General features: G+C 72.0%; 93 protein-coding genes, 4 tRNA genes and 1 pseudogene (1 of these 98 running past the window's edge). 72 read left to right on the top strand and 26 right to left on the bottom strand.

Going from position 1 to position 115,343, the window contains the following annotated elements; translation table 11 throughout:
• The 3 genes in view from ABD841_RS05230 to ABD841_RS05220 are tightly spaced (at most 20 nt apart) and all read left to right on the top strand, a layout consistent with a single transcriptional unit that may run on beyond the window.
• On the top strand, positions 1–303 hold the 3' end of the coding sequence (locus ABD841_RS05230; RefSeq protein WP_344968394.1) for a hypothetical protein. It extends 924 nt beyond the left edge of the window; only the last 303 of its 1,227 coding nucleotides appear in the window; its start codon lies beyond the left edge, outside the window; it ends in the stop codon at positions 301–303.
• Positions 304–323: 20 nt separating this feature from the next.
• The gene (locus tag ABD841_RS05225; RefSeq protein ID WP_344968392.1) at positions 324–1,355 is read left to right on the top strand and encodes a DUF917 domain-containing protein; all 1,032 of its coding nucleotides are present in this window, start codon (positions 324–326) and stop codon (positions 1,353–1,355) included.
• Positions 1,355–3,010 (top strand): PucR family transcriptional regulator, encoded by a 1,656-nt coding sequence (locus tag ABD841_RS05220; RefSeq protein ID WP_344968390.1) that lies wholly within the window; start codon positions 1,355–1,357, stop codon positions 3,008–3,010. The genes ABD841_RS05225 and ABD841_RS05220 overlap by 1 nt, the downstream gene beginning before the upstream one ends.
• Before the next feature lie 61 nt (positions 3,011–3,071).
• Here the strand turns inward: ABD841_RS05220 and ABD841_RS05215 are convergent, their stop codons facing one another.
• From ABD841_RS05215 to ABD841_RS05195, 5 genes are all read right to left on the bottom strand, one after another.
• The gene (locus tag ABD841_RS05215; protein ID WP_344968389.1) at positions 3,072–4,706 is read right to left on the bottom strand and encodes a hydantoinase B/oxoprolinase family protein; all 1,635 of its coding nucleotides are present in this window, start codon (positions 4,704–4,706) and stop codon (positions 3,072–3,074) included.
• Complete coding sequence (locus ABD841_RS05210) at positions 4,703–6,739, bottom strand: hydantoinase/oxoprolinase family protein (RefSeq protein WP_344968387.1); 2,037 nt, start codon at positions 6,737–6,739, stop codon at positions 4,703–4,705. Before ABD841_RS05210 ends, ABD841_RS05215 begins: the two co-directional genes overlap by 4 nt.
• Before the next feature lie 928 nt (positions 6,740–7,667).
• Positions 7,668–7,742, bottom strand: a tRNA-Val gene (locus ABD841_RS05205).
• Positions 7,743–7,756: 14 nt separating this feature from the next.
• Positions 7,757–7,827: transfer RNA gene (locus ABD841_RS05200), tRNA-Cys, on the bottom strand.
• A gap of 24 nt (positions 7,828–7,851) precedes the next feature.
• Positions 7,852–7,923 (bottom strand) — tRNA-Gly (locus ABD841_RS05195).
• 150 nt (positions 7,924–8,073) lie between these two features.
• Here ABD841_RS05195 and hutH point away from each other — a divergent pair.
• The 3 genes from hutH to ABD841_RS05180 all read left to right on the top strand — a co-directional run bounded on the left by hutH (position 8,074) and on the right by ABD841_RS05180 (position 11,694).
• Positions 8,074–9,621: a histidine ammonia-lyase gene (gene hutH / locus ABD841_RS05190; protein WP_344968385.1), complete on the top strand. Its 1,548-nt coding sequence runs from the start codon at positions 8,074–8,076 to the stop codon at positions 9,619–9,621.
• Positions 9,622–9,848: 227 nt separating this feature from the next.
• Entirely contained in the window at positions 9,849–10,853 is a 1,005-nt protein-coding gene (locus ABD841_RS05185) for a chorismate-binding protein (protein WP_344968383.1), read from the top strand.
• 10 nt (positions 10,854–10,863) lie between these two features.
• Positions 10,864–11,694, top strand: a complete 831-nt coding sequence (locus ABD841_RS05180; RefSeq protein ID WP_344968381.1) for an aminotransferase class IV — start codon at positions 10,864–10,866, stop codon at positions 11,692–11,694.
• A 333-nt stretch (positions 11,695–12,027) separates the two neighbouring features.
• Here ABD841_RS05180 and ABD841_RS05175 read toward each other — a convergent pair whose 3' ends face one another.
• Positions 12,028–13,398: an LVIVD repeat-containing protein gene (locus tag ABD841_RS05175; protein WP_344968379.1), complete on the bottom strand. Its 1,371-nt coding sequence runs from the start codon at positions 13,396–13,398 to the stop codon at positions 12,028–12,030.
• Positions 13,399–13,489: 91 nt separating this feature from the next.
• Here ABD841_RS05175 and ABD841_RS05170 point away from each other — a divergent pair, with 91 nt between their 5' ends.
• On the top strand, positions 13,490–14,092 hold the full coding sequence (locus ABD841_RS05170; RefSeq protein WP_344968378.1) for a DUF305 domain-containing protein: 603 nt from the start codon (positions 13,490–13,492) through the stop codon (positions 14,090–14,092).
• A gap of 70 nt (positions 14,093–14,162) precedes the next feature.
• On the opposite strand, the gene ABD841_RS05165 is transcribed toward ABD841_RS05170, so the two are convergent.
• Positions 14,163–14,579, bottom strand: a complete 417-nt coding sequence (locus ABD841_RS05165) for an SsgA family sporulation/cell division regulator (protein ID WP_012892610.1) — start codon at positions 14,577–14,579, stop codon at positions 14,163–14,165.
• 462 nt (positions 14,580–15,041) lie between these two features.
• On the opposite strand from ABD841_RS05165, the gene ABD841_RS05160 reads away from it, so the two are divergent.
• Positions 15,042–15,113 (top strand) — tRNA-Val (locus ABD841_RS05160).
• A 477-nt stretch (positions 15,114–15,590) separates the two neighbouring features.
• Here ABD841_RS05160 and ABD841_RS05155 read toward each other — a convergent pair.
• Positions 15,591–16,097, bottom strand: a complete 507-nt coding sequence (locus ABD841_RS05155) for a phosphotransferase family protein (RefSeq protein WP_344968376.1) — start codon at positions 16,095–16,097, stop codon at positions 15,591–15,593.
• Positions 16,098–16,273: 176 nt separating this feature from the next.
• Between ABD841_RS05155 and ABD841_RS05150 the strand changes: the two genes are divergently transcribed.
• On the top strand, positions 16,274–17,953 hold the full coding sequence (locus ABD841_RS05150; RefSeq protein WP_344968536.1) for a sensor histidine kinase: 1,680 nt from the start codon (positions 16,274–16,276) through the stop codon (positions 17,951–17,953).
• A 220-nt stretch (positions 17,954–18,173) separates the two neighbouring features.
• Positions 18,174–18,845, top strand: a complete 672-nt coding sequence (locus ABD841_RS05145) for a CBS domain-containing protein (protein WP_344968374.1) — start codon at positions 18,174–18,176, stop codon at positions 18,843–18,845.
• Positions 18,846–18,965: 120 nt separating this feature from the next.
• Here the strand turns inward: ABD841_RS05145 and ABD841_RS05140 are convergent, their stop codons facing one another.
• From ABD841_RS05140 to ABD841_RS05130, 3 genes are all read right to left on the bottom strand, one after another.
• Positions 18,966–20,603 carry a flavin-containing monooxygenase gene (locus ABD841_RS05140; RefSeq protein WP_344968372.1) on the bottom strand — a complete coding sequence of 546 codons (1,638 nt, stop codon included), beginning with the start codon at positions 20,601–20,603 and terminating at the stop codon, positions 18,966–18,968.
• A 371-nt stretch (positions 20,604–20,974) separates the two neighbouring features.
• A complete protein-coding gene (locus ABD841_RS05135) occupies positions 20,975–21,106 on the bottom strand; it encodes a hypothetical protein (RefSeq protein ID WP_344968370.1) in 132 nt (43 codons plus the stop codon).
• A 355-nt stretch (positions 21,107–21,461) separates the two neighbouring features.
• Entirely contained in the window at positions 21,462–22,412 is a 951-nt protein-coding gene (locus ABD841_RS05130; protein ID WP_344968368.1) for an Acg family FMN-binding oxidoreductase, read from the bottom strand.
• 298 nt (positions 22,413–22,710) lie between these two features.
• Here ABD841_RS05130 and ABD841_RS05125 point away from each other — a divergent pair, with 298 nt between their 5' ends.
• The gene (locus tag ABD841_RS05125) at positions 22,711–25,575 is read left to right on the top strand and encodes an ATP-binding protein (protein WP_344968366.1); all 2,865 of its coding nucleotides are present in this window, start codon (positions 22,711–22,713) and stop codon (positions 25,573–25,575) included.
• A 218-nt stretch (positions 25,576–25,793) separates the two neighbouring features.
• Here ABD841_RS05125 and ABD841_RS05120 read toward each other — a convergent pair whose 3' ends face one another.
• Entirely contained in the window at positions 25,794–26,600 is an 807-nt protein-coding gene (locus tag ABD841_RS05120) for a class I SAM-dependent methyltransferase (RefSeq protein ID WP_344968364.1), read from the bottom strand.
• On the bottom strand, positions 26,597–27,097 hold the full coding sequence (locus tag ABD841_RS05115) for a GbsR/MarR family transcriptional regulator (protein WP_344968363.1): 501 nt from the start codon (positions 27,095–27,097) through the stop codon (positions 26,597–26,599). Before ABD841_RS05115 ends, ABD841_RS05120 begins: the two co-directional genes overlap by 4 nt.
• Positions 27,098–27,647: 550 nt before the next feature.
• Here ABD841_RS05115 and ABD841_RS05110 point away from each other — a divergent pair.
• The 5 genes and pseudogenes from ABD841_RS05110 to ABD841_RS05090 all read left to right on the top strand — a co-directional run bounded on the left by ABD841_RS05110 (position 27,648) and on the right by ABD841_RS05090 (position 36,099).
• Entirely contained in the window at positions 27,648–31,940 is a 4,293-nt protein-coding gene (locus tag ABD841_RS05110; protein WP_344968361.1) for a discoidin domain-containing protein, read from the top strand.
• A gap of 264 nt (positions 31,941–32,204) precedes the next feature.
• Positions 32,205–34,082, top strand: a complete 1,878-nt coding sequence (recQ, locus tag ABD841_RS05105; protein WP_344968360.1) for a DNA helicase RecQ — start codon at positions 32,205–32,207, stop codon at positions 34,080–34,082.
• Positions 34,083–34,284: 202 nt separating this feature from the next.
• Positions 34,285–34,947, top strand: a complete 663-nt coding sequence (locus ABD841_RS05100) for a potassium channel family protein (protein WP_344968358.1) — start codon at positions 34,285–34,287, stop codon at positions 34,945–34,947.
• A gap of 34 nt (positions 34,948–34,981) precedes the next feature.
• A pseudogene (locus ABD841_RS05095) lies at positions 34,982–35,764 on the top strand (LLM class flavin-dependent oxidoreductase); the annotation flags it as partial.
• A 62-nt stretch (positions 35,765–35,826) separates the two neighbouring features.
• Positions 35,827–36,099 carry an LLM class oxidoreductase gene (locus ABD841_RS05090; protein WP_344968356.1) on the top strand — a complete coding sequence of 91 codons (273 nt, stop codon included), beginning with the start codon at positions 35,827–35,829 and terminating at the stop codon, positions 36,097–36,099.
• 87 nt (positions 36,100–36,186) lie between these two features.
• Here ABD841_RS05090 and ABD841_RS05085 read toward each other — a convergent pair whose 3' ends face one another.
• Together ABD841_RS05085 and dapD are read right to left on the bottom strand one after the other, a co-directional pair.
• On the bottom strand, positions 36,187–36,795 hold the full coding sequence (locus ABD841_RS05085; RefSeq protein WP_344968354.1) for a phosphatase PAP2 family protein: 609 nt from the start codon (positions 36,793–36,795) through the stop codon (positions 36,187–36,189).
• Between the two features lie 93 nt (positions 36,796–36,888).
• Entirely contained in the window at positions 36,889–37,863 is a 975-nt protein-coding gene (dapD, locus tag ABD841_RS05080; RefSeq protein ID WP_344968352.1) for a 2,3,4,5-tetrahydropyridine-2,6-dicarboxylate N-succinyltransferase, read from the bottom strand.
• 93 nt (positions 37,864–37,956) lie between these two features.
• Here dapD and ABD841_RS05075 point away from each other — a divergent pair, with 93 nt between their 5' ends.
• Entirely contained in the window at positions 37,957–38,562 is a 606-nt protein-coding gene (locus tag ABD841_RS05075) for a glycoside hydrolase family 25 protein (RefSeq protein ID WP_344968351.1), read from the top strand.
• Between the two features lie 163 nt (positions 38,563–38,725).
• A complete protein-coding gene (gene thrS, locus ABD841_RS05070; protein WP_344968349.1) occupies positions 38,726–40,693 on the top strand; it encodes a threonine--tRNA ligase in 1,968 nt (655 codons plus the stop codon).
• A 226-nt stretch (positions 40,694–40,919) separates the two neighbouring features.
• On the opposite strand, the gene ABD841_RS05065 is transcribed toward thrS, so the two are convergent.
• Positions 40,920–41,801: an Asp23/Gls24 family envelope stress response protein gene (locus tag ABD841_RS05065; RefSeq protein ID WP_344968347.1), complete on the bottom strand. Its 882-nt coding sequence runs from the start codon at positions 41,799–41,801 to the stop codon at positions 40,920–40,922.
• Between the two features lie 203 nt (positions 41,802–42,004).
• On the opposite strand from ABD841_RS05065, the gene ABD841_RS05060 reads away from it, so the two are divergent.
• Complete coding sequence (locus tag ABD841_RS05060; RefSeq protein ID WP_344968345.1) at positions 42,005–42,568, top strand: HIT family protein; 564 nt, start codon at positions 42,005–42,007, stop codon at positions 42,566–42,568.
• On the opposite strand, the gene ABD841_RS05055 is transcribed toward ABD841_RS05060, so the two are convergent.
• From ABD841_RS05055 to ABD841_RS05045, 3 genes are all read right to left on the bottom strand, one after another.
• A complete protein-coding gene (locus tag ABD841_RS05055; protein ID WP_344968343.1) occupies positions 42,511–44,628 on the bottom strand; it encodes a hypothetical protein in 2,118 nt (705 codons plus the stop codon). The genes ABD841_RS05060 and ABD841_RS05055 overlap by 58 nt on opposite strands.
• A gap of 273 nt (positions 44,629–44,901) precedes the next feature.
• Positions 44,902–46,497 carry a glycoside hydrolase family 10-like protein gene (locus tag ABD841_RS05050; protein ID WP_344968341.1) on the bottom strand — a complete coding sequence of 532 codons (1,596 nt, stop codon included), beginning with the start codon at positions 46,495–46,497 and terminating at the stop codon, positions 44,902–44,904.
• 161 nt (positions 46,498–46,658) lie between these two features.
• Positions 46,659–48,791, bottom strand: coding sequence for an elongation factor G-like protein EF-G2 (locus tag ABD841_RS05045; RefSeq protein ID WP_344968339.1), 2,133 nt, complete (start codon positions 48,789–48,791; stop codon positions 46,659–46,661).
• Positions 48,792–49,078: 287 nt separating this feature from the next.
• Here ABD841_RS05045 and pgsA point away from each other — a divergent pair, with 287 nt between their 5' ends.
• The 21 genes from pgsA to ABD841_RS04940 all read left to right on the top strand — a co-directional run bounded on the left by pgsA (position 49,079) and on the right by ABD841_RS04940 (position 72,085).
• Complete coding sequence (gene pgsA / locus ABD841_RS05040; RefSeq protein WP_344968337.1) at positions 49,079–49,711, top strand: phosphatidylinositol phosphate synthase; 633 nt, start codon at positions 49,079–49,081, stop codon at positions 49,709–49,711.
• A complete protein-coding gene (locus tag ABD841_RS05035; protein WP_344968335.1) occupies positions 49,708–50,622 on the top strand; it encodes a phosphatidylinositol mannoside acyltransferase in 915 nt (304 codons plus the stop codon). The genes pgsA and ABD841_RS05035 overlap by 4 nt, the downstream gene beginning before the upstream one ends.
• 85 nt (positions 50,623–50,707) lie before the next feature.
• On the top strand, positions 50,708–51,835 hold the full coding sequence (locus ABD841_RS05030) for a glycosyltransferase family 4 protein (protein ID WP_344968333.1): 1,128 nt from the start codon (positions 50,708–50,710) through the stop codon (positions 51,833–51,835).
• Complete coding sequence (locus ABD841_RS05025; protein ID WP_344968331.1) at positions 51,832–52,371, top strand: hypothetical protein; 540 nt, start codon at positions 51,832–51,834, stop codon at positions 52,369–52,371. Before ABD841_RS05030 ends, ABD841_RS05025 begins: the two co-directional genes overlap by 4 nt.
• Positions 52,372–52,452: 81 nt before the next feature.
• A complete protein-coding gene (locus ABD841_RS05020; protein WP_344968330.1) occupies positions 52,453–53,469 on the top strand; it encodes a DUF3048 domain-containing protein in 1,017 nt (338 codons plus the stop codon).
• Positions 53,470–53,623: 154 nt separating this feature from the next.
• Entirely contained in the window at positions 53,624–54,538 is a 915-nt protein-coding gene (gene pdxS / locus ABD841_RS05015) for a pyridoxal 5'-phosphate synthase lyase subunit PdxS (protein WP_344968328.1), read from the top strand.
• Between the two features lie 186 nt (positions 54,539–54,724).
• Positions 54,725–56,410: an alkaline phosphatase D family protein gene (locus ABD841_RS05010; protein ID WP_344968326.1), complete on the top strand. Its 1,686-nt coding sequence runs from the start codon at positions 54,725–54,727 to the stop codon at positions 56,408–56,410.
• Between the two features lie 170 nt (positions 56,411–56,580).
• A complete protein-coding gene (locus ABD841_RS05005) occupies positions 56,581–56,997 on the top strand; it encodes a MarR family winged helix-turn-helix transcriptional regulator (RefSeq protein WP_344968324.1) in 417 nt (138 codons plus the stop codon).
• Between the two features lie 50 nt (positions 56,998–57,047).
• Complete coding sequence (locus tag ABD841_RS05000) at positions 57,048–58,268, top strand: MFS transporter (RefSeq protein WP_344968322.1); 1,221 nt, start codon at positions 57,048–57,050, stop codon at positions 58,266–58,268.
• 71 nt (positions 58,269–58,339) lie between these two features.
• Positions 58,340–58,930, top strand: a complete 591-nt coding sequence (pdxT, locus tag ABD841_RS04995; protein WP_344968320.1) for a pyridoxal 5'-phosphate synthase glutaminase subunit PdxT — start codon at positions 58,340–58,342, stop codon at positions 58,928–58,930.
• A 3-nt stretch (positions 58,931–58,933) separates the two neighbouring features.
• Entirely contained in the window at positions 58,934–59,686 is a 753-nt protein-coding gene (locus tag ABD841_RS04990) for a YebC/PmpR family DNA-binding transcriptional regulator (RefSeq protein WP_344968319.1), read from the top strand.
• A gap of 319 nt (positions 59,687–60,005) precedes the next feature.
• Entirely contained in the window at positions 60,006–61,283 is a 1,278-nt protein-coding gene (locus tag ABD841_RS04985) for a cation:proton antiporter (RefSeq protein WP_344968317.1), read from the top strand.
• 160 nt (positions 61,284–61,443) lie between these two features.
• A complete protein-coding gene (locus ABD841_RS04980) occupies positions 61,444–62,601 on the top strand; it encodes a GNAT family N-acetyltransferase (protein WP_344968315.1) in 1,158 nt (385 codons plus the stop codon).
• A gap of 202 nt (positions 62,602–62,803) precedes the next feature.
• A complete protein-coding gene (ruvC, locus tag ABD841_RS04975) occupies positions 62,804–63,406 on the top strand; it encodes a crossover junction endodeoxyribonuclease RuvC (protein ID WP_344968534.1) in 603 nt (200 codons plus the stop codon).
• On the top strand, positions 63,403–64,023 hold the full coding sequence (gene ruvA, locus ABD841_RS04970; RefSeq protein ID WP_344968313.1) for a Holliday junction branch migration protein RuvA: 621 nt from the start codon (positions 63,403–63,405) through the stop codon (positions 64,021–64,023). The genes ruvC and ruvA overlap by 4 nt, the downstream gene beginning before the upstream one ends.
• A gap of 184 nt (positions 64,024–64,207) precedes the next feature.
• Entirely contained in the window at positions 64,208–65,263 is a 1,056-nt protein-coding gene (gene ruvB / locus ABD841_RS04965) for a Holliday junction branch migration DNA helicase RuvB (protein ID WP_344968311.1), read from the top strand.
• 227 nt (positions 65,264–65,490) lie between these two features.
• Positions 65,491–65,862, top strand: a complete 372-nt coding sequence (yajC, locus tag ABD841_RS04960; protein WP_344968309.1) for a preprotein translocase subunit YajC — start codon at positions 65,491–65,493, stop codon at positions 65,860–65,862.
• A gap of 84 nt (positions 65,863–65,946) precedes the next feature.
• On the top strand, positions 65,947–67,776 hold the full coding sequence (gene secD, locus ABD841_RS04955; protein WP_344968307.1) for a protein translocase subunit SecD: 1,830 nt from the start codon (positions 65,947–65,949) through the stop codon (positions 67,774–67,776).
• Positions 67,776–68,816, top strand: coding sequence for a protein translocase subunit SecF (gene secF, locus ABD841_RS04950; protein ID WP_344968305.1), 1,041 nt, complete (start codon positions 67,776–67,778; stop codon positions 68,814–68,816). The genes secD and secF overlap by 1 nt, the downstream gene beginning before the upstream one ends.
• A 317-nt stretch (positions 68,817–69,133) precedes the next feature.
• On the top strand, positions 69,134–69,652 hold the full coding sequence (locus ABD841_RS04945) for an adenine phosphoribosyltransferase (protein WP_344968303.1): 519 nt from the start codon (positions 69,134–69,136) through the stop codon (positions 69,650–69,652).
• Positions 69,653–69,889: 237 nt separating this feature from the next.
• Positions 69,890–72,085: a RelA/SpoT family protein gene (locus ABD841_RS04940; RefSeq protein ID WP_344968301.1), complete on the top strand. Its 2,196-nt coding sequence runs from the start codon at positions 69,890–69,892 to the stop codon at positions 72,083–72,085.
• A gap of 258 nt (positions 72,086–72,343) precedes the next feature.
• Here the strand turns inward: ABD841_RS04940 and ABD841_RS04935 are convergent, their stop codons facing one another.
• Both ABD841_RS04935 and ABD841_RS04930 read right to left on the bottom strand, forming a co-directional pair.
• Complete coding sequence (locus ABD841_RS04935; protein ID WP_344968299.1) at positions 72,344–73,573, bottom strand: DUF349 domain-containing protein; 1,230 nt, start codon at positions 73,571–73,573, stop codon at positions 72,344–72,346.
• A gap of 60 nt (positions 73,574–73,633) precedes the next feature.
• Positions 73,634–74,488, bottom strand: a complete 855-nt coding sequence (locus ABD841_RS04930; protein WP_344968297.1) for a peptidylprolyl isomerase — start codon at positions 74,486–74,488, stop codon at positions 73,634–73,636.
• 148 nt (positions 74,489–74,636) lie between these two features.
• Between ABD841_RS04930 and ABD841_RS04925 the strand changes: the two genes are divergently transcribed.
• Genes ABD841_RS04925 through aspS form a run of 3 tightly spaced genes read left to right on the top strand, consistent with a single transcriptional unit; the run spans position 74,637 to position 78,381 of the window.
• Positions 74,637–75,365 (top strand): MBL fold metallo-hydrolase, encoded by a 729-nt coding sequence (locus ABD841_RS04925; protein ID WP_344968295.1) that lies wholly within the window; start codon positions 74,637–74,639, stop codon positions 75,363–75,365.
• 2 nt (positions 75,366–75,367) lie between these two features.
• Positions 75,368–76,633 (top strand): histidine--tRNA ligase, encoded by a 1,266-nt coding sequence (hisS, locus tag ABD841_RS04920; protein ID WP_344968293.1) that lies wholly within the window; start codon positions 75,368–75,370, stop codon positions 76,631–76,633.
• Positions 76,630–78,381 (top strand): aspartate--tRNA ligase, encoded by a 1,752-nt coding sequence (gene aspS / locus ABD841_RS04915; protein ID WP_344968291.1) that lies wholly within the window; start codon positions 76,630–76,632, stop codon positions 78,379–78,381. Before hisS ends, aspS begins: the two co-directional genes overlap by 4 nt.
• 113 nt (positions 78,382–78,494) lie before the next feature.
• Here aspS and ABD841_RS04910 read toward each other — a convergent pair whose 3' ends face one another.
• Positions 78,495–79,712, bottom strand: a complete 1,218-nt coding sequence (locus tag ABD841_RS04910; RefSeq protein ID WP_344968289.1) for a cytochrome P450 family protein — start codon at positions 79,710–79,712, stop codon at positions 78,495–78,497.
• A 321-nt stretch (positions 79,713–80,033) separates the two neighbouring features.
• Positions 80,034–80,930, bottom strand: a complete 897-nt coding sequence (locus ABD841_RS04905; protein WP_344968287.1) for a peptidylprolyl isomerase — start codon at positions 80,928–80,930, stop codon at positions 80,034–80,036.
• Positions 80,931–81,131: 201 nt separating this feature from the next.
• Between ABD841_RS04905 and ABD841_RS04900 the strand changes: the two genes are divergently transcribed.
• Both ABD841_RS04900 and ABD841_RS04895 read left to right on the top strand, forming a co-directional pair.
• Positions 81,132–81,593 carry a DUF2231 domain-containing protein gene (locus tag ABD841_RS04900; RefSeq protein ID WP_344968286.1) on the top strand — a complete coding sequence of 154 codons (462 nt, stop codon included), beginning with the start codon at positions 81,132–81,134 and terminating at the stop codon, positions 81,591–81,593.
• A 30-nt stretch (positions 81,594–81,623) separates the two neighbouring features.
• Positions 81,624–82,943, top strand: coding sequence for a replication-associated recombination protein A (locus ABD841_RS04895; protein ID WP_344968284.1), 1,320 nt, complete (start codon positions 81,624–81,626; stop codon positions 82,941–82,943).
• A 90-nt stretch (positions 82,944–83,033) separates the two neighbouring features.
• Here the strand turns inward: ABD841_RS04895 and ABD841_RS04890 are convergent, their stop codons facing one another.
• Complete coding sequence (locus ABD841_RS04890) at positions 83,034–83,726, bottom strand: TetR/AcrR family transcriptional regulator (protein ID WP_425581948.1); 693 nt, start codon at positions 83,724–83,726, stop codon at positions 83,034–83,036.
• 43 nt (positions 83,727–83,769) lie between these two features.
• Between ABD841_RS04890 and ABD841_RS04885 the strand changes: the two genes are divergently transcribed.
• From ABD841_RS04885 to ABD841_RS04810, 17 genes are all read left to right on the top strand, one after another.
• Positions 83,770–84,705, top strand: coding sequence for a hypothetical protein (locus ABD841_RS04885; RefSeq protein ID WP_344968280.1), 936 nt, complete (start codon positions 83,770–83,772; stop codon positions 84,703–84,705).
• Entirely contained in the window at positions 84,702–86,015 is a 1,314-nt protein-coding gene (locus ABD841_RS04880) for an isoprenylcysteine carboxylmethyltransferase family protein (RefSeq protein WP_344968278.1), read from the top strand. The genes ABD841_RS04885 and ABD841_RS04880 overlap by 4 nt, the downstream gene beginning before the upstream one ends.
• A 170-nt stretch (positions 86,016–86,185) precedes the next feature.
• On the top strand, positions 86,186–86,578 hold the full coding sequence (locus ABD841_RS04875; protein WP_344968276.1) for a DUF948 domain-containing protein: 393 nt from the start codon (positions 86,186–86,188) through the stop codon (positions 86,576–86,578).
• Positions 86,575–86,829, top strand: coding sequence for a hypothetical protein (locus ABD841_RS04870; RefSeq protein ID WP_344968274.1), 255 nt, complete (start codon positions 86,575–86,577; stop codon positions 86,827–86,829). The genes ABD841_RS04875 and ABD841_RS04870 overlap by 4 nt, the downstream gene beginning before the upstream one ends.
• Position 86,830: 1 nt before the next feature.
• Positions 86,831–89,503 (top strand): alanine--tRNA ligase, encoded by a 2,673-nt coding sequence (alaS, locus tag ABD841_RS04865; protein WP_344968273.1) that lies wholly within the window; start codon positions 86,831–86,833, stop codon positions 89,501–89,503.
• Positions 89,504–89,552: 49 nt separating this feature from the next.
• Positions 89,553–90,098, top strand: coding sequence for a Holliday junction resolvase RuvX (gene ruvX, locus ABD841_RS04860; RefSeq protein WP_344968271.1), 546 nt, complete (start codon positions 89,553–89,555; stop codon positions 90,096–90,098).
• Positions 90,095–90,616, top strand: coding sequence for an endolytic transglycosylase MltG (locus tag ABD841_RS40750; protein ID WP_425581947.1), 522 nt, complete (start codon positions 90,095–90,097; stop codon positions 90,614–90,616). The genes ruvX and ABD841_RS40750 overlap by 4 nt, the downstream gene beginning before the upstream one ends.
• 306 nt (positions 90,617–90,922) lie before the next feature.
• A complete protein-coding gene (gene mltG / locus ABD841_RS04855) occupies positions 90,923–92,101 on the top strand; it encodes an endolytic transglycosylase MltG (RefSeq protein WP_344968269.1) in 1,179 nt (392 codons plus the stop codon).
• Entirely contained in the window at positions 92,098–92,940 is an 843-nt protein-coding gene (locus tag ABD841_RS04850) for a shikimate dehydrogenase (protein WP_344968267.1), read from the top strand. The genes mltG and ABD841_RS04850 overlap by 4 nt, the downstream gene beginning before the upstream one ends.
• Positions 92,941–93,198: 258 nt before the next feature.
• The gene (infC, locus tag ABD841_RS04845) at positions 93,199–93,885 is read left to right on the top strand and encodes a translation initiation factor IF-3 (protein ID WP_425581946.1); all 687 of its coding nucleotides are present in this window, start codon (positions 93,199–93,201) and stop codon (positions 93,883–93,885) included.
• 130 nt (positions 93,886–94,015) lie between these two features.
• Positions 94,016–94,210: a 50S ribosomal protein L35 gene (gene rpmI, locus ABD841_RS04840; protein WP_184547746.1), complete on the top strand. Its 195-nt coding sequence runs from the start codon at positions 94,016–94,018 to the stop codon at positions 94,208–94,210.
• Positions 94,211–94,234: 24 nt separating this feature from the next.
• Complete coding sequence (gene rplT / locus ABD841_RS04835) at positions 94,235–94,618, top strand: 50S ribosomal protein L20 (RefSeq protein WP_344968263.1); 384 nt, start codon at positions 94,235–94,237, stop codon at positions 94,616–94,618.
• A gap of 75 nt (positions 94,619–94,693) precedes the next feature.
• On the top strand, positions 94,694–95,509 hold the full coding sequence (locus ABD841_RS04830) for a TrmH family RNA methyltransferase (protein WP_344968261.1): 816 nt from the start codon (positions 94,694–94,696) through the stop codon (positions 95,507–95,509).
• A gap of 77 nt (positions 95,510–95,586) precedes the next feature.
• On the top strand, positions 95,587–96,669 hold the full coding sequence (locus ABD841_RS04825; protein WP_344968260.1) for a sensor histidine kinase: 1,083 nt from the start codon (positions 95,587–95,589) through the stop codon (positions 96,667–96,669).
• Positions 96,670–96,798: 129 nt separating this feature from the next.
• A complete protein-coding gene (gene pheS, locus ABD841_RS04820; RefSeq protein ID WP_344968531.1) occupies positions 96,799–97,839 on the top strand; it encodes a phenylalanine--tRNA ligase subunit alpha in 1,041 nt (346 codons plus the stop codon).
• The gene (locus ABD841_RS04815; RefSeq protein ID WP_344968258.1) at positions 97,839–100,376 is read left to right on the top strand and encodes a phenylalanine--tRNA ligase subunit beta; all 2,538 of its coding nucleotides are present in this window, start codon (positions 97,839–97,841) and stop codon (positions 100,374–100,376) included. The genes pheS and ABD841_RS04815 overlap by 1 nt, the downstream gene beginning before the upstream one ends.
• Positions 100,377–100,451: 75 nt before the next feature.
• A complete protein-coding gene (locus ABD841_RS04810) occupies positions 100,452–100,694 on the top strand; it encodes a hypothetical protein (protein ID WP_344968256.1) in 243 nt (80 codons plus the stop codon).
• A 30-nt stretch (positions 100,695–100,724) separates the two neighbouring features.
• Here ABD841_RS04810 and ABD841_RS04805 read toward each other — a convergent pair whose 3' ends face one another.
• Both ABD841_RS04805 and ABD841_RS04800 read right to left on the bottom strand, forming a co-directional pair.
• Complete coding sequence (locus tag ABD841_RS04805; RefSeq protein ID WP_344968254.1) at positions 100,725–102,029, bottom strand: MFS transporter; 1,305 nt, start codon at positions 102,027–102,029, stop codon at positions 100,725–100,727.
• Between the two features lie 70 nt (positions 102,030–102,099).
• The gene (locus tag ABD841_RS04800) at positions 102,100–103,761 is read right to left on the bottom strand and encodes a class I adenylate-forming enzyme family protein (protein ID WP_344968252.1); all 1,662 of its coding nucleotides are present in this window, start codon (positions 103,759–103,761) and stop codon (positions 102,100–102,102) included.
• A 261-nt stretch (positions 103,762–104,022) separates the two neighbouring features.
• Between ABD841_RS04800 and argC the strand changes: the two genes are divergently transcribed.
• From argC to tyrS, 10 genes are all read left to right on the top strand, one after another.
• Positions 104,023–105,045, top strand: coding sequence for an N-acetyl-gamma-glutamyl-phosphate reductase (argC, locus tag ABD841_RS04795; RefSeq protein ID WP_344968250.1), 1,023 nt, complete (start codon positions 104,023–104,025; stop codon positions 105,043–105,045).
• Complete coding sequence (argJ, locus tag ABD841_RS04790) at positions 105,042–106,196, top strand: bifunctional glutamate N-acetyltransferase/amino-acid acetyltransferase ArgJ (protein ID WP_344968248.1); 1,155 nt, start codon at positions 105,042–105,044, stop codon at positions 106,194–106,196. The genes argC and argJ overlap by 4 nt, the downstream gene beginning before the upstream one ends.
• The gene (gene argB, locus ABD841_RS04785; RefSeq protein WP_344968246.1) at positions 106,193–107,161 is read left to right on the top strand and encodes an acetylglutamate kinase; all 969 of its coding nucleotides are present in this window, start codon (positions 106,193–106,195) and stop codon (positions 107,159–107,161) included. Before argJ ends, argB begins: the two co-directional genes overlap by 4 nt.
• A 56-nt stretch (positions 107,162–107,217) precedes the next feature.
• On the top strand, positions 107,218–108,369 hold the full coding sequence (locus tag ABD841_RS04780) for an acetylornithine transaminase (RefSeq protein WP_344968529.1): 1,152 nt from the start codon (positions 107,218–107,220) through the stop codon (positions 108,367–108,369).
• Positions 108,359–109,327: an ornithine carbamoyltransferase gene (gene argF / locus ABD841_RS04775; protein ID WP_344968244.1), complete on the top strand. Its 969-nt coding sequence runs from the start codon at positions 108,359–108,361 to the stop codon at positions 109,325–109,327. The genes ABD841_RS04780 and argF overlap by 11 nt, the downstream gene beginning before the upstream one ends.
• Positions 109,324–109,863 (top strand): arginine repressor, encoded by a 540-nt coding sequence (locus ABD841_RS04770; protein ID WP_344968242.1) that lies wholly within the window; start codon positions 109,324–109,326, stop codon positions 109,861–109,863. Before argF ends, ABD841_RS04770 begins: the two co-directional genes overlap by 4 nt.
• A gap of 36 nt (positions 109,864–109,899) precedes the next feature.
• Entirely contained in the window at positions 109,900–111,099 is a 1,200-nt protein-coding gene (locus ABD841_RS04765; RefSeq protein WP_344968240.1) for an argininosuccinate synthase, read from the top strand.
• Positions 111,100–111,139: 40 nt separating this feature from the next.
• A complete protein-coding gene (gene argH / locus ABD841_RS04760) occupies positions 111,140–112,558 on the top strand; it encodes an argininosuccinate lyase (protein ID WP_344968238.1) in 1,419 nt (472 codons plus the stop codon).
• A 53-nt stretch (positions 112,559–112,611) separates the two neighbouring features.
• Entirely contained in the window at positions 112,612–113,337 is a 726-nt protein-coding gene (locus tag ABD841_RS04755; protein WP_344968236.1) for a DNA-3-methyladenine glycosylase, read from the top strand.
• A 187-nt stretch (positions 113,338–113,524) separates the two neighbouring features.
• Positions 113,525–114,796, top strand: coding sequence for a tyrosine--tRNA ligase (tyrS, locus tag ABD841_RS04750; protein WP_344968234.1), 1,272 nt, complete (start codon positions 113,525–113,527; stop codon positions 114,794–114,796).
• Positions 114,797–115,343 lie beyond the last annotated feature (547 nt).

Below are 115,343 nucleotides of genomic sequence, written 5' to 3'. Positions count from 1 at the left end.
GGACCGCTGGCGGGGGAGGCGGGCCCCGGCTGGACGGTGCCCGGCCGGGCGGAGCTGGCCGTGGCGTACGGCGCGGCGCTGGCCGCCCCGGTCGCGGAGGTGGAGCGGATCGTGCAGGCCCGCGGCCGGGCCGAGCTGGACCGGGCGCTCGACGACGCCCGGGACGAGGCGCTGACCCGGGTGGTCAGCGCCGGGGCCGCCCCCGGCTCCGCCCGGGTGGCCGCCACCACCGTCAACCCGCTCTCCTACCTGCCCGACGGTCTCTACCGCGTCCGCGTCACGGCGGAGGGGGCCACCCCATGAGGCCGGCGGGGGCGCGTCCGGTGATCGACCGCGACTCACTCGGGGTGTACGCGGCCGGATCCCGGCTCTTCGCGACCGGGGCCGCCGAATCATCGTTCCACCTTGCCCTCGACTGGGCCGGGGCGCTGCTCGCCGAGGGGGCCGCGGTGCCGGTCACGGACGCCGCCGGGCTGCCACCGGAGACGCTCACCGTCGCGATCAGCCTCGTCGGCTCCACCGCGGCGCTGGGCGAGCAACTGCCCGCCGGGGACGAGCCCGTGCGCGCGGTGCGCGGTCTGGAGCGGCGGCTCGGCCGCACGGCGGGCGCGGTCGTCGCGCTCAACCTGGCCGCGGAGAACGCGCTGCTCCCGGTCATCACGGCGGCCCTGCTGGCCGTCCCGTTGGTGGACGGCGACGGCACCGGGCGGGTCTTCCCGCTGGTGGAGCAGACCACGTACACGCTGGGCGGGGTGAGCGCCGCCCCGCTGGCGCTCGCGGGCCCGGCCGGGGACCTGGTCGTGGTGGACACCGCGCCGGATCGGGTGGAGGGACTGGTCCGCCCGGTGGTGCTCTCACTGGGCGGCTGGGCGGTGGCCGCCTGCTACCCGATGACGGCGGGCGTGCTGTCACAGGTCCTCGTCCCCGGCACGGTCAGCCGCCTGCTGCGGGCCGGGGTGCCGGGCGCGCCGCGCTCCCTCGCCGCGCCGTACGGGGTGCGCACCCTGTGCCGGGGCCGGATCGTCGCGGTGGAGGGCAGCACCGGGCACGGCGCCGACCTGACGATGCCGTCGGTGCCGGCCAGCATCGTGGTGCGGGAGTCGGAGGGTCTGGGCAGGCTCGTCCGGCTGGAGGCGCACAACGAGATCGTCCTCGCCCTCGCCGACGGCGCGCCGGTCGCGATGGCGCCCGACCAGATCTGCATGATCTCGATGGCGGACGGCGCGGTGGTGGACGTGGACAAGGCGGGGCCGGGCATGGAGGTGGAGGTCATGGTGGTCGTGGCGGCACCCGCGTGGCACACCGGGCGGGGCCGCGCACTGGGCGGCCTGCGAGCCTTCGGGGTGCCGCTGTGATGGACCGCGGGACCGCCTGGGAGGCGCCGGTCACCGTGGCGGAGCTGGTCAACGGCGGCCCGCTGGCCGGGGCGCGGATGTACGGCACGGGGGAGAACCCGGTGCACCAGGTGCGGATCGTGGACGAGCCGGCGGTGTTCGGGACGGTGACGCCGCACACCGCGGTGGTGCTGACCGGCAGGGCGGCCAGCGGAGGCTGGGCGGTGGAGATGGCCATGCGCCGGGCCTGGGAGCAGGCCGCCGCGTGCGTCATCGCCCCCTCCGGCGGCGTGTCCGCCGGCTCGGAGGCGGTGCTGGCGGAGCGCCTCGGCGTCACGTTGATCTTCGTTGACGAGGATCCGCTGGTCACGGCGGTCCGGGTGGCGTCCGCCGCGGCCCGGCCCGAGGCGGCCAGAACCCAGCTCGTGGCCCGCTGCGCGACCCGCCTGGCCGAGGCGGGCGGCTCGGTGCGCCGGGTGCTCGGCACCCTCAACGCCGAGCTGCAGGGCACCGCGGTGGCCTTCCTCGACCCGTACGGGGTGCGCCTGGCGGGTCGCGGGCACCGGGGCGGGCCTGCGGAGGCCACGGTGCTGGCCGAGGTGACGGTGCCCAGCCCGGACGGCAGGCCGCTGGGCACCCTGTCCGCGCGCGGCTCCGCACGCTCGCCCGGCTGGCCCGCCGTGGTCCGCACCGTCCTGGCCCTGGCCGTCGCCCCCCTGACCGCGTCGGCCACCGCCGAACGCCTGGCCGCGTTCCAGGACGCCGCCCGTCAGGCCGCGCTCGCCGAGCGGCTGCTCCGGGACGCGGACCCGGCCGCCGCGTGTCCCGGGGCCCACGGAGCGGGGGCCGACGGGGGGCTGCGCACCCCGGGGCCCGGCCCGGCCGGTGAACGGCACGGGGCGCCGTACGCTGCCGGGGCGGGCGCCGGCGGCGGGCAGGCGGGCGTCCCCGAGGAAGACGGTGCGCTCGCCGGGGCGGCCGCCCTGGGGTGGCCGACGGCCGGGCCGCTCACCGGCTACGCGATCCGTCCCGCCGACCCGGTCCCGGGCGGCCCGGTCCCGGGAGGCCCCGTCCCGGGAGGCCCCGTCCGGGGCGCTCCGGCCCACGGGGAACCGGTTCAGGGGGATCCGGAGACGGTCCGGGCGGTGGTCGCGGCCTCGGTCGGGCCGGGGCCGATATTCCGCAGGGGCGACGGCTGGGTCGGCTGGTCGGCGCTGGGGCCCGGGGCGCTCGCCGCCGCGCTGGCCGGCGTCCTCCCCGTGCTGCCGGTCCCCTGCTCGGCGGGGGTCGGCGCGGGCGCGGTGGGGTTGGCGGGGGTGCGGGAGTCGTTGCTCGGGGCGGTCGCGGCGGCTTTCGTGGCCCCCACGGGTCAGATCGTCCGGGCCGACCGGATGGGTCCGGCCGGGCTGCTGGCCGCGCTGCCCGCCGGGGCCCTGCGAGCCCCGGCCGAGGTGGTGCTCGGCCCGCTGCTGGCGGCGGACCCCGACGGGACGCTCCTGCGGACCCTGGCCGCGGTCCTCGACGAGGGCGGCGCCTCCCGCGCGGCCGACCGGCTCGGCGTGCACCGGAACACGGTCACCGTCCGGCTCGACCGCATCAAGGCCGCCGGGTTCGACCTCGGCGATCCCGCCGCCCGCCTGGCCCTCCACCTCGCCTGCCACGTCCTGCTGGACTGATCCACCGCCCGCCGTCGGGCTCCCGCCGGGCCGCCCGCACCGATCCGGGGCCGGTGCCGGGTCAGCCGGTGCCGGTGACCATGCCCTGGGCGAGGTCGCGGGCTCTTGCCGCGGCGAGGCGCAGGGCCGCGGGGCCGTACCCGCCGCCACCGCCGGACTCGCAGCGCAGCACGTCGCCCCGGCGCACCGGCAGCGCGTTGACCTTGAGCATCTCCCGCTCGCCCGGCGTCCCGGGGTTGAGCACGACCCGGGGCGGGGCCCCGGACCCGCCGCCGTCCAGGCCCCAGGCAGGGGTGACGGAGCGCTCGAACCACAGGGAGAGGGAGGTGTCGCCGCTGAACTCGTACTCCCGGACGACCCCGTTGCCGCCGCGCCACCGCCCGGCGCCGCCGCTGTCCGGGCGGATCGCGTAGCGGGTGACCCGAACCGGGAAGAGGGTCTCCAGTACCTCGATCGGCATGTCGCGCAGCGAGCCGTTGACGCTGTTGATCAGGCAGCTCTCGCCGTCACCGCCGTCCCAGGCGCCCCACCCGCCGACGGTGGCCTCCTGGGAGACGTACAGCTTGCCGGTGCGCGGGTCGACCCCGGCCATCTGGACGATGAGGGAGTCGCCGTAGCTGGCCGCCGCGGCCCGGCCGGGCAGCACGGGCGCCAGCGCCTTGACCACCAGGTCGATGACCAGACCCAGATGGGAGTAGTAGTACTGGCACGCGGCCGGCGCCTGCGCGGCCAGCATGGAACCGGGGCGGGTCACAACCTCCAGCGGGCGGAAGGAACCGCCGTTGAGCGGGACGTCGCCGCTGACCAGCAGCTTGTAGGCGACGCGGACGGCGGCCACGGCCTGGGCGGCGCCGCAGTTGACCGGCCCGGTGGCCTGGTCGGCGCAGTCGGTGAGGTCCACGGTCATGGTGTCGCCCGCGACGGTGACGACGACGTTCACCGGCAGGGGGGTCGCGAGGTCGATCCCGTCGTTGTCCAGGAACCCGGAGGCGGTGTAGACCCCGTCGGGAACGGCTGCGATGGCGGCCCGCTCCAGCCGCTCGGTCTGTGCGAAGATCTCGTCCCGGGCGGCCGCCACGGTCTCGGCCCCCCACCGGGAGACGATCTCGGCCAGGCGGCGCCGCCCGGTCAGCGCGCACGCCACCTGGGCCCGCATGTCGCCGAGGGTGGCGTGCGGGAAGCGCACGTTGCGGGCGATCACCTCGTGCAGGTCCACGCACGGCTCACCCCCCTCATGGATCCGGACCGGGCCCAGGCGCAGGCCTTCCTGGAAGATCGACGTGGAGTCCATCGACCCGCCGGGGTCCTTGGAGCCCACGTCCAGCCAGTGCGCCCGGGAGGCGGCGAAGCCGGCCAGCTCCCCGTCGACGAAGATCGGCGCGTAGACGGTCACGTCGTTGAGGTGGGTGCCGCCGACGTAGGAGTCGTTGAGCACCCACACGTCCCCGTCGCGCCAGACCTCACGGCCGTACCGGCGCTCGGTCTCGCGGGTGCAGACCTCCAGGTTGCCCAGGAAGATCGGCAGGCCGGACGACTGGCCCAGCACGCGATGGTCGCGGTCGAGCAGGGCGACGGCGCAGTCCTTCGCCTCGTAGATCACCGGAGTGTAGGAGGACCTGATCAGTGTGGTGTTCATGTCCTCGGCCGCCTGCAGCAGCGCGCAGCGGACGATCTCCGTGGTCACCGGGTCGATCACCGGTCGCCTCCTACTTTGATGATCAGGAATCCGTTGCCGTTCACCGTGGCCAGGCACCCCGGTGGGATCACCGTGGTCGCGGTCTCCTCGACCACGATCGCCGGGCCGGCCAGCTCACCGGAGAGCGCGTCGCGGCGCAGCACCGGGGTCCGGTGGACCTCGCCGTCGAAGATCACATCTCGTACGGTGCCCGCGTCCGCCCCCGCGTCCGCCCCGGTGGCGGGCGCGGCGGCCACCCGGGGGAAGTCGCCGAAGCCGGTGCTGCGGAGCATGACGAACTCCACCGGGGCCTCCGGCGTCGCGTGGCCGTACCTGCGCGTGTGGGCGTCGGCGTAGCGGGCCGAGATCTCGGTGAGGAAACCGGGAGCGGCCGGCTCCGCCGCGTCCCTCAGCGGGATGGTCAGCGTGTAGTCCTGACCTTCGTAGCGCATGTCCAGCGCGTGCTCGACCCGCCTGCGCTCCGCGGGCACGCCCTGAGCCTCCAGCGCGGCGACCGCCCGGGACTCCAGGTCCTCGAGCAGCCCGGCCAGCTCGGCGCCGTCCAGGTCCGCCTCCGGACGGAACCAGGGGTGGGTGAGGTCGCGGCGGATGTCCGCCTCCAGCATGCCCCAGGCGGAGAACGCGCCGGGGAAACGCGGCACGACGACCTCGGCGATGCCCAGCTCGCGGGCGATGAACACGGCGTGCATGGCGCCGGCGCCGCCGAAGGCGACCAGCGAGAACTCCCGCGGCTCGATGCCGTGCTCGACGGTGAGCGCCCGGATGGCCTGGGCCATCTTGGCGTTGACCACGTCGCAGATGCCCTCGGCGAGCTGGAGCGGGTCCATCCCGAGGTCGGCGGCGAGGGTGGCGACGGCGACGCCTGCCGCCTCCACGTCCAGGGACATCAGGCCGCCCGCGAACCAGTCCGGGTCCACCCGGCCCAGCACCGCGTTGGCGTCGGTGACGGTCGGCCGATCACCACCGCGCCCGTAGCAGGCCGGGCCGGGCACGGCCCCCGCCGACTCGGGGCCGACCCGCAGCGCCCCGGCCTCGGCGCAGGCGATGGAGCCGCCGCCCGCGCCGATCGTGTGCAGGTTCACGATCGGCATCAGCACGGGGAAGCCCTCCACCCGGGCCTCGGCACTGATGTCGGGCCGGCCGTCCACCACGAGGGACACGTCGAAGGAGGTGCCGCCCATGTCCACGCAGATGGCGTTCTCCCGGCCGAGCAGCCGGGCCGCCGCGACCCCGCCCATGGTGCCGCCGACCGGCCCGGAGAGCAGGGTCTGCAGCGGCCGGCGCATCGCGTGGGAGGCGTTGACCAGGCCACCGGAGGACTGCATGACGTGCACGGGCACGGGCAGGCCGCGCGCCGACAGGCGTTTCTCGATCCCGGCCAGATAGCGGCGGACCACCGGGCCCGTGTAGGCCTCCAGCACCGCGGAGGAGGTCCGCTCGTACTCGCGCCACTCGCGGGCCACCTCGTGGGAGAGCACGACGAGGACGTCCTCGCCCAGCTCCTCGGCGAGGATCTCGCCCGCGCGGATCTCGTGGTCCGGGTTCACGTGGGAGAACAGCAGGCAGACCGCGACGGCGTCGAGCCCCTCCGCGCGGGCCCGGCGGGCCGCCCGGCGGACGGCGTCCTCGTCCAGCGGGACGAGTTCCCGGCCGCGCCAGTCCAGCCGCCCCGCGGCCTCCGCGACGTCGGAGCGGGGGACCAGCGGCTCGGGCTTGCGGTAGCGCAGGTCGAACATGCGGTCGCGGTTGCCGCGGGCGATGCGGTAGACGTCCCCGACGCCCTCACCGGCCAGCAGCAGCACCCGGGCGCCCTTGCGCTCCAGCAAGGCGTTGAGCCCCTGGGTGGTGCCGTGCACGAAGAAAGAGACGTCCGCGGGGTCCTCCACGACCCGGCCGAGGGCGGCGAACACGCCCTCGGCGAGGTCTCCCGGGGTGGTCGGCGCCTTCGAGGCCACCACGGCCCCGGTCCGCTCGTCGTAGCAGACCACGTCGGTGAAGGTGCCGCCGATGTCCATGGCGACTCGGTAGCTCATGCCGAGGACCGTATGCGCCGGCCGCTCCCGCGGAGCTGTGCGATCCGCCCGGTCCGCCGCGCCGCACAGGTCAACCGGCCCGGTGCTCTCCCACTCCCGGAGCGCTTCCGGATCCCGTGCCCTCCCGGCCGGGCGCTCCGCCGGGCCCGGAGCGCTTCCACGCCCCGGCCGGCGCGGACGGGGCCGCCCCGGCCCACGTCCTCCGGCGGGGCTCCGGCCCGCGTCCCCCGGCGGGGCCCCGGGCCGTGGCCGGAGGCTCCGCGCCGTGCCCGGGGTACGTCAGGTCACGTCCCGGGCGTCGTACGCGAGCCCCCGGGCGTGCCGCGGCCCGGGCCCGGCGCGTGCGGGACCGGGCCTTCCCGCTTCACGGCGTGGAACCCCCGATAGGACTCAGTCTGGGATGTAGACCGTCCTGTGGGAAGGATGGCCCTACCGGGGGGGTCTTGGCCCACTGCGTGGGGTGCGTGCCGACGGTCGTGCACCCGGACGGCCGGCCCGCGCCCACCGTCCGGGACGTGACGTCCCCGCCGGGCGGAGAGGCCGGAACCCCCGGCGCGGGGCTCCGCGGGTGCCTGTCCGGTCATGTCTCAAGACCATAGGGAGCGGCCGGGAAGGGGTTCAACGAAGTTGCCAGGAGTTGCGACACCGCGCCGGCGGGAGCCCGCGGAACCCGTCCCGGCGGTGTTCTCCGGACGGCGACGCGCGGCCGACGACGGGACGGGAGCATCCGCGGGGCGGGCTGACAATCGTGAACCGGGACCATCGGCTGTGGCCGGCGTCCGGGAGAGCACCGTGTTCTCGCCCGGCGGCGCCGGTGCTGACAGCGGCTCCCGAAGGAGCGGGAACAGCAAGAAGCCCCGGGCTCGCGACCGCGAACCGGGGCTTCGCCGGGCGTCCGGCCAGACTGGGCCTGGCCGGACGCGAAGGCTGGTGGACGATACTGGGATTGAACCAGTGACCTCTTCCGTGTCAGGGAAGCGCTCTCCCGCTGAGCTAATCGTCCTCGCTGAGAACCAGAGGTGGAGACGGGATTTGAACCCGTGTACACGGCTTTGCAGGCCGTTGCCTCGCCTCTCGGCCACTCCACCGAGTGGGGACCGTAGCCCCTTCCGAGCGGAAGACGGGATTCGAACCCGCGACCCTCACCTTGGCAAGGTGATGCTCTACCACTGAGCCACTTCCGCATGCGCCCCCGGGGGTTGCCCCGGACTCACTGTGAGAACTCTAGCGAATACCCGGCGACTCCCCAAACCGAATACACCGGTATCTTGTGATGTAAGGGGCCAACTATGGGTTCGCCGGTTACCAGAGCTCGACGACGAGAGAGTGACACCATGCGCGACAACGAGGTCGTGAACATCGGACCGGAGCCGCTGAGCTTCGCGGAGGTCGTCAGGGTGGCCAGGCACGGCGCCCCCGTGCGCCTCACCGACGACGCCGTGGCCGCCATGGCCGCGGCCCGCACCCGCGTGGACGAGCTCGCGGAGAGCCCCACCCCCGCCTACGGCGTCTCGACCGGGTTCGGCGCCCTGGCCACCCGGCACATCGACCCGTCGCTCCGCGCCCAGCTGCAGCGCTCCCTGGTCCGCTCGCACGCCGCCGGGTCCGGCCCGGAGGTGGAGGTCGAGGTCGTCCGGGCGCTCATGCTGCTCCGCCTGCGCACCCTGGCCACCGGCCACACCGGGGTCCGCCCGAAGACCGCCAAGGTGCTCCGGGATCTGCTCAACGCGCGCATCACCCCGATCGTGCACGAGTACGGCAGCCTCGGCTGCTCCGGCGACCTCGCCCCGCTCTCCCACGTGGCCCTCACGATCATGGGTGAGGGTGTCGTCCGGGACGCCGCCGGCGAGCGCGCCGACGCCGCCGAGGCGCTCAAGCGGGCGGGTATCGAGCCCGTCGAGCTGGCCGCCAAGGAAGGGCTCGCGCTCATCAACGGCACCGACGGCATGCTCGGCATGCTGATCCTCGCCATGGACGACCTCACCCGCCTGTTCCGGACCGCCGACGTCGGCGCGGCCATGAGCGTGGAGGCGCTGCTCGGCACCGACCGCGTCTTCGCCGCCGACCTGCAGGCCCTGCGCCCGCACCCGGGCCAGGCGGCCAGCGCCGCCAACCTGCGGGCCCTGCTGCGCGACTCGCGGATCATGGACTCCCACCGGGACGGCACCTGCACCCGCGTCCAGGACGCCTACTCGCTGCGCTGCTCCCCACAGGTCGCCGGCGCCGCCCGCGACACCCTCGCGCACGCCGCCGCGGTCGCCGGGCGGGAGCTCGCCTCGGCGATCGACAACCCGGTGGTCCTGGCCGACGGCCGGGTGGAGTCCAACGGCAACTTCCACGGCGCGCCCGTCGGCTACGTGCTCGACTTCCTCGCCATCGCGGTCGCGGACATGGCGAGCATCTCCGAGCGCCGCACCGACCGCATGCTGGACGTGGCCCGCAACCACGGCCTGCCCGCCTTCCTCGCCGACGACCCGGGCGTGGACTCCGGTCACATGATCGCCCAGTACACCCAGGCCGCGATCGTCTCCGAGCTCAAGCGCCTGGCCGCGCCCGCGAGCGTCGACTCCATCCCCAGCTCGGCCATGCAGGAGGACCACGTCTCCATGGGCTGGTCGGCGGCGCGCAAGCTGCGGCGCGCGGTTGACGGCCTGACCCGGGTGCTCGCGGTGGAGATCCTCACCGCCGCGCGCGCCCTGGACCTGCGCGCCCCGCTCCGCCCGGCCCCGGCGACCGGGGCCGTGGTGACCGCCCTGCGGCAGGCCGTCCCCGGTCCGGGCCCGGACCGCTTCCTCGCCCCCGAGGTCGAGGCGGCGGTCCAGTTCGTGGCCTCCGGCGGGGCCGTCGCCGCCGCCGAGACGGTCACCGGCCCGCTGGCGTAGCCCCCGGGCGGGCCCCGGCGACCGCCTTCCCGGGGCCCGCCCGTCCGCGACGGCGCTCCGGACGCCCGCCTTCCCGCGCCGAGGACGCGGGTTTCCGTTTCTCGTGCCGGGATCCCGGACGATCGCCCTCCCCGCGCCGGACGGTCCACGCCGCCCTGCCGCCCGCGCCCTTGCCGCGGCCCGTACGCTGGTGCGTTTCCCGGCCGGCGTGGCGGGACAATAGGGCCGTGCACGACTCATTTGCGCATGTCACCGGATATCTGGCCACCGGGCTGCGCGACGTCACCACCGACCTCGCCGCGCTCGACGGCGCGGGATGGTGGGCCGTCGTGGCCGACTACGAGGGCAAGGTGACGTGCGCCAGGTTCGCCGACGTCCGCCGGGCGCCGCTGCCCGCGCCGCGCGGCCCCTGGCGCGGTCCGCACCCCTCGGCGTGGCGCAGCTCGCTCGACCGGGACGCGTACGAGGACGGCGTACGGCGCATCCGTGACCGCATCGAGCGCGGCGACGTCTACCAGGCCAACCTGTGCCGGGTGCTGAGCGCGCCGCTGCCCGCCGGCGCCGAGCCCGACCCGCTGGCCCTCGCCGCGCGGCTGGCCGAGGGCAACCCCGCGCCCTACGCCGCCACGGTGAGCCTGCCGGGCCTGAGCGTGGTGTCGGCCTCCCCGGAGCTCTACCTGTCCAGGGAAGGCGACGTCGTCGAGTCCCGGCCGATCAAGGGGACCGGGGTCACCGCGGACGACCTCCTGGAGAAGGACTACGCCGAGAACGTGATGATCGTCGACCTGGTCCGCAACGACCTGGGCCGGGTCGCGGAGGTCGGCTCGGTGAGCGTGCCCGCCCTATGTGAGGTGGAGGAGCATCCCGGCCTCGTCCACCTGGTCTCCACCGTCCGGGCGCGTCTGGCGCCCGGAGCCGGCTGGCCGGAGCTGTTCGCCGCGACCTTCCCCCCGGGGTCGGTGACCGGGGCCCCGAAATCCTCGGCCCTGCGCATCATCGATGAACTCGAACCCGAGCCCCGCGGGCCCTACTGTGGGACCGTGGGCTGGGTCGACGCCGATCGGCACCGGGCGTCCCTGGCGGTGGGGATCCGTACGTTCTGGCTCTCCTCCGGCGAGATCCGCTTCGGCACGGGCGCGGGCATAACGTGGGGGAGCGATCCGCGACGCGAGTGGCACGAGACCGAGCTGAAGGCCTCCCGGCTCATCGCACTGGCTTCCACTTCAGGTTAGAAGGAGTCCCATGAAAGTACCCGTATGGGTCAACGGAGCATTGATCCCCCCGGATCAGGCGACCGTCTCGGTGTTCGACCACGGCCTGATGGTCGGGGACGGGGTGTTCGAGACCATCAAGTGCGTCAACGGCGCCTCGTTCGCGCTCACCCGCCACCTCGACCGGCTCAGGCTCTCGGCCCGGCGCATGGACCTGCCCGAGCCCGACGTCGAGGCGATCGCCGCCGGCGTACGCGCCTGCCTGGCCGAGGCGCCCCCGTGGCCGCTGGGCCGCATCCGGGTCACCTACACCAGCGGCCCCGGGCCGCTCGGCTCCGACCGGGGCAACCAGGGCTGCACCACCGTGGTGATCGTCGACGAGCAGAAGCCGTTCCCGGCCACCGCCGACGTCACCGTCGTGCCCTGGCCCCGCAACGAGCGCGGCGCGCTCGCCGGGGTGAAGAGCACCTCCTACGGTGAGAACGCCAAGGCCCTGTTCCACGCCAGGGCCAGGGGCGGCGGCGAGGCGATCTTCGGCAACCTCGCGGGAGACCTGTGCGAGGGCACCGGCAGCAACGTCTTCATCGTCCGGGACGGCCGCCTGATCACTCCCACGCTCGCCGCCGGCTGCCTGGCCGGGGTCACCCGCGCCCTGACCCTGGAGTGGTGCGGGGGAACGGAGGAGGACGTCCCGCTCTCGGCCCTGTACGAGGCCGACGAGGCGTTCCTGACCTCCACCACCCGTGACGTCCAGCCGATCCGCGCGGTCGACCAGACCGTGCTGCCGGCCGCGCCCGGCCCGATCACGGCCAAGGCGATGCAGGTCTTCGCCGAGCGCTCGGCGGCCGACCTGGACCCCTGAGGGCCGCCGCCGGGTTCCGTGCGGCCCTCCAGGAGTCGTACGGCCCTCAGGAGTTTCCGTACGGCCTTCACGAGCCGTACGGAAACCGGCGGATCGCCGCCCCGGCGGGCGGGGACGCCCGAGACCCGGGTGCGCCGCGTACGGGCGGCCCGGCCGGTCACCTGAGCGGCGGTGTGAGCGGGGCCGGCCGGTGGACGTCCGGGCCGAGGGCGCGGGCCACGGGCCGCCGGGCTCCCGGACGACGTCGGCCGGTCGCGGGCGGGTGCCGCCGTACCGGCCGGCAGGGTCGCGTCCGGGGCGTCCGCCCGGCCCCGGGACGCGGTGCGGAACGCGCTAGTACGACACCTGGGTCTGCGCGTTCAGCTCCGTGATCTTCACCTTCTTGGCCGGGTCGGTCAGCGGGTCGTCGATGCGGAGCACGTCCAGACCCTTGGTGATGTCGCTGGAGTAGATGTGGCCGTTGTAGTAGTAGGCCGACCAGGAGCCGCCGACGCCCTGGACCGGGTCGTGGTCGAAGAAGCCGATCTCCTTCGGGTGGGCCGCGTCGGTGAAGTCCCAGATCGACACCCCGCCCTGGTACCAGGCCTGGACCATGATGTCCTTGCCGGGAATCGGGAGCAGCGACCCGTTGTGCGCGACGCAGTTCTCCTCGGACGTCTGCTCGCGGGGGATCTTGAAGTAGCCGAGGAGCTTGAGACGGCGGTCCGCGCCGAGTTCGTACACGGCGTTGGCGCCCTTGGTCTTCGGAGTGCCGGAGTCGCAGGTCGCGCTCACCCCGCCGCCCAGCTCGTCGCCGAACACGATCTTCGTGGCGTCGTTGTTGAACGTCGCCGAGTGCCAGATCGCGAAGTTCTCCTCGTCCTTGACGTGCTGGAGGACCGTGGGGTTGGCCCGGTCGGTGATGTCCATGAGGATCCCGTCGCCGAAGCAGGCGGCGGCCGCCAGGTTCTTCTCCGGGTAGACCGTGATGTCGTGGCAGCCGGTGTAGAACTCGTTCTCGTCGGTCTCCTGGGCCAGCGCCGGCTGGGAGACGACCCTGGCGTCGGTCGGCGTCTTCACGGGCACCTCGACCACGGAGATCTTGTTGTGCGGTGCCGGGCAGCTCGGCGTCCCCGGCTCGGGGCCGGGGGAGGAGACGTAGAGGTAGACCTTGTCCGCGTTCTCGCCGGGGACGAGGGTGTGGGTGTGGGAGCCGCAGTCGGTGCGGACCGCCGACAGGAACCGGGGATGGGCCTTGTCCGCGATGTCGAAGATCCGGATGCCCTCCCAGTCGTCCGCCCCGCCCCGGCCCGGCCCGGCGTCGCACTCCGGGCCGCCGCGCGCGGTGTCGACCGACAGGAACAGCAGGTTCCCCGTCACCGAGACGTCGTTCTGCTCGCCGGGGCAGAGCACCTGGCTGACCATGGACGGCTTGGCCGGGTCGGAGATGTCGAAGACGTTGAAGCCGTCGAAGTTGCCGACGAACGCGTAGTCGCCCTGGAAGGCCAGGTCCGTGCCCCATGCCTGGGGCCCGTTGAGCGGCGCCTGGTGCGGCACGTTGGCCAGGTGCTTGACGTTCGCGCTGAGGCTGACGTCCGCCGAGGCGGTGGAGGCGCCGCCGCCGGACACGGACCCGGCCGAGGTGGCGGCGGCCTGCGGAGCAGAGGGGGTGGGGTCACCCGCGCATCCGGCGATGAGAAGCAGCCCAGCAAGGCCGAATGCCACGGTAGATCGCACGGTGCCCCCAGCGGATCGGTTCTTATGTCGCATTATTAAAGCTATGCGGAGGATACGGCCGACGAGTCAGGGTATCGCGATGATCTTGCCGGTATTCCTCCTCGCGGCCTGCACGGGCGCCGAGACCGAGCGCCCCGCGGCCTTCGTCGCCGGCTCCGGCGCGCCCGTGATCGTGCCCGGCGGGCCCGGCGAGGCCGGCCGCACGGCGAAACCGGGCGAGAACCTCGGCGAGTCGGAGGCACGGGTCACGGCGGCCGACGTGAGGTTCGCCGAGGAGATGATCCCGCACCACCGGCAGGCCCTGGAGATGGCAGGGCTGGTCCTGGACCGGACCTCGTCGCAGGCCGTGCGGAGGCTCGCCGAGCGGATCACCGCCGCCCAGCGGCCCGAGATCGCCGCCATGACGTCGTGGCTGCGGGCGCTCGGCCGCCCGCCGGGCGGGCACGAGGACCACACCGTCACGCCCGCGCAGATGAACGAGCTCAGAGCGGCCAGGGGAGCGGCCTTCGACCGGCTCTTCCTGACCCTCATGATCGCTCATCACGAGGCGGCGATGACCATGGCCGGGCGGCAGCTGCGGGAGGGCACCGACCGGGTCATGATCGCCACCGCCAAGGACGTCCTCTCCGGGCAGGGCACCGAGATCGCCAGGATGCGGCGCCTGCTCCGTTCCGGAACCTAGGAGGACTCGCCGGAAGGGGCGGTCTCGCGGCCGTGGGGGAGGGGTCGTGCTGCGCGGGGGAGGGGCGGGGTCAGGAACTCCAGAGCATGTTGCTGAGCTCGGCGTCCAGATCCATGAAGTCGGTCTCGCGACCGGCCGGGACCAGTTCGTACGTGCGGTGCAGGAACTCCGTGAGCGGAGCCAGCGGCACTTCGAACAGGGCCTGTCCGAACGGCGACGTGAGACTGATGTGCAGGGTGCGCTCGCCGTCGGCGCGCGCGGGCCAAACCTGCACGTCTCCGTCACCCACTCGCCGCACGATGCCGACAGTCAGCAACTCGCGGGCGAAGATCCACTCGACCGGCTCGTCGTTCCCCACATGGAAGGCCATTCTGATCGCGTACGGGTCATCGGCCGTGTAGCTGAGTCCGGCGAGCAGGGGGACGGTGGTACGGTCGGGGACCACAAGCCGAAGGCCTAGCTCGGCAGAGACGGTGGCGCTGTTCATCGTCAGCCAAACCTTTTTTGTCGTCGGTCCCCTCTTCGGGGCTTTCACTGCTCTGACGGCTTCGTCCCGCCTGAGCTACCACGCGGAACGAAGAAACCTGTAGGAAAGATTCCGCCTCCACGCCCTTCTGTAACACACATCACAGCGCGACATTTGGGCATCTACCTGGCTAAACATCACCAACAGGGCCGTATTTGCAAGGGTTTTGCGTCTCGTTTTGGTCACCGTCGACTCCCGGGTAGGGCGTCTCGGGCGATTCGGGTCGAGCCCGGGTCGTACGGGTTCTTCTCCGGATCAGGATGATGCTATGACACCGTAGCCCCCCACCGGATGGATCCCCGGACCTTTGCCTCCCGACCGTGTCGCCCTCCAAGATCATATTGACCGGGAGTCTCGCTTCGCGAGTGCTCGCGGATTGCTGTATGGTTTCTCACGTCGGCACCGAGAGGGGCCGCACAGGGCGGGCGATTAGCTCAGCGGGAGAGCGCTTCGTTCACACCGAAGAGGTCACTGGTTCGATCCCAGTATCGCCCACAGCACGAAACAGCAGGTCAGAGCCCGGCGGACTACACAGTCCGCCGGGCTCTTCCGCGTCCGACGGCCCCCGTGGGAGATTCCCGGGAGAACAAGATCGTGGTGGTGGCCCTCCGGCGTGTCGCCCGCAGGGCCACGTCCGGGGCGCGGCACAGGCGACCGACGACCGATGACGGATCCGGGCCCCGCTCAGGCCAAGCCCTCCTCCCACAGCCCTGTCGGCAGCCCGCTGAGGCCGCTCCGCACACGTTCGGTGATGTGCCCGTAGACCGCCGACGCCGACGGGCCCTCATGACCCATCCGCCCGGCCCTCGGCGCCTGCTTGATCCCGCCGTCGTTCATCCACGTCCGGCGCCCATGCCTCAGCCCGTACGGCACCGGGCCCGCACGGTGCCGCGAGAAGCCGTCCGGGCCTGACACGGCGAAGCTCCGCTCCTCCTCCGTGAGTGCGGGCGGGGCGTTTCGTCGCGTCGGATGTCAGCCGGTGCGGTACTCCACCCACGCCTGGCACGCTGCGGCCGTCCGGAGCCGTCTGGCTCGCAGATGTGCCGGGCCGACCCCGGCCATCCGCGCGGCGAACAGAGCCCGGGTGGCGGCCAGCGCGGTGATCGTGTCAGCCGGAGCCGAGTCCCACGCGGGCACCCGGGAGGCGACCTGCTCGGCCTGGGCGGGTGTGTGACCGGCGTCGATCAGCCGCGGGATCAGCAGGGTGATGTCGGCCCAGGGGGCGCCCCGGCAGGCGAGCGACCAGTCGACGACCCGCGCGTTGCCGCGCCCGACGAGCAGGTTGCCGGCGTGGAGGTCGGCGTGGAGCAGCGTGTCCCCCTCGAAGTCGCCGAGGCGCAGCCCTTTGACGAGCGGCTCGTAGTGGCCCACGTCGGCGGGCGAGTCGGCCAGGAACTCCTCGGCGGCACGCAGAAGCCCGCGAACCTTGACAACTACAGAGGGGGCGGGCCACGGGCAAGGGATGGAGATGGCGGCCACCGCATCCATCACAGCGGACAGGTCCGGCGAGCCCGGGGCGAGATCGGCGTCGCGGACGCGGGCCGTCGGCGGATCGCGGCCCCCGGTCTTCCCCGCCCCTCACGGTGGGCACCGCGCGGTGGCGATGGCAGACTGCCCATGTGACCCACGATGAGGTTCGCTCGCTCCTGCCCCACATGCGTCTGGACGAACTCCTCGCCGAGCTCCAGGTCCGCCTGGAAGCGGTGCTCGCCACCCGCGACCGCGTCCACGCCCTGCTCGACGCGGTGGTCTCGGTGGGCAGCGACCTGGATCTGGAGACGGTCCTGCGGCGGATCGTACAGACCGCCACCACGCTCGTGGACGCCAGCTACGGCGCGCTGGGGGTGGTGGGCCAGGAGCACACGCTGATCCAGTTCATCCCGGTGGGCCTCACGGAGGAGGAGATCGCCCAGATCGAGCACTGGCCGCACGGGCTGGGGCTTCTCGGCCTGCTCATCAAGAAGCCGGAGCCACTGCGGCTGGCGCGCATCTCCGATCATCCGGAGTCCTACGGCTTCCCGCCCGGGCACCCCCCGATGGGATCCTTCCTGGGAGTTCCGCTGCGGGTGCGCGACGAGGTGTTCGGCAACCTGTACCTCACCGAGAAACGGGGCGGCGGGGAGTTCGACGAGGAGGACGAGGCGATCGTGGTGGCGCTCGCCACCGCGGCCGGCGTCGCGATCGAGAACGCCCGCCTGTACGAGGAGACACGGCGCCGGGAGACCTGGCTGCGCGCCTCCTCGGAGATCATCACGAGCCTGTTGTCCGGGGCCGAGCCCGGTGAGGTGCTCACGCTCATGGCGCACCGGGCCCGTGAGATGGCCGACGCCGACGTGGCGGCCATCATGCTGCCCGACAGGACCGGCGAGCACCTCCTCGTGGTGGACGTGGACGGTGTGGACGCCCAGCGGCTCGGTCACGCGGAGACGGTCGTCGAAGGCACCCTGGGGGGGCTCGCCTTCACCGGCGGGGAACCCGTCATGGTCACCGACCTCGCGGAGAGCGCCACGTCGTCGGTCCTGAACGGGGACGTCCCGACCGGGCCCGCGGCGGCCGTGCCGCTCGGCGCGGCGGGGGCCGTCCGCGGCGTGCTGACGCTGGGCAAGCGCCAGGGCCGCATCCCGTTCAACCAGGCCGAGGTGCGCATGCTGCACGCCTTCGCGGGGCAGGCCGCCATCGCCCTGGAACTGGCCGAGCGGCGCAAGGACGCCGAGCGGCTCGGCCTGCTGGAAGACCGCGACCGTATCGCCAAGGACCTGCACGACGTGGTCATCCAGCGCCTGTTCGCGGTGGCGATGACGCTGATGAGCGCCGTCCGGCTGGTGGACCGACCGGAGGCGTCCTCCCGGCTGCAGAGCGCGATCGACGAGCTGGACGAGACCATCCGGCAGATCCGCTCCACCATCTTCGCCCTGCAGGCGCCTCGCGACGCCGAGACGCCGAGCCTGCGGGCGCAGGTCGTCGAGCTGGTCGAGGCGGGGCGCGGTCACCTGGGCTTCATGCCGGGCCTGAAGCTGGAAGGGCAACTGGACAACCAGGTGTCGCCGCGGCTGGCCGAGCACCTGCTCGCGGTACTGCGCGAGGCCCTGTCCAACGCCGTCCGGCACGCCCGCGCCTCCCGCGTGGACGTGACCGTGCAGGCCCAAGACGGCGAGCTGACTCTCCTCGTGCAGGACGACGGGGTCGGCCCCCGCCCCGGCGGGCGCCGCAGCGGGCTGCGCAACCTCCAGGAGCGGGCCGAGAGCCTCGGCGGCGCCTTCACGTTCGAGCCCCGTCCCGGCGGAGGGTCCTCGCTGTGCTGGCGCGTGCCGCTCGGCGAGGCGTCACCCGGATGACCCGGCGGGCGCCGCCCGGACGCCGGCGGCGCCGCAAGCCGTGCTCCCGTCATGCTTCCGTCATGTCCGACGCCGGTGGCCCGGCACCGGGACCAACGGCCCGGTCTTCGCGCGCGGATTTCCGGGACCTCCGGCTCTGGGAGGCCGTGCCCGCCGGCGGTGGGATGGGGACGTCCGCCGCGCCGACGCGGTCGTCCCCAGGGGAACAGGAGGCAGGAACATGCCGATCAAGGTCAGTGACGTGATGGGCCGCGTACCGATCGCGGTCCGGCAGGACGCGCACTTCGCCGACATCCTCGACATGATGAAGCGCTACGCCGTCGGCGCCGTCACGGTCGTCGACGCGGACCGGCGCCCCGTCGGCGTGGTGTCCCAGGACGACCTGCTGCTGAAGGAGACGGATCCGGTGCGGCACCGGACCACGATCTTCGAGAGCGCCGCGCGGCGGCGCGAGCACGAGAAGGCCGCCGGATCCATCGCGATGGAGCTGATGACCTCGCCGGCGATCACCGTGACGCCGGGCACGTCCGTGCGGGACGCGGCGCGGCTGATGCACGACAGGAGGATCGGGCAGCTCCCGGTGATCGACCCGGTGACCGGGCGCATCGTCGGCACCGTGCACCAGGGAGACCTGCTGCGGGTCTTCGAACGGCCCGCCGCGGAGCTGCTGGCCGAGATCCGCGAGACGATCCGCGACGTGGCCGGGGAGGACCTGGACGGGCTGACGGTCGAGATCGAGCGGGGCGCGGTCCGGCTCGGCGGCGAGGTCGGGCGCGCCTCGCAGGCCGTCCGCCTCGTCGAGGCCGTCCGGCGGCTGGAGGGCGTCGTCGACGTCGTCTCCGAGCTGCGGCACCGCGGGGACGACGTGGCCGTCGCCCCGCCGATGTACTGACAGTGCTTCGTCGGGTGGTCAGGGCGGTCGCCGTCGGCAGGCGGGGGGATCGGCCTCTCCGGGGAGCCGGCGGCTGTCTACCCCGCCTCAAGGGCGCTCTGGTCGGCGAATCCCAGCAGGTCAGGCGGAGAGGGTGAAACCCTCGTAGCCCCGGACGGCGACCTCGTCGCACTTCTTGCGATACTCCCCGACACCGCCGACATAGGGCATGAACACCCGCGGCTTGCCCGGCACGTTGGCCCCCAAGTACCAGGAGTCCCCCGTGGGAAAGAGGGTGAGGCTGGCGACGAGGTTGACGTGGTCCACCCAGGCGTCCTGGGCCTCCTGGGTAGGTTCGATCGCCGTGAGGCCCTGGCGACCGAGGTACTCGATCGCATCGGCCACCCAGTCGACGTGCTGCTCGATCGAGACGATCATGTTCGAAAGCACCGACGGGCTACCCGGACCGATGATCGTGAACATGTTCGGGAAGCCCACGGAGCTGATCCCCAGGTACGTGCGGGGGCCGGCGCTCCACGCCTCCTTGAGCGAGACCCCTCCCCGTCCGCGGATGTCGATGTTCGTCAGCGCTCCCGTCATCGCGTCGAACCCCGTCGCGTAAACGATCGCGTCGAACGTGTACTCCTTGTCGGAAGTGCGGACGCCCTTCTCGGTGATCTCCATGATGGGCGTGCGCCGCAGGTTGACCAGGTGTACGTTCTCGCGGTTGTACGTCTCGTAGTAGTTGGTATCCATGCAGGGGCGCTTGGTCCCGAAGGGGTACTCGGGGCAGAGGTCCGCGGCGGTCTGCGGATCCTTGACGATCTGGCGGATCTTGCCGTGGACGAACCGCTTCACCGTGTCATTGGCCTCCCGGACGACGAGGACGTCGGCATACGTGTTCAGGAGACCGCCCAGGTTGCCCTCTTCCCAGGCCTGCTCGAAGACGGCGTCGCGCTCCTCGTCGGTGACCTCGAGAGCGGACTTCGTCGGGGTCTCCGCGGGTACGCCGAATCTGGACTCCCTCTGGGCCTTGCGGAAGGCTCGGTAGTTCGCCTTCATGTCGGCGATCTCATCAGGCCGCAGCCTGCGGTTATGGGCCGGGAGGCTGTAGGCCGGGGTGCGCTGGAAGACGGTGAGATCGGCGGCCTGCCCGGCGATGGCGGGGATCGCCTGCACGCCGGATGATCCGGTGCCGATGATCCCGACCCGCATGCCGGTGAAGTCCACGCCCTCGTGCGGCCAGCGTGCGGTGTGGTAGGCGGCGCCGCCGAAACGATCGAGGCCGGGGATCTCCGGCAGCTTCGAGGCCGACAGGCAGCCGGTGGCCATGACGAGGAAACGTGCGGTGACGGTGTCCCCGCGTTCGGTGCGCACCAGCCAGGTCTTGCCGTGCTCGTCGTACGTGGCCGCCTGCACGCGCGTATCGAGGAAGATGTCACTGCGCAGGTCGAACCGGTCGGCGACATGCTGCGCGTACCGCAGGATCTCCTGCTGGTCTGGGTAGCGCTCCTGCCACTCGTACTCCTGCTCGAGCTCCTCGGAGAACGAGTACGAGTACGCCAGGCTCTCCACGTCCACCCGGGCTCCGGGATAGCGGTTCCAGTACCAGGTGCCGCCGACGTCGCTGCCGACCTCGAACACGATGGCGGACAGCTTCATCTCGCGGAACCTGTGAAGTAAGTACATCCCCGACAGGCCGGCGCCGACCACGACGGCGTCGACGGAGGGGGGCACGGGGCGCGCGTCGGGCTGCGGGCCGTAACCGGGTGTAGACATTTGTTCTCCTTTATGTGGAATGTGATGAGTCGGTATGTGTGGCGCGGCTGCCGTTCGCCCTCGCGTACCACCCGCGCCTGCGGCAGTGGTCGCCCCGGCAGGCGCCCTTCACGATGTCGGCGGACACCACGGAGAGACCGGGGAGGGCCGTGGTGAAGGCCGGCACGCACAGATGCGTGAGCGTTCGCATGGCTTTCCCACACAGGGATGAGAACGTTCTCATCTCGATTCCCGGAGTAGCGGTCGGCATGAGGCTGCCGGGACGCCGGGTCTGCGCCGCCATCGTGGCGCCCTGAGCGCCGAGGGGTGACGTCGGTGCCCGTCACCCGGCGGCTGCGGAGATCTCCGTCCGGGAACGGGGGACGGGTCGCTCAGGTCTCACCGGAGAACGGTCCGCAGCGGTCGGCGATGCGCAGAGCCTCCGCCGTGCCGGTCAGCGGCACGGAGAGGATGGGGACGGCCAGGATGGGTACCGCCGCGCACAGGCGCTTGAACCTTCGCATGACTGCTCCTTGTCAGTGAAAGGGCGTCCTGATTGTCGGCGCGAGACCTTGTGATCCGCTTGAGAGGAAGAGGAGGCCCACTGGCTCCGGACGTCTGGCGCGGATCACCTGCCCGGCACGTTCACGGGTATGGGCGCCCCGGGTCTCCGATCCACGTGACGGGGCAGGCCTGCTTGCCCGCGTCCGCAGGTCAACGGCTTCTCAAGGCCACTTCGGCGTCGGCGGGACGACCTCGGGGAGAGGTGTTTCCGGAACGGAGGCGGAAGACGCATGTCATTCACTTATGGAACTTGGCGCCGAGTTGAAGTGCCTTGAGGGCTCCATGCGGAGGGGCTTGGGTCGCCGGTCGCGCCCGTCAGGCTGAGGTGATCTCCAGCTCCGTCGCGGGGCGGCGGGGAGCGCGCGGCACGGACGGGCCGTACCCGAACCTGATGATCATCTGTGGGTGTCCGAGGGGGTGGCGCGGGTCGGTGCGGCGCAGGATGTCCCGCAGGTCGAGCGGCTGGTTCAGGAACGACGCCGACACGCCGTGCATCGTCGCGGTGAGCAGCACCCGCTGCAGGGCCTGGCCGGCGCGCAGCCAGTCGCGCGGGCCGTCGCCCGGTGTGGCGAGCACCGCGAGCTGGGGGTGGGGCTCGAATCGGGCGGTGTGCTCGTGCCGGCCGAAGTCGCGGGTGGGGGACGGGTCCTTGGCGCCGCGCGGCCCCTGCACGTAGCCGGGTACGCCGTCGTGACGCGCCTTCGGCATCGTCCACGCGGCCAGCTCGGCCCGGTAGCCTCGGTCGGCGGCGAGGCGCTCCTCGGCGATCGCCACGTAGTCGAGCAGGTCGGCGGGGTCGGTCGTGAACAGCGCGGCGCCTTCCGCGGACGCGGCGGTGCGCAGGTCGTCGAGGACCTCGCCCGGCACGCTCCGGTCCTCGTAGGGGTACCGGTTGGTGCGGCGCACGCCGATGAACGAGTACAGGTCGCGTTCGGCGCGGGAGGGCCGGCTGGCCCGGGGCACGCGCACCGTGGCGAGCAGGTCCGGGCGCTCCTGGGGTGAGGGCAGCAGCCGCGTGAGCGGCTCCCACCCGGCCACCCGCACCGCCAGGCGGAGGTTGAACAGGGCGGCTCCGCAGCTCACGCGGAGGGACCGGCCGCGCGGGTCGCTCACCCGGAGCCACCGGTCGCGGTCGGCCAGCAGCTCGATCGCCTCCCTGCCGACCACCCTGAACCTCCACGGTTGGGTGTTGTGCACCGACGGTGCCTGCCCGGCGGCGGTCAGCAGCCGGCGGACTCCGAGATCAGTGGCGAGGGGCGAGGACACGACACACCTCCATGGTCGGGGTTTCGCCGTCCACGCTCGTCCGGGCGGCGCGCTCGCGGCAGGGCCGGAGGGCCCGCCCGCCGGGGACTTTCGCCGGGTGCGGGGCGGGGGTCCAACGTCCCGTCCCGGAACGGCCAACGGCCCTTGGAACGCCCGTCCCGGCGCGGTGATCCTTGATCCTCACGAGAGGATCCGGAGGTGGTCCCGATGTCAGGCGCGGCCACGGTGTGGGCACGGTACGCCCGCCTGCTCCGGTTCGGGGGCGTGAAACGTCGGTCGCCGATGGCATTCTGGGGGCGTGACAGCCCACACCGTGAGCCCTCTGTTCGTCGGGCGCGTGGACGAACTCGCCGTCCTCACCGACGCGCTCGCCAGGGCGCGGGCCGGGTCGGCGTCGACCGTGTTCGTCGGGGGCGAGGCCGGGGTCGGCAAGACGCGTCTCGTCCGTGAGTTCGCCGGGCGCGCGGGCGACGCCCGCGTGCTCGTCGGCGGCTGCCTGGAGCTGGGCACCGACGGTCTCCCCTTCGCGCCCTTCACCGCGGTGCTGCGCACCCTGGCGCGCGACCTCGGGCACGACGGGGTGGCGGCGCTGGTGCCCGGCGGGGCGACGCGGGGGCTCGCGCGGCTGCTGCCCGAGTTCGGCGAGCCGGAGAAGGAGGGGGCCGAGGCCCGCGCCCGGCTCTTCGAGCAGGTGCTGGGCCTGCTGGAGGGGCTCGCCGAGGCCCGCCCCACGGTCCTGGTCGTCGAGGACGCCCACTGGGCCGACCGCTCCACCCGCGACCTGCTCTCGTTCCTCGTCCGCTACCAGCGCGCCGACGCGCGTCTGCTGACCCTCGTCACCTACCGGACCGACGAGCTCCACCGCACCCATCCGCTCCGCCCGCTCCTGGCCGAGCTCGGCCGGATCGACTGGGTCACCCGGTTCGAGCTGCGCAGGCTGAGCCGGCGTGAGGTGCTCCGGCAGGCCGGGGGCATCCTCGGCGGGCCGCCGGCCCCCGGCGCCATGGATCTGATCTACACGCGCAGCGAGGGCAACCCGCTCTTCGTCGAGGCGCTGCTCAGCGGGGGCGGGAGCGAGGCCCTGCCCGACTCGCTGCGCGACCTGCTGCTGGCCAGTGTCGAGCGCCTGCCGGAGGAGACCCAGGAGCTGCTGCGGGTGGCCAGCGCCGGCGGGGCCCGGATCGAGCACGCCATGCTCGCGGTGGTCGCCGGGGTCGACGACACCGAGCTGTCCCGCGTGCTGCGTCCGGCGGTCGCGGGCAACGTGCTCGTGGTCGACGGCGACGGCTACGCCTTCCGGCACGCCCTGATCCGCGAGGCCGTCCACGACGACCTGCTGCCCGGCGAGCGCACCCGCCTGCACACCCGCTTCGCCGAGGCCCTGGAGGACAACCCCGGGCTTCTCCCCGCCCCGCGCGGGGCCATCGAGCTGGCCCACCACTGGCACGCCGCGCACGACGCCCTGTGGGCGCTCATCAGCGCCTGGCACGCGGCGGCGGCGGCCAGGAAGGCGGCGGCCTACGACGAGCAGCTGCGGATGCTCGACCGGGTGCTCGAACTGTGGGAGAGGGTTCCCGACGCCGCGGAGCGGATCGGGGCCGACCACGTCGACGTGCTCCGCCAGGCCGTCACCGTGGCGCACCTGGCGGGGGAGTTCGAGCGCGGCCTCGCCCTGGCCAAGGCGGCTCTGCGTGAGATCGACACCGGCACCGACCCGATCCGCGCGGCCCGGCTCCTGAGACAGCGCGGCCTGGTCGGGTACGACCTCGGCCGGGCCGGTTCCATCGACGACCTGCGCGCCGCCGCCGCGCTCGTGCCGGCCGAGCCGCCGACCTCGCTCCGCGCCCAGGTGCTGGAGAACCTGGCGCGCCTGCTCTGCGCCCCCGACGACTGGGCGGAGAAGGAGGCGCTGGCCGAGGAGGCCATGGGCGTCGCCCGCCGGGTGGGCGACGCCGGCACCGAGGCCCAGGCGCTGGTCACGCTCGCCTGGGCCCGGTGCCGTCACTCCCGGATCGAGTCGCAGGCCCCCGCGTTCGCGCGGGCGCGGGAGATCGCCGCCCGAGCCGGCTCCTACAACGCGCTGATGCGGGCGGCCATCTCCGAGTCCGACGCGCTGGAAGGGGCCGGACGGCACGAGGAGGCCGCCGGGGTCGCCCGCGGGGGCGTCGCCGACGCCGAGGCGTACGGCGTGGCCCGCACGTCGGGCGCCTTCCTCTCGATCAACCTCGCCGAGCCGCTGGTCTCGCTCGGCCGCTGGGACGAGGCGCTGGAGGTCGTCGAGCACGCCCTGGAGCTTGTCCCGCCCCCGCCCCACCGCGCGAGCCTGGAGGGCTTCGCCACCGACATCGCGCTGGCCCGCGGCGACCTCGACCGGGCCGGCGCGCTCTTCCGGTCCGCGGGGGCAGTGATCGCCCGCGGTGTCTTCCGGGACCAGACGGTGCTGCCGCACGTCCGCAGGGAGATCGAGCTGCTGGCGGCGCGCGGCCGCAGCGACGAGGGCCCGGCGCTGATCGAGCGGGTCCTGACGGAGCGAGACCTGACGGCCGGTCCGCGCTACGCGTGGCCGGTCCTCGTCGCGTCCGTCCGGCTGGCCGGGCCGCTCCTGCCCGAGCTGCAAGCCGTGGCGGGCAAGCTCACCGTGGACGGCGATCTCCAGCGGGCGCACAGCCTCGCCTTCGCGGTGGAGACGGCCCGGGCCTCCGGCGCGCCCGATCGCGAGGCGTGTGAGGCGGCCGTCGCCGCCTGGGCAGCCCTGCGTCAGCCGTACGCCGAGGCCCGCGCCCTGCTGCGTGCCGCGGAGGCCGCCGTCGCCGCGGGGGAGCGCGACGAGGCGGCCCGATGCCTGTCACGGGCGGCCGGTCTCGCCGGCCACCTCGGTGCGGCGCCGTTGGCCGCCGAGATCGGCTCCCTCGCCAAGCGGGCGCGGCTCCCGCTCGCCGCCGGGCCCGCCCCGGAGGGCACCGGGCTCGGGCTCACCGCGCGCGAGCACGAGGTGCTGCGCCTGGTGGCGAGCGGGCGCAGCAACCGGGAGATCGCCGGGGAGCTGTTCATCTCGGTGAAGACCGCCAGCGTGCACGTCTCCAACATCCTCGCCAAGCTGGGTGTCTCCTCGCGCGGCGAGGCCGCGGCCACCGCGCACCGGCTCCGCCTGTTCGACCGTTAGGACGGAACCTCGACCGTCAGGACGCCGACCCCGGACCGCCCCCTGGCGAGCCGGTGGCCGGTCACGGGCGGAACCCCGCGGGGCGGCGGCGGGCCGGGGGCCTTCGACGCCGGGGTGGCGCGCCCGGCGGGAGCACGCCGTGGTCCTGCCGGGCGGGAGTGATCGCTTCCGGTCCGGGTGCCCGAGCGGTGGCCCGGTGGGTGGGGCGACCGCCGTTCCTAGAACGCGAACCGGAACAGCTGCGACATCCTCCTCCAGGTGGGGATGCCGTTCCCCAGCCGGTACACGAGGCGGTAGCGCCGTACCGGGATCCTCTCGTACCCGGCCCCGAAGGAGACCTGCGCGACGCACCTGAGCCGTGGGTTCCACCGTTCGATCTCCCGGCCGTCGCGAACGCCCCAGTGGAATACCTTGATCATCCGGGTCACCCAGGGGGCCATCCCGTCGAAGAGCAGCTCCCCCGAGGGGAAGTGGTCGGTCAGCCGTTGGAGCAACCGGCGGACGTCGCCTCCCGGGAGGTAGGGCAGCAGTCCCTCGGCGATGATCAGCGTGGGCCGATCGGCGGGCACCTGCCGCAGCCAGTCGGGATCGGTCACCGAAGCGCCGATCATCCGGTAACGGTCGCGTTCGGGATAGAGCCGGCGGCGCAGGTCGATGACCTTGGGAACGTCCAGGTCGAACCAGCGCGCCGGGGCCGGCGGGTCGAGCCGGAGCATCCGGCTGTCCAGCCCGCAGCCCAGCTGCAGCACGGTGGCGTCCGGGTGCCGGGCCAGGAAGGCGGCGCTCCAGTCGTCGAGCCGCCGGGCGCGCAGCGCCACCAGGAACTGGTTGCTCCGCGGCCGCAGGCGCCTCTCGAGCGTGGCGAAGTCGTAGTCGATGCGGTCGAGCGCCTCGGCCGCGTGGTGGTCGCCCAGGATCGGCCGCTCAGCGCGGCTCTCCCACGCCCGCAGGTACAGGGTGGCGAGCAACGTCCAGGTGATTCCGTCGTCGTTCAGGCCGGTGACATCGATCTTTTCCGCGTTCATCCGCCGCTCCCATCATCGGGGTCGTGGCCGTGGGCCGTGTTGCGGTATCGCTCCCATCGCCGGGTGAGCTCGTTGGCGTCGGACTCGATGAAGGTGAAGAAGTCACGGGAGTCCTCCAGCAGGGCCCGCTGCTCGGGGCGGTCCGCCCCGAGCGCCGACAGGCCGAACTCGATCGTCTCCAGGCCCATCCGCACCCCGGCCAGCTGGACCCGGAGAACCCGGGCCCATCCGCCGGGGGTGATCCGGTACCGGTGCTGGCGGTTCGGTGCGGGGAAGCGTTCGATCATCCCGGCCTCCTGCAACTGGCGGGCCACCGTGCTGATCGAGGCCTTGCTCACCCCGAGCGCCGTCGCGAGCTCGGTGAGCGACTGGTGCGGCGGATCGCAGATCATCAGCCATCCGTAGATCCGTCCCATGGTCCGTGGCCCGCCCAGCCTCTCGATGACCAGGCCCATCCGATCGACGAACTCGCTCTCCTTCGGGCTCATCTCAGCCATGCGTCACCCTTGAATATCGTTAAGTACGTAATGAACGTAATGTACGTCCATACCCGAGGTTGGGCAATGGGGGGCCGGTCCGCCGGAGCCGGCGTTCGCCCGCGATGCACCGGCCGGACCGGCCGGAAGGCCCCGGATCCTCAAAAACGCCGCGATCCCCGATGAGCGGGGCTTATCGGGCCGTTGACGTGCCCGTAGCGCATATGTAACCTTTGGTCATCTCAATGTAAGTTTTTTGCAAAGCTACATCTGATTTCTTGCTTATCTCCGCAAGTTTTGGCATGGGCCCGTCATGCCTTGCACCCCACTTCACGGAGAGGCCCCAGATGATGTCGGCTCCGGCATCGCGCGGCCGGTCGCCGCCCCGGCGGCCGCCATCGCGGCGCCCACCGCCCGCCCCCGTCGACGCTGACCCGTACGCCGTCCTCCCGGGACTCGCCGGAGGTTCGACGTGCACACACCTCGCAGCTCCCGCCGATCGCCCCAGCCGGGCCGGCGGCACGCCGAGCGACACCCCCCAGTCGTTCCAGACGACGGATAGAGGAACGCAATGCGTAAGAAGCACCTGCTGTTACGGCTGATCGCGGCGGCGGCCGCGGCCTGCCTGCTCATCACCTCGGGGCCGGTCCCCCCGGCCTCGGCGGCGGGCGGCCCCAACCTGGCGGCGGGCAGGACGGCCTCGGCCAGCAGCGCCAACGGCGCCTACACGGCCGGCAACCTCAACGACGGCAACCAGGCCACGTACTGGGAGAGCGCCAACGACGCCTTCCCGCAGTGGGCCAGGATCGACCTGGGCACCGCCACGAGCATCGACCAGATCGTGCTCAGGCTGCCCGCCGGGTGGGAGGCCCGCACCCAGACGCTCTCGGTCCAGGGGAGCGCCGACGGGACGGGCTTCACCACGATCGTCGGCTCGGCGGCCCACTCCTTCGGCCCCGCCTCGGGCAACACCGTGAAGATCGACTTCCCGGCGACCACCACCCGCTACATCCGGGTGAACGTCACGGCCAACACCGGCTGGCCCGCGGCGCAGATCTCCGAGTTCGAGATCTACGGCGCGGCCGACTCCTCCGGCAACCTCGCCCGGGGCAGGCCCCTGACGTCGAGCAGCTCCTCGTCCCCGTACGGGGCGGGCAACGCGGGCGACGGCGACCAGGCGACGTACTGGGAGAGCGCCAACGACGCCTTCCCGCAGTGGATCCAGGCGGACCTCGGGGCCTCGGTCGGCGTGAACAAGCTCGTGCTGAAGCTGCCCGCGGGCTGGGAGAGCAGAACCCAGACCCTCACCGTGCAGGGCAGCGCCGACGGCTCCGCCTTCACCACCCTCGTCGCGTCGGCGGGCCACACCTTCAACCCGGCCGCGGGCAACACGGTGACGATCGCCTTCAACACGGCCACCACCCGGTACGTGCGGCTGCACATCACGGCCAACACCGGCTGGCCGGCCGGGCAGCTGTCCGAGTTCGAGGTCTACGGGCCCGCCACCGGCGACACGCAGGCGCCGACCGCGCCGGGCGGTCTGGCCTTCACCGAGCCCGCGACCGGGCAGATCAAGCTGACGTGGACGGCGTCGACCGACAACGTGGGTGTGACCGGGTACGACGTCTACGCCAACGGCGCGCTGCGGACGAGTGTTTCGGGGAACGTGCTGACCTACACCGACACGCAGCCGGGCAACGTGACCGTGTCGTACCACGTCAAGGCCAGGGACGCCGCGGGCAACCAGTCGGCCGCCAGCAACACCGTCACCCGCGACGGCTCCACCGGCGACACGCAGGCGCCGACCGCGCCGGGCGGTCTGGCCTTCACCGAGCCCGCGACCGGGCAGATCAAGCTGACGTGGACGGCGTCGACCGACAACGTGGGTGTGACCGGGTACGACGTCTACGCCAACGGCGCGCTGCGGGCGAGCGTGGCGGGGAACGTGCTGACCTACACCGACACGCAGCCGGGCAACGTGACCGTGTCGTACCACGTCAAGGCCAGGGACGCCGCGGGCAACCAGTCGGCCGCCGGCAACACCGTCACCCGCAACGGGACCGGCGGCGGCTCGAACCTGGCCGTCGGCAAGCCGATCACCGCCTCGTCCACGATCCACACCTTCGTCGCCGAGAACGCCAACGACGACAGCGTGACCACCTACTGGGAGGGCAACGCGGGCAGCTATCCCAACACGCTGACCGTCAAGCTCGGCGCCAACGCCGCCGTCACCGCGGTCGTGCTGAAGCTCAATCCCGCCGCCGAGTGGGCGACGCGCACCCAGACCATCCAGGTGCTCGGCCGCGAGCAGAGCGCCTCGTCCTTCGCCAACCTGTCGGCGGCGGCGCAGTACACCTTCAACCCGGCCACCGGGAACACCGTGACCATCCCGGTCACCGCCACGGCCGCCGACGTCCAGCTCCGGATCACCGCCAACTCCGGCGCCACCGGCGGGCAGGTCGCCGAGTTCCAGGTGATCGGCACCCCGGCGCCCAACCCCGACCTGACGGTCACCGGCATGTCGTCGTCCCCGGCCTCCCCGGTCGAGACCGACGCCGTCACGCTGACGGCCACCGTCAAGAACATCGGCACGGTGGGCTCCGGCGCCACGAACGTCGCCTTCTACCTGGGCGACACGCCCGCCGGCACCGCCCCCGTCGGCGCCCTCGCCCCCGGGGCGAGCGCCACCGTCACGGCCGACGCGGGCCGGCGCGACGCCGGGACCTACCCGCTGAGCGCCAAGGTCGACGAGGCCGGCACCGTCATCGAGCAGAACGAGGCCAACAACGCCCACACCCACCCGTCCCCGCTCGTCGTCAAGCCCGTCGACAGCTCCGACCTGGTCGCCTCGTCCGTCGGCTGGACGCCGGGCAACCCGGCCGCCGGCAACACGGTCACCTTCTCCGTGGCCGTCAAGAACCAGGGCACCGTGGCCTCCGCGTCCGGCGCCCACGGCATCACCCTGACCGTCGCCGACGACAAGGGCACCGTCGTCCGCACGCTGACCGGCTCGCACACCGGCGCGATCGCCGCCGGAGCCACCACGGGCCCGATCAGCCTGGGCACGTGGACGGCCGCCAACGGCAGGTACACCGTCAAGGTGGTCCTCGCCGACGACGCCAACGAGCTGCCGATCAAGCGCGCCAACAACACCAGCACGCACCCGCTCTTCGTCGGCCGCGGCGCGAACATGCCGTACGACCACTACGAGGCCGAGGACGCCGTCATCGGCGGCGGAGCCGCCGTGGTCGGCCCGAACAGGACCGTCGGCGACCCGGCGGGCGAGGCCTCCGGCCGCAGGGCGGTGACGCTGAACACGACGGGCAGCTACGTCGAGTTCACCACCAAGGCCAGCACCAACACCCTCGTCACCCGGTTCTCCATCCCGGACGCCCCGGGCGGCGGCGGCATCTCCTCGACCCTCAACGTCTACGTCGACGGCACCTTCCTCAAGGCCATCGACCTGACCTCGAAGTACGCCTGGCTGTACGGCAGCGAGTCCAGCCCCGGCAACTCGCCGGGCGCCGGAGGCCCACGCCACATCTACGACGAGGCCAACATCATGCTGGGGCGGACCGTCGAGGCGGGCAGCAAGATCAGGCTGCAGAAGGACCCGGCCAACACGACGACCTACGCGATCGACTTCATCGACACCGAGCAGGTCTCGCCCGTCCCGAACCCGGACCCCGCCAAGTACGCGGTCCCCACGGGCTTCGCCCACCAGGACGTGCAGAACGCGCTCGACCGGGTCCGCATGGACCCCACGGGCAACCTCGTCGGGGTCTACCTGCCGCCGGGCACGTACGAGACGGCGAGCAAGTTCCAGGTGTACGGCAAGGCGGTGAAGGTGGTCGGCGCCGGCCCGTGGTTCACCCGCTTCCACGCGCCGACGACGCAGGACAACACCGACATCGGCTTCCGCGCGGACGCCACGGCGAAGGGCTCCTCGTTCGCGAACTTCGCCTACTTCGGCAACTACACCTCGCGCATCGACGGCCCGGGCAAGGTGTTCGACTTCCAGAACATCACCGACATCGTGATCGACAACATCTGGAACGAGCACATGGTCTGCCTGTACTGGGGCGCCAACACCGACCGGGTGACGATCAAGAACTCCCGGATCCGCAACATGTTCGCCGACGGCGTCAACATGACCAACGGCAGCACGGACAACCTCGTCAGCAACAACGACGCCCGCGCCACCGGTGACGACAGCTTCGCGCTGTTCTCCGCCATCGACGCCGGCGGAGCCGACATGAAGGGCAACGTCTACGAGAACCTGACGACCACCCTGACCTGGCGCGCCGCGGGCATCGCGGTCTACGGCGGGTACGACAACGTCTTCCGGAACATCTACATCGCGGACACGCTCGTCTACTCCGGCATCACGATCAGCTCACTCGACTTCGGCTACCCGATGAACGGCTTCGGGGCCGACCCGCCGACCAGGTTCGAGAACATCTCGATCGTCCGCGCCGGCGGTCACTTCTGGGGCGCGCAGACCTTCCCCGGCATCTGGGTCTTCTCCGCCTCGAAGGTCTTCCAGGGCATCCGGGTGAGCGACGTGGACATCGTCGACCCGACATACCACGGCATCATGTTCCAGACGAAGTACTCGGCACCGGGCCAGCCGGAGAACCCGATCAAGGACACGATCTTCACGAACATCACGATCACCGGCGCCCGGAAGAGCGGGGACGCCTACGACGCCAAGTCCGGGTTCGCCATCTGGGCCAACGAACTGCCGGAACCCGGCCAGGGACCGGCGGTCGGCTCGGTGACGTTCAACAACCTGAAGATGAGCGACAACGCCCAGAACATCAGGAACACGACCTCGACCTTCACCATCAACGTCAACCCGTAGGCCACGCGGGGCCTCCCCGCGGTGAGAGAACCGCGGGGAGGCTCCCCCGCGTCGCGGGAAGACCGGCGGGAAGGCTCGCGGGGAGGCCCGTACGCGGTGGTGAGAGCCGTCCGAGGCCCCGCACGGCGGGGCCGGCGCGACCGCGTCGCGCTCCCGGGCCGCCTCGGCCCGGCGAGGCCCCGCGCGGCGGGTCCGGCGCCGTCCGGATGGGGACAACCGGCCGGTACGCGGCCGGGCACGGCATGATCCTCGTAGAATGACCCGATGGTTTCCCCCGAGAACGGTCCCGAGGTGAGCGACGCGACGCGCGTGCTGCGGCGCGTCTTCGGCTACGACTCGTTCCGGGAGGGCCAGCGGGAGATCGTCGAGCACGTGGTCGCCGGCGGCGACGCGCTGGTGCTCATGCCGACCGGCGGCGGCAAATCGCTGTGCTACCAGATCCCGGCGCTCGTCCGCAAAGGCGTCGGGGTGGTCGTCTCGCCGCTCATCGCGCTCATGCAGGACCAGGTCGACGCGTTGACGGCCCTGGGCGTGCGGGCCGGCTTCCTCAACTCCACGCAGGACTTCGAGGAGCGCCGCCAGGTCGAGTCGGACTTCCTGGCCGGTGAGCTCGACCTGCTCTACCTGGCGCCCGAGCGCCTGCGGCTCGACGCGACGCTCCGGCTGCTCGACAGCGGGGTGGTCTCGCTGTTCGCCATCGACGAGGCGCACTGCGTGGCCCAGTGGGGCCACGACTTCCGCCCCGACTACCTCGCGCTGTCCGCGCTGCACGAGCGCTGGCCGGACGTGCCCCGCATCGCGCTGACCGCGACCGCCACCCCGGCCACCCACGCCGAGATCGCCTCCCGGCTGAGTCTCCAGGACGCCCGCCACTTCGTGGCGAGCTTCGACCGCCCCAACATCCAGTACCGCATCGTGCCGAAGAGCGAGCCCAGGCGGCAGCTGCTGGAACTGATCCGCACCGAGCACCCCGGTGACGCGGGCATCGTCTACTGCCTGTCCCGCTCCTCGGTCGAGAAGATCGCCGAGTTCCTGGCCGGCAACGGCATCCCGGCGCTGCCCTACCACGCGGGGCTCGACGCGCGCACCCGGGCGGAGAACCAGGCGCGCTTCCTGCGCGAGGACGGCCTCGTCATGGTCGCGACCATCGCCTTCGGCATGGGCATCGACAAGCCCGACGTCCGCTTCGTGGCCCACCTCGACCTGCCCAAGTCCGTCGAGGGCTACTACCAGGAGACCGGCCGGGCCGGGCGCGACGGGCTGCCCTCCACCGCGTGGCTCGCCTACGGTCTCCAGGACGTCGTCCAGCAACGCAAGATGATCGACACCTCCGAGGGCGACGACGCCCACCGGCGCCGCCTGGCCGCCCACCTGGACGCCATGCTGGCCCTGTGCGAGACGGTCGAGTGCCGCCGGGCGCGGCTGCTCGCCTACTTCGGCCAGCAGGGCGCCCCGTGCGGCAACTGTGACACCTGCCTGTCGCCCGCGGAGTCGTGGGACGCCACCGTCCCCGCCCAGAAGGTCCTGTCGACCGTGTTCCGCCTCATGCGGGAGCGCCGCCAGAAGTTCGGCGCGGGCCAGATCATCGACATCCTCCTCGGCAGGAAGACCGCCAAGGTCATCCAGTTCGACCACGACGCGCTGACGGTGTTCGGCGTCGGCACGGAGCTGGGCGAGGCCGAGTGGCGCGGGGTCGTGCGTCAGCTGCTGGCGCAGGGGCTGCTCGCGGTGGAGGGCGACTACGGCACGCTGGTGCTGACCGACGCGAGCGCCGAGGTCCTGGGGCGGCGGCGCCAGGTGCTGATGCGGCGCGAGCCCGACCGCCCGGCGCGCGCCGCCCGGGCCGCCAAATCCCCGTCGTCCGGTCCCCGCCGGGCCGATCCGGTGGAGATGCCGGAGGAGGCCGCGCCGGTGTTCGAGCGGCTCCGCGCCTGGCGCGCCGCCACGGCCAGGGAACAGGGCGTGCCCGCGTACGTGATCTTCCACGACGCGACCCTGCGCGAGATCGCCACCCGCTCCCCGTCCTCTCTCGCGGAGCTGGCCGGGATCAGCGGTGTCGGCGAGAGCAAGCTCGCCAAGTACGGCCAGATGGTCCTCGACACCGTCGCCGGGAGCGGTGACGGACCGGAGCCCCTCGCCTGACGCCGGCGCGGGACGCGGAGAAGCACAAGGTGGGGCGGGCCAGGAGGAAGGCGGGCGCTTCGCCGCTGGGATAGGATTCGGGCACCCCGGGCCAGGTGGTCCGAGACCCCGGGACGCGGTGCGAGACCGGGGGCGCCTTCACCTTCTGACCTCGCGCTCCGGTGAATCCCCGCAGCTACGGTTCCCCGAAAGAAGACGATCGTTGGCTGACAGAAGAAACGACCCGGTGGTGGTCATCGGCCTGGGCCGGTTCGGCAGCTCCCTCGCCCTGGAGCTCTTCCGCCGCGGTACCGAGGTGCTGGCCGTCGACAGCCGCCCCAAGGTGGTGCAGAGCCTGGCCGGCAAGCTCACCCACGTCGTCGCCGCCGACTCCACCGACATCGAGGCGCTGCGCCAGATCGGCGTGCAAGACTTCTACCGGGCCGTGGTCGCCATCGGCACCGACCTGGAGTCCAGCATCCTCACCACGTCGCTGCTCGTCGAGCTGGAGATCGAGGACATCTGGGCCAAGGCCATCAGCCGCGAGCACGGGCGCATCCTGGAGCGCGTCGGCGCCCACCACGTGGTCCTGCCCGAGCACGACATGGGCGAGCGGCTGGCCCATATGCTCAACGGGCGCATGCTCGACTACATGGAGGTCGGCGAGAACTACGCCCTGGCCAAGACCCGCCCGCCGCGTGAGTACATCGGCGTCCCCCTCGGGGAGTCCAACCTCCGCCGCAAGTACGGCGTGACGGTGGTCTGCGTCAAGGGCCCGTACGACGAGTTCACCTACGCCGACGCCGGCACCGTCCTGGGGTACGGCGACGTGATCGTCATCGCCGGCACGATCGAGCAGGTGGATCGGTTCACCGAGCTCCCGTGACGGGCTTCCGCGCCCGCGCGGACGTGCCGGCGGCATGGCCGTGGTCTACCTCGCGGTCGACCGGGCTTCCGCGCCCGCGCGGACGTGCCGCCGAGGCGGCCGGGATCGAGGCCGGCCCGCTGCGGGCTTCCGCGCCCGCGCGGACGGGGGCCACCGCCGCGCGGCCGTGACCCCGCCGGCGTGCCGTCCGGATGCGGTCCCGGCCCGCGGTCCGGCGATCTACACTGGCCGGAGCCTACTAGAATGGAGTTCTGTAGCGATGCGATTCGGACTCTTCATCAACGAACCCCAGGGATCGGACGCGCTGGCCAAGCTGCGCGAGCGCATCGCCCGCGGGGCCGACGACGGCTTCTCCTCGGTCTGGCTCCCCAACATCTTCGGCTTCGACGCGCTGACCGCGCTCGCCGTGGCCGGCAGCCAGGTGCCCGGCATTGAGCTCGGCACCGCCGTCGTCCCCACCTACCCCCGGCACCCGGCCGCCCTCGCCCAGCAGGCCCTCACCGCCAACGCCGCCCTCGACGGACGGCTCACACTGGGCATCGGGCTCTCGCACCAGATGGTGATCGAGGGCATGTACGGCTACAGCTTCGACAAGCCCGCCCGGCACATGCGCGAGTACCTGTCGATCCTCCTGCCGCTGGTCCGGGGGGAGAACGCGTCGTTCCAGGGCGAGACCCTCAGCGCCCATCTCGGGCTGACCACGCCCGGCCCCCGCGGCCTTCCGGTGCTCATCGCCGCGCTGGCCCCGCGCATGCTCAGGTTGGCCGGGGAGATGGCCGACGGCACCGTGCTGTGGATGACCGGGCCCAGGACCGTCGCCGACCACGTGACGCCCTCCATCACCGAGGCGGGGCCGCGGCGCGGCCCGGTGGCAGGATCGTGTGCGCGCTGCCCGTCTGCGTCACGGACGACGCCGACGCCGCCAGGGCGCTGGCCGCCGAGCGGTTCGAGATCTACGGCCGGCTGCCGTCGTACCGGGCGATGCTCGACCGGGAAGGAGCCGCGGGCCCGGGCGACGTGGCGGTCGTCGGCGACGAGGACGCCGTGTCGGCCCAGATCGAGACCCTCGCCAAGGCGGGCGTCACCGACTTCGTCGCCATCGACTACTCCACCGGATCGCGCACGCGCGAGTTCCTCAAGACCCTGCTCTGATTCCTCAAGACCCTGCTCTGGGGGAGGCCGGGCCCCGGCCTACGGCCCGGCGGGGCCTTCCGGGGCCGGGCCGGTCAGACGGGCCGGTCAGACGCCGAAGGCACTCAGCGCCGCCCAGGCCGTGACGAGACCGATGACGGTCCCGGCGGCGACCTGGGCGGGGGTGTGGTGGGTGAGCCGCACCCGCGCCCAGCACACCGTCCCCACGATCAGCGCGCCCGCGACGAGCGTGGGCACGGCCGGCAGCACGTGGGCGAGCACCACCACCGTGCCGGCCGACACGGCCGCGTGGAAGGAGATCTTCCACTTGAGGGTGATCGGTACCGTCACCGCGAGCGCGGCCAGCATCGCCGTCACCGTGGCCACCATCAGCCTGGGCGCGTCCAGGGCGACCATCACCGCCAGTGCGACGATCACCGACGCGACCGCCACCAGCAGCGGGCGTGTCCGGCTGGCCCTGTCGACCAGGTGGTGGGAGTCGAGCCGCCCGGAGCGGACCCCGGCCAGGATCACCGCGGCGGGGACACCACCGCACAGCGCCGAGGCCATCAGCCCCCACACCGCCCCCTGCGGGCCGTCTGCCACCAGGCCGACGAGCGGCGGCAGCCCGATGACCAGCACCTGCGGTGCGAACAGACCCGTCACCCACCGGGCGACCGCCGCGCCCCCGCCGCCAGCCGTCTCCCGACCGGTCATCCCGTTTCCCTCCGTGCGACGTCAGTGGGACAACCCTGCCAGGCGAGCGGCCCGGGAACGAGCTTCGCGGGCCGCAGGTCCCCGCGCGCCGGATCAGTCGTTGGCGTGCAGGATGCTGTTGAGCTCCACGCCCGTGCCCTGGCGGGCGACGGCCTCGACGGCGCCGGAGGTCGAGTTGCGGCGGAACAGCAGCCCGGAGGCGCCGGAGAGCTCGGCGGCCTTGACCACCTTGCCGTCGGGCAGGGTCACCTTGGTCCCGGCGGTGACGTACAGGCCCGCCTCCACGACGCAGTCGTCGCCCAGGGAGATGCCGATGCCGCTGTTGGCGCCGAGCAGGCAGCGCCGCCCCACCGAGATGATCTGCTTGCCGCCGCCGGACAGGGTGCCCATGATCGAGGCGCCGCCGCCGACGTCGGAGCCGTCGTCCACGACGACGCCCGCCGAGATCCGGCCCTCGACCATGGAGGCGCCGAGCGTGCCGGCGTTGAAGTTGACGAAGCCCTCGTGCATCACCGTCGTGCCGCTCGCCAGGTGCGCGCCGAGCCGGACCCGGTCGGCCTCGGCGATGCGGACGCCGCTCGGCACCACGTAGTCGACCATCCGCGGGAACTTGTCCACGCCGTACACGGTCACCGGGCCGCGGGCGCGCAGGCGCAGGCGCACCTGTTCGAAGCCCTCCACGGCGCACGGGCCGTGGTTGGTCCACACGACGTTGCTGAGCAGGCCGAACAGGCCGTCGAGGTTCTGGCCGTGGGGCTGGACGAGGCGGGCCGAGAGCAGGTGCAGGCGCAGGTAGGCGTCGTGCGCGTCGACCGGGGCCTCGGAGAGCTTGGCGATCCCGGTGCGCACCGCGACCACCTCCACCCCGCGGTCCTCGTCGGGGCCCAGCAGCGCGGCGATCCCGGCGCCGAGCTCCGCGACGGCCTCCTGCTCGGTCAGCCGCGTGGTGCCCGGCGAGGAGGGCTCGCCCAGCTGAGGAGAGGGGAACCAGGTGTCGAGCACGGTCCCGCCGGAAGTGATGGTCGCGATGCCGGCGGCGTACGCGCCGGTGGTCTGGGCTGCGTTCACGCCGACCAAGCCTAGCCAAAGCGGCTGCAACGACAGTACGCCGAGGGAGCGTCGGGCGTGTGCCGGGCGTGTCCGCCGGTTAGCGTGGCCGCCATGTTGCACGGCATCGATGTCTCGAACTGGCAGGGCGCCGTCGACTGGGACGCCCATGCCAGGGCCGGCGTCTCCTTCGCCTTCGCCAAGGCGAGCGAGGGGAGCACCTTCGCCGACCGCTGGTTCGGCGCCAACTGGAACGGCATGCGGGAGAGCTGGATCGTCTGCGGCGCCTACCACTTCGCCCGGCCCGCGGGCGACCCCGAGGAGCAGGCTGCGCACTTCCTGCGGACCGTGCAGCGGGCGGGCGGGCTGCGCCGGGGCGACCTGCTCGCGCTCGACCTGGAGACCACCGACCGCATGCCCGCCGTCAAGGTCGCCCGCTTCGCCCACCGCTGGTGCCAGGTGGTCACCGCCCGGGCCGGGATCAAACCGGTGATCTACACGTACGCGTCGTTCGCCCAGAAGGGCAACTGCGCGGGGCTGGAGGACCACCCGCTGTGGATCGCCGCGCCGGACGACCCCCGGGGCAGGCCCGAGGTGCCGGGGCCGTGGCGCGGCTGGACCATCCACCAGCACGCGCACAGCCCGCTCGACCGCAACATCTTCCGCGGCACCAGGGCCGAGCTGACCTCCCTGGGGTACCGCCGGCGCCGCAGCGCCTGAGAACCCGCGCCGCGGCGCCGGGAGAAGCGCGCGGTGCGGCGCCCGGAGGAGCCCGGGATGCGACGGCCGAGGAGGCCCGCGGCGTAACGTCTGGGAAATCGCGTTGCGGACACCGGTAGCATCGATTCTCAGACCACAAGACGACACGTCCCAGGGAGCAACAGTGTCCGCCGTGCCAGAACTTCGTATCACCCTCGCCGGAGCCGAGCGTGTGGTGGCGGGGGGCACGACGTACGGCGACGCGCTGGAGGCGGACGGCCGCTCCGTGGTCGCCGCCCGGGTCAACGGCGAGCTGAAGGACCTCGCGGCCCCGGTGGCCGACGGCGACGTCGTCGAGCCGGTCGAGATCGGCAGCCCCGACGGGCGGGCCATCGTGCGCCACTCCACCGCCCACGTCATGGCCCAGGCGGTTCAGGAGATCTTCCCCGAGGCCAGGCTGGGCATCGGCCCGCCGGTCGAGAACGGCTTCTACTACGACTTCGACGTCAAGAACCCGTTCACCCCCGACGACCTCAAGCGCATCGAGAAGCGCATGCGCGAGATCGTCAAGCAGGGGCAGCGGTTCTCCCGCCGGCCCGTCTCCGACGAGCAGGCCGCCGAGGAGCTCGCCGCCGAGCCGTACAAGCTGGAGCTGATCAGCCTCAAGGGCGGGGCCGCCGACGAGGAGAACGTCGAGGTGGGCGGCGCGGAGCTGACCATCTACGACAACCTCGACCCCAAGACCGGCGAGCTGTGCTGGAAGGACCTGTGCCGCGGCCCGCACGTGCCGACCACCCGGTCCATCCCGGCGTTCAAGCTGATGCGCTCCGGCGGGGCCTACTGGCGCGGCAGCGAGAAGAACCCGCAGCTGCAGCGGATCTACGGCACCGCGTGGGAGTCGCGCGAGAAGCAGGACGAATACCTCCACCTGCTGGAGGAGGCCGAGAAGCGCGACCACCGCAAGCTCGGCGCCGAGCTCGACCTGTTCTCCTTCCCCGACGAGCTGGGCTCGGGCCTGCCGGTCTTCCACCCCAAGGGCGGCGTGATCCGCAAGCTCATGGAGGACTACTCGCGCAGGCGGCACGAGGAGGCGGGCTACTCCTTCGTCAACACCCCGCACATCACCAAGGAGAACCTCTACAAGATCTCCGGCCATCTCGACTGGTACGCCGACGGCATGTTCCCGCCCATGGAGCTGGAGGGCGCGAGGTACTACCTCAAGCCGATGAACTGCCCGATGCACAACCTGGTCTTCAGGGCGCGCGGGCGGTCCTACCGCGAGCTGCCGCTGCGGCTGTTCGAGTTCGGCACGGTCTACCGGTACGAGAAGTCCGGCGTGGTGCACGGCCTCACCCGCGTGCGCGGTCTCACCCAGGACGACGCGCACATCTACTGCACCCGCGATCAGATGCGGGACGAGCTGAAGTCGCTGCTGCGCTTCGTGCTCGACCTGCTCCGTGACTACGGCCTGAACGACTTCTACCTTGAGCTGTCGACCAAGGACCCGGTCAAGTTCGTCGGCTCCGACGAAGACTGGGAGGAGGCGACCGAGACGCTGCGCGAGGTCGCCGAGTCGGAGAAGCTGGAACTCGTCCTCGACCCGGGCGGCGCGGCCTTCTACGGGCCGAAGATCTCCGTCCAGGCCCGCGACGCGATCGGGCGCTCCTGGCAGATGTCGACCATTCAGCTCGACTTCAACCTGCCGCAGCGTTTCGAGCTGGAGTACCAGTCGCCGGACGGCTCCCGGCAGCGGCCCGTCATGATCCACCGGGCGCTGTTCGGGTCGATCGAGCGCTTCTTCGGAGTGCTGGTCGAGCACTACGCGGGTGCGTTCCCGCCCTGGCTCGCCCCGGTCCAGGTCGTCGGCATCCCGATCGCCGAGGCTCACGTGCCCTACCTGCAGGACGTGGCCAAGAAGGCCCGTGAGCGCGGTATCCGCATCGAGGTGGACGCCTCCGACGACCGGATGCAGAAGAAGATCCGCAACGCGCAGAAGTCCAAGGTGCCGTTCATGCTGCTGGCGGGCGACGAGGACATCGCCAACGGCGCGGTCTCCTTCCGCTTCCGCAACGGTGAGCAGAAGAACGGCGTCCCGGTCGACGAGGCGATCAACGAGATCGTCGACGCGATCGAGCGCCGCGTCCAGGTCTGACCCTCCCGGGCCCGCTCCGGCGGTCCCGGGGAAAGCGGCGGGCGGCCCGTGCGGGCCGCCCGCCGCTTCGCATGTCCGGGGCGGTGACCGGACGCCTTCGCCGGGCCGCCGATCGCCGAGGCGCCGGCCGTCCGGGCCCGGCGGGCGACGCCTCGCCGGGTGAGCCCGGTGGAACGCCTCCGGTCACCGCATCGGGGATCCTCGGCCCCGCCGGGTCTGACAGACCTCAGTCGCCCTTCTCGGGCTCCTCCGGGGCGCCCGGGAGGGCCTCGCCGGGCAGGCGGACGTCGTCGACGTTGACGTTGACCTCGACGACCCGCATGCCCAGCATCCGGCTGAGGGTCCGGGCCACGTTGGTCTTGACCTCGTTGGCGACGTCCATCACCACGTGCCCGTACTCGGCCACGATCGCCACGTCGACCGCGACCGTGCGGTCCTGCACGTGCGCGCTGACGCCCCGGCTGCGCCGGGCACCGGCCCGCTCGCGGACCGGTGCAGCCTGCCGGGGGGAGCTCTCCCCGGGGCCGGTGACGCCCTCGCCCAGGGCGGCGACGCCCGCGACCTCCAGCGTGGCCAGGGCCGCGACCTTCTCCACGACCTCGTCGGCGACCTTGATCCGCCCCTTCACCACGGCCGAGGACACCGCCTCGACCACGGCCGGGGCGGCCTTCTCGGCGACGGACAGGACGGGCTTCCGCTCGGCCCGCTCAGCCTTCTGGGCCATGGGCTCGGCCTTCCCGGCCGTGGATTCGCCCTGCTCGGTCACGACCGGGGAGACCGGCTCGGCCGGGGCCGGAGCCTCCGGTCCGTCCACCGGTTCGTCCGTGGCCACGCCGAGCGGAACAGCCGGAGCCTCCGGTTCGTCCGCGACCGCGGCGAGCGGAGCAGCGGGGGCAGCCGGGACGACGGGCTCGTCCGGGGCGGTGGGCTCGGCCCCGACCGCCGTCAAGACCGCCGTCTCGTCCACGGCCGGGCTCACCGGCCCGCTCGCCGGCTCCGAGAAGGCGGACAGGCTCAGGGAGAACGGGCGGTGCGGCCTGGCGTCCTGGAGGGGGGACGCGAGGGGTCCGGTCCCGTCGGTGAGATCCTCGACGGAGACGTCGGTCATGGGTGCTCCTCGGCAGTCGATGGTCACGCTTGAGGGATTCTGCCGGAAATTCGCGATATTTGTCCCCCGATGCCGTACGACATGTGCCCCGGCCCCGCGTGAGCGCAGCGTCGCCGTAAACACAGTCAGAGCACCCGAGCCGCGACGCGCCAGCGTCGCCATCAAGCAGGGAGGCGCCAGACCGGGCCGGGGCGCCGGGCAATATGCTGATCGCCATGAGCAACGACCCGGAGGCACAGCACGGGGCAGGCACACCGGACGCCTTCCAGAGACTTTGGACCCCCCATCGAATGGCCTACATCAAGGGGGCCAGCAAGCCGACGGGTTCCGGCCCGGAAGATGGCTGCCCGTTCTGTGAGATTCCCCGCATGAGCGACGAGGACGGTCTGATCGTCGCCCGGGGCGAGTCGGTCTTCGCGTTGCTCAACCTCTACCCGTACAACTCCGGCCACCTCATGGTCTGTCCCTACCGGCACGTGGCGGACTACGCCGATCTGGACGGGGCCGAGACCGCCGAGCTCGCCGACTTCACCAAACGGTCGCTGACGGCCCTGCGCAAGGCCAGCGGCGCGCAGGGCTTCAACGTGGGCATGAACCTCGGCGCGGTCGCGGGCGCCGGCATCGCCGCGCACCTGCACCAGCACGTGGTGCCCCGCTGGGGCGGTGACACCAACTTCATGCCCGTGGTCGGTCAGACCAAGGTGCTGCCTCAGTTGCTGCGCGACACCAGGGAGTTGCTCGCCGGGTCCTGGCCCGCGTCCTCGTAGCGCGGTCCGCCGACCTCCAGGGCCCGGATGCCCGCCGACAGGGTCAGCGGTACGGCCAGGGCGAGCGCCATCGAGAGCACGGCCGCGCCGGAGTCGTTGACCAGCATGCCCACCACTCCGCTGATCAGGGTGCCGACCAGGCCGGCCCGCAGGGCGGGGGAGTGGGTGAACGCGGCGGGCAGCACCCCGGCGGTCGCCTGCTCCGGCCGCAGCAGCGCGTAGACCAGGAAGGCCGCCGCGGCGATCACGATCGGCATCAGGTTCGGGTTGAGCAGCGTGCCCAGCATCGCCTCCAGCTTGCGGCCGATGACCTCCAGTGCCTCGCCGGTGAACACCTGGCCGACGAAGCGGCCCAGGTGCGTCCGCGAGGCCGGCGGGCGGAGGTAGTCGAGGTAGGCGATGGCCATCACGGTGACGCCGCCCGCCACGCAGAACGCGCCCAGCTTGACGATCGACACCCGGCTGCCCGCGATCAGCAGCGCGGTCACCGCGATCCCCGGGACGAACGCGATGACGCCGCCGAAGTCGCTGCCCACACCGGGCCAGCCGCCGAGGATCATCGCCAGGCCGCCCAGCACCGTCACCGCGGCCGCGGCCGCGCGCGTACGGCCCCCGCGGAGCAGCCGGTGCGCGATCGTGGCGGCCAGCAGCAGCACGGAGGTGGCGAAGAGCGCGAACGGGATGTTGCCCAGACCGTAGTAGCGGGCCCCGACCACGGCGCTGTAGCCCATCACGCTGTCGAGCTGCAGGGGCGTCCCGGTCAGCAGGTCGCCGGCGAGCACCGTCGCGGTCACCCCCGTCACCACCGCCAGCGGCCCGAGCGGCCTGCGTCGCCAGGGGCCCGCCAGCGCCAGCGCGGTCAGCAGCAGTGCGCACCCGGCGATCCCGCCGGCCAGCACGGGCACCGGCGCCTCCGCGCGGTGCCAGGGGACGAGGTTCACCAGGTATGTCGAGACCGGTACCGAAGCCAGCGCCACCGCGGCCACCCGGACCCCGCCCAGCCCGCGCCTGCGGCGCAGCAACAGGAACGCGGTCAGGTAGAACACGACCTGCAGCACGGCCACCGCGGTGAAGAAGATCCCGCCGATGCTCCGGATCGTCTGCCCGGCCACGTCCGCGTCGGACAGCTCGGCCTGCGCCGCCTCCGTGCCGCCGGTGCGGCTCTCACTCGCCCGCCAGGGCGTCCCGACCACGTCCGGCGGCACCGGGACACCCGTCAGCGAGAGCATCGTGGCGGTGATGTCCGGCAGGATCGTGACGTCCTCGCGGTGGGTGGAGGCCGCCCCCAGGAAGCGGCCGGAGACGTCCCCGTGGCGCATCATGGCCGCGCGCAGGTGCGGGGTGCCGTCGTGGTCGGACAGGCCCGCCAGCAGCACGCTGGCGTCCGCGGGCAGCACGCTCAGCACCGCCCCCGCCTTGGCGTCGGCCATGCGCAGCGCCGCGGCCCGCTCCTGCGGGGTGAGCGGCTCCTCGGCCGCGGGCAGCCGCCCGTCGGTCACGTAGGGCCTGATCAGGTCGTCGACGTCCACGGCGATCACCCGGCACCTGCCGAGCACGTCGGCGCGGATCTGCGCGGGGGAGGGGGCGTAGACGTCGACCTTGCCCGACCGGTCGGCCAGGGCCAGCGCCGCACCCGGGCCGATCGCCAGAGTGCACTCCCCGGCGGCGTGCACGGCCTCGCCGAGCGTGCCGGCGCCCTTCTGCCCGGCGACCCGGTGCAGGTAGTCGTAGCCGGGGATGGTCGCGCCGTTCCCGTCCGGCTCGGGCAGCGGCGGGAGGCCGCAGCCGTAGCCGACCGCGGACCTGACCCCGGCCGAGACCGTCAGCCATCCGTCGTAGGGGCAGGTCACCCGGCCCACCGCCCGCACCGACAGCGAGCCCACGGCGCTGCCGCCGGCCAGCTGCCACAGGTTCGGGGTGCCGGTGGGGCTGAGGTCGCTCCACCGCAGGCCCGGGACGCCGATGAGCACGACGCGGCCGTCCGCCTGCGTGGCGGCCTGCGCGGCACCGGGCCACAGCGCGACCAGGACCAGAGCAAACGCGATGAGCGTCCGCTTCACGAGCGACCTCCCCTTCCGCTTCGGTCAAGTGCTGGCACCGTAGGGGAAGATCGTGCCACGGGTCCAGCGCATCCGGGGATCCGCTCAGGTCACGCCGGTTCCCGGGCTCGAGGGCGGCCTACGACGGCATCCGCGGCCGGCGGCGTCCCGCCGTTCCCGCCCGGCCGCCCGGCCGGCGGGCCGGACACCGCCCGGTCCGCGTGTGGTTCCGGCCCGGCAGATCCGGCCGCGGTGGTCAGGCCGGGCCGCGGTGGTCAGGCCGGGCCGCGGTGGTCAGGCCGGGGTGACGGAGGCGATGTCGCTCTCGTTCTGCAGGCGGTCCAGGGCGGTGACCAGGTAGGTGCCGTCGCCCGGCACGGCGAAGGTCTGGCGCTCGCCGCCCGCCGCCGGCACGACCGCGACGAGGTTGCGCGCGTCGGCGGTGGCGCAGGCGCCGGGCTTGCCGGAGGCGATCCGGTAGACCGCGTAGGAGCGGGCGCCCTCGGAGGACTTCCAGCTCAGCGAGGTGCCCTGCAGCCGCACGTCGGCGGGCTTGGCCGGGGCCCGGCCGCCGCGCTCCTTCATCAGGGGCAGCAGCGCCGGTCGCGAGTAGTGGCTCTTGGCGATGCGGCCCATCGCGCCCAGCGGGTCGGTGCCGAGCTGCTTGGCGCTGAAGTAGACGTCGCCGTCGACCTGCTCGTGCTTGCGGTTCACGGTCAGGTGCGAGGGCAGCTCACCGGGCTTGGTCCAGGCCGGGGTGTCGGTGGCGCCGACCCGGTAGAGGCCCTGACCGATGTACAGGTGCACGTCGCTGCCCTTGACCAGGTCGGCCCACCACGGCATCAGCACGTCGTAGTCGGCGACCTTGAACCCGCGCGGCCAGTAGAGCTGCGGCATGACGTAGTCGACGGTGCCCTTGCGGATCCAGTGACGGGCGTCGGCGTAGATGGCGTCGTAGGCGGACATGCCGCCGGTGGCCGACCCGGCGGGGTCGTCGCTCTTGTTGCGCCAGATGCCGAAGGGGCTGACGCCGAACTTCACGTGGCTCTTGGCCTCGTGCACGGCCTTGTCGACCTGGGCGATCAGCTTGTTGACGTTGGCGCGGCGCCAGTCGGCCAGTGTGGCGCCCTTGCCGTACTTCGCGTGGGTCGCGGCGTCGGCGAACGTCGCGCCGTTGCCCGGGTACGGGTAGAAGTAGTCGTCGAAGTGGACCCCGTCCACGTCGTAGCGGGTCACCACGTCCTTGACGACCTTGGTGACGTGGTCGCGGACGGCGGGCAGGCCCGGGTTGTAGTAGGCGCGGTCCTCGTACTTGACGATCCACTCGGGGTGCACCCGTGCCGGGTGGTTCGCCGGGAGCCCGCTCAGGTCGGCGTCGTAGGAGGCGCGGTAGGGGTTGAACCAGGCGTGGAACTCCAGGCCGCGCCGGTGGGCCTCGGCGATGAGGAAGGGCAGCGGGTCCCAGCCGGGGTCCTTGCCCGCCTTGCCGGTCAGGTACTGCGACCAGGGCTCCAGATCCGACTTGTAGAGGGCGTCGGAGGCCGGGCGGACCTGGACGAACACCGCGTTGAGCCGGAGCTTGACCGCGTTGTCGAGGATCTTGACGTACTCGGCCTGCTGCCGGGCGGGCGTCAGGCCGGTGCGCGAGGGCCAGTCGATGTTCTTGACGGTGGCGATCCAGACGCCCCGCAGCTGCCGCTTGGGGAACTTCGCGCTGGTCGTGCACTGCGCCGAGGCGGGGTCGGCCGCCGCGGCGGTGTCGGCCGGGGAGGCCACGCGGTCGGTCGCCTTGGGCCGCGCCGGCTTGGCGTCGGGGCCGAAGGTGTAGGCGGCGCCGGTGGTCAGGACGGCGAGGGCGGCGGCGGCAAGCAGAGGGCGTGCGTTTCGCATGGTTCCCCAGTCTGACACCGGAGCCACCGTGCTCAAGCCCGAAAAACGAAATCCTTTTGTGATGCCATCGTTATGCGATGGTATCTGTGGGAAGCGTGCGCCGGACGGTGTGTTTCCTCCGGGTGGCCGGTCGCCGTCCGGCGCGCGCCCTCAGGCCCGTGTCAGCCGGTCACTTTGTCCACCAGATGGGACGGGAGCGGCTCGTAGCGCAGGAAGGTCCGCTGGAAGGTCCCCGTGCCGTGTGACATCGATCTCAAATCGATGGAGTAGCGGGTGATCTCCAGCTCGGGCACCTCGGCCTTGACCAGCGTGCGCCCGTTGCCCACCGTCTCGGTGCCCAGCACCCGGCCCCTGCGGGACGACAGGTCGGACATCACCGAGCCGACGTAGTCGTCGGCGACCAGCACGGACACCTCGTCGACCGGTTCGAGCAGCAGCGTGGGCACCTTGGCCGCCGCCTCCTTCAGCGCGAGCGCCCCGGCGATCTGGAAGGCCATGTCGGAGGAGTCGACCGAGTGGGCCTTGCCGTCGTACAGCGTCACCCGCACGTCCACCATGGGATACCCGGCGACCACTCCGCGCTGCATCTGCGTGCGCACGCCCTTCTCCACCGAGGGGATGAACTGGCGCGGCACCACCCCGCCAACGATCTTGTCGACGAACTCGAAACCGCCGCCCGAGGGCAGGGGCTCGACCTCCAGGTGGCAGATCGCGAACTGCCCGTGCCCGCCGGTCTGCTTGACGTTGCGCCCCATGGCCTGGCACTTCCCGCCGAAGGTCTCCCTGAGCGGCACCCGGAGCTCGACCTTCTCCACCTCCACGCCGTGCCGCTTGCTCAACCGGTCGAGCAGGACGTCGGCGTGTGCCTCCCCCATGCACCACAGCACGAGCTGGTGCGTCTCGGGGTTGTTCTCCAGGCGCAGCGTCGGGTCCTCGGCGACCAGCCGGGCGAGGGCCTGGCCGAGCTTGTCGTCGTCCGCCTTGGACCTGGCCTGGATCGCCACCGGCAGCAGCGGGTCGGGCATGGTCCAGGCGGTCATCAGCAGCGGGTTGTCCTTGTCCGACAGCGTGTCGCCGGTCTCCGCCCGCGACAGCTTGGCCACCGCGGCGATGTCCCCGGCCACGCACTTGGCGGCCGTCCGCTGCTGCTTGCCCAGCGGCGAGGAGACGGCGCCGATGCGCTCGTCCACGTCGTGGTCCTCGTGCCCGCGGTCGGCCAGGCCGTGCCCGGAGACGTGCACGGTCATGTCGGGCCGCAGTGTGCCGGAGAAGACCCGGACCAGGCTGATCCGGCCCACGTAGGGATCGCTGGTGGTCTTGACGACCTCGGCCACCAGCGGCCCCTCGGGGTCGCAGGCGATGTCGGAGACCGGCCTGCCGTCGATCGAGGTGATCTCCGGCATCGGGTGTTCGAGCGGCGAGGGGAAGCCCTGCGTGATGAGTTCGAGGACCTCCACGGCGCCCACGCCGGTCCCGGCGGCGAGCACGGGGTAGAAGCCGCCGCGCGCGACCGCCTTCTCCAGGTCGTCGATGAGAACCTTGGTGTCGATCTCCTCTCCGGAGAGGTAACGGTCCATCAGGGACTCGTCCTCGCTCTCCTGGATGATCCCCTCGATCAGCTCGCCCCGGTAGGCCGCGATCTGCTCCTCGTACTCGGGGCCGGGGGCGTGCTCGCTCCGGCTGCCCGTCGCGTAGTTGTAGAACTTCTGGCTCAGCAGCCCGATCAGGCCGTTCACCCGGCCGTTGGTCACCACCGGCAGGTAGAGGGGCGCGACGCCGTCGCCGAAGGCGTCCTGGCAGGCGGCGAGGGTCTCCTCGAAGTCGGCCCGGTGGTGGTCGATCTTGGTGATCACGACCGCCCGGGGCATGCCGACGGACGCGCACTCCTCCCAGAGCAGCTGGGTGAGGCCGTCGATGCCCTCGACGGCCGAGACGACGAACAGCGCGGCGTCGGCCGCGCGCAGCCCGGCCCGCAGGTCGCCGACGAAGTCGGCGTAGCCGGGCGTGTCCAGCAGGTTGATCTTGATGTTGTTGTGGACCACCGGGGCCACGGTGAGGTTCACCGAGCGTTGCTGGCGCACCTCGACCTCGTCGAAGTCGCTGACGGTCGTGCCGTCCTCGACCCGTCCGGGCCGCTGGACGGTCCGCGTCGCGACCAGCAGCGCCTCGACCAGCGTCGTCTTCCCCGCGCCGGAATGGCCGACCAGCACCACATTGCGAATCATGTCCGGCCGGTCGGCCTCGGGTGCCCTCCCGGCGGCTCCCGCTGTCCCTCCGGTTGCTCTCTCCGCCACATCGCCTCCCGCGTCGTTGCCGAAGGAGCGCGGCCAGGTGGGGCCACACCCCCGGATCTCCGCTGTCGCGTCCGTACACCGCACGGACGCGGTGTGTTCACCAAATACCCATGTGGCGAATATCACAAGAGGGGTATAGCAATCCTCTTGCGAGAAGGAGGTCTTCTCGCTATTTACCCGAGCCGTCTCCCGAGGCCCGCCCGTGCCCCGAACGCCGTGCGCGCGAGGCTCGCCACTCGGCTGCGGGGCGCGCGCTCGCAGGCCAAGTGGCCTACGATCAGACCGCGATGCTGAAACTTCTGCGCCCCGCCGTCACCCGAGTCTTGACCCCGCTGGGCAGGGCACTCGCCCGCCGCGGGATCAGCCCCGACGTGGTCACCGCGGCCGGCACGCTGGGGACCGTCGCCGCGGCCCTGTTCTTCTACCCGCGAGGCCAGCTGTTCGCGGGCACGATGGTGATCACCTTCTTCGTGCTGGCCGACCTCCTCGACGGGGTCATGGCCAGGATGTCGGGGACGGGGAGCACCTGGGGCGCCTTCCTCGACTCCACCCTCGACCGGCTGGGCGACGCCGGCATCTTCTCCGGGCTGGCGATCTGGCTCGTCGTCAGCGGCCAGCCGGTGCTGGCCGGGGTCGCGCTGTTCTGCCTCGTCGCCGGGGCACTGGTCTCCTACATCAAGGCCAGGGCCGAGGGGCTGGGCATGACGTGCGACGTGGGCCTCGCCGAGCGCCCCGAGCGCCTGGTCGTGGGCCTGGTGGCCGCCGGTCTCGGCGGTCTCGGCATCCCGTACGTCCTGGCCGTGGGGCTCTGGCTGCTCGCCGCCGCCAGCGCGATCACGGTCGTCCAGCGCCTGCTGCACGTGCGCCGGCAGGCCGTCTCCGCCCCGTCCCGGCCCCTCCGCTCATCGGGAGAGCGATGACCGACAAGCCGTCCCCCCAGGATCACCTGGTCGCCGCCGCCTTCGGCGCCGGCTGGGCGATCGTGCCCCTCCTGCCCGAACGCCTCACCGCGTGGGCCTTCCAGACGGCGGCCGACCGGCTCTGGAAACGCCGCGGTAAGTCGGTGCTCCGGTTGGAGGCCAACCTCGCCCGGGTCAAGGGCACCTCCCACGCCGATCCGGCGGTCCGCGAGCTCAGCCGCGCGGGCATGCGTTCCTACTTCCGCTACTTCCACGAGGTGTTCCGGCTCCCGCACATCCCCGCCGGCGAGCTCCTCGCCCGCATGCACGTCACCGGGAGCGAGCCGGTCTACGAACACCTCGCCCGGGGGCGCGGCGTGGTCCTCGCCCTGCCGCACATGGGCAACTGGGACCAGGCGGGCGCCTGGTTCATCGCGACCGGCCACCGGTTCACCACGGTCGCCGAGCGGCTCCGGCCCGAGTCGCTGTTCCGCCGCTACACGGCCTTCCGCGAGGGACTGGGCATGGAGGTGCTGCCGCTCACCGGCGGCGACGGCCACACCTTCGGCACGCTCGCGCAGCGCGTGCGCGCGGGCCAGGCGGTGGCGCTGCCCGCCGAGCGCGACCTGACCGCCAGGGGCGTCGAGGTGCAGTTCTTCGGCGCGGCCACGCGCATGCCCGCCGGCCCCGCCCTGCTGGCCGTGCACACCGGGGCCCCGCTCATCCCGGCGATCCCCTATTTCGCCGGGCGCGACTGGGGGCTGGACTTCCACGAGGAGATCCCGGTCCCGGCCGAGGGCGACCGGAGGGAGAAGGTGGCCGTCGTCGCCCAGAGCCTGGCCACCGTCTTCGAGAAGGGCATCGCCGAGCACCCCGAAGACTGGCACATGCTCCAGCGCCTGTGGCTCGCGGACCTGGAGCCGCGGCCGTGAGGCGCCGGGCGCGCCCGCCGCGGGGCCGGCGGGCGGCGACGCGGGTGCCGGGGGCGGGACGCCCGCGGAGGGCGGTGGGGGAGCGGTGAGGATCGGCATCGTCTGTCCCTACATGTGGGACGTGCCGGGCGGCGTCCAGGTCCACATCCGCGACCTCGCCGAGGCGCTCATCGAGGACGGCCACCATGTCTCGGTGATCGCCCCGGCCGGGGAGAACGCCCCGCTGCCCTCGTACGTGGTCTCGGCGGGCCGCGCGGTGCCCGTCCCCTTCAACGGGTCGGTGGCGAGGCTCTCGTTCGGCTTCCTGTCGGCGAACCGGGTGCGCCGCTGGGTGCGCGAGGGCCGCTTCGACGTGTTGCACGTGCACGAGCCGGCCATCCCGTCGCTGGGCCTGCTCGCGTGCTGGGTGGCCAAGGGGCCGATCGTGGCCACCTTCCACGCCTCCTACGCGGGCTCCCGCTCCTTCTCGGCCACCGCGGCGGTGATCATGAGCGCGCTGGAGAAGGTCACGGGCCGGATCGCGGTGTCCGACGCCGCGAGGAAGACCCTGGTCGAGTTCCTGGGTGGCGACGCCGTGCTCATCCCCAACGGGGTGACGGTCGCCCGCTACGCCGAGGGCGAGCCGCTGTCCGGCTGGGACGAGGGCGAGGTGATCGGCTTCCTCGGCCGGATGGACGAACCGCGCAAGGGCCTGCCGGTGCTGCTGGAGGCCTTCACCCTGCTGGCCCCGGAGCGGCCGTCGCTGCGCCTGCTGCTGGCCGGGCCCGGCGACGCCGGCGAGGTGCTGGGGCGGGTGCCGCCCGCCCTCCACGACCGGATCGGCCTGCTCGGCCTGGTCAGCGAGGAGGACAAGGTGCGCGCGTACCACACGGTCGACGTGTTCTGCGCGCCCAACCTGGGCGGGGAGAGCTTCGGCATCGTGCTGACCGAGGCGATGTCGGCCGGCGCGGCGATCCTGGCCAGCGACATCCCGGCCTTCCGCAAGGTGCTGGACGACGGGCAGGCCGGGGCGCTGTTCACGACCGGTGACCCCGCCTCCCTCGCCCGCGAGGCCGCCGCGCTGCTCGACGACCCCCTGCGCCGGGCCAAGCTGTCGGACGGGGCCCGCAACGCCGTGCGCAAGTACGACTGGTCCACGGTCGCCCGCGACGTGCTGCGCGTCTACGAGACGGTGGCCAGCACGGCGGGGGTCGAGGAGGACGACGTCCGGTGACGACCACGCTGGTCCTCGTGGCGGGCGCCGTCGTCGTGCTCGCCGCCGTCTACATCTCCTGGCGGGCCGGTCGGCTGGACCGGCTGCACATCCGGCTGGAGCTGGCCCGCGAGTCGCTGGACGCCGCCCTGGTGCGCCGGGCCGCCGTCTGCCTGGAACTGGCCGGTTCCCGGCTGCTGGACCCGGCGACGAGCCTGGTGCTGGCCGCCGCGGCCCACGAGGCGCGCACGGCCGGGCCCGAGGAGCGCGAGCACGCCGAGAGCGACCTGTCGCGCACCCTGCGGGCGGTGATCGACCAAGACCGCCTCCGCGACCGGCTGGCCGAGACCCCGGCGGGCCCGGACCTGCTGGAGGAGCTCGACGGCGCGGTGGCCAAGGTCGTCTACGCGCGCCGCTTCTACAACAACGCGGTGGAGGTCACCCGGACGGCGCAGCGCCGCTGGCTCGCGCGCACGTTGCGGCTGGCAGGGCACACCGACTATCCCGACTTCTTCGAGATCGACGACGCGCCCCCGAAGGCACTGGCCGCCGAATGAGTCGTACATAGACCGGGGTATCTGACAAGTCGGACACCTGTAAGCTCTTGGCGATTCGTGGCCGACTTGAGGAGATGAGCCGTGCGGGTGCCCCGGATGATCGCCGTCACGCTGGCGGGAATCGCCGTTCTCGCCCCGGCCGCGGCCTGTTCCTCCGACGACCCGGCCCCGGCGGGCAACGCGCCGGTCGCGGCCGGAGAGCCGAGCGCGGCCCCGACCCCGACGCCCGAGCCCACGCACCCGTTCACCGGGCTCCCCGGCGCGGCCCGCCGGCCGGTGCTGGCGGTGAAGATCGAGAACACCTCGGCGGGCAAGCCGCAGCTCGGCCTCAAGAGTGCCGACATCGTCTACGTCGAGCAGGTCGAGGCCGGCCTGACCCGGTTGATGGCGATCTTCTCCTCGAAGATCCCGGCCAAGGTCGGCCCGGTCCGCAGCGCCCGCATCTCGGACCTGCACATCGTGCCGCAGTTCGGCAAGCCCGCCTTCGCCTACTCGGGCGCGCAGACCAAGATGCTCCCCATCATCGCGCAGGCGTCGCTGTTCGACGTCTCCGACAGCCGGGCACCGGGCGCGTACTTCCGGCAGCCGGGGCGCTTCGCCCCCTACAACCTCTTCGCCAACACCCGGCAGCTGCTGGCCAAGGCGCCGGGGGCGAGCAAGGCCAAGGACATCGGCCTGACCTTCGGTGACGCCCCCGAGGGAGGCGTGCCGAGGAAGGCGTACACCGTCAAGTATCCCGCGGCCCGCTTCACCTTCGCCTGGTCGGAGGCGGCCGGCAAGTGGCTCATCTGGCAGGACGGCAAGAAGGACATGGCCGCCGAGGGCGGCCAGCTCGGCGCCCCCACCATCGTGGTGCAGTACACCAAGACCGAGCGTTCGGAGTTCCACGACAAGAACCAGAGCTACACCCCGCTGGTGCACACCACCGGCGAGGGCAACGCGATCGTGCTCCGCGACGGGCAGGCCTTCAAGGCCAGGTGGTCGCGTGAGAAGGAAGAGGACGGCACCGTCTTCACCACACCGGACGGGAAGCCGATGAACTTCGCCCCCGGGCAGGTCTGGGTCGTCCTGGCCTCCCGTAAACCGGTCATCCCCTGACGCGCGAGCCGTACATCATGTCCAAGAAGATCGCATAAGCACGACAAGGTGGTGTGTAAGGGCACAGCCTGCTCAGCACCTACCATGGAGGCGTGGCGGCCGCCCCTCTGCGGCGGCCCGTGATCCGCAACCAGCCGTCGTGAGGTAGAGACCCGTGTCCAGCAGCACGCCCGAAGTCACCGAGACCGCCGTCACCGGAACCGCCCGGGTGAAGCGCGGCATGGCAGAGATGCTCAAGGGCGGCGTCATCATGGACGTCGTCACCCCCGAGCAGGCGAAGATCGCCGAGGACGCCGGTGCCGTCGCCGTCATGGCCCTGGAGCGCGTCCCCGCCGACATCCGCGCCCAGGGCGGGGTCTCCCGGATGAGCGACCCCGACATGATCGACGGCATCATCAACGCCGTGTCCATCCCGGTGATGGCCAAGGCCCGCATCGGCCACTTCGTCGAGGCCCAGGTCCTGCAGTCGCTGGGCGTCGACTACATCGACGAGTCCGAGGTGCTCACCCCGGCCGACTACGCCAACCACATCGACAAGTGGCGGTTCACCGTGCCCTTCGTCTGCGGCGCGACCAACCTGGGCGAGGCCCTGCGCCGCATCACCGAGGGTGCGGCGATGATCCGCTCCAAGGGGGAGGCCGGCACCGGTGACGTCTCCAACGCCACCACGCACATGCGCAAGATCCGTGGTGAGATCAAGCGCCTGACCTCGCTCCCCGAGGACGAGCTGTACGTCGCCGCCAAGGAGCTCCAGGCGCCGTACGAGCTGGTCGCCGAGGTCGCCAAGACCGGCAAGCTGCCCGTCGTGCTGTTCACCGCCGGCGGCATCGCCACCCCGGCCGACGCCGCCATGATGATGCAGCTCGGCGCCGAGGGCGTCTTCGTCGGCTCGGGCATCTTCAAGTCGGGCAACCCGGCCCAGCGCGCCGCCGCGATCGTCAAGGCCACCACCTTCTACGACGACCCCGACGTCATCGCCAAGGTCTCCCGCGGCCTGGGTGAGGCCATGGTCGGCATCAACGTCGACGACATCCCGGTCCCGCACCGTCTGGCCGAGCGCGGCTGGTAGCGGTCCCCGTCCCCGTCCGGCCGGGGGGTCACCGCCGTCCGGCCCGGCGCGGGGATGGAAAACTTCATCGAAGGCGGCCTCCGTGAAGGAGGCCGCCTTTTGCATGTCCGGAGAAATTCACTTCGACGTCATGCTCCTCAGCGAGGCTGACGGGCGTTCTCGCCCCATCAGCCTCGGAGGCCCCCCTTGTCGCATTTCTCCCGGCGCTCCTTCCTCGTCACCGGCATCGCCGCCGGCGCGGTCGCGGGCATTCCCGCCGCGGCCCACGCCGACCCGGCGGACCCCGCCCAGGAGACCTCCGCCTCGCTGGCCTCCCGGGGCCTGCGCTCCGATCCCTTCACGCTCGGCGTCGCCTCCGGGGACCCGTCCGCCGACGGTTTCGTGATCTGGACCCGGCTGGCGCCCCGGCCTCTCGCCGAGGACGGCCTGGGCGGCATGCCCGCGCGGCCCTTCCTCGTCCAGTGGCAGGTCTACGGCGACGGGTCCGGCAGCCGCGTGCTGCGCCGGGGCGTGGTCGCGGCCACCCCGGAGTGGAGTCACAGCGTCCACGTCGAGCTGGGCGGGCTTCCCGCGGACCGGGAGTTCTGGTATCGCTTCAAGGTCGGCCCCTACGTCTCGCCGATGGGCCGGGCCAGGACCGCCCCGCACGCGCTGTCGTACGGCTCCCCGCTGGCAATGGCCTTCGTCTCCTGCGCCCAGTACGAGCACGGCTACTTCACCGCCTACCGGCGCCTGGCCGAGGAGCACCCCGACCTGGTGCTGCATCTGGGCGACTACCAGTACGAGTACCGGCGCGACACCTACACCATCCCCGGCGGCAACATCCGCCACCACGAGGGCCCCGAGACCGAGACGCTGGCCGGCTACCGTCAGAGGCACGCCCAGTACAAGACCGACCCCGACCTGCAGGCCGCGCACGCCGCCGCCCCCTGGCTGGTGGTGTGGGACGACCACGAGCTCGACAACAACTGGGCCGACGAGGTGCCGGAGAAGCCGGAGGTGCCCCAGCCGAACTTCCTCGCCCGGCGCGAGGCCGCCTTCCGCGCGTACTACGAGAACATGCCGCTGCGCCGCGCCTCCATCCCGCGGGGCATCGACATGCAGCTGTACCGGCGCGTCCGGTGGGGGAGGCTGGCCACCTTCCACATGCTCGACACCCGTCAGTACCGCAGCGACCAGGGCTGCGGCGACGGCTACCGCGACTGCCCGGCCGCCGTCGACCCGGCCCGCTCCATCACCGGCGAGGCCCAGGAGCGCTGGCTGCTGGACGGCTTCCGCGAGTCGCGGGCCCGCTGGGACGTCATCGGCCAGCAGGTCTTCTTCGCCCAGCGTGACAACAACGCCGGGCCGGCCAAGATCACCAGCCAGGACGCCTGGGACGGCTATGTCGCCTCGCGGCAGCGCATCACCCAGGGCTGGCTGGACGCCGGGGTGCGCAACCCCGTGGTGCTCACCGGCGACGTGCACGCCCACTGGGCGAGCGACCTCAAACTCGACTACGACGACCCCACCACGCGCACCGTCGGCGCCGAGCTGGTCACCTCGTCCATCACCACGGGCGGCGACGGACGCGACTCCGACCCGGCGACCCACCCGTTCCTGACCATCAACCCGCACCTGAAGTTCTACAACAACCAGCGCGGCTACGTGATCACGCGGATCGAGCGCGAGCTGCTCACCGCCGATTTCAAGGTGCTGCCGCAGGTCACCCAGGCGGGCGCGGCGGCGCACACCAGGGCGACCTTCGTGATCGAGGACCGGGTCCCCGGCGTGCAGCAGACGTACCTGCGCCCGGTCGAGCCCTCGGCCGCCCGGATGCCGGAGATCGACGCGATCCGGGAGACCGTGGACCTGGAGACCAAGCGTCCCTGACCCCACCGCGGCCGGCCGGGCTTCCGCACCGTCCGGCCGTGCCGCGGTCGTCCGGCCGTGCCGCGGTCGTCCGGTCGCCGGGCGGGCGGCGCTCCCGCCGGGGCGGCGTCCCGGGACGCCGCCCGTGCGCCGGAATAATAGTTAGTCAGGCTAAGTTAGACTAGCTAACCATGACGACGGACGACCTGGCCGAGAGCCTTTCCCGAGAACTGCGCCACCTCGTGCTGCTGCTGCGCCGCGTGGCGGCCGGGCAGCCGGTCACCAGCCAGCAGTACGCCGTGCTGGGCTCGCTGGAGGGTGGCCCGCGCCGGATGACCGAGCTGGCCGAGGAGCACGGCGTCCAGCTGCCCACCATGACCGTGCAGATCAACCGCCTGGAGGAGCCGGGCCTGGTGGCGCGCGCAGCCGACCCGGCCGACGCCCGTGTCCGCACGGTGGAGCTCACCGGGGAGGGCCGCGCCCGCCTGGCCGCCGTGCGGCGTGCCCGCGTCTCCTACCTCACCGCCCAGCTCGCCGCACTCACCCCCCAGGAGCGGGAGGCCATCGCCGTCGCCCTGCCCGCGCTGGCCAAGCTGGGCCGCACCTGACCCGTGCCCGACCCCGTGCCCGGCCTTCCCGCACCGAAGGAGTCACTTCCATGTCCGCACGGAGCCCGGAGGGAATCCTCCGTCAGCCGATGTCCGTCTGGGCCACCGCGTTCGCCGCGGTCGTCGCCTTCATGGGCATCGGCCTGGTCGATCCGATCCTGCCCTCCATCGCTCGGGGCCTGGACGCCGGCCCCAGCCAGGTATCGCTGCTGTTCACCAGCTACTTCCTGGTCACCGCGGTGGCCATGCTCGTCACCGGGTGGGTCTCCAGCCGGATCGGCGGCAAGCGCACCCTGCTGCTCGGCCTGGCCCTGGTCGTGGTCTTCGCCGCACTGGCCGGCACCTCCGGCGGCGTGGGGGAGCTCGTCGGCTTCCGCGCCGGCTGGGGTCTGGGCAACGCCCTGTTCGTCGCCACAGCTCTGGCGGTCATCGTCGGCGCGGCCAGCGGCGGTGCCGAGTCCGCCATCATCCTGTACGAGGCCGCGCTCGGCCTGGGCATCTCCCTGGGCCCGCTGGTCGGCGCAGCCCTCGGCGACTGGAACTGGCGCGCCCCCTTCTTCGGCACCGCCGCCCTGATGGCCGCCGGATTCGTCCTCATCGCCACCATGCTGAGGCCCACCCCTCGGCCCGCCGTCCCCACCCGCCTCGGCGATCCGATCCGCGCCCTCGCCCACGGCGGTCTGTCCACCACCGCCTTCACCGCGTTCTTCTACAACTTCGCCTTCTTCACCATCCTCGCCTTCACCCCGTTCATCCTCGACATGACGCCGTACGGCATCGGCGCTGTCTTCTTCGGCTGGGGTGCCCTCGTGGCCCTGGCGTCGGTCTTCGGCGCTCCGGCCCTGCGCCGGAGGATCGGCCCGGCCAGGGTGCTCCACCTCTCCCTGGGGCTGCTGGCCGTCCTGCAGGTCGCGATCGCGCTGTCCGGTCTCGCCGGGCTCCGGCCCGGGATCGTCGTCGCCGTCGTCCTGGCGGGCGTCCCGATCGGCCTGAACAACACCGTTTTCACCGAGGCCGCCATGGAGGTCTCCGACGCGCCCCGGCCCGTCGCCTCGGCGGGCTACAACTTCGTGCGTTGGATGGGCGGGGCGCTCGCGCCGTACGTCGCCACCAAGCTGGGCGAGGACGTGGGCCCCGCCGTGCCGTACTGCCTCGGCGCGTTCTGCTGCCTGGCGGGGATGGCGGTCCTGCACCTCCGGCGCCACCACCTGGGCCGCCTGGAGCGGGCCGGCGGCGACCGCGCCGTCCGGGGCGTCCCGGTCGGGGTGTGATCCGGTTTGGGGCGATCCGTGGAGTGGCCATACGCTGAGGGGGAATTCCGCGTTCGTCGAGAGGACCACCGGTGACCGTCGCCCCCACGATCGGCGTCTTCGCGTTGCAAGGAGACGTGCGAGAGCACGTGCGCTCCCTGGAGGCGGTGGGCGCCACCGCGGTGCCCGTACGACGCCCCGCCGAGCTGGAAGCCGTCGACGCACTGGTCATCCCGGGGGGCGAGTCCACCACGATGTGGAAGCTCGCCGAGACGTTCGAGCTGCTGGAGCCGCTCCGGATGCGGATCAAGAGCGGCATGCCCGCCTACGGTTCCTGCGCGGGGATGATCATGCTGGCCGACCGCATCGAGGGCGGCATCGAGGGCCAGCAGACGATCGGCGGCATCGACATGGTCGTCCGCCGCAACGCCTTCGGCCGCCAGGTCGACTCCTTCGAGGCCGACATCGACTTCGCGGGCCGCGGGGAGATGCGTGCCGTCTTCATTCGTGCCCCGTGGGTGGAATCGGTGGGTTCCGAGGTCGAAGTGCTGGCACGGGCTGAACCTGGGGATAGGATCGTCGCGGTCCGCCAAGGACCGCTGCTCGCCACGTCCTTCCACCCGGAACTTACCGGGGATGTCGGTGTGCATTCATATTTCGCTGAGATGGTGAGGGAGTTCTAGGCGATGTCCGGCCACTCCAAATGGGCGACGACGAAGCACAAGAAGGCCGCGCTCGACTCCAAGCGCGGCAAGCTGTTCGCCAAGCTCATCAAGAACATCGAGGTCGCGGCCCGGACGGGCGGCCCCGATCCGGACGGAAACCCGACGCTGTACGACGCCATCATCAAGGCGCGTAAGAACTCCGTCCCGCTCGACAACATCGAGCGCGCCCGCAAGCGCGGCGGCGGCCTGGAGGCCGGCGGTGCCGACTGGCAGACCATCATGTACGAGGGTTACGCCCCCGGCGGTGTGGCGGTGCTGATCGAGTGCCTCACCGACAACCGCAACCGCGCGGCCTCCGAGGTCCGCGTCGCGCTGACCCGCAACGGCGGCTCGCTGGCCGACCCGGGCTCGGTCTCCTACATGTTCAACCGCAAGGGCGTCGTGATCGTCCCCAAGGGCGACCTGTCCGAGGACGACGTGCTGACCGCGGTCCTCGACGCGGGCGCGGAGGAGGTCAACGACCTGGGCGACCAGTTCGAGGTCGTCTCCGAGGCCTCCGACCTCATCCCGGTCCGCAAGGCCCTGCAGGACGCCGGGATCGACTACGACTCGGCCGAGTCCAGCTTCATGCCGACGCTGAACGTCCCTCTCGACGAGGAGGGCGCCCGCAAGGTCTTCCGGCTGATCGACGCCCTGGAAGACAGCGACGACGTGCAGAACGTCTGGGCCAACTTCGACGTCTCCGACGAGGTCATGGAGAAGCTCGACGCGTGACCGCCCCGGTGGTGCCCGCCCCTCGGGGCGGGCACCGCGCGTTTTCCGGGCCGATGCCCGTCGGGAGCCGGTCGCCCGGTACCTCCGCGGGGGACGCCCGAGACGGGGCGGGCGCGCGGGCGCGCGACGTCCCGAGGAGGATCGGGCGCCCGGCCTGCCGCGCGGGCGGCGGGTGCGCCCGGCGTCCGCGGGCCGTTCCACCTGACGGGCGTGTGGTTTCACGGGCATCCGGCACCTGAGGGGAAAACCTGGTGTTTCCTTATGATTTGGTGCTGTCCGTGAGGTTTGTCCGCCAGGTCGGGGGCATATCACGCGGACGATGGGTAACCCTGATCTGATCTTCGTGGTGGCGGGGTGCGCCGCCCTGTTCGCCGCCGTGCTGCCCCGGCTGCTCAACCGGCGGCCCTTCTCGCTGCCGCTGGCGTGCCTGCTCGGCGGGCTGCTGCTCTACGCCTTCCCCCTCGACCTGCCCCGCCCCGACCCGGTCGCCCACCGGGCCCTGGTCGAGCATGCCACCGAGATCTGTGTGCTGATCTCGCTCATGGGCGCCGGGCTCGCCATCAACCGGCCCTTCGGGCGGCGCAACTGGTCCTCCACCTGGCGGCTGCTGGGCTGGACGCTCCCGCTGACCGTCGGGGGCGTGGCCGCCGTCTCGTACGGGCTGCTCGGCTGGCCCCTGGCGGCCGCGCTGCTCCTGGGCGCGGTGCTCGCCCCCACCGACCCGGTGCTCGCCTCCGACGTGCAGGTGGGCGAGCCCGTCGACTCGGAGGAGGACGACGACGAGGTCCGTTTCACCCTCACCTCCGAGGCCGGTCTCAACGACGGCCTGGCCTTCCCGCTGGTGTACGCGGCGATCACGCTGGCCCTCAGCGGGGGCGCCGGGTGGATCGGCGAGTGGGCGCTGGTCGACCTGCTCTACCGGTGCGCGGCGGGCGTGGTCTGCGGGCTGCTGGTCGGCGGGCTGCTCGGCCGGATGTTCTTCCGGGCCCAGGTCTCCAACCTGCGGCTGGCCGAGCATCGCGACGGCTTCGTGGCGCTGGCCGCGACCTTCCTGGCCTACGGTCTCACCGAGCTGGCGCACGGCTACGGCTTCATCGCGGTGTTCGTGACCGCGTGCACCATCCGGGCCGCCGAGCGCGGCCACGGCTACAACGGCGTGCTCCACGGCTTCATCGAGCAGATCGAGCGGCTGTTCACCGCTTGGCTGATCGTCCTGCTCGGGGGCTTCGTCGCGGTGGGCGGTCTGTCCGCCCTCACCTGGCGGGGCGCGGCGGTCGGCCTCCTGCTGCTCCTCGTCATCCGCCCGCTGACCGGATGGCTCGCCACGCTGGGCGGTCGCGCCGGACCCCGTGAGCGCGTCGCGACGGCGTTCTTCGGCATCCGCGGCATCGGCTCGCTGTTCTACCTGGCCTACGCCCTCGGCCAGGCCGACTTCGGGGTGCCCGCCGAGGAACTCTGGGCGGTGGTCGCCTTCACCGTCCTGGCCTCCCTGGTGGTGCACGGCATCTCGGCCTCGCCGGTGATGAACCGCCTGGACCGCCTGCGCGTCCGTGCCGGGCGCGAGCGGGACGCCGAACCCGCCGCCCAGCACCTGTGACGGGGCGTCGATCGGCTCCGGTCGGGCGTACGGCACCTGTGGCCGGGCGCACGGTGACGTCGACCGGGCGTACGGCGGCTCCGGCCGGGCGTACGGCGGTGGCAGGGGCCGTCCGAAAAGGGTTCGCCCCGTCCGCGGTTCGTGCCTATGTTGGGCGACTGTGGAAATACGCATTCTGACCGTCGACGACCTCGACGCGGTGTTCGACAGCCGCAGGCGAGCCTTCGGGCCCATCCCCGCGGGAGACCTTGACGACTGGCGGGCGCAGGTCGTCCCCACTCTCGCCGCGGGGCGGTACCTCGGCGTCGTCGACGGTCCCCGGCTGGTCGCGACGAGCAGGATCAACGACTTCACCCAGTGGTGGCACGGCAGGCCGATCTCCATGGGCGGCGTCGCCTCGGTGACGGTCGCCCCCGAGGAGCGGGGCCGCGGCGTCGGCCGGATGATCATGAACGCCACCATCGACCGCTGCGCCGCCCTCGGCCACCCGGTCTCGGCGCTCTACCCGGCCACCACGCGCATCTACCGCTCGCTCGGCTGGGAGCACGCGGGCGCCATGCACCGGGCCACCCTGCCGGCCGAGGCGCTGCGCGCGATCAGGCCCACCGAGCAGGTCAAGATCCGCCGCATGGGCCCCGACGACGTCGCCGAGGTGCTCTCGGTCATCGGCCGGACCCACGCCGCCGCCAGGGCCTCCGGCCCTCTGTGCCGGAGCGAGGAGACCTGGCGCCTGTGGCTGGCGGAGGAGGACGACTTCCTCTACCTCGCCGACGACGGGTTCGTCATCTACCGGTGGGACGGCCGCGACATCGCGGTCGACACGCTCCTGGCCGGTTCCGAGGCCACCGCCCGGACCCTGTGGTCGCTGGTCGGTTCCTCGTCCTCCGTCGCCGAGTCGGTCCACGCCGTCGTCGCCCCCGACGACCCGGTCCTCTGGCTGATCGGCGAGCGCTCGCACGACCTCGTCAAGCAGACCCGCTGGATGTTCCGCGTCGTCGACCTGCCCGCGGCCGTCGCCGGGCGAGGCTTCCCGGCGAACGTCACCCTCGACGCGGTCGTCCGGGTCGACGACCCCCAGCGCCCCGGCAACTCCGGCCTCTGGCACCTGTCGGTCGCCGGTGGCGTCGGCGCCGCCCGGCCCGCCGAGGGGGTACGGGACGCCGTCCCCGCCTTCACCGCCGGCGGCCTGTCGGCCCTGTACGCCGGGGTACCGGCGGCCACGCTGCGCCGCGCGGGGCTCCTGTCCGGCCCGGCGGACGCCGACGAGACCCTCGACGCCGCCTTCCACGCCAAGCCGTACTCGCTGGACTACTTCTGACCTTCCCCGGTTCCTCGGCTCCGGCTCCCGGGCTCCCGGGCCCCGGCTCTTCCGGCGGAGCCTCCCTCCCGCCGGCGGCCTCCCGGCGGGAAACCGCCTTCTACGGGGGCCCGAGTGCCGTGCGCGGCGTGCCCGCACGCGGTAGAGTCGGGCACCGAACAGGTGTTCGGCGAGTGGAGGCGTGCCGGTGCGGTTGCCCGAGCTGCGGGTGATGGGGGTGGATCCCGGGCTGACCAGGTGCGGGCTCGGCGCCGTCGAGGGGCGGCCCGGGGCGCCGCTGCGGCTGGTCAAGGTCGGGGTGGTCCGCACTCCCGCCGACGACGGGATCGGGGCCAGGCTGGTGGCGATCGAGACCGGCATCGAGCGGTGGCTCGACGAGGTCGAGCCCGACGCGGTGGCCGTGGAACGGGTCTTCGCCCAGCACAACCTTCGCACGGTCATGGGCACCGCCCAGGCCTCGGCCGTGGCGATCCTGTGCGCCGCGCGCAGGGGCCTGCCGGTCGCGCTGCACACGCCCTCCGAGGTCAAGGCCGCGATCACCGGTAGCGGCACGGCCGACAAGCAGCAGGTCGGCACGATGGTGACCCGCCTGCTGCGCCTGGACGCCATGCCCAAGCCCGCCGACGCCGCCGACGCGCTCGCCCTGGCGATCTGCCACGTGTGGCGGGGCGGCGCCCAGAGCCGGCTGGCCGAGGCCGCCGCCGAGGCGGCGGCCAGGGCGAAGGACGGCCCTGGCACGACCGCCGCGGCCTACTTCCGCGGGCGGGGCAGGGCCGCCGGTTATTCGAGAGGAACCACAAAGTGATCGCCTCGGTGCGAGGACAGGTGACCGCGATCGCGCCCGACGGTGCGGTCGTCGAGGTCGGCGGGGTGGGCGTGCTCGTGCACTGCACGCCGGGCACGCTGGCCACCCTCAGGGTGGGGGAGGAGACCAGGCTGGCCACCTCCCTCGTCGTCCGCGAGGAGTCGTTGACGCTGTACGGCTTCGCCGGCGACGACGAGCGCGTGATCTTCGAGATGCTCCAGACCGCCAGCGGGGTCGGCCCCAAGGTCGCCCTGGCGATGCTCGCGGTGCACACGCCCAACGCGCTCCGGATGGCCGTGGCCGCCGCTGACGTCAAGGCCCTGACCAGGGTTCCCGGGGTCGGCCCGAAGGGTGCTCAGCGCATCATCGTCGACCTCAAGGACAAGCTCGGCACGCCCGAGGAGGCCGTCAACGCCGCGCTCGACGGCCGCTCGGCCGCGCCGGCCTGGCGCGACCAGGTCCACTCCGGCCTGGTCGGTCTGGGCTACTCGGCGAAGGACGCCGACGAGGCGGTCGCGGCCGTCGCCCCGCAGGCCGACGCGGAGGCGGCCGTGGGCCGTGTCCCGCAGGTGGCCGCGCTGCTCAAGGCCGCGCTCCGCGCGCTGAGCGTTCGATGACCGGCCCCGTCGAGCCGGCCCGTGACGGCCGCGGGCGGCCGGGCCGCGCCGGCCGGCCGGGGGAAGGCCGCGGGACCTCCCGTCGCACGGCGCCGCGGGGGCGTGGGCTGCCGCGCCACGGGGCACGGCCGCGCGGGGGCCACCGAGCGCCCTGCCGTACGGTGGCAGCCATGAGGGAGGGCGCGTGAGCGAGCGGGATCTGGTGTCGCCGGACGCCGACGGCGACGAGAAGTCGATCGAGGCCGCGCTGCGGCCCCGGCGCCTGGAGGAGTTCATCGGCCAGGCCCGGGTGCGCGAACAGCTCTCGCTGGTGCTGCAGAGCGCGCTGCGGCGCAACCGGCCGCCGGACCACGTGCTGATGAGCGGCGGTCCCGGGCTGGGTAAGACCACCCTCTCCATGATCATCGCAACCGAGCTGTCGGTGCCGATCCGGATCACCTCGGGTCCCGCACTGGAGCGGGCCGGCGACCTGGCCGCGATCCTGTCGACGCTGTCGGAGGGCGAGGTCCTGTTCATCGACGAGATCCACCGGATGGCCCGGCCCGCGGAGGAGATGCTCTACCTCGCGATGGAGGACTTCCGCGTCGACATCGTGGTGGGCAAGGGACCGGGGGCGACCGCGATCCCGCTGGAGATCGCGCCGTTCACCCTCGTCGGCGCGACCACCAGGGCCGGCATGCTCCCCGCGCCGCTGCGCGACCGCTTCGGCTTCGTCGCGCACATGGACTTCTACGCGGTCGAGGAACTGGAGCAGGTGCTTCAGCGCTCCGCGCGCCTGCTGGGCGTCGCGCTCCCCGACGACGCCGCCCGCGAGATCGCCGGTCGCTCGCGCGGCACGCCCCGCATCGCCAACCGCCTGCTGCGCCGGGTCCGCGACTTCGCGGAGGTCCGCGCGGACGGGATCGTCACCCGCGACATCGCCTCGGCCGCGCTCAACCTCTACGAGGTCGACGCCGAGGGGCTCGACCGGCTCGACCGGGCGGTTCTCGGCGCGCTGCTGCGCAAGTTCGGCGGCGGTCCCGTGGGATTGTCGACGTTGGCGGTCGCCGTGGGGGAGGAGCCGGAGACGGTCGAAGTGGTCGCCGAGCCGTTCCTGGTGCGGCAGGGCCTGCTGGCCCGCACCCCGCGCGGCCGGGTCGCGACCGCCGCCGCCTGGGCGCATCTCGGCCTGACCCCGCCCCCGGACGCATTCGGCGCCGCGTTTCTCGTTGATCTTGAGGATGGCGGCGGTCAGGTCTAACGTTGGGGTTGGGTAGGGAAGCTGTACAGAGTTGATCACAGATCGATGACAACAGTATCGAAATGGGAACTTCCCTGCGTGCCGAATCGTGACCTCGTTGCCGCGCTTCTAACAGCTCGCCTAAACTCCGTGGCTTGGCTGGCTGTGTAGGCTGACGTGCTGAGCGGCGTGGCCCGTATATGACGTCCGGCGATCGGCCGGTCATTCTCAAGAGAGGGAGCGGCCCTGTGGGCGGCAATTATTCGAGCCTCATCATGATCGCTCTGATGGTCGTGGTGTTCTACTTCCTGCTCATCAGGCCGCAGCGCAAGCGGCAGCAAGAGCAGATCCAGATGCAGAACAGCCTCACGCCGGGCACCCGCGTCATGACCACGACAGGCCTTTTCGCGACCGTGGTGGCCATCGACGCCGACGACGTGATCCTGGAGATCGCCCCCGGCGTGGAGACCCGCTGGGTCAAGGCGGCCATCGGGCGCGTCGTGACCCCTGTCGCCGACGTCGAGGAGAGCGCCGGGGAAAATCCCAAGACGGCCGGCGACGCGGTGGAGACCTCCGAGCAGCAGGGTGACGACCACGACTCGACGACCAGGAAGCCGTGAGCAGGTTCACCACCGATCCCCTATAACCGAAAGAATCGACGACCAGTGGCCCGACCGACCAGCGGCCAGAGCAAACCGGGACGCATGCTCCTGGTGCTTCTGGCGATCATTCTCGCCATGGGCGGGGTGATGTTCCTGAACAAGGCATTCACCCCCGAGTATGGCCTCGACCTCGCCGGCGGCACGACCGTGACGCTGCAGCCCATCACGCCGAACGGGAGCGCTCCTTCCGAGGAGAGCCTCAACCTGGCCGTGAACATCATCCGCGACCGGGTGAACGGCAGCGGCATCTCCGACGCCGAGGTCGCCAAATCCGGCGACAACATCGTCATCTCCGTCCCCGGAGTGGGCCAGGAGGAAGTCGTCAAGCTGGTCGGCACCACCGCGGAGCTGCGGTTCCGCCAGGTGCTGGCGATCGGGCCCGGAACGCCCGCGCCGCCGGGTGAGCTGCCCACCCAGGCGCCCACTCCCACCCCCTCTCCCGCGGCGTCCGGCGGCCAGGGGGCCACGACCCCCACGCCGAGCCGCTCCGCGGCGCCCCGGCAGACCGCCGAGCCCGGCCCGAGCGGCTCGCCCGCCGGCCGCGCCCTGTCGTCGGCGCTCACCAACCCCAGCCCCGCCCCCTCGGCCGAGCCGAGCGGGCGCGCCACCCCGTCCGCGAACGCCCGCCGGGGCAGCGCGGCGACCGCCACTCCGTCCGCGAGGCCCCGCCGGAGCACCACCGCGACCGCCAAGCCGGAGGCGAGCGCCACCCCGACGCCGCAGCCGACGGCCTCCGACGACCCGCTGGCCGGCGTCGACACCACCGGCATCGACCCGGCGGCCCTGGAGCGCTTCAAGACGCTCGACTGCGCCAAGGAGATGGGTCAGGGCGCCCAGGACGACCCGAACCAGCAGTACGTCGGCTGCGGCCTCGAAGACGGGAACGACGCGGACCCCAAGAACGACGTCTACGTCAAGTACATCCTCGACAAGGCCGCCGTGACCGGCACTTCGATCGACAGCGCGACCTCCGGCGTCGACCAGACCACCGGCGAGTGGCTCGTGCAGCTCTCCTTCAAGGGCCAGGGCCCCGAGCAGTGGTCGAAGGTCACCACCACCGCCTTCAACTCGCAGGCCCCGCGCAACCAGGTCGCCATGGTCCTCGACGGCGTGGTCATCTCCGCGCCGGTCATCCAGGAGCCCATCACCGGCGGCCGGGCGCAGATCTCCGGCGGCTTCACCCAGCCGACCGCCGACGAGCTGGCCAACCAGCTCAAGTACGGCGCGCTGCCGCTGAAGTTCGAGAAGAGCTCCATCGACGAGGTCTCCTCCACCCTGGGCGCCGACCAGCTCCGCGGCGGCCTCATCGCCGGCGCGATCGGCCTGCTGCTGGTGGTCGTCTACTCGATGCTCTACTACCGGGGCCTGGGCATCGTCTCGGTGCTGAGCCTCGTGGTGGCCTCGGTCCTGACCTACCAGGCGGTGGTGCTGCTCGGCGCGTTCGCGAACTTCCGCCTCTCGCTGCCGCACATCATCGGCCTGATCGTCTCGATCGGCATCACCGCCGACTCGTTCATCGTCTACTTCGAACGCATCCGCGACGAGATGAAGGAGGGTCGCCGCTCGCTGCGCGCGGCCGTCGAGGTCGCCTGGGTCCGCGCCCGGCGCACCATCCTCATCGCCGACGCGGTCATGTTCATCGCCGCCGTGGTGCTGTACTTCCTGGCGGTCGGCGGCGTGGCCGGGTTCGCGTTCGCGATGGGCCTGACCACCCTCATCGACATCGCCGTGGTGTTCATGTTCACCAAGCCGTTCGTCGCGCTGCTGGCCCGGCTGAGGTTCTTCGCCAAGGGGCACAAGCTCTCCGGTCTCGACGCCGAGCGCATGAGCGAGACCGTCACCGCACCCAAGACCGCTCCGCAGGAGGCCTGATGTCCGGCATCGCGCGCCGGCTGTACCGGGGCGAGGTCAACGTCGACTTCGTCGGCCGCAGGAAGCTCTGGTACGGCCTCTCCGCCGCCCTGCTGATCTTCTCCATCGCCGGCCTCGTCGTGAACGGCCTCAACCTGGGCGTGGAGTTCAAGGGCGGGTCGGTCTTCTCCTTCAAGCCCGCCCAGTCCACGACCATCGAACAGGTGCGCGGCACGTTCACCGACGCCGGCCTGCACCAGGTGATCGTGCAGGAGACCAACAACGGCTGGCGGGTCACCACCGAGAGCCTCTCGCCGGAGAAGGTCACCGAGGTCCAGAAGACGGCGGCCGAGAGCTTCGGCCTGCAGCAGAACGACGTCACCCTCCAGGTGATCGGCGCCTCGTGGGGCGGCCAGGTCGCCGACCAGGCCATCCTGGGCCTGATCGTCTTCATGCTGGCGATCATCCTGTACCTGACGATGGCCTTCGAGTGGAAGATGGCGCTGGCCGCGGTCGTGGCGCTCCTCCACGACCTGGTGATCACCGCCGGCGTCTACGCCTGGTCCGGTTTCGAGGTCACCCCGGCGACCCTGCTGGGCTTCCTGACGATCCTCGGATACTCGCTGTACGACGCCGTCGTCGTCTTCGACATGATCAAGGAGGTCACCGCCAAGCTCGGCACGACCTCCAAGATGACCTACACGCAGGCCGCCAACAACGCCCTGAACCACACGCTGATCCGTTCGCTGAACACCACCCTGGTGGCGATCCTGCCGGTCGCGGCGATCCTGTTCATCGGCACCACGCTGTTCGGCGCCGGGACGCTGAAGGACCTGTCGCTCTCGCTGTTCGTCGGAATGATCGTCGGCACCTACTCCTCGCTGTGCGTCGCGACGCCGCTGCTGGTCACCCTGAAGGAGCGCGAGCCGCGCTACCAGGCGATCGCCCGCAGGCTCGCCGCCACCGGCGGGGCGGGCGCCGAGGTCAAGTCCGCGCGCCAGCCGGTGGGAGCGGGGGCCAACGGCGCCCCGTCCAGTGGCGAGAAGCGCAAGAAGAAGTAGCCCGGACAGGCCGCGCCTCCGCTCCCGCAGGGAGCGGAGGCTTTTTCCGTAAGGAAGTGACCTTGATCTCCTCCCCACGGCCGAGGCCGGGAGATTCCGATCCTCGCGGATCGGGTCTCCCACCGCACCGGCGGTCGCCACTGGACGGACCGGGCGAGGTCTCACAGGTCTCGGCGGGCGTCACATCCGGCCGGTCCGGCGGCGGGACCGGTGGTGCGGTCGTCACCACCGGACACTCGGTAGCGTAAAAGGCGCATCAAGTAACCATCGAGCGTTTCCCGGGGCTGAAACCCGGGGTCTCCACACGGAGGAATTCAATGACCGACCTGACCAGCCTGATCCTCGACCGGATCCGCGACGTGCCCGACTACCCCCAGCCGGGAGTGCTCTTCAAGGACATCACCCCGCTGCTCGCCGACCCGGTGGCGTTCGCCGCGGTGGTCGACGCGCTCGCCGGGTCGTACGAGGTGGACAAGATCGTCGGTATCGAGGCCCGGGGGTTCATCCTGGCCGCCCCGGTCGCCCACCGGGCCGGCGCGGGATTCGTTCCGGTACGGAAGAAGGGAAAACTCCCCTCCGAGACGCTTGAGGCGTCCTACGATCTGGAGTACGGCTCCGCCACCATCGAGGTCCATCGAGACGCCTTCCTCCCCGGTGAGCGCGTCCTCATCGTCGACGACGTGCTCGCCACCGGAGGCACGGCGCGCGCGGCGGTGGAGCTGGTCCGCAGGGCGGGCGCCGACGTCGTCGCCATCGCCGTGCTCATGGAGCTGGCCTTCCTCAAGGGCCGCGACCGCCTGGTCGACGTCGAGTTGCACTCCCTCGTCGTCGTCTGATCGGCCCCGCGGACGAATGCACCCAAGCCGGTCTGGATACACTGAGGGATCTGGACTCGAACTTAAGGAGTCTGCGTGCCCCGTGATGTGGTCGTCCCCGACGTGACCGCCGCCGGCGGCGGCCCCGAGACGGCCGTCCCGGCAGGCGATGCCGGTTCCACCGTGTCCGGAGCCACCGAAGAGAAGCCCGCGGTAAGGCGCAGGCTCGCACGCCTTGGGGGGCAATGGGGTGGCACCATGAATCCCGTGCTGGAGCCGCTCTTCCGTACGGTCCGGGCGACCCATCCGAAGGCGGACCTGCGGCTCATCGAGCGTGCCTACGACGTGGCGGCCTACCACCACCGTGACCAGAAGCGCAAGAGCGGCGACCCGTACATCACCCACCCCCTCGCGGTCGCGACGATCCTCGCGGAGCTGGGCACCGACGACGAGACCCTCTGCGCCGCGTTGCTGCACGACACCGTCGAGGACACCGCCTACGGGCTGGACGAGCTGCGCGCCGACTTCGGCGACAACATCGCCCTGCTGGTCGACGGCGTCACCAAGCTCGACAAGGTCAAGTTCGGCGCCGCGGCCGAGGCCGAGACCGTGCGCAAGATGGTCGTGGCCATGTCCCGCGACATCCGGGTGCTGGTGATCAAGCTCGCCGACCGGCTGCACAACATGCGCACCATGCGTTACCTGCCCGAGCACAAGCGGCACCAGAAGTCCCGGGAGACGCTGGAGATCTTCGCGCCGCTCGCCCACCGGCTCGGTATGAACACCATCAAGTGGGAGCTGGAGGACCTCGCGTTCGCCATGCTCTACCCCAAGCGGTACGACGAGATCGCCCGGATGGTGTCGGAGCGCGCCCCGCGCCGGGACCTGTTCCTGCAGGAGGTCATCGAGAAGGTCTCCGGCGACCTGCGCGAGGCCAAGATCCGTGCGGTGGTCAAGGGCCGCCCCAAGCACTACTACTCCGTCTACCAGAAGATGATCGCCAGGGACGTCGCCTTCGACGACATCTACGACCTGGTCGGCATCCGGGTGCTGGTCGACACGGTCCGCGACTGCTACGCCGCCCTCGGAACGATCCACGCGCGATGGAACCCGGTCCCCGGCCGGTTCAAGGACTACATCGCGATGCCCAAGTTCAACATGTACCAGTCGCTGCACACCACGGTCATCGGCCCCGAGGGCAAGCCGGTGGAGCTGCAGATCCGCACCCACGCCATGCACCACAGGGCGGAGTACGGCGTGGCGGCGCACTGGAAGTACAAGGAGGAGATGACCGCCCCGGGTTCTCCCGGGTCGAAGCTGAAGCCCGCCAGCGACATGGCGTGGCTGCGGCAGCTCCTCGACTGGCAGAAGGAGACCTCGGACCCGGGGGAGTTCCTGGAGTCGCTCCGCTTCGACCTGTCGGTCTCGGAGGTCTACGTCTTCACGCCCCGGGGCCAGGTCATCGCCCTGCCGGAGGGCGCCACGCCCGTCGACTTCGCCTATGCCGTGCACACCGAGGTCGGCCACCGGTGCATCGGCGCCCGGGTCAACGGCCGCCTGGTGCCGCTGGAGTCGCGGCTGGGCAACGGCGACACCGTGGAGATCTTCACCTCCAAGTCGCCCGACGCGGGGCCGTCGCGCGACTGGCTGAAGTTCGTCAAATCCGGCCGGGCCCGTAACAAGATCCGTCAGTGGTTCTCCAAGGAGCGCCGCGAGACCGCGATCGAGGCCGGCAAGGAGGCGATCGGCCGGGCCATGCGCAAGCAGGGCCTGCCGCTGCAGCGCCTGATGTCCGGAGAGTCCCTCCTGGCCCTGGCCAGGGATCTGCGCTACACCGATGTCTCGGCGCTCTACGCGGCCGTCGGTGAGGGCCACATCGCCGCCCAGGCGGTGGTGCAGAAGCTGCTCACCTCCATCGGCGGGGTGGAGGGCGCCGAGGAGGACATCGCCGAGACCTCCGTGCCGACCAAGCTGCGCGGGCGTCCGCGCGGCAGCGGCGGCGCCGGCGTGGTGGTCGCGGGTGACTCCGACGTCTGGGTGCGCCTGTCGCGCTGCTGCACGCCCGTGCCCGGCGACGAGATCATCGGTTTCGTCACCCGCGGGCACGGGGTGTCGGTGCACCGCACCAACTGCCCCAACATCGAGCAGCTCAAGTCGGAACCCGACCGCCTGGTCGAGGTCTCCTGGTCCGCCGCGGACGACTCGGTGTTCCTGGTCGCCTTGCAGGTCGAGGCGCTCGACCGGCCCCGCCTGCTGTCCGACGTCACCCGCACTCTCTCCGACCAGCACGTGAACATCCTGTCGGCGTCCGTCACAACGTCCAGGGACCGGGTGGCCATCAGCAGGTTCACCTTCGAGATGGGCGACCCCAAGCACCTGGGCCACGTGCTGAAGGCCGTCCGCAACATCCCGGGCGTCTACGACGTCTACCGCGTCAGCGGCGCCGGCTCCTGACCGTGCGGCCCGGGCCGGTGAGACGGCTCGGACTGTGAGACGAGCTCAGCGCCGGGAAGCGGCTCGGGTCCGTGAAACGGCCCCGGACCCGTGAAACGGCCCGGACGGTGAGAGGGCCGGGCCCGCGGGACGGCCCGGGGCCGGCGCAGGCCGGTGAAAGCGCAGAGCCGCGAGGGGCGCTCCGTGGCGGAGCGTCCCTCGCGGCCCGTCAGGCCCCGTCCCGCCCGCCGTACGGCGGGGCGGAACCCGGCGCCGGGATCAGGAGAACTCGGCGAGCGTGCGCTCCGCCTCCTCCAGCCACGAACGCCGGGCGGCCAGGGCCTCCTCGGTGTCCTTGGCCTCCTTGTCCTTGCCCGCGGCCTGGGCCTTGGCCAGGCGGTCCTCCAGCTGGCCGATCGACTTGCGCAGCTGGTCGACCGTGTTCTGGGCGCGGGCGCGGGCCTCGGGGTTGGAGCGCTTCCACTCCGCCTCCTCGGCCTTGCGGACCGCGTCGTCGATCTTGCGCAGCCCGCCCTCCAGGCGGTCCCGCTGGTCGCGCGGGACCGGCCCGGCGGCCTCCCAGCGCTCCAGGATGCCCCGCAGGGCGAGCCGGGCGGTGCGCACGTCGGAGATCGGCAGGATCTTCTCCGCCTCGGCCAGCAGTTCCTCCTTGACCTCGGCGTTGGCGGCCAGCGACGCGTCCCGCTCGGCGAAGACGGCCGAGCGGGCCTGGAAGAACTGGTCCTGGGCGCCCTTGAACCGGGCCCAGAGCTCGTCCTCCACCTCGCGGGAGGCCCGGCCGGCCATCTTCCACTGCTGCATCAGCTCGCGGTAGGCCGAGGCGGTGGCGCCCCAGTCGGTGGACGAGGAGAGTGCCTCGGCCTCGGCGACGATGCGTTCCTTGGTGGCGCGCACGTTCTCGCGCTGCTCGTCCAGCCCGGCGAAGTAGGCCTTGCGCCGCTTGGCGAAGGCCGTGCGGGCCGCCGACAGGCGCTTCCAGAGCGCCGCCTCGGTCACCCGGTCGATACGGTCGGCGGCCTTCCACTCTTCGATCAGCTGGCGCAGCCGCTCGCCGCCGCTCTTCCAGTGGGTGGTGTCGTCGGCGATGCGCTCGGCCTCGGCGACGATCCGTTCCTTGACGGCCCTGGCCTCGGCGCGGGCCACGTCCCGGGCCGCCTTGACCTCCTCGCGGCGCTGGGCGACCAGCTCCGAGAGGGTGCTCAGCCGGTTCAGCAGCGAGTCGAGGTCCCCGACGGCGTGCGCGTCGGTGATCGCGTCGCGGAGCTTGACGATGGTCGCCTCCGCCTGCGCGGGCGGCAGGTCGGTGCCCCGGACTCGCTGCTCCAGCAGGGCTACCTGCCCGGCCAGCTCGTCGAACTTGCGATGGAAGTAGGCAAGGGCCTCCTCGGGTTCGCCGGCCTGCCAGGACCCGACGGCCCGCTCTCCCTCAGCCGTACGTACGTAGACGGTGCCGTCGTCGTCTACCCGGCCCCACGGGTCGGTGCTCACCGTGTCCTCCCGCACTTTCATCAGCCTTTCGGGACTCGTCCGTCCCTTGGATGTATTACGTCAGCTCTTGCTGGACATTGTCACGTCTTTGATTTCGACGGTTTCCTTCGGTGCCCCCGTACCGTCCGGCCCGGGGGTGATGACACCGGCCTTGTTCACCTTGTCGATGATTTCCAGCCCTTCGGTGACCGTACCGAACGGTGTGTAGTCCGGAGACAGCGGGGCGTCCCCGTACACGATGAAGAACTGGCTGCCGTTGGTGTCGGGGCCGCTGTTGGCCATGGCCACCACGCCGCGCTTGTACGTGGCGCCCTCCAGGTTCTCGTTGACGAACCGGTAGCCGGGGCCGCCCTGGCCGTCGGTCTGGCTCTTGCCGTCGGCCTTGGCCAGCGGGTCGCCGCACTGGATCATCGGGAACTGGTCGTTGCCCAGGCGGTGGCACTTGGAGCCGTCGAAGTAGTTCTTCTCCGCCAGGAAGGCGAAGGAGTTGACCGTGCACGGGGTCTTGTCAGGTGACAGCTTGATCACGATGTCGCCACGGTTGGTCTTCAGCGTCATCGTCGTGGGCTTGGCCTCGACCTTCTCCGGCGGCATGCCCACGTTCTTGGCCGGGCTGCCGTCGGCGTCGGCGACGTAGCCGCAGGTGCCGCTGGCCGGGTCGAACGCCTTGGGCTGGGCGCCGGCCGCCTCCGTGGGGGCGGCGGAGGAGGACGGGTCGGCCGTGGCCGTCGCCGTGGTGTCGGAGCCCCCGAACAGGGTCGTCGCGGCGACCACGCCACCCACGACCAGCACGCCGACCACGCTGGTGCCGAGGATCGCGTTGCGCTTGGCGCGCGCCTCCCGTTCGGCGCGCCGCTGCATCTGCCGCTCGTAGTGCTCGCGCGCCAGCTGCTTCTGGCGCTCCTTGCCGCTCACCGCTTCGTCCTCCCGGATGCCGGAGTATCACTTAATGAGGTGGGCGAATCGTATCGGCCAATGGGTAATGGTTCGCAGCCTGCCGACCCGCACCGGTACCCTTCGGTTACATTCCCATCCGCATTCTTGACGAGATCAGCTGAGGCAGATGCTCATCGCCGGCTTTCCCGCAGGGTCCTTCCAGACCAACTGTTACGTCGTGGCTCCCGCCGCGGGCGAGGAGTGCGTGGTCGTCGATCCGGGCCAGAACGCCGTGGGCGACCTCGACGACGTGCTGCGCGAGCACAGGCTCAAGCCGGTCGCGGTGCTCGTCACCCACGGTCACATCGACCACATGTGGTCGGTCGCCCCGGTCTGCGGCGCCCGTGACGTCCCCGCGTGGATCCATCCCGAAGACCGCGAGCTGCTCTCCGATCCCGGCAAGGGGCTGTCGCTCTCGGCCAAGCAGCAGCTGTTCGGCGGGCTGACCTTCGCCGAGCCGGACGACGTGCGCGAACTCACCGACGGTGAGGTGCTGCACCTGGCGGGTATGGAGATCAGCGTCGACCACACCCCGGGCCATACCCGGGGGTCGGTGACGTTCAGGCTGCCCGGCACCGAGGAGATCCCCGACGTGCTGTTCTCGGGCGACCTGCTCTTCGCCGGCTCCATCGGTCGCACCGATCTTCCGGGCGGCGACTACCCGACCATCCTGCGCAGCCTGGCCGCCAAGTGCCTGCCGCTGCCGGAGGAGACGGTGGTCCTGCCCGGCCACGGACCACAGACCACGATCGGCCACGAGCGTGCCACGAACCCGTATCTCGCCGAGGCGAGGGCGGTCGCGGGTGCCGGCTCCGCGAGCCCCGCGCACGACCGTGGTCCCGGCAGGGGACTTTAAAAATGACTTTGCAGGCGCCCAAGGGCACCTTTGACTGGCTTCCGCCGCGCTCCGAGCGGGCGCTCGCCGTGCGCGAGGCGCTGACCGCGCCCGTCCGCAGGGCGGGCTACGGCTACATCGAGACTCCGGTCTTCGAGGACACCGCGCTGTTCGTACGCGGCGTGGGCGAGTCGACCGACATCGTCTCCAAGGAGATGTACACCTTCGACGACAGGGGCGGGCGCTCCATCACGCTGCGCCCCGAGGGCACCGCACCGGTGGTCCGCGCGGTCCTCCAGCACAACCTGCACACCGGGCAGCTGCCCGTGAAGCTGTGGTACTCGGGCAGCCAGTTCCGTTACGAGCGGGCCCAGAAGGGCCGCTACCGCCACTTCTGGCAGGTCGGCGCCGAGGCCATCGGCGCGGAGGACCCGGCGCTCGACGCCGAGCTCATCCTGCTGGCCGTCGACGGCTACGCGGGGCTGGGGCTCACCGGGGTCCGGCTGCTGATCAACACGCTGGGGGACCGGGAGTGCCGCCCCGGCTACCGGGCCGCGCTCCAGGACTTCCTGCGCGGCCTCGACCTCGACGAGCCCACCCGGCAGCGCATCGAGATCAATCCGCTGCGGGTGCTCGACGACAAGCGCCCCGAGGTGCAGGCCCAGCTGGCCGGCGCGCCGCTGGTCGTCGACCACCTGTGCGAGGCGTGCAAGGCCTACCACGAGGAGGTCCGCTCGCTGCTGACCGCCTCGGGCGTGGCCTACACCGACGACCCGCGCCTGGTCCGCGGCCTCGACTACTACACGCGCACCACGTTCGAGTTCGTGCACGACGGCCTGGGCTCCCAGTCGGCGGTCGGTGGCGGGGGCCGCTACGACGGGCTGAGCGAGATGCTGGGCGGTCCCGCGCTGGCCAGTGTCGGCTGGGCGCTCGGCGTCGACCGCACCGTCCTGGCCATGGAGGCCGAGGGCCTGTTCGGGGACGACGCCGCCGAGTCGCGTGTCCAGGTGTACGGTGTGCCGCTGGGCGAGGAGGCACGCCGCCGGATGTTCCTCCTCGTCACGGAGCTGCGGCGGGCGGGCCTCTCCGCCGACATGTCGTTCGGCGGCAAGGGCGTGAAGGGCGCCATGAAGGGCGCCGACCGCTCGGGGGCGGGCTACGCCGTGATCCTCGGCGACCGCGACATCGCCGCCGGGGCCGCGCAGGTCAAGGACCTGGCCAGCGGCGACCAGACCGCCGTACCGCTCGCCGAGATCGTCACGACGTTGAAGGAGAGACTGGACAAATGATCCGCACCCACGAAGCGGGATCACTGCGCAGGGAGCACGCCGGGCAGCGGGTGACGCTGGCCGGTTGGGTGGCGCGCCGCCGCGACCACGGTGGGGTGGTCTTCATCGACCTGCGTGACGCCTCCGGCTCCGCACAGGTGGTCTTCCGCGAGGAGGACGACGCGCACGGCCTGCGTGCCGAGTACTGCGTCAAGGTCGTCGGAGAGGTGCGGATCCGTCCCGAGGGCAACGAGAACCCCGAGCTGCCCACGGGCGAGATCGAGATCGTCGCCTCCGAGGTCGAGGTCCTCAGCGAGTCCGCGCCGCTGCCGTTCCCGGTCGAAGGCCACGCGGAGGTGTCGGAGGAGGCCCGGCTCAAGCACCGCTATCTTGACATCCGCCGCCAGCAGGTCGCCCAGGCCATGCGCATCCGCTCCAGGGCCACCTACCTGGCCCACGAGGTGATGAACGAGCACGGGTTCACCTACGTCGAGACTCCGACGCTCACCCGCTCCACCCCCGAGGGCGCCCGCGACTTCCTGGTCCCCGTCCGGCTCCAGCCCGGCAGCTGGTACGCCCTGCCGCAGTCGCCCCAGCTGTTCAAGCAGCTCCTCCAGGTCGCCGGCCTGGAGCGCTACTACCAGCTGGCCAAGTGCTACCGCGACGAGGACCTGCGCGCCGACCGCCAGCCGGAGTTCACCCAGATCGACGTTGAGATGTCCTTCGTGGACCAGGACGACGTCATGGCGCTGGGCGAGGCGCTGGTCGGGCGGATCTGGAAGGAGATCCTCGGCTACGAGCTGCCGACGCCGCTGCCCCGGATGACCTACTGGGAGGCCATGTCGCGCTACGGTTCCGACAAGCCCGACCTGCGCTTCGGCCAGGAGCTCGTCGAGATGACCGAGTTCTTCGCCGAGACCTCCTTCCGCGTGTTCCAGGCGCCGTACGTGGGCGCCGTGGTCATGCCCGGCGGCGCCTCGCAGACCCGCAAGGAGCTCGACGCCTGGCAGGAGTGGGCCAAGTCGCGCGGTGCCCGGGGCCTGGCGTACGTGCTCGTCGGCGAGGACGGCACGCTCGGCGGCCCGGTCGCCAAGAACCTCTCGGAGGCCGAGACCGCGGGGCTCGCCGACAAGGTGGGCGCCAAGCCCGGCGATGCGATCTTCTTCGCGGCCGGGGCCCCCGGGGCCTCCCGCGACCTGCTGGGCGCGGCCCGCCTGGAGATCGGCCGCCGCTGCGGCCTGATCGACGAGTCGGCGTGGAACTTCCTGTGGATCGTCGACGCCCCCATGTTCGAGCCCGTGCACGACGAGGTCGGCCGCCAGATCGGCTGGACCGCGGTCCACCACCCGTTCACCGGGCCCAAGCCCGAGTGGGCCGACACCTTCCACGACAACCCCGGCGAGGCCCTGGCCTACGCCTACGACATGGTCTGCAACGGCATGGAGATCGGCGGCGGCTCGATCCGTATCCACCGGGCCGAGATGCAGCAGCGCGTCTTCGACGTGCTCGGCATCTCCAAGGAGGAGGCGGAGAGCAAGTTCGGCTTCCTGCTGGAGGCGTTCAAGTACGGTCCCCCGCCGCACGGCGGCATCGCCTACGGCTGGGACCGGATCTGCATGCTCCTCGCGGGCGGCGACTCGATCCGCGACGTCATCGCCTTCCCCAAGACGGCCTCCGGCTTCGACCCGCTGACCGGCGCGCCGACCCCGATCACCGCCGAGCAGCGCAAGGAGGCGGGCGTCGACGCCAAGCCCAAGGCCGAGGTCTGACCCGGTTCCACGCCTGACGCGGGCCTGCGCCCGGCCGGGCGGGTGCGTGACGGAAGACCCCCGGACGAGGTCCGGGGGTCTTCCGCCGTCTCCGGGCTCCGGACGACGCCGGGTCAGAACGTGACGGGCAGGGCCTCCAGGCCGCGGATCAGCGAGCCGCTCCGGCGCCAGGCCGCCTCGGCGGGCGGGCAGTCCAGCGCGAGGCCCGGCAGCCGGCGCAGGAGCGTCTCGAAGGCGATCCGCCCCTCCAGGCGGGCCAGCGGGGCGCCCAGGCAGAAGTGGATGCCATGGCCGAAGGCCACGTGGTGGTTGTCGGCACGGGTGACGTCCAGGGTGTCGGGGTGGGCGAACGCCTCCGGGTCACGGTCGGCCGCGCCCAGGGAGATGTGCACCACCGAGCCCTCGGGGATGTGCACGCCCGCGATCTGGAGGTCCTCGGTGGCGAAGCGCAGGGTGGCCCGCTCCACCGGTCCCTCGTAGCGCAGGAACTCCTCCACCGCGGAGGGGATCAGCTCGGGCCGCTCCCGCAGCAGCGCGAGCTGGTCGGGGTGGGTCAGCAGGGCCAGCACGCCGTTGCCGATCAGATTGACCGTGGTCTCGTGGCCGGCGATGAGCAGCAGCGTGAGCGTGGCCATCAGTTCCTGCTCGCTGAGCAGTTCCCGGTCGTCGCGGGCGGAGACCAGCGCGCTGATCATGTCGTCCCGGGGCTCGGCCCGGCGCTCGGCGATGAGCCGCCCGAAGTAGTCCCGGATGGCGGCGTTCACCTCGGCGCGGCGGCGAAGTTGCTCCTCGTCCATCGCGGGGTCGATCAGCGTGGCCGACCATTCACGGAAGGCGTCGCGGTCCTCGGCGGGAACGCCGAGCAGCTCGCAGATCACCACGATCGGCAGGGGGAAGGCGAAGTCGCCGATCAGGTCGGCCCGGCCCGTGGGCGCCATCGCGTCGACGAGCCCGTCGGCGATCTCCTGGATCCGCGGGCGCAGGCTCTCGGTGCGCCGCGGGGTGAACGCCTTGGAGACCAAGCGGCGCAGCCGGGTGTGGTCCGGCGGGTCGGAGCTGAGCATGTTGTGGGCGAGTACCGGGTTGTTCCGACCGGCGTCCGTGACGAACTGGCGGAACACCGCGGGGGCGTGCTTGAACTCCTTGGACAGCCGGGGGTCGTTGAGCGCGGGCCGGCCGTGTTCGTAATCGATCACCAGGAACGCGTCCGTGCCGGGTGGGAAGTCGATCGCGTGCACCGGGCCCTTCTCGCGCAGCGCGGCGTAGACCCCGTAGGGATCCCTGGCGAACTCCGGGTCGAACACGAACTCGATCGGCAGCTTCTCCGCCATCGGCGCTCCCTCGGTGAGGTGGATCGCGCGTTGCGCGCGTCTTCCCTTCGAGTCTGGCTCCCGGCGGGAACCGTCGCGTCGCCCCTTCCCGCGCCCCACAGGCGTCCTGGGAGGCCGGATGGCGCCGTCCCGGTCCCCTTCCTGCGGAAATGACCCGGCGGACCGCACATGGCCATTCTGGGGCTCTGCCGGGGCGTCGGCGCCCGTCGCCGTACGCCGCGCCGACGCGGAACGCCCCGGCGGTCCGGTGACCGCCGGGGCGTTCCGACGCGGGGGCGTCCGCAGCCGATTGCCGCCGGGCCCGTCAGGCCCGGAGAACCGTCAGGAGAGTTGCACGTCCTTGAGGATCAGCGGGATCTTGGGGGCGGTGGAGCCGCCGTCACCGGTGACGTCCTCCGGGTTGAGGATCCACCCGCCGCCGTAGATCTTCTCCAGGACGTCCATGCCCTTGGTGACGACGCCGAAGGGCGTGTAGGCCTTGTCGATCTGGTCGGTCTCGTCCGACATCGAGATGAAGAACTGGCTGCTGTTCTGGTTGCTCGCGTCGGGAGCCTGGGCCAGGGCGACGACGCCCTTCGTGTACGGCATGCCGCCGAGGTTCTCGTCGTCGAAGACGTAGCCCGCGCTGCCCTGCCCGTCGGTCGGGTTCTTGCCGTCGGCCTTGGCCTGCGGGTCGCCGCACTGGATCAGGCCGAGGCCCGAGTTCTCCGGGGTGGCCAGGCGGTGGCACCTGGTGTTGTCGTAGAAGTTCTTCCTGGCCAGGAAGGCCAGGGAGTTGACTGTGCACGGGGCCTGCGGGGTCGCCAGGTCGATCACGACCACCCCGTGGTTGGTGGTGATCGTCATGGTCTTCAGCTTCAGGTTGGGCTTGCTCGGCGGCATGCCCACCTTCTTGGCCGGGCTGCCGCTGGTGTCCTTGCGGTAGCTGCAGGTCTTGCCGGCCAGCGCGGCGCTGGGGGTCGGGCTCGGCGGCGCGAGGGCGCTTTCGCTGGCCGAGGGGGTCGGAGAGCCGCTGGCCGCCACCGGCTTCTTCTCCTCCTCCTCACCGCTTCCCGAGATCAGGGTCGCCGCCGCGACCAGGCCTCCGACGACGACGACCACCGCGGCGACCGCTCCGAGCGTGGCATTGCGCTTCGACTTCGCCGCCTCCTCGGCACGCTTCGCCTGCCGCTCCTTGTGTTCCCGAGCCAGCTGGCTCTGGCGGTCCTCGGCGCTCACCGCTACGTCCTCCAGGATTGCTGTTACTTGACTACGGACAGGCCGAAAGCGTACCGGCCTTGGAGTGTGCTGCACGTAAGTGACAGAACTCGCCATATGGGGATGTGGGGATGAGCGGGATTCTCTTCACACTCGCCATAACCCGTTCATGGTGTGATCCATAGCTGCTGACAACGAACCCCGCACTATCCGGAGTCATCCATGTTCGACGAGGTCCTCGGCCTCCCCGCGCACCCCCTGATCGTTCACGCCGCCGTGGTTCTCACCCCTCTCCTGTCGGTTCTCGCCGTCGTGTACGCGCTGGCGCCCCGTACGCGTCCCGCGCTCACCTGGGCGGTGGTCGGCCTCTCCCCGGTCGTCCCCGTGAGTGTCTTCGCCGCCAGGGCGAGCGGCGCGGCGCTCAACGAGAGCCGCTTCTCCTCCGCGAGCGGCGTGCTCGGCGAGCGCATCGCCGTGCACGCGGCCCTCAGCACCCCCCTGCTGATCGCCGCCGTCGGGCTCGGCCTGGCCTCGCTGGGGCTGGTCCACGTCTCGCGCGGCGACCGGTTCGGCCGTCCGGTCGAGCTGGCCGTCTCCGGGCTCACCGTGGTCCTGGCCGTCGTCGCGCTCTACTACGTGGTGCGGGCCGGGCACACCGGTGCCACCGCCGTCTGGGGGAGCTGACGCCGTCGTCCTGGCGGTACTGTCTCAGGCGTGGACAGCCTGTTCGACGCGGTGGCGGAGGAGGCCCATCGGGGCCAGGAGCCTCTGGCGGTGCGGATGCGCCCCCGGACCCTGGACGAGGTGATCGGCCAGCGGCACCTGCTGGGCCCCGGCACGCCGCTGCGCCGCCTCGTCGAGGCGGAGGCGCCCATGTCGCTGTTCCTGTGGGGCCCGCCCGGCACCGGCAAGACCACCCTCGCCTACGTCGTGGCGGGCGTCACCGAGCGCCGCTTCGTGGAGGTCTCCGCGGTGTCGGCGGGCGTCAAGGAGGTCCGCGCGGCCATCGACCAGGCCCGGCGCGAGCTCGGCATGTCCGGCCGCCAGACCGTCCTGTTCGTCGACGAGGTGCACCGTTTCAACAAGGCCCAGCAGGACGCCCTGCTCCCCGCGGTGGAGAACCGCTGGGTCACCTTCATCGGCGCCACCACCGAGAACCCCTTCTTCTCCGTCATCTCGCCGTTGCTCTCGCGCTCGCTCCTGCTGACCCTGGAGTCGCTGTCCGAGGACGACGTCCGGGCCGTCATCGAACGCGCCGTCGCCGACCCGCGCGGACTGGGCGGGAAGGTCCGGCTGGCGCCCGAGGCCGCCGGGCACCTGGTCCGGCTGGCCGGGGGAGACGCCCGCAGATCGCTCACCTACCTGGAGGCCGCCGCGCTGATCGCCGACGGTGAGATCACCGTGGAGGTCGTGGAACGCGCCGTGGACAAGGCAGCTGTCCGCTACGACCGCCAGGGCGACCAGCACTACGACGTGGTCAGCGGTTTCATCAAGAGCATGCGCGGCTCCGACGCCGACGCCGCCCTGCACTACCTGGCCCGGATGATCGAGGCGGGAGAGGACCCCCGGTTCATCGCCCGGCGGATCGTGATCTTCGCCTCCGAGGACGTCGGCATGGCCGACCCCACCTGCCTGCAGGTCGCGGTGGCCGCCGCCCAGGCGGTGGAGTTCATCGGCCTGCCCGAGGGGCGGCTCAACCTGGCCCAGGCCGTCATCCACTGCGCCCTGGCCCCCAAGTCCAACGCGGTGATCAAGGCCATCGGCGCCGCCGCCGAGGACGTGCGGCGCGGCAACATCGGCCATGTCCCCGAACACCTGCGCGACGCCCACTACGCGGGAGCCAGGAAACTCGGCCACGGCAAGGGCTACAAGTATCCCCACGACTTCGAGCACGGCCTGGTCCGCCAGGAGTACGCCCCCAGGGAACTGCGGGACCGGCGCTACTACCAGCCGACCCGGCACGGGGCCGAGGCGGGCTTCGCCGAACGCTGGTCCAGGATCCGCTCCTTCCTCCGCGGCGAGCGGGGCGAGTAGCCCGGGAGCGCCGGGGAGGACGGCTTTCCGGCTCCCGGCCGGTCGCCCCGGCGTACCGGACGGTCGCCCGGGCCGCCGTCCTGCGAGGTGTCAGTCCGCGGGGCGCCGCCCCCCGGCGGGCGGAGTGCGCCGGCGCGGGAAGCGCATGGTCAGCAGCTTGGCGCGCGGGGCGAGCCGCCCGGCCAGGTCGAACAGGGCTTCGGTCCGGGAGCGGTCGGCGTCGAGATGGGTGAACAGGTTCACGCCCAGGTAGAAGGTGATCGTCGCGTACGCCAGGTCGCGGGGCGGCAGCAGCCGGGCCAGCGGTGAGCCGCCGATGACCCGTTCGAGCGTCTCCTCGACGAAGTCGATCCACGGCTCGGACCGTTCGACGATCTCCCGCTTGAGCTCGGGCCTGGCGATGCTCGCGCCGACGAGCTCCGAGAAGAACGTGATGTGCCCGCCCTCCAGGTCGGCCCGGTAGATCCTGTTGGCGGCCTCGACCAGTTCCTCCAGGGTCCGGGCGTCCGCCACGGCCTCCCGGTAGGCGGCCATCCGCCGCTCCGACGAGTGGTCGAGCGCGGCCAGCAGCAGTGGGTCGACGCCCCCGAAGTGGTAGAAGACCAGCGCCGAGTTGACCTCCGCCGCCTTGGCGATGCTGCGGGCGCTGGTCCCGGCGTAGCCCTCGGTCCGCAGGACCAGCGACGCGGCCTCGATCAACCGCTCGCGTGTCTCGGCACCCGCCTGCTTGCTCACCCGAGCTCCCCTCGCTCCGCTCCTTGCCCCGGACTCCTTCCTAAGCATACGGTTTAATCAAGTGATTAAACCGATCGATGAAGAGGCCTCCGTGAACGACTCCCCGAGCGACCCCCCCGAGCCGGAGCCCGAGACGGGACCGGAGCCCGGACCCGGGCCGGACGCGCGTGACCGGCGCAGGGCACGGCGATCCCTGGCCGCCGTGCTGCTCGCCCTGTTCGCGGCCCTGCTCGCGTACCGGGTGCTGCACGCCGGCCACCTGGAGCAGACGGCCCTGTTCTACGTCGGCATCCCCGCCGTGATCGCCATCACGGTGGTGCTCACGGCCCGGCCGAGAACCGTCACCGGGCTCGTCATGGCGGCCGTCACCATCGGCCTCGCCCTCGCCGGGCCGCTGCTCGGCGAGGGGATCGTCTGCCTCGTCTTCGCGGCCCCGCTCTTCTACCTCGTCGGCCTGCTCATCGGGGTCGCCGCGGACTTCGCCCGCAGGCGCGGCACCGGCGCCCTGCTCGCCCCCCTGGTGCTGCTGACCGCGATCGGCGGCGGGGAGATGGCCGCGCCGCCGCGTGACGGCGCGGTGACCGTGGTCCGCGCCGCGTCCGGCGCGCAGGTGGAACGGGCACTGGCCGCCGCTCCCCGGTTCGGCCCGGTCGAGTCGCCGTTCCTGAGGCTGGGCTTCCCGGCGCCGGTCCTGGGCGAGGGGACGGGCCTGGAGGTCGGCGCCCTGCGGGAGATCACCTTCACCCCGCGCCGCTCCCTGGGCATCGGCGCCGTCCCCGAGCCCCGCTCGATGACCCTCCGGGTGACGGAGCGTTCCCCGGGCCGGGTCACCTTCTCGGTCGTTCGTGACACCACCGTGGCCCGCTGGCTGGAGTTGAAGGAGGCGGAGTTCGCCTGGGGCGACGGCCGGCTCGCCCTGACCATGCGCTACCGCCGCACCTTCGACCCCGGCTGGTACTTCGGTCCCCTGCAGCGGTACGCGGTCGGCGAGGCGGCCGGATACCTGGCCGGGACCTTCGCCCGGTGACCGGCGTGATGGGTGATCCCGCGCTGGTGCGTGGTCTGGCGCTCATGGTCCCCGTCGCCGGCGTGGCGGTCGCGGCGGCGTGGCGGAGACCGGGGGAGCGGGAGATCGCCGCGGCGATCCTCGCCACGGTGTGGAATCTGTCGGCGCTCGCCGCCGTGAACGCCCTCGCCCCGCACCTGGGCTGGTGGGAGTTCCACGCCGTGGGAGCGGTCCACCGCGGCGTCCCGCTGGACCTGCTGCTGGGCTGGGCGCTGCTGTGGGGGGCGCTGCCCGCCCTGGCCGCGCCGGCGGCGCCGCTCCCGCTGACCGCGGCGGCCCTGGTCTGGCTCGACCTGGCGGTGATGCCGCTGGGGGAGCCCGTCGTGGTCCTCGGCGCGGACTGGCTCACGGGCGAGGCGGCCGCGGTCGCCGCCGGCCTGGTCCCCGGGCTGCTGCTGGCCGCCTGGACGGTGCGGGACCGCAGGCTGGTCGCCAGGGCGCTGCTGCAGGTGATCCTCTCCGGCGCGCTCTGGCTGGCCCTGCCCGTCGCGCTGACCGGGGTGTGGCGGCAGCCGGCGTGGGCGCTCGGCCTGGCCGCGCAGGCGCTCGCCGTGCCGCTGCTGCTCGGCCTGGCCGCGGTGCGGGAGTTCGTCGCCGCCGGGCGCGGCACGCCCCTGCCGTACGACCCGCCGAGGACGCTGGTGACCACCGGTCCCTACGCGTACGTGCGCAATCCCATGCAGGTGTCGATGGTGGCGGGCTATCTCGTCCTCGGCCCGCTCGACGCGCGGTTCTTCGCCGCCGCGCCGGTCGCCTTCGCCTACGGCGCGGGGCTGGCCGCCTGGCACGAGGGGGAACGGCTCGCCGGGCGCTTCGGCGCGGAGTGGGCCGCCTACCGGAGGGCGGTGCGGCCGTGGATACCGCGCCTGCGGCCCGGGCCCGTCCTGCCCCCGGCCTCCCTCTACGTGGCGCGCGGCTGCGCCACCTGCTCGTCGGTGGGAGAGTGGATCGCGCGCCGCGACCCCGTGGGGCTGCGGGTCCTGGCCGCGGAGAGCCACCCGGAGGGGCTGCGCCGGATCGCCTACGAGGGCGCGGACGGGCGGTCGTACCGGGGAGTCGCCGCCCTCGCCCGGGCCCTGACCCACGTCCACCTCGGCTGGGCGCTGGCGGGCTGGGCCCTCATGCTCCCGGGGATCACCTGGTTCGCCCAGCTCTGCACCGACGCCCTCGGGTACGGCCCGCACACCCTGCCCGGCCCGGCCGGACCGCCGGTCGCCGCGGCGGCGACCCGGTCCGCGAGATCCGGCGACGGTCCGGCGGCAGCCCGGTGACGGCCAGGGAACGGCCCGGTGACGGCTCGGTGACAGTCGTGGGCCACGAGGTTTCCCGGGCCGCCCCCGCGGCACGGGGAACGCCCCCGTCACGCGGCGGGCCCGGTGAGCGGGGCGAGACGCGATAGGGTCTTGCCCATTCCGGCCGGGTGAACTAAGGAGATCGGCGCATGCTTACCGCAGGAGAGGTCGCAGGACTGATCGTCGCGATGGCCTGGGCGATCCTCGTCTGCTTTCTGATCGTCGTCCTCGTCCGGCTGGCCCGGCTGCTCACCGAGACCACCAAGATGGTCTCCGAGCTGAGCGAGCGCGTCGTGCCGCTGCTGGAGGACGTCACGACGGCCGTCGGGGAGACCAACCGCCAGCTGGTCGCGGTCGAGGCGATCACCCGCGACGTCAAGCAGGTCAGCGGGCACGTGGCCAAGGTCAGCGACGTGACGCAGAACCTGGTCACCGGCCCCCTGATCAAGCTCGCGGCACTCACCCACGGCGTCCGCCGCGCCCTGGGCGCCCGCAGGAGCGGCAGGTCCGTCCCCCGGGCGCTGGAGAGGCGGCGTCGATGATCCGCAGACTTTTCTACATGGCCCTGGGCGCGTTCGGCGCGGTGTGGGTCATGCGTAAGCTTCAGACACTGCATCCGAACCACCTGGCGCGCCGCGCCGTGAGCAACGCCGCCGGGATCCTGGAGCAGGCGCGGGAGTTCGCCGGTGACGCCCTGGACGGCGCGGCCGAGCGGGAAACCGAGTTGCGGTCCAGGTTCGGGCTCGACACTGTGGAAAATCCCTATCACTACGACGTAAAGGATGGCCGCTGACATGGAGTCGGCAGAGATCGCCCGCCGCTTCCTGCGCTTCTTCGAGGAGCGTGGGCACACCGTCGTGCCCTCGGCCAGCCTCATCGCCGAGGACCCGACGCTGCTCCTGGTGCCCGCGGGCATGGTGCCGTTCAAGCCCTACTTCCTGGGCCAGCAGAAGCCGCCCTACAAGCGGGCGGCCAGCGTCCAGAAGTGCGTGCGCACCCCCGACATCGACGAGGTCGGCAAGACGACCAGGCACGCCACGTTCTTCCAGATGCTCGGCAACTTCTCCTTCGGCGACTACTTCAAGGAGCAGGCGATCCCGTTCGCCTGGGAGCTGCTCACCCGCTCCGAGTCCGAGGGCGGCTTCGGCTTCCCCGAGGAGCGGCTCTGGGTGACGGTCTACCTCGACGACGACGAGGCCGCCGACATCTGGCACAAGAAGGCCGGAGTGCCGGTGGAGCGCATCCAGCGCCGTGGCCTCGCCGACAACTACTGGCACATGGGCGTGCCCGGCCCGGGTGGGCCGTGCAGCGAGATCTACTACGACCGCGGTCCCGAGTACGGGCGCGAGGGCGGCCCGGTCGCCGACGAGAACCGCTACCTCGAAGTCTGGAACAACGTCTTCATGCAGTTCCAGCTCGGCGCGGTCCGCAGCAAGACCGACTTCGACATCGCCGGCGAGCTGCCCGCCAAGAGCGTCGACACGGGCATGGGCCTGGAGCGCATGGCGGCGATCCTGCAGGGTGTTGACAACATCTACGAGATCGACACCACCTACAAGATCCTCGACCGGGCCGCCGAGCTCACCAAGTCGCGCTACGGCCGCGACCCGCGGGCCGACGTCTCGCTGCGGGTCGTCGCCGACCACGTCCGGACCGGCGTGATGCTCGTCGCCGACGGCGTGCTGCCCTCGAACGAGGGCCGGGGCTACGTGCTCCGGCGCATCCTGCGCCGCGCCATCCGCAACCTGCGCCTGCTCGGCGCGGGCGAGGAGCGTTACATGCGCGAGCTCACCGGGGTGACCATCGACGTGATGGGCGAGCAGTACCCCGAGCTCAAGGCCGACGCCCCGCAGATCCACGGCGTGATCAACGCCGAGGAGGCGTCCTTCCTGGGCACCCTCCGCACCGGCACCGCCATCTTCGACGTGGCCGTGGAGGAGACCAAGCGCAAGGGGCAGGGCACGCTCGCCGGCGAGCAGGCCTTCCAGCTCCACGACACCTACGGCTTCCCGATCGACCTGACCCTGGAGATGGCCGCCGAGCAGGGCCTCAAGGTCGACGAGGAGGGCTTCCGCCGGTTGATGAAGGAGCAGCGCGACCGGGCCAAGGCCGACGCCGCCGCGAAGAAGACCGGCAACGCCGACATCTCGGTGTTCGGCCAGATCCTGGAGAAGACCGGCAAGGTCGAGTTCCTCGGCTACGACCAGGTGACCGCCGAGTCGGAGGTCATCGGCATCCTCGCCGACGGGCTCCCGGTCCCCGCCGCGGGCGCCGGCACCTCCGTCGAGATCGTGCTGGGCCGCACGCCGTTCTACGCCGAGGGCGGCGGCCAGCTCTCCGACCAGGGCGTCATCCGCACCGACGGGGCCGAGATGGACGTCACGGACGTGCAGTCGCCGGTCGCCGGCGTCATCGTGCACCGGGGCAAGGTCCGCGCCGGCGAGATCCGGGTGGGCGACCAGGCCCAGGCCGAGATCGACGTCGAGCGGCGCCGGGCCATCTCCCGCAGCCACACCGCCACTCACCTGGTGCACCGCGGCTTCCGCAACGCGCTGGGCGAGACCGCGGCGCAGGCCGGTTCGGAGAACTCGCCCGGCCGTTTCCGCTTCGACTTCACCGCCGCGGGCGCCGTACCGGCCAGCGTGCTGCGCGACGTCGAGGACGAGGTCAACGCGGTCCTGATCAACGACCTGAAGGTCAACGCCTTCCACACCTCCCAGGCCGAGGCCCGGGCGATGGGCGCGCTGGCCCTGTTCGGCGAGAAGTACGGTGACACCGTCCGCATCGTCGAGGTCGGCGACTACTCCCGCGAGCTCTGCGGCGGCACCCACGTCGCCAGCTCCGGGCAGCTGGGGCTGGTCAAGGTGCTGGGCGAGGCCTCGATCGGCGCGGGCGTGCGCCGCGTGGAGGCCCTGGTCGGCCTCGACGCCTTCCGCTTCCTGGCCAAGGAGAGCGTGCTCGTCGCCCAGCTGTCGGAGCAGCTCAAGGCCCGCAGGGAGGAGCTGCCCGAGCGGATCGAGGGCATCGTCACACGGTTGCGCGCCGCGGAGAAGGAGCTGGCCACGCTGCGCTCCGCCCAGGTGCTGGCCGCGGCGGGGGAGATGGCCGCGAACGCCCGCGACCTGCAGGGTGTCTCCGTGGTCACCCACCGCGCGCCTGATGGCACCTCCCCGGACGACCTGCGTAAGCTCGCGCTGGACGTGCGCGGCCGTTTCCCGGGCGACCGCGCCGCGGTGGTCGTGGTCGCCGGTGTCCCCGCCGACCGGCCGGTCGTCGTCGCCGCGGTCAACGAGGCGGGACGCACCCGGGGCCTGAAGGCGGGCCGTCTGGTCGGCGTCGCGGCCAAGACGCTCGGCGGTGGCGGTGGCGGCAAGGACGATGTGGCGCAGGGGGGCGGTGTGCGCCCCGAGGCGATCGGCGACGCGCTCGGCGCCGTCGAGCAGGCGATCACCGAGACGCTCACCTGACGGCCGACGACACCTCCACCTCGTTCGGCGGGAGGGTGAGGCAAGGATGATGAGAGACGGCGTTCGGCTGGGCGTCGACGTCGGCTCGGTCCGCATCGGCGTGGCCCGCAGCGACCCGTCGGGGTTGCTGGCCACGCCGGTGGAGACCGTCCGGCGCGGCAGGGGCGACCTCGACCGGCTCGCGGAGATCGCGGCGGAGTACGAGGTGGTGGAGGTCGTGGTCGGCCTGCCCACCTCGCTCTCCGGGCGCGAGGGAGCGGCGGCCGAGGCCGCCCGCGACTTCGCCGCCCGCATCGCGCGGCGGCTCGCGCCCGTCCCGGTACGGCTGTTCGACGAGCGGCTGACCACGGTCACCGCCCAGCAGGGCCTGCGGGCCAGCGGAGTGAAGGCGAAGAACCAGCGCGGAGTGGTGGATCAGGCGGCGGCGACCGTACTGCTCCAGGCGGCGCTGGACGCCGAGCGGGCCACCGGCCGTCCCCCGGGCAGACCCGTCGAGCTCCCGGCCCCGGCCGGGCCCGCCGTGCCCCCGGGGCGCGACGCCGCGGAGCCGTCCGGCGGCTCCGGTGGAGGGCCGGGCGGCGGGGCCGCCCGGTGAACCGCCCGCGGCCCACGTGGCCGCAGGTGGCCGGGACCACCACGCCCGCCCTCGGCCCCACTCCCCACGCCGGGAGTACCGGGGGGTTCCCGTTCCCGGCCGTGCACGAGTTCCCGGTCGCAGACGAGTTCCCGGGCACGCACGGGGCGGAGCCGGGCACCGGCCCGGCCGACGCGCCCGCCGCGACGGCGGAACGGTACAGGCGGCCCGCCGCGGAGCCCGACCTGGAGAGATGGGCGGCCCGTCGCGGGTTCCGGCCCCGCCGGGCGGTCACGGCGCCCGGCGGCTTCCGGGTGGAGGGCGGGCGTGACGCGGACCATCCGAAGATCGCTAGAGTGATCCACGACCGGATCAAGGCCCGGACGCCGCTCCAGCCGGGCACGGCGGTGCCGCATGCGCGGGAGCGCGGGACCCCGGAGGTGTCCGAGAGGGGCATCGCGGGGAAAACTCCGTACAACGCCTGTCTCGGGCTCGGCCTGCCCCCGGAGCTCATTGCCACGTGGGGGAGAAGGCGTTGACCGCGACACTTGGGCCAGACCAAGGTGATTGGTTCTGGTTTGTCACTACCAGTCCGGAGCATAGAATCACGAAATTCACTGACAAAGAGAGTGAGTTTGTGAGATACCGGGAACGGCTGAACAGATACCTCGGGAGGCGCTGATGCCCGGCGGAACACTCCCCGTTCCGTCGCATATGGCGACCTGCACCGACGGGCCGGACGACGATCCCCGGGGAAGCGGGACATCTGGCCGGGTGTTCTCCTTCGGTTTGGCACACCCGCTTGACGCCAGGCCGTCCCAACCGGGAGATTGGCCAGCGCAGCTATGAACGATCTCGACATGGACTTCCTGGTCGGCTCGGACGACGACGATCAGTCGGGCCGCAGATCCCGCGCATCCTCCGGGCGGCGCGGCCGCCGCCGGAAACGCCGCCGCAACCGGGGCGGGTTCCTCGCCCCGATGCTCGCGATCATCGTCCTGCTGGGCGGCATCGGAGCGGCGGGATTTTACGGCTACAACTGGGTCCGCGACGCGCTGACCCCCGACGACTACACGGGCCAGGGGTCCGGCGAGGTCGTCGTGGAGATCAAGGACGGCCAGAGCGCCACCGAGATCGCGCAGACCCTGGAGGAGAAGGGCGTGGTGAAGAGCGCCAGGGCCTTCACCGACGCCGTGGCCCAGGCGGGCAAGAGCTCCTCCCTGCAACCGGGCGAGTACACCATGCGCAAGCAGATGGCCGCCGCCGAGGCGGTCAAGCTGCTCGACCCGAAGAAGCGGCTGCTGGAGCGGGTCACCCTCAAAGAGGGGCTGCGCCTGAACGACACCCTCAAGAGGCTCGCCGAGGCGACCGGCAAACCGCTGCGGGAGTTCCAGCAGGCGGCGAAGAAGACCCGTGACCTCGAACTGCCCTCCTACGCCGGGGGCAAGCTGGAGGGATACGCCTTCCCGGCCACCTACGACATCACCCCCAAGATGACGGCCACCGACATCCTGACCCTGATGGTCGACCGCTTCAAGCAGACCGCCGGCAAGGACAACTTGCAGGCCAGGGCCAAGCAGCTGGGGCGCACCCCGCACGAGATCATGACGATCGCCAGCATCGTCCAGGCCGAGTCGGGCACCGTCGACGACATGGGCAAGGTCGCCCGGGTCATCTACAACCGGCTCGACGGCAAGCCGGCGCTCGACGGCGCCACGCCGCGGCTGCTCCAGATGGACAGCACGGTGATGTACGCGCTGAACAAGTACGGCATCGCGGCGACCAGCAAGGACCTCGAGAGCACCTCGCCCTACAACACCTACAGGTTCGAGGGCCTGCCCCCGGGACCGATCGCCAACCCGGGCGACCACGCCATCCAGGCGGCGCTCAACCCCACCAAGGGCAACTGGATCTGGTTCGTGACCACCGACCCGAAGCGGGGCATCACCAAGTTCACCGCGTCGGAGTCGGAGTTCTTCCGGCTCAAGGCGGAGTTCGAGCGGAACCGGGCGGCCGGCGGGTGAGGGCCGCGGTTCTGGGGTCGCCGATCGTCCACTCGCTCTCCCCGTACCTGCACCGCGCCGCCTACGAGGCCCTCGGCCTGCACGACTGGCGCTACGAGGCGATCGAGTGCGACGAGGCCGCCCTGCCCGGCCTCCTCGACCGGCTGGGCGGCGAATGGGCCGGGCTCTCACTGACCATGCCGCTCAAGCGCGCCGTGCTGCCGCTGCTCGACACCGTCTCGGAGCTGGCGCTTCAGGTGGGCGGGGCCAACACCGTGGTCTTCTCGGGCGGTGCCCGGCACGGCGAGAACACCGACGTGTACGGCATCGTCCGGGCGCTCGCCGAGGCGGGCGTGGCACCGCCCCGGGCGGCGACCGTCCTGGGCGGGGGCGCGACGGCCTCCTCCGCGCTGGCGGCCCTGCGCGAGCTGGGGCTGGGCGAGGCGACGCTGGTGGTGCGTGACCCGGCCAGGGCCGGGGAGACCGTGGAGGCGGCCGAGCGGCTGGACATGGGCCTGGCGGTGCAGACCTTCGACAAGCTCGACACCGTGCTGGAGGTCGACCTGGTCGTCTCCACCCTGCCCGCGGGCGCGGCCGACGGCTTCGCCGGCCTGCTGGCGGGCGTGCCCGCGCTCTTCGACGTGGTCTACGCCCCCTGGCCGACCCGCCTGGCCGCGGCCGTGGCCGAGCGGGGCGGCGTCGTCGTCGGGGGGTTCCCCATGCTCCTGCACCAGGCCGTGCGGCAGGTCGAGATGATGACCGGGCGCACCGGGGTGCCGGTGGAGGCCATGCGCGCCGCGGGCAAGGCCGAGATCGTCAGGCGTGCCGTCCCGGCGGACCGGGTTTTCCGTGGGGGATGATTCTGCGTGAGCGCGTGGTTGTGGTAATGTAACGACTCGATCGGTCCGGCATGCCTGCTGGACGCGCAAGCGGAGGTCGTCCTCCCACCTCGTCGGCCGCAAGGCTGACAGGTCAGGATCACACCGGGTAACTCCGGCAAGAGCTTACGGCGTCAAGCCTTCGAGTTCATGTGGCCCCGCATGCGCGACGTGCGGGGCATTTCGCGTTGAAGAGCCCACGCAGGGCGCGCGTTGTGCGATCTCCCGGCACGATCGAGCATGTTGCGGCCGTTCGAAGGGATGGCCGCGGATCGCAACCTAGGAGGCCCCATCAGCGCCGAGCCCCGCATCAATGACCGTATTCGCGTGCCCGAGGTCCGCCTCGTCGGCCCGAACGGCGAACAGGTGGGCATCGTCTCCATCGGCGATGCTCTGAAGCTGGCTCAGGAAGCCGACCTCGACCTGGTCGAGGTGGCGGCCACGGCTCGCCCGCCGGTGTGCAAGCTCATGGACTACGGCAAGTTCAAGTACGAGTCCGCGATGAAGGCACGCGAGGCGCGCCGTAACCAGGCGTACACGATCATCAAGGAGATCAAGCTCCGGCCGAAGATCGACCCGCATGACTACGAGACCAAGAAGGGTCACGTGGTGCGGTTCCTCAAGGCCGGCGACAAGGTCAAGGTCACGATCATGTTCCGCGGGCGGGAGCAGTCCCGGCCCGAGCTGGGATTCCGGCTCCTGCAGCGGCTGGCGGAGGACGTGACGGAGCTCGGCTTCGTCGAGTCCCAGCCCAAGCAGGACGGCCGAAACATGATCATGGTGATCGGCCCGCACAAGAAGAAGGCCGAGGCCAAGGCCGAAAGGGCCGCGGCCAAGGCGCGGCAGGACGAGAACTCTTCGGGCGACCAGGAGTCCGCCGCGGACGAGGCGTCCGTCGGCGGAGCGGTGTCCGCTCCGCAGGAGTGACTCGCATAGCCTGAGAACTCAGGCAGTCGCGAGATGAAGCCGAGACCGGGTCCGGTCTCGCAGTCAGGCATGCCCTTGACTCGGGTTACCGGCCCGGGCCATCGGCACGATCGAGGGAGAGACGGCTGAGATGCCGAAGATGAAGACGCACAGCGGTGCGAAGAAGCGGTTCCGGCTCACGGGGTCCGGCAAGCTCGTGCGCCGCCGCGCCAACCGCGCGCACTACAACGAGTGGAAGTCGTCGAAGTTGACGCGTCGTCTCAAGCCCGAGGTCGTGCTCTCCGACGCCGACTCGAAGAAGATCAAGAAGCTGCTCGCCAAGTAACCGCCCCCGGGGAGATAGATACACATGGCACGCGTGAAGCGGGCGATCAACGCCAAGAAGAAGCGCAAGGTCGTTCTCGAGCGGGCGAAGGGGTACCGGGGGCAGCGCTCCAGGCTGTACCGCAAGGCCAAGGAGCAGATGCTCCACTCGATGACCTACGCCTACCGCGACCGCAAGGATCGCAAGGGCGCCTTCCGCCGTCTCTGGATCCAGCGGATCAACGCCGCCGCCCGCCAGAACGGCATCACCTACAACCGGCTCATCCAGGGCCTGCGGCTGGCCTCCATCGAGGTCGACCGTAAGATCCTCGCCGACCTCGCGGTGAACGACGCCGCCACGTTCGCGACGCTGGTCGAGGCCGCCAAGAAGGCGCTTCCGGCCGACGTGAACGCGCCGGTCGCCGGCTGAGCCGGACACTGACGAGCCGTGCGGCCCGCAGCGATCACGCTGTGGGCCGCATCGCATTTCTTGGGGGGACAGGGCATGGGCGGGTCTGAGCTGACCAACATCAAGTCACCGCGGGTCAAGGCGGCCAGGCGGCTGACCAAGCGGGCGTTCCGGGATCGCGACCGCTCCTTCCTGGCCGAGGGGCCGCAGGCGGTCCGCGAGGCGCTGGCGCTGGACGGCGTCGTGGTGGAGCTGTTCGCCACCGCGGAGGCCCAGCTGAGGCACGCCGACATCGTCACCGCCGCGACCGCCGCCGGGGTTCCCGTGTTCCGCGCCAGCGGCGAGGTCATGGCGGAGCTGGCCCAGACCGTGACCCCGCAGGGTCTGCTGGCCGTGTGCCGCTTCGTGCACGTGCCCCTGGAGACCTCCGTGACCGCCGGCTCGCGGCTGGTGGCCGTGCTCGCCCACGTCCGCGACCCCGGCAACGCCGGCACCGTGCTGCGCACGGCGGACGCCGCGGGCGCCGACTCGGTGGTCTTCACCGACGCCTCGGTCGACCCCTACAACGGCAAGTGCGTGCGGGCCAGCGCGGGCAGCCTGTTCCACCTCCCGGTCTCCATGGGCGTGCCGGTGGCCCGGGTCGTGGAGCGGCTGAAGGCGTCGGGCCTGCGGGTGCTGGCCGCCGACGGCGCGGGCAAGCAGACCCTGGACGACGTCGACCTGTCGGGTCCGACGGCCTGGGTGTTCGGCAACGAGGCGTGGGGGCTGCCCGAGGAGATCCTCGCGCTGGCCGACGAGGTCGTCCGGGTGCCGATCTACGGACGGGCCGAGAGCCTGAACCTCGCGACCGCGGCCGCGGTCTGTCTGTATGCATCTGCCCGGTCTCAGCGCATCGGTTCCGGCGCTGGGTGAGCCCCCCGGCTCCGAGGCTGCCGTACATCGCGGGAAACCCGCTATTGTCGGCCTTGTAGCGTCGAGGAGGCGGGGTCGTGCACGGCGAACACACCGGCGAGCGGAGCGCTGATCCCGCGTCTGTGATCGACGTCGACGATCTTCCCGACGGCCTCGTGGTGACCGACAGGGACGGCCACGTGCTGACCGTCAACCGGGCCGCCGCGCGCCTGACCGGCATCCCCCGGGAGCGGGCCGTCGGCAGGCACGTGCGCGACGTGTTCTCCTTCCGCGACCACGACGGGCGCGACTGGTGGAAGTGGCTCGACCCGTACGGCGGGCTGCCCACCCGCTCCCGTCAGCCGGAGCTGCCGCTGCGCACCCCGGGCGGGCAGGAGATGCTCGTGGCCGCCCGTCTGGTGCGCGAGCCCGAGCGGGGCGGCCGGGTCGTCCGGGTGGTCGTCACGCTGCGCGACGCCGGCGCCCGCGCCCGCCTGGAGCGCAGCCGCGCCGACCTGGTCTCCACCGTCGCCCACGAGCTGCGCTCCCCGCTGACCAGCGTCAAGGGGTTCACCGCCACGCTGCTGGCCAAGTGGACCCGCTTCACCGACGACCAGAAGCTCGTCATGCTCGAAACGGTCAACGCCGACGCCGACCGGGTGACCCGGCTGATCACCGAGTTGCTCGACGTCTCCCGCATCGAGTCGGGGCGGCTGGAGATCCACCGTCAGGTCGTCGACATCCCGGCCCGGATCCGCAAGATCATCGCGGGGCGGGTCGCCGCGGGCGAGCCGGAGGACCGCTTCCGGCTCGAGGTGCGTGGTGAGCTGCCCGAGACCTGGCTCGATCAGGACAAAATAGATCAGGTGCTGGCCAACCTGATGGAAAACGCGGTGCGTCACGGGCGCGGTACGGTGACAATAGTCGTCGAGCCGAACGAGTTGGGAGTGACCGTGTCCGTCCGCGACCAGGGGGAGGGCATCCCGCCCGAGCTGGTCACGCGCGTCTTCCGGCAGTTCTGGCGGGGCAACGCCCGCCGCCGCGGCGGCACCGGGCTCGGCCTGTTCATCGTCAAGGGCCTGATCGAGGCCCACGGCGGCAGCATCTCCGTGCAGCGGGGGCCCGAAGGCGGGGCCGAGTTCCGATTTATGGTGCCCACCGGCACCCCTGACTTCGCCTAGCGCGAATGCCAGGCCGGTGGGCTTCCCCGACTAGACTCATGCCCGCCCAAGCCCTGGATTCGGAGCCCTCTCTTGTCAAACTACGACCCGGTCGAGGTGACCCCGCTGCACGCCGACGAGGTGGCGCGCATGCAGGCCGACGCGCTCGACGCCATCAAGGCGGCGCGGGACCTCGACGAACTCAAGCAGGTACGCCTCGCGCACGCCGGTGACCGATCACCGATCGCCCTGGCCAACCGCGAGATCGGCGCGCTGCCTCCGGCGGCCCGCGCCGAGGCGGGCAAGCGCATCGGCGGCGCCCGCAAGGCCGTGGCCGAGGCCCTCGCCGAGCGCCAGGCGCAGCTGGAGGCCGAGCGCGACGAGCGGGTCCTCGTCGAGGAGACCGTCGACGTCACGCTGCCGTCCGGCCGTGCCCCCCGCGGGGCCAGGCACCCGCTGACCACGCTCCAGGAGCGCATCGCCGACGCCTTCGTCGCGATGGGCTACGAGGTCGCCGAGGGGCCCGAGCTGGAGGGGGAGTGGTTCAACTTCGACGCGCTGAACATCTCTCCCGACCACCCGGCCCGCTCCGAGCACGACACGTTCTTCGTGGAGTCCGTCGACTCGGGCAAGGTGCTGCGCACCCAGACCTCCCCGGTGCAGATCCGGGCGCTGCTCAGCAGGGAGCTCCCCGTCTACGTGATCTCGCCGGGCAAGGTGTTCCGCACCGACGAGCTGGACGCCACGCACACCCCCGTCTTCCACCAGATCGAGGGGCTGGCGGTCGACGAGGGCCTGACCATGGCCCACCTGAAGGGCACGCTCGACCGCTTCGCCGAGGTCATGTTCGGTGAGGGCATCACCACCAGGTTCCGGCCCAACTACTTCCCGTTCACCGAGCCCTCCGCGGAGATGGACCTGCGGTGTTTCGTCTGCCGGGGCGCCTCCGCGGTGCCGGGCAACCCGCCCTGCCGCACCTGCAAGTCCGAGGGCTGGATCGAGTGGGGCGGCTGCGGCATGGTCAACCCGCGGGTGCTCGTCGCCTGCGGTGTCGACCCCTCCCGCTACAGCGGGTTCGCCTTCGGCATGGGCGTCGAGCGCACCCTGATGTTCCGCCACAACGCCGAGGACATGCGTGACATGGTCGAGGGTGACGTCCGCTTCACCCTGCCCTTCGGAATGGAGGTCTGATGAAGGTCCCGCTTTCATGGCTGCGGGAGTACGTCGATCTCCCCGCCGCCACTCCGCACGAGATCGCCGACAAGCTCACCGCCGCCGGGCTCAAGCTCGAATCCGTCACCTCCTACGGCCACGACATCAAGAACGTGGTCGTGGGCGAGGTGCTCGCCATCGAGGAACTGCAGGGCTTCAAGAAGCCCATCCGGCACTGTCAGGTCGAGGTGGGAGAGGCCGCGCCCCGTGAGATCGTGTGCGGCGCGACCAACTTCGAGGTCGGTGACCGCGTCCCGGTCGCGCTGCCCGGCGCCGTGCTGCCCGGCGGCTTCGAGATCGCCTCGCGCAAGACCTACGGCCGCCTGTCCGACGGCATGATCTGCTCGGAGGCCGAGCTCGGCGTGGCCGACTCCTCACCCGGCATCCTCGTGTTGCCCGAGGGCACCCCGATCGGCGCCGACGTGGTGGAGCTGCTCGGCCTGCGCGACGACGTGCTGGAGCTGGAGATCACCCCGGACATCGGCTACGCGCTGTCCATCCGGGGTGTGGCCCGCGAGGCCGCCATCGCCTTCGGCTCGGCCTTCGTCGACCCGGCCGACGTCTCGCCGCCCGCCGAGTCCACGCCGTCCTACCCGGCCTCGATCGCCGACCCGTCGGCGTGTGACCGCTTCGTGCTGCGCGAGATCCGCGGCTTCGACCCGGCGGCGCAGAGCCCGCTGTGGATGCGCGTGCGGCTCCTGCGCTCCGGTATGCGCCCGGTCTCCCTGGCGGTCGACGTCACCAACTACGTCATGCTGGAGCTCGGCCAGCCGCTGCACGCCTTCGACGCCACCAGGCTGACCGGTGGGATCGTCGTGCGCAGGGCCGAGCCCGGCGAGAAGCTGGAGACGCTCGACCACGTGGTGCGCGCGCTCCACCCGGAGGACATCGTGATCGCCGACGAGTCGGGGGCGATCTCGATGGCCGGCACGATGGGCGGCCTGCACACCGAGATCTCCGGCGACTCGACCGACATCGTGATCGAGGCCGCCCACTTCTCGGCCAGCGGCACCGCACGCATGTCGCGCCGGCACAACCTGGTCAGTGAGGCGTCCAAGCGCTTCGAGCGGGGCGTCGACCGGGAGCTGCCGCTGTACGCGTCCTGGCGCGCGGCCCGGCTCCTGGCCGAGCTGGGCGGCGGCACGATCCAGCCGGGCGTCACGCACGCCGAGGTGGCGGTCGAGCCGGTCCGCATCGCCATCCCGAGCGGCTATCCCGGCAAGGTCGCCGGTACGGTCTACGACCGGGACACGGTCGTCCGCCGCCTGGAGGAGGTCGGCTGCACGGTCGAGAGCGGCGCGCCCGAGTCCGGCGTGGCCGGCGAGGGCGTGGCCGGGGAGATCGCCGCCAGGCTCGCCGTCACCGGCGACGACATGCTCACGGTCACCGTGCCCTCGTGGCGGCCGGACCTGTCCGACCCGAACGACCTCGCCGAGGAGGTCATCCGGCTGGAGGGCTACGAGAACCTGCCCTCCATCCTGCCCGCCGCCCCGGCGGGCGCCGGCCTCACCGAGAGCCAGCGCCTGCGCCGCCGGGTCGGCCGTGCCCTGGCTGCCGCGGGCTACGTGGAGGTCCTCGCCTACCCGTTCGTCGGCGAGCGTGACTTCGACAACCTGCAGCTGGTCGCCGACGACCCGCGCCGCCTGGCCGTACGGCTGGCCAACCCGCTCAGCGAGGACGAGCCGCTGATGCGGACCACCCTGCTGCCCGGCCTGCTGAAGACCCTGGTCCGTAACGTGGGCCGGGGCTTCGCCGACGTGGCGCTGTTCGAGACGGGCCTGGTCTACCGGCCCGTATCGGACGCCCCCGCGGTCGCCCCGGTGCTCGGCGTGCACCGCAGGCCCGACGAGGAGGAGCTCGCCTCGATCGAGTCCGCGCTGCCCGCCCAGCCGCTCCGGGTCGGGGTCGTGCTGGCCGGGGAGTTCCAGCCCTCCGGCTGGTGGGGCAAGGGCCGCAGGGCCGACTGGGCTGACGCGGTCGAGGCGGCCCGCACCGTGGCCCGCGAGGCCGGGGTCGCCCTTGAGGTCCGCGCCGACCGCCACGAGCCCTGGCACCCGGGCCGGTGCGCCGCGCTGTACGCCGGGGACGTCCTCGTCGGTCACGCCGGAGAGCTGCACCCGCGCGTCGTCGAGGCGTACGGCCTGCCGCCGCGCACCTGCGCGATGGAGCTCGAGCTGACCCGGCTGGTGCCGCTGCTGGCCGGCCCGGTGGAGACGCCGGAGATCTCCGCCTACCCCGTCGCGAGCCAGGACGTGGCGCTGATCGTCGACGCGGCCACCCCGGTCGCCCCGGTGGAGGCGGCGCTGCGCGAGGGCGCGGGCGAGCTGCTGGAGTCGATCCGGCTGTTCGACGTCTACACCGGTGCCCAGGTCGGCGAGGGCAAGAAGTCGCTGGCGTACTCGCTGCGGTTCCGGGCTCCCGACCGCACGCTCACCGTCGAGGAGACCACCGCGGCGCGCGACGCGGCCGTGGCCCTGGCGGGAGAGCGCACCGGGGCCCAGCTCCGCGGCGTCTGATCCATCCGGCAGAGGGCCCCGGCGGCGGTGCCGCCGGGGCCCTCCAGCGAGCATGAACTTCGTTGTGGAGAGGCAATGAGACACCTGCTGGTGTTCGGTGGGCGTGACGACGCCGAAGAGGTCGCGGAGGCCGTGGCCGAGGAGTTTCCGGACATCGAGCCGTCCGTGGTCAGGGAGGCCCTCGCGGGCGAGGACGACGCCGAGGACGCCCAGTGGCTCGTCGTCGTCGACGACCCCGATGACGAGCTCCCCGCCGAGGCCGTGGCCCGTCTCGACGCCCTGGCCGAGGACTACGACGGCTGGCGCGAGGCCGAGTGACAGTGACGGCCGGCCCCGGCGGGGCCGGCGTCAGGCCCCGGCGAGATCCTCGCGGCGGGCGCGCTCTCTGATCGCGTGCTCGTCGGTCCGGGCGTCGTAGCGGCGGAAGGTGGGCAGCAGCCCGGCCATCGCGACCACCGCGCCCGCGCACAGCACGCCGCCCGCGCCCAGGGAGAAGCGGGTCCCGCCGAGGTGGGCCATCAGGCCGGCCCTGGCGTTGCCGAGCATCGGGCCGCTGGTGTAGGAGAGCAGCTCGATGCCGGCCAGGCGGCCCCGCAGCTCGTCGGGGATGGTCTGGTTCCAGATGGTCGCCCGGAAGACACCGCTGATCATGTCGGCGGCCCCGGCGACGGCGAGGAAGGCCAGGACTCCCCAGACGGTGGGCATCAGGGCGGCGAGCGCCACCGCCACGCCCCACACGACCGCCGCGATGATCACGCCCAGGCCGTGCCGGTGGACGTGGCCGGTCCAGCCCGAGGTGACCGAGGCGATCAACGAGCCCACGGCCGAGGCGGAGAAGAACAGGCCCAGCGACTCGGGGGAACCCATCTCGTCGGCGAGGAACGGGTACAGCGCGGTGGAGAACGCGAAAACCATGGCGGCGATGTCGACCAGGTAGGTGCCCATCAGGTCGGGGCGGCCCAGCGCGTACCGGACGCCCTCGACCAGCGATCTGAGCGAGGCCGGGGTGGCGTCTTCGGGCTGCGGCGGTGCCTTGACCAGCCAGAGCAGCGCCAGCGAGACCAGGAACGTCACCACGTTGACGCCGTAGGCGGCGGCCACCCCGTACCAGGCCGCGATGAGGCCGCTCAGGCCCGGGGCGACGATGGCGCCCAGGTTCCATCGGAAGGCGTTCAGCGCGGTGGCGGCGGTCAGCTGGTCGTGCCGGACCACGCGCGGCATCAGCGCCTCCAGGCTGGGCCGCTGCAGGCTGCCCAGGGCCGCCGAGAGTGCGCCGATCACGTACAGCACCCAGACCTGCGGCTGGGGCAGCAGCGCGTTGACCATCAGGGCCGCGACGGTCAGGCAGAGCCCGGCCTCGGTATAAAGGATGATCTTGCGTCGGTCGAGTGCGTCGGCGATCGCGCCGCCCCAGAGCCCGCACACCACCATCGGCACGAACTCGGCCGCGCTGACCAGGCCGACCGCCAGCTCCGAGCCGGTGAGTTGCTTCATCTGCAGCGGCACCGCGACCAGGGTGAGGAAGGTGCCGAACATCGTGACGACTCCGGAGGCGAACAGCAGCCGGAAGTCGCGGGAGTCGCGCAGCGGGCTGAGATCCATCGCCATGCGGCGGAGCAGGTTCTTGGATGAGCGCTCGGCTTTCTCTGGCACGATCAGCCAGTTTCGGTGGTGGCCTGCGCGGGCGCAAACGGTTTTCCGGCAGGCCACCGCCGGGCGGGCGTCAGGAGCCCAGGACCTCCCTGCGCAGGTGGGTCTTGAGGATCTTGCCGCCGGGATTGCGGGGGAGCTCGGTCTCGCGCACCCAGAACCGGACCGGGACCTTGAACGCCGCGATCCGCTCCCGCAGGAACGCCTGCAGCTCCTCGGGGCTCGCCGGGGACGACAGCCGCACCACCGCGCCGACCTCCTCGCCCAGCTCGTCGTGGGGGATGCCGATCACCGCGGCGTCGTCGACCGCCGGGTGCTCGAACAGCGCGGCCTCCACCTCGGCGCAGTAGACGTTCTCGCCGCCGCGGATGACCATGTCCTTGGCCCGGTCCACGATGAACACGAATCCCTCCTCGTCCACCCTGGCCAGGTCGCCGGTGTGCAGCCAGCCGTCGACGAAGGTCTCGGCGGTGGCTTCGGGGCGGTTCCAGTAGCCGAGGATGACGTTCGGCCCGCGCAGGCACAGCTCGCCGACCTCGCCGACCGGTAACTCCCGCCCGAGCGGGTCGGCGATCTTCACGTCGACCACGGGCATCGGCAGGCCGATGCTGTCGGGCTTGGCGTAGTAGTCGGCGCCGCTGTTGTTGATGGCCAGGGCGGTGGTCTCGGTCATGCCGTACCCGTTGGTGGGGGCGCGGCTGGGCAGCCGCTCGGTGATGTGCTCCAGCAGCTTCGGCGGGGCGGGCGCCCCACCGTAGCTGAGGGCGGTGAGGCTGGAGACGTCGTGCTTGTCCAGGTCGGGGTGGGACAGCAGCTGCCAGACGTTGGTGGGCACGCCGGTCAGCCCGGTGATCTTCTCGCGTTCGATGAGCTCCAGCGCGCGGCCCGGGTCCCACTTGTACATCAGCACCAGGCCGCCCCCGACGAACATGGTGGTGATCATCACGGCGAAGCAGCCGGTGACGTGGAAGAGCGGGACGGTGAGCAGGGTGACGCGGCGCTGCCCGGCTGTCTCCGCCGGGTCCTTGCCCGCCCGCACGGTGCCGCGCAGCATGCTGTAGGCGACGGTCATGGGGGACTGGCCGACGTTGCGGTGGCTGCCGAGCGCGCCCTTGGGGAGGCCCGTCGTGCCGGAGGTGTAGAAGATCGTGGCCGGGTCCTCCGGGGAGAGCTCGACCGGCGGCAGGGTCACGCCCGCCTCCACCTCGCCCAGCACGTCCGTGAAGGAACGGGCGCCCGCGGGGACCTCGCCGCGGGTCACGATCAGGGCCGCGTCCGCGCCGGTGAGCTTGGCGGCACGCTCGCCGTCGGCGATCACCACCTTGGCGCCGGAGTCCGACAGCCCGTACTCCAGCTCCTGCGGGGTCCACCAGGCGTTGAGCGGTACGGCGACCGCCCCGGCGGCCAGCGCGGCGGAGAAGGAGATCACCCACTCGGGGTAGTTGCGCATCGCGATGGCCACCCGGTCGCCCTTGGCCACGCCGTACTCGTCCACCAGGCGCCGCGCGAGCGTGGCCGCCCGGCGGAAGTGCTCCTCGTAGGTGATGTGCTCGTCCTCGTACGTCAGGAAGACCTTGTCGCCGTGGAACCGGCTCGTCTCCAGGAGCGCCCGGAAGTCGCGGGGGGCGTGCTTCCAGGTCCTGATGGTCGTGCCGTGGCCGGTGACCTCTTCCATCTCGAAAAGCTGTCCGGGACCGGTGAGCTGGGCCTGGACCTCGTCATGGCTGACAGTCATTCGTTCGTACTCCCGGGGCGGATAGGGCCGGAAAAGTCACGATACCGACCGGTAGGTACGTGCAACAGAGCGGAAACAAATCCGATTGGATCTTTCCCTCGCTCGCGCCCCGGGCGAACCCGGTCCGCGCTGAGATTCCCGCGGCCGGGCGGGCCGCCGCCGGGGACGGGTGCCCCGCTTGCATGACCATCCCTGACGATGCATAATCTCTCCAGTAAGCCTATAAGCAGCATTGCATGATCATGCAGAAACGGGGGGCGGATGAAAGCGGCGATCGCAGGTGCCAGCGGCTACGCCGGAGGTGAGCTCCTGCGCCTGCTGCTCTCCCACCCCGGCATCGAGATCGGCGCGCTGACCGCGGGCTCGAACGCCGGAAGCACGCTCGGCGCCCACCAGCCCCACCTGGCGCCCCTGGCCGACCGGCCCCTCCTGGCGACCACCCCGGAGCATCTGCGCGGCCACGACCTCGTCTTCCTCGCCCTCCCGCACGGTCAGTCCGCCGCCGTCGCCGAGGAACTCGGCGACGACACCCTGATCGTCGACTGCGGCGCCGACTTCCGGCTCGCCGACCCGGCCGCCTGGGAGCACTTCTACGGCGGCGCCCACGCCGGCACCTGGCCCTACGGCCTGCCCGAGCTGCCGGGCCAGCGCGAGAAGCTGCGCGCCGCCCGCAGGATCGCCGTCCCCGGCTGCTACCCGACCTCCGTCACCCTGGCGATGTTCCCCGCCTTCGCCGCCGGACTGGTCGAGCCCGACGTCGTCGTGGTCGCCGCCAGCGGCACCAGCGGCGCGGGCCGCGCGCCCAAGCCCAACCTGCTCGGCAGCGAGGTGATGGGCTCCGTCGGCGCGTACGGCGTCGGCGGCGTGCACCGGCACACCCCCGAGATGGAGCAGAACCTCTCCCCGCTGGCGGGCGAGCCGGTCACCGTCTCCTTCACGCCCATGCTGGCGCCGATGAGCCGCGGCATCCTCGCCACCTGCACCGCCCCGGCCAAGCCCGGCCTCACCGCCAAGGCCCTGCGCGAGGCCTACGAGATCGCGACCAAGGACGAGCCGTTCCTTCGGCTGCTGCCCGAGGGGCAGTGGCCGGCCACCTCGATGACCCTCGGCGCCAACACCGCCGCCCTCCAGGTCGCCCTGGACGAGCGCGCGGGGCGCGTCGTCGCCGTCGTCGCCATCGACAACCTGACCAAGGGCACGGCGGGCGGCGCGATCCAGAGCGCCAACCTCGCCCTCGGCCTGCCCGAAGAGCTCGGCCTTCCCCTCAACGGAGTCGCCCCATGAGCGTGACCGCCCCCCTCGGCTTCCGGGCCGCAGGCGTCGCCGCCGGGATCAAGTCCGGTGGTGCCCGCGACCTGGCCCTGATCGTCAACGACGGCCCCTCGCGCGCCGCCGCGGGCGTCTTCACCGCCAACCGCGTCAAGGCCGCGCCCGTCCTCTGGTCCCAGCAGGTGCTGGCCGGCGGCCGGGTCCACGCGGTCATCCTCAACTCCGGCGGCGCCAACGCCTGCACCGGCCCCCTCGGCTTCCAGGACACCCACGCCACCGCGGAGAAGGTCGCCGAGCTCCTGGAAGACTCGGCCGGTGAGGTCGCGGTCTGCTCCACCGGCCTGATCGGCGAGCGGCTGCCGATGGACGAGCTCCTGGGCGGGGCCGGCCTCGCGGCCGCCCAGCTCGCCAGGGACGGCGGCCTGGCCGCCGCCGACGCCATCCGCACCACCGACACCGTCTCCAAGATCTCCTTCAGGAAGGGCGACGGCGGCTACATGGTCGGCGGCATGGCCAAGGGCGCGGGCATGCTCGCCCCCGGCCTCGCCACCATGCTCTGCGTCATCACCACAGACGCCGACCTGACCGCCGGGCAACTCGACACGGCGCTCCGCAAGGCGACGAGGCTCACCTTCGACCGGCTCGACACCGACGGATGCATGTCCACCAACGACACGGTGCTCCTGCTGGCCAGCGGAGCTTCCGGCGTCGTCCCCGACCTCGCCGAGTTCGAGCAGGTCGTCCACGCCGTCTGCGCCGACCTCGCCCGCCAGCTGCTGCTCGACGCCGAGGGCGCCTCCAAGGCGATCGCCATCGAGGTCGTCGGCGCAGCCTCGGAGGACGACGCGGTCACCGTCGGCCGGGCCGTCTCCCGCTCGAACCTCCTCAAGTGCGCCATCCACGGTGAGGACCCCAACTGGGGCCGGGTGCTCTCGGCCGTCGGCACCACCGACGCCGTCTTCGAGCCCGACCGGCTCAACGTGGCCATCAACGGCATCTGGATCTGCCGAGGGGGCGCCGCGGGCGACGACCGCTCCAAGGTCGACCTGAGCCCGCGGGACGTGACGATCACCATCGACCTGTCGGCCGGCCCCCACTCCGCGACGGTGCACACCACCGACCTCACCGCGGAGTACGTCCACGAGAACTCGGCGTACTCGTCATGAGGCAGGCCGAGGCCCTGAAGAAGGCCGCCACTCTCATCGAGGCGCTGCCCTGGCTCGCCGGCTTCCACGGCGCGACCGTCGTCATCAAGTACGGCGGCAACGCGATGACCGAGGAGCACCTGCGCGAGAGGTTCGCCGAGGACGTCGTCTTCCTGCGTTACGCGGGCCTGCGGCCCGTCATCGTGCACGGCGGCGGCCCGCAGATCAACGCCCAGCTCGACCGGCTCGGCATCGAGTCCACCTTCACGGCCGGGCTCAGGGTCACCACGCCCGAGGCCATGCAGGTCGTCAGGATGGTCCTGGTCGGCCAGGTCAACCGCGACGTGGTCGGCCTGATCAACCGGCACGGGCCGTTCGCGATCGGCATGTCCGGCGAGGACGCCCACCTGTTCACCGCGGTCCGCAAGCACGCCGTCGTCGACGGCGTCAGCGTGGACATCGGCCAGGTCGGGGAGATCGTCAAAGTCGAGGCGGGGGCCGTCCGGGCGCTGCTGGACGACGGGCGCATCCCGGTGATCTCCTCGGTCGCCCGCGGTGACGACGGCACCGTCTACAACGTCAACGCCGACACCGCCGCCGCCGCGCTCGCCGTGGCGCTCCAGGCCTCCAAGCTGATCGTCCTGACCGACGTCGAGGGCCTGTACCGCGACTGGCGCCCCGACGCCGCGGACGGCGAGAACGAGGTCATCGACCAGCTCTCCGCCACCGAGCTGGAGAAGCTGCTGCCGACCCTGTCCAGCGGCATGGTGCCCAAGATGGAGGCCTGCCTGACCGCCGTCCGCGGTGGCGTGCCCCAGGCGCACGTGCTCGACGGCAGGGTGCCCCACTCGGTGCTGCTGGAGATCTTCACCGACGAGGGCATCGGAACGATGGTGCTGCCGGACGCCCCCAGGGCGGTGGCGGTGCCGAATCTGGTCACGCGGAGGCTGACCGCCACCGTGCAGCTGAAGGGGAACGACGAGTGAGCCCGCACGACAATCCCAACGGGGAGGCGCTCGCCAGGCGCTTCGAGACCGCCCTCATGCCGAACTACGGGGTGCCCCCGGTGGCGCTGGCCCGCGGCGAGGGCTCGTACGTCTGGGACGTCGACGGCTGCCGCTACCTGGACATGATCGGCGGCATCGCGGTCAGCTCCCTCGGCCACGCCCACCCCGCCCTGGTGAACGCCGTCTCCCGGCAGGTCGCCACCCTCGCGCACACCAGCAACCTGTTCCTTCACGAGCCCGAGGTGCTGCTCGCCGAGCGGCTGCTCGGCCTGCTCGGCGCCCCGGCCAAGGTGCTCTTCACCAACTCCGGCACCGAGGCGAACGAGGCCGCGCTCAAGATCGCCATCAAGTACGGCAAGGCGAACGGCCGCACCTACTTCGTGGCCGCCGAGAACGCCTTCCACGGACGCACCCTCGGCGCGCTCGCCCTGACCGGCAAGCCGTCCATCCGCGATCAGTTCGGCCCGTTCCCGGTCGACGTCCGCTTCGTCCCGTACGGCGACGCCGACGCGCTGAAGAACGCGGTCACCGAGCAGTGCGCCGCGGTCTTCCTGGAGCCCACCCAGGGGGAGGCCGGGGTCGTGCCCCCGCCGGACGGCTACTTCACCGCCGCCAGGGAGATCTGCGACGCCACAGGCGCGCTGCTGGTCACCGACGAGATCCAGTCGGCGATCGGCCGCACCGGCCACTGGTTCGCCCACCAGCACGAGGGCATCGTGCCGGACGTGCTGACCCTGGCCAAAGGCCTGGGCGGCGGCCTGCCGATCGGTGCCTGCGTCGGCTTCGGCACGGCGGCCACCGTCTTCGCCAAGGGCGACCACGGATCCACCTTCGGCGGCAACCCCGTCTCCACCGCCGCGGCACTCGCCGTGCTCGACACGATCGACGGCGCCGGCCTGCTGGAGCACGTCCGCACCGTCGGCGCCGAACTCGCCGCCGGCATCGCCGCGATCGACCACCCGCTCCTCGCCGGCGTCCGCGGCCGGGGCCTGTGGCTGGCCATCGTGCTGACCGCCGACCGCTCCGCGCAGGTCCAGGCCGCCGCGCAGCGGGCCGGATTCCTGGTCAACGCCCTCCAGCCCGGCGCGGTACGGCTCGCGCCCCCGCTGGTGATCACCTCAGCGGAGATCGCATCCTTCGTGGCCGCGCTCCCCGCCATCCTCGACGAGGCCGCCGATGTCCGCTGACCCCGCCCTCCGGCCGCCCGTCAGGCACTTCCTCAAGGACGACGACCTGTCGCCCGCCGAGCAGGCCCAGGTCCTCGACCTGGCCGAGGCCATGAAGAAGGATCGCTTCGGCTACCGCCCCTTCGCCGGCCCGCAGACCGTCGCCGTGCTCTTCGACAAGCCGTCGACCCGGACCCGAATCTCCTTCGCCACCGGCATCGGTGAGCTGGGCGGCCTGCCCCTGATCATCGACGCCGGGTCCTCCCAGATGGGCCGGGGCGAATCCATCGAGGACACCGCCCGGGTCCTGGAACGCCAGGTGGGCGCCATCGTGTGGCGGACCGCCGGCCAGGAGAGGATCGAGGCCATGGCCTCGGTCTCCTCGGTGCCCGTGGTCAACGCGCTCACCGACGAGTTCCACCCCTGCCAGATCCTCGCCGACCTGCAGACCGTCCGGGAGCGCTTCGGCCGGACCGCCGGGCTCACCCTCGCCTACTTCGGCGACGGCGCCAACAACATGGCCCATTCCTACCTGCTCGGCGGAGCCGTCGCCGGCATGCACGTGCGGGTCGCCGCCCCGGACGGCTACCACCCTGACCCGGCGATCCTCCGGCGCGCGGCCGAGGTCGCCGCGGAGACCGGCGGGTCGGTCGCCGTACTCAGCGACGCGGCCCGGGCCGCCACCGGCGCCGACGTGGTCGCCACCGACACCTGGGTCTCGATGGGCCAGGACGGCAAGGAGCAGCGGATCGCCGATCTCGCACCCTTCCAGGTCAACGCCGCGCTGATGAGCCTGGCCGCCCCCGGGGCCGTCGTCCTGCACTGCCTGCCCGCCTACCGCGACCTGGAGATCTCCGCCGAGGTCCTCGACGGCCCGCAGAGCCTGGTCTGGGACCAGGCGGAGAACCGGCTGCACGCCCAGAAGGCGCTGCTGCACTGGCTGGTCTCGGGCGCCGGAGCCGTGACGGAGCCGGTATGAAGATCCCGATGACCAAGGTCGCCCGGCAGGCGCGGATCGCCGACCTGCTGCAGCGCCAGCCCGTCAGGTCCCAGCCGGAGCTGGCCAAGCTCCTGCTGGAGAGCGGGGTCGAGGTCACCCAGGCGACCCTCTCCCGCGACCTCGACGAACTGGGCGCGCTCAAACTGCGCGCCGAGGACGGCTCGCTCGTCTACGCCCTGCCGGGCGAGGGCGGCGGCCGGATCCCGCTGGCGCGGCTGGGATCCGGGGAGTCCCCGGACGCCAGGCTCCGGCGCATCGCCGAGGAACTGCTCGTCTCCGCCGAGGCGTCCGCCAACCTCGTCATCGTCCGCACGCCGCCCGGCGCCGCCCAGTTCCTCGCCTCGGCCATCGACCACGCCGACTGGGAGTCGATCCTCGGCACGGTGGCCGGGGACGACACCATCCTCGTCATCAGCCGCGACCCGATGGGCGGGGCCTCGGTCGCCGAGGCGCTGCTCCGCCACGCCGACCGACGTATTCAGCCCGCTCAGGCGGGCGACCCTGGCACCATCTGACACCTGTGACGAACGAAGACTTTGGAGAGACCAATCATGACTGACCGGGTCGTACTCGCCTTCTCCGGCGGCCTCGACACTTCCGTTGCCATTCCCTTCCTCGCCGAGAAGACCGGCGCCGAGGTCATCGCGGTGGCCATCGACGTCGGCCAGGGCGGCGAGGACATGGAGGTCATCCGCAAGCGGGCCATCGACTGCGGCGCCGTGGAGTCCGTCGTCGTGGACGCCCGCGAGGAGTTCGCCGCCGACTTCTGCGTGCCCGCCCTGCAGGCCAACGCCCTCTACATGGACCGTTACCCGCTGGTCTCCGCGCTGTCGCGGCCGCTCATCGTCAAGCACCTGGCCGCCGCGGCCAAGGAGTTTGGCGGCACCCACGTCGCGCACGGCTGCACCGGCAAGGGCAACGACCAGGTCCGCTTCGAGGCCGGTCTGGCCGCGCTCTTCCCCGAGCTCAAGGTCATCGCCCCCGCCCGCGACTACGCGTGGACCCGCGACAAGGCGATCGCCTACGCGGAGGAGAAGCATCTGCCGATCGAGACCAACAAGAAGAACCCCTACTCGATCGACCAGAACATCTGGGGCCGGGCCGTCGAGACCGGCTTCCTGGAGGACATCTGGAACGGCCCCATCGAGGACGTCTACGCCTACACCGCCGACCCGGCCCAGCCGCGTGAGGCCGACGAGGTCATCATCAGCTTCGTCAAGGGCGTCCCGGTGGCGCTGGACGGGCGGCACCTCACCCCGTACCAGATCATCGAGGAGCTCAACCGGCGCGCCGGGGCCCAGGGCGTCGGCCGCCTCGACATGGTCGAGGACCGGCTCGTCGGCATCAAGTCCCGCGAGGTCTACGAGGCCCCCGGCGCCATCACCCTGATCACCGCCCACATGGAGCTGGAGAACGTCACCGTCGAGCGCGACCTCGCCCGGTTCAAGCGGTCGGTGGACCAGCGCTGGGGCGAGCTGGTCTACGACGGCCTGTGGTTCTCCCCGCTCAAGAAGGCCCTCGACTCCTTCATCGCCGAGGCGCAGCAGCACGTCACCGGCGAGATCCGGATGACCCTGCACGGCGGTCGCGCCACGGTCACCGGCCGGCGCTCCGAGGCCTCCCTGTACGACTTCAACCTCGCCACCTACGACACCGGCGACACCTTCGACCAGTCCCTGGCCAAGGGCTTCGTCGAGCTGTGGAGCCTTCCCTCCAAGATCGCCTCCGCTCGGGACGCCCGACTGGCCTGAGTGGGCTAAGGTCGCGGATTGAACGAGGAGGAGAACAACGGTGACTGATGGTGGTAAGCCGATGCGGCTGTGGGGCGGCCGGTTCGAAGGAGGTCCGGCCGACGCGCTGACCCGGCTCTCGGTGAGCGTGCACTTCGACTGGCGGCTTGTGCCGTACGACCTGCTGGCCTCGCGTGCGCACGCCCGGGTGCTGAACCGCGCGAACCTGCTGACCGACGACGAGCTGACCCGGATGCTCGGCGCCCTGGACGACCTGGAGCGGGCCTGCAAGGCGGGTGAGTTCCGGCCGACCGTCGCCGACGAGGACGTCCACACCGCGCTGGAGCGCGGCTTGCTGGAGCGCCTCGGCACGCTCGGCGGCAAGCTCCGGGCCGGTCGCAGCCGCAACGACCAGATCGCCACCGATCTCCGGCTCTACCTCCGCGACCACGTCAGGCACATCGTGTCCCGGCTGGTCGAGCTGGAGACCGCGCTGATGAGCCAGGCCGAGGAGCACGCCGAGACGGCGGCCCCCGGCATGACCCACCTGCAGCACGCCCAGCCGGTCTCCTTCGGCCACCAGCTCCTGGCCCACGTCCACGCCTTCGCCCGCGACATCGACCGGCTGCGCGACTGGGACCGCCGCGCGGCCGTCTCCCCGCTCGGCTCGGGCGCGCTGGCCGGCTCCTCGCTGCCGCTCGACCCGCAGGCGGTGGCCAGGGAGCTCGGCTTCGACTCCGCCGCGCCCAACTCGATGGACGCGGTCGCCGACCGCGACTTCGCCGCCGAGTTCCTGTTTGACGCGGCGATGATCGGCACGCACCTGTCGCGGCTGGGCGAGGAGATCGTCCTGTGGGCCTCGCAGGAGTTCCGCTGGATCGAGATGGACGACGCCTACTCCACCGGCTCGTCGATCATGCCGCAGAAGAAGAACCCGGACGTGGCCGAGCTCGCCCGGGGCAAGAGCGGCCGCCTCATCGGCAACCTCATGTCGCTGCTGACGACGCTCAAGGGCCTGCCGCTGACCTACAACCGCGACCTGCAGGAGGACAAGGAGCCGGTGTTCGACTCCGTCGACACCCTGCTGCTGGTCCTGCCGGCCATGGCCGGCCTGGTCGCCACCATGCGCGTCAACACCGCCAAGCTGGAGGCCTCGGCCCCCGACGGGTTCGCGCTGGCCACCGACCTCGCCGAACTGCTGGTCCGCCGGGGCGTCCCCTTCCGCGAGGCACACGAGGCGGTCGGGCACCTGGTCGTCTGGTGCCAGGTCAACGACAAGGACTTCGGCGAGCTCACCGACGAGGAACTGGTCAAGGTCTCCCCGCACTTCACGCCGGACTCCCGCGAGGTCCTGTCGGTGCCCGGCGCCCTGGCCGCCCGCAAGGCGCACGGTGGCACGGCCCCCGACCGGGTCCGCGACCAGCTCGTCGCGTTGCGCGAGATCGTCGACGCCCAGGCCGCCTGGGCGAGCGGGAACTGATGCCCGCTGACGGGCGCGGCGGGCACCGGCCGGCACCCGCCGAGGAACCCGGCGTGCGGGCTCCGGAACCGGGCGGGCGCGGTGACCGGGAGCCCGTGTCCGGCGAGGGGGGCGGTGACCGGGAGCCCATGTCCACCGAGGGGGGCGACGGGCACCCGCTCGCCTCATCCGCTCCGCTGCCGCGTGACTTCTTCGACCGGCCCTCGCACGAGGTGGCCCCGGACCTGCTGGGCCGGGTGCTCGTGCACGGGCCGGTCGCGGTGCGTCTCACCGAGGTCGAGGCGTACGGCCGGCCGGGGGAGGACCCGGCATCGCACACCTACCGCGGCCAGACCCGTCGCAACACGGTGATGTTCGGGCCGCCCGGTCACCTGTACGTCTATTTCACGTACGGCATGCACTTCTGCGCCAATCTGACCTGCCTGCCGGAAAGGATCGGGTCCGGGGTGCTGCTGCGCGCGGGAGAAGTGATCACCGGCGTCGAGGTCGCGCTGGCCCGCCGGGCGGCGGGCGCCGCCCGTACCGTCCCGGAACGTGACCTCGCGCGTGGCCCGGCACGCCTGGCGGTGGCGCTCGGCTTCACCCGCGAGCACAACGGGCTCGACGCCTGCGTGCCGGGCCCCCTCTCGGTGCTGGAGGGCGAACCCGCCAAACCCTCGTCGGTCCTTTCGGGGCCGCGCACCGGGGTCTCGTCGGCGCAGGAGACACCCTGGCGTTTCTGGATCGACGGTGATCCCACCGTCTCACCCCACCGCCGCCACGTTCCGCGCCGCCGGTAGGCCTCCCGTTCGCGATCACCTGTTCTTGTCCCGCGGGCGGCTCCTCCGTCTCCGTTTCGCCCGGCTCGGGCGGTCGCCCCGCACGTGAGAGGGCTGCGAAGGAGGTTCCGAGTGGCGCGACGGTGCTGCCATCGGGCAGTGTGTACGGGAGCGGATATGTCCCTTCGAACATTGGAAAGCCAGAACCGTGACCGACATCCTCGATGAGCTCGAATGGCGCGACGTCATCGCGCAGACCACCGATGCCGACGCGCTGCGCAAGGCACTCGCCGAGGGACCGATCACGGTTTATGCGGGCTTCGACCCGACCGCTCCTTCGCTGCACGCCGGTAACCTGGCCACGCTGCTGATCCTCACCCGGTTCCAGCGGGCGGGTCACCGGCCGATCGGTCTCGTCGGCGGTGCCACCGGCCTCATCGGCGACCCGAGCGGCCGCAGCACCGAGCGGTCCCTCAACTCCTCGGAGGTCGTCGCCGACTGGGTCTCGCGCATCCGTGTCCAGGTGGAGAAGTTCCTCTCCTTCGACGAGGGCCCGACCGGTGCGACGCTCGTCAGCAACCTCGACTGGACCGCGCAGATGTCCGCCATCGACTTCCTGCGTGACGTGGGGAAGCACTTCCCGATCAACCGCATGCTGGCCCGCGAGTCGGTGTCGGCGCGCCTGGGCGGTGACGGGCTCAGCTACACCGAGTTCAGCTACCAGATCCTCCAGGCCAACGACTACCTGGAGCTCTACCGTCGGCACGGCTGCACGCTCCAGCTCGGCGGCAGCGACCAGTGGGGCAACATCACCGCCGGCGTCGACCTGATCCGCCGGGTGGAGAGCGTGCACGTCCACGCCCTGACGGGCAAGCTCATCACCAAGGCGGACGGCACCAAGTTCGGCAAGACCGCGGGCGGCGCCATCTGGCTCGACCCGGCGCTGACCTCGCCGTACGCGTTCTACCAGTACTGGCTCAACGCCGACGACCGCGACGTGGTCCGCTTCCTGAAGGTGTTCACCTTCCGTACGCGGGACGAGATCGCCGAGTTGGAGAAGGCCGTCGCCGACCGGCCGGCGGCCAGGGAGGCGCAGCGGGCTCTCGCGGAGGACGTCACCACGCTCGTTCACGGCAGCGAGGAACTGGAGCGCGTCGTCGCCGCCTCGCGCGCGCTGTTCGGCCATGGGTCGCTGCAGGACCTCGACGCCCGCACTCTCGGGTCGGCGCTCGCCGAGGTCCCGCGCGCGGAGATCCCGGCCCTGGGAGCGCCCTTCGTCGACCTGCTCGCCCAGAGCGGCCTGGTCCAGTCGAAGTCCGAGGCGCGGCGCGTGGTCAAGGAGGGCGGCGCCTACCTCAACAACGCCAAGGTCGCCGACGACACCTACGTGCCGTCGGCCGAGGATCTGATTCATGGGCGATTCCTGGTGCTGCGGCGTGGCAAGCGCTCCGTCGGCGGCGTCGAGATCGTCGAGGCCTGACCCGTCTTCGGGGGAGGGCGGGACCTGCCGTCCTCCCTGCTCAGGGTCGTGGTCGTGAGTATTCGGCGCCCCGGCCGGAGCCCTGGCTCCGGCCGGGGCGCCGGTCGTCCGGTTGGGTAACGTTCCGGTAGCGAACACCCCTGCCCTTCTTAAGGGACTGCCCTGACCTGCGGTTCTGTCCAGCGCGGCTGATTTGACGATGGTGTGGAGGCCGCCTAATCTTCTGAATGCCCCGGAGCGAGCCGGACGCCTGATCGGCGGACGGGCCCAGGGAGCCACCCCACTGAACGAACTTGAGAGTTCGGATCCATGTTGATCACCGAAAAATCGGTTGATTCGTCATGGCTCGGATGACACGGTAAGTTCAGAGGGTTGCTCCAGATCCGGAGCGATGGGAATTCTAAAGGGTTTTCCTGTTCCGCGACAAACAGCTGAAAGCAAGCGGTTTGACACGGTCCAGGCAGATCCGTAGGATTAAAACACGAAATGGAACGCCCCGGGCGATCGGCCGCTGAGGTCGGGAGCGCGGTGCACGCGTCCGTTTCTT

This window comes from Streptosporangium fragile (genome assembly GCF_039534445.1).
Lineage (GTDB): Bacteria > Actinomycetota > Actinomycetes > Streptosporangiales > Streptosporangiaceae > Streptosporangium > Streptosporangium fragile.
Note: the sequence above shows the minus strand (reverse complement) of the source record. Positions and strands in the feature narration are given on the sequence as shown.

Excerpts from the sequence above, each read along its gene's own strand:
- ABD841_RS05220 (WP_344968390.1), top strand. The coding sequence starts at position 1,355 with ATGGACCGCGGGACCGCCTGGGAGGCGCCGGTCACCGTGGCGGAGCTG.
- ABD841_RS05210 (WP_344968387.1), bottom strand. The coding sequence starts at position 6,739 with ATGAGCTACCGAGTCGCCATGGACATCGGCGGCACCTTCACCGACGTG.
- hutH (WP_344968385.1), top strand. The coding sequence starts at position 8,074 with ATGCGCGACAACGAGGTCGTGAACATCGGACCGGAGCCGCTGAGCTTC.
- ABD841_RS05180 (WP_344968381.1), top strand. The coding sequence starts at position 10,864 with ATGAAAGTACCCGTATGGGTCAACGGAGCATTGATCCCCCCGGATCAG.
- ABD841_RS05170 (WP_344968378.1), top strand. The coding sequence starts at position 13,490 with ATGATCTTGCCGGTATTCCTCCTCGCGGCCTGCACGGGCGCCGAGACC.
- ABD841_RS05165 (WP_012892610.1), bottom strand. The coding sequence starts at position 14,579 with ATGAACAGCGCCACCGTCTCTGCCGAGCTAGGCCTTCGGCTTGTGGTC.
- ABD841_RS05150 (WP_344968536.1), top strand. The coding sequence starts at position 16,274 with ATGCGTCTGGACGAACTCCTCGCCGAGCTCCAGGTCCGCCTGGAAGCG.
- ABD841_RS05145 (WP_344968374.1), top strand. The coding sequence starts at position 18,174 with ATGCCGATCAAGGTCAGTGACGTGATGGGCCGCGTACCGATCGCGGTC.
- ABD841_RS05140 (WP_344968372.1), bottom strand. The coding sequence starts at position 20,603 with ATGTCTACACCCGGTTACGGCCCGCAGCCCGACGCGCGCCCCGTGCCC.
- ABD841_RS05135 (WP_344968370.1), bottom strand. The coding sequence starts at position 21,106 with ATGCGAAGGTTCAAGCGCCTGTGCGCGGCGGTACCCATCCTGGCCGTC.
- ABD841_RS05120 (WP_344968364.1), bottom strand. The coding sequence starts at position 26,600 with ATGAACGCGGAAAAGATCGATGTCACCGGCCTGAACGACGACGGAATC.
- ABD841_RS05115 (WP_344968363.1), bottom strand. The coding sequence starts at position 27,097 with ATGGCTGAGATGAGCCCGAAGGAGAGCGAGTTCGTCGATCGGATGGGC.
- ABD841_RS05110 (WP_344968361.1), top strand. The coding sequence starts at position 27,648 with ATGCGTAAGAAGCACCTGCTGTTACGGCTGATCGCGGCGGCGGCCGCG.
- recQ (WP_344968360.1), top strand. The coding sequence starts at position 32,205 with ATGGTTTCCCCCGAGAACGGTCCCGAGGTGAGCGACGCGACGCGCGTG.
- ABD841_RS05085 (WP_344968354.1), bottom strand. The coding sequence starts at position 36,795 with ATGACCGGTCGGGAGACGGCTGGCGGCGGGGGCGCGGCGGTCGCCCGG.
- ABD841_RS05075 (WP_344968351.1), top strand. The coding sequence starts at position 37,957 with ATGTTGCACGGCATCGATGTCTCGAACTGGCAGGGCGCCGTCGACTGG.
- ABD841_RS05065 (WP_344968347.1), bottom strand. The coding sequence starts at position 41,801 with ATGACCGACGTCTCCGTCGAGGATCTCACCGACGGGACCGGACCCCTC.
- ABD841_RS05060 (WP_344968345.1), top strand. The coding sequence starts at position 42,005 with ATGCTGATCGCCATGAGCAACGACCCGGAGGCACAGCACGGGGCAGGC.
- ABD841_RS05050 (WP_344968341.1), bottom strand. The coding sequence starts at position 46,497 with ATGCGAAACGCACGCCCTCTGCTTGCCGCCGCCGCCCTCGCCGTCCTG.
- pgsA (WP_344968337.1), top strand. The coding sequence starts at position 49,079 with ATGCTGAAACTTCTGCGCCCCGCCGTCACCCGAGTCTTGACCCCGCTG.
- ABD841_RS05035 (WP_344968335.1), top strand. The coding sequence starts at position 49,708 with ATGACCGACAAGCCGTCCCCCCAGGATCACCTGGTCGCCGCCGCCTTC.
- ABD841_RS05005 (WP_344968324.1), top strand. The coding sequence starts at position 56,581 with ATGACGACGGACGACCTGGCCGAGAGCCTTTCCCGAGAACTGCGCCAC.
- ABD841_RS05000 (WP_344968322.1), top strand. The coding sequence starts at position 57,048 with ATGTCCGCACGGAGCCCGGAGGGAATCCTCCGTCAGCCGATGTCCGTC.
- ABD841_RS04990 (WP_344968319.1), top strand. The coding sequence starts at position 58,934 with ATGTCCGGCCACTCCAAATGGGCGACGACGAAGCACAAGAAGGCCGCG.
- ABD841_RS04985 (WP_344968317.1), top strand. The coding sequence starts at position 60,006 with ATGGGTAACCCTGATCTGATCTTCGTGGTGGCGGGGTGCGCCGCCCTG.
- secD (WP_344968307.1), top strand. The coding sequence starts at position 65,947 with ATGCTCCTGGTGCTTCTGGCGATCATTCTCGCCATGGGCGGGGTGATG.
- secF (WP_344968305.1), top strand. The coding sequence starts at position 67,776 with ATGTCCGGCATCGCGCGCCGGCTGTACCGGGGCGAGGTCAACGTCGAC.
- ABD841_RS04945 (WP_344968303.1), top strand. The coding sequence starts at position 69,134 with ATGACCGACCTGACCAGCCTGATCCTCGACCGGATCCGCGACGTGCCC.
- ABD841_RS04940 (WP_344968301.1), top strand. The coding sequence starts at position 69,890 with ATGAATCCCGTGCTGGAGCCGCTCTTCCGTACGGTCCGGGCGACCCAT.
- ABD841_RS04925 (WP_344968295.1), top strand. The coding sequence starts at position 74,637 with ATGCTCATCGCCGGCTTTCCCGCAGGGTCCTTCCAGACCAACTGTTAC.
- hisS (WP_344968293.1), top strand. The coding sequence starts at position 75,368 with ATGACTTTGCAGGCGCCCAAGGGCACCTTTGACTGGCTTCCGCCGCGC.
- aspS (WP_344968291.1), top strand. The coding sequence starts at position 76,630 with ATGATCCGCACCCACGAAGCGGGATCACTGCGCAGGGAGCACGCCGGG.
- ABD841_RS04910 (WP_344968289.1), bottom strand. The coding sequence starts at position 79,712 with ATGGCGGAGAAGCTGCCGATCGAGTTCGTGTTCGACCCGGAGTTCGCC.
- ABD841_RS04900 (WP_344968286.1), top strand. The coding sequence starts at position 81,132 with ATGTTCGACGAGGTCCTCGGCCTCCCCGCGCACCCCCTGATCGTTCAC.
- ABD841_RS04890 (WP_425581948.1), bottom strand. The coding sequence starts at position 83,726 with ATGCTTAGGAAGGAGTCCGGGGCAAGGAGCGGAGCGAGGGGAGCTCGG.
- ABD841_RS04875 (WP_344968276.1), top strand. The coding sequence starts at position 86,186 with ATGCTTACCGCAGGAGAGGTCGCAGGACTGATCGTCGCGATGGCCTGG.
- ABD841_RS04870 (WP_344968274.1), top strand. The coding sequence starts at position 86,575 with ATGATCCGCAGACTTTTCTACATGGCCCTGGGCGCGTTCGGCGCGGTG.
- alaS (WP_344968273.1), top strand. The coding sequence starts at position 86,831 with ATGGAGTCGGCAGAGATCGCCCGCCGCTTCCTGCGCTTCTTCGAGGAG.
- ruvX (WP_344968271.1), top strand. The coding sequence starts at position 89,553 with ATGAGAGACGGCGTTCGGCTGGGCGTCGACGTCGGCTCGGTCCGCATC.
- mltG (WP_344968269.1), top strand. The coding sequence starts at position 90,923 with ATGAACGATCTCGACATGGACTTCCTGGTCGGCTCGGACGACGACGAT.
- infC (WP_425581946.1), top strand. The coding sequence starts at position 93,199 with ATGTTGCGGCCGTTCGAAGGGATGGCCGCGGATCGCAACCTAGGAGGC.
- rpmI (WP_184547746.1), top strand. The coding sequence starts at position 94,016 with ATGCCGAAGATGAAGACGCACAGCGGTGCGAAGAAGCGGTTCCGGCTC.
- rplT (WP_344968263.1), top strand. The coding sequence starts at position 94,235 with ATGGCACGCGTGAAGCGGGCGATCAACGCCAAGAAGAAGCGCAAGGTC.
- ABD841_RS04830 (WP_344968261.1), top strand. The coding sequence starts at position 94,694 with ATGGGCGGGTCTGAGCTGACCAACATCAAGTCACCGCGGGTCAAGGCG.
- pheS (WP_344968531.1), top strand. The coding sequence starts at position 96,799 with ATGCAGGCCGACGCGCTCGACGCCATCAAGGCGGCGCGGGACCTCGAC.
- ABD841_RS04815 (WP_344968258.1), top strand. The coding sequence starts at position 97,839 with ATGAAGGTCCCGCTTTCATGGCTGCGGGAGTACGTCGATCTCCCCGCC.
- ABD841_RS04810 (WP_344968256.1), top strand. The coding sequence starts at position 100,452 with ATGAGACACCTGCTGGTGTTCGGTGGGCGTGACGACGCCGAAGAGGTC.
- ABD841_RS04800 (WP_344968252.1), bottom strand. The coding sequence starts at position 103,761 with ATGACTGTCAGCCATGACGAGGTCCAGGCCCAGCTCACCGGTCCCGGA.
- argC (WP_344968250.1), top strand. The coding sequence starts at position 104,023 with ATGAAAGCGGCGATCGCAGGTGCCAGCGGCTACGCCGGAGGTGAGCTC.
- argJ (WP_344968248.1), top strand. The coding sequence starts at position 105,042 with ATGAGCGTGACCGCCCCCCTCGGCTTCCGGGCCGCAGGCGTCGCCGCC.
- argB (WP_344968246.1), top strand. The coding sequence starts at position 106,193 with ATGAGGCAGGCCGAGGCCCTGAAGAAGGCCGCCACTCTCATCGAGGCG.
- ABD841_RS04780 (WP_344968529.1), top strand. The coding sequence starts at position 107,218 with ATGCCGAACTACGGGGTGCCCCCGGTGGCGCTGGCCCGCGGCGAGGGC.
- argF (WP_344968244.1), top strand. The coding sequence starts at position 108,359 with ATGTCCGCTGACCCCGCCCTCCGGCCGCCCGTCAGGCACTTCCTCAAG.
- ABD841_RS04770 (WP_344968242.1), top strand. The coding sequence starts at position 109,324 with ATGAAGATCCCGATGACCAAGGTCGCCCGGCAGGCGCGGATCGCCGAC.
- ABD841_RS04765 (WP_344968240.1), top strand. The coding sequence starts at position 109,900 with ATGACTGACCGGGTCGTACTCGCCTTCTCCGGCGGCCTCGACACTTCC.